The organism is Exiguobacterium sp. 17-1 (assembly GCF_023096305.1).
GTDB classification, from domain to species: domain Bacteria; phylum Bacillota; class Bacilli; order Exiguobacteriales; family Exiguobacteriaceae; genus Exiguobacterium_A; species Exiguobacterium_A sibiricum_A.
The window spans coordinates 445998-561340 of the sequence record NZ_JALIGJ010000002.1; the positions used below are offsets into that span (position 1 = coordinate 445998).

The following is a 115343-nucleotide window of genomic DNA, read 5'->3' on the forward strand; positions in this document are numbered from 1 at the left end:
CGAGGACCATTGCGATATCAGTGTGATTCATCAAGACTTTTGTTGCTTCAAGTGACGGTTGTTCGACCCACTGGATACAATCTTTTGGAGCACCGGCTTTGACGGCAGCATCACGTAATGTTTTGGCTGCTTCGAGTGAACATTGTTGCGCTGACGGATGGAACGCGAACACGATCGGGTTACGTGTTTTGATCGCAATCAACGCTTTGAACATCGTTGTTGATGTCGGATTCGTCACCGGTGTGACGCCACAAACGACGCCGACCGGTTCCGCGATGTAGGTGATGCCGTTTTGAACATCCTCTTCTAAAATTCCGACCGTTTTTTCATCACGAAGACTATTGTAGATGTATTCTGTTGCGAACATGTTTTTGATCATTTTATCTTCAAAGACACCACGACCTGTTTCTTCAACTGCGAGACGTGCCAGTTCGACGTGACGTTCAAGACCGGCAAGTGCCATGTCCCGGACGATCGCATCGATTTTCGTTTGATCAAATGTCAGTAGTTCTTGAAGTGCCGTTTGACCTTTGGCGACGATTTGATTGATTGCTTGTTCGACAGGTGAGACATCTTGTTTGATTTTTTCTTTGACAGCCATGTTAGGTTTCCTCCCTATTTTGGAACGAATCTGAGTCTGCATTTCCCTACTGCATGTTAGGAATGCCAAGCTGATTTTAAATAGTTTGTGCTTTCCTTCACAAATCAATCATACCGCCTTTTGTTACATTTGTGCATGGCTATCCTGTGAACTATTTCACATGAATGAGAGCGTTTTCAAAGAAACAACCTGTTCTGACGCAAGGATTCGCTTTTTTGTCCCGCTCCTGTGATAACTGTCACAGCAATCGATGAATCTGCTTGTCTGACCAATCGTTCATCGTGTACGCTAGAAATAGTTCCATCATTCATTTGTCTTAAAGGAGGAAGTTTCATGTCAGTCGTTAATCAAATGCTTGCGTTTAATCAACAGTTCGTCGAAGAGAAACAATACGAACCATTCATCTCGGATAAGTTCCCGGATAAGAAGGTTGTGATTCTGACCTGTATGGATGCACGTTTGACGGAGCTCCTTCCCCACGCACTTGGTCTGAAAAACGGTGATGCGAAAATCATCAAAAATGCCGGGGCTGTCCTGTCCCATCCATTCGGATCCGTCATGCGGTCGATTCTCGTCGCCCTTTATGCCCTCGGAGCGGAAGAAGTCATTGTCATCGGACATCATGACTGCGGCATGAGCACAATCGATCCGGCGAAGATGATTGCTGAAATGCAGGACCGTGGAATCAATGAACAGGTGTTGCACACACTCGATGCTTCCGGCGTCGACTTGAAGCAATGGTTGCGCGGCTTCACATCCGTTGAAGAAAATGTCAGCCACTCGGTTGGATTGATTAAAAACCATCCGCTGTTGCCGCCGGGTACGGAAGTCCACGGACTCGTCATCGATCCGGGAACGGGAAAACTCGATCAAGTCGATTGCTGAATCACATTTTAATGAAGAAGAAAGGTATGACCGGCCTCAATCTGACGTCGGTCATACCTTTTTTTGTTTTTTTCTTGACAGTCAAAAGAACGGTCTGTATGATACTTTAGTATAGTACAGTGATACCAAAAGAAAGTGTGGTTTTAGTTCATGTTTAATGCAGTCATTATTGCCGTTGCTCTATTATTTCTTTTAGCCATCTTCCGGGTCCATATCGTCCTCGCGATGGTTCTCAGTGCCGTCGCCGGCGGACTGATCGGCGGTCTCGGCATCAACAAGACGATCGCGACGTTCGCTGAAGGACTTGGCGCCGGGGCCGAAATCGCCCTCAGTTATGCCTTACTTGGTGCGTTTGCTGTCGCCTTGTCAAAAACCGGTCTTCCGGATGCCTTGGCACACGCCTTAATCAAACGTTCGAAAGGATCCGCTGACGCAGCGTCAGTCAAGAAGTTAAAAGGCTTTATCGTCTTTGCAATCTTGTTACTCGCGATCAGCTCACAAAACGTTTTACCGATTCACATCGCGTTCATCCCAATCATCATTCCACCGCTCCTTGGTCTGTTTAATGAGATGAAGATTGACCGCCGCCTGATTGCCATCGTCATGACGTTTGGTCTTGTCACACCGTATATGTTCCTGCCGGTCGGCTTCGGGGATATCTACTTGAACCAGATCCTTTTGCCGAACATTTCGAAAAACGGAATGGACACGGCTGGTGCTTCCGTCATTCAGGCAATGGCGATTCCGGCACTCGGAATGCTCGTTGGTCTGTTGATTGGTCTTTACGTTTACCGGAAACCACGGGAATACGAAATGCGGAATATCGCTCCGGACGACTATGAGATTCCTGTCATCACGAAAACAAAACTGTTCCTCAGCGGACTCGTCGTCCTCGCGACGCTCGCCGTCCAGTTGACGACCGAATCGATGATTTTCGCTGCGACAACAGGTCTCGTCCTGTTTCTCCTTCTTCGTCTCGTCCGCTTCAGCGAAGCAGACGATGTCATCACCCGCGGTATGCGGATGATGTCGTTCATCGGGTTCGTCATGATTTCAGCGAACGGATTTTCGAACGTCCTCCGGAAAACCGGTGACATCGATCCGCTCGTTGAGAATTCAAAAGCCTTGATGGGCGATTCCCAACTCATTGCCGCTTTCGTCATGCTGTTGATCGGACTGCTCGTCACAATGGGGATTGGCTCGAGTTTCTCGACGGTTCCTGTCATCGCTGCGATTTTCGTCCCGCTTTGTGTCCAGTACGGATTCAGTCTGGAAGCGACGATTGCTATCATCGGGACGGCCGGTGCCCTTGGCGACGCCGGAAGCCCTGCATCCGATTCGACGCTCGGTCCGACAAGTGGACTGAACGCCGACGGACAGCATGATCACATGCGCGAAACCGTCATCCCGACGTTCCTGCACTACAATCTGCCGCTGCTCGTTTTCGGAACGATTGCCGCGATGGTGTTATAAACCGTTCATTGTATGATGGAACCAACACCTGTTGAGGTGTTGGTCCTTTTTTTCCTTCATTTGAAAGTTTTGCAGTTCAATCTGTCAGATTGACCCCAAACATTCCATATGTATATTTGATTCGCAAGATTAACGAATTTTTCTTCCATTTTCCCACTTTCTTCTCTAATATAAAGGAATGAAGTGAAGCAGAAGGAGTGTTCCATGTGTTATCTCAAGTTGTTAATAACGTTTTATTATATCTCGCTGACTTAGGTTATTTCGGAATCGCCCTTGGATTAATGATTGAAATCATTCCGAGCGAAATCGTCTTGTCTTATGGCGGATTCATGATTTCCCAAGGAACGATCGGTTGGCCGCTCGCTGTTGTCGCTGCCGTCATTGGTGGTTTGTTCTCGCAACTCTTTTTATACTGGTTTGCCCGTTATGGCGGTCGACCATTGATTTTAAAATACGGAAAGTACCTGCTGATCACGGAACACCATCTCGATCTCGCAGAACGCTGGTTCTTGAAATACGGGCAAGGCGTCATCTTCGGTGCCCGCTTCATTCCGGTCGTCCGTCATGCGATTTCGATTCCAGCCGGTCTCGCCAAAATGGACCAAACAAAATTCTCACTGTATACCGTCCTTGCCATCATTCCCTGGTCAATTCTTTTCCTCTACCTCGGAGAGACGCTCGGCACGAATTGGCGTTCGATCAAAGAAGTAGCCGCACCTTATACGAATGGTGTCCTGATTGCTGCTGTCGTTATGATTCTTGTCTATGTCTTCCTTAAAAAACGTCAACGTACAACCTGATTCAAGTTTTGCAGTCTGTCCCCCGCGGCAGACTGTTTTTAAAAAGGAGCGACTTATCTTGGATACTTCCAACACATTAAAAATTCACCTTGATCGCGTTACGGCGTCTCAAGTTACTGGAAAACACGTTGCCACGGGACTGACGATTTCAGGACAAATCATGATGATCGAAGAAATTTATGATACGAAACGCCATAGAAATGTCCTGCATGTCCACCGCTTGTATGATCAATGGCGGACAACGACGATTGTCGCTCAGGCCGAAACCGATTTCAGTTATGTCGACTCGTTTTCCGACGGCCGGATTCTACTCGTCGCCTCCCGTTGTGACGATGATATCGACGGTTCCTGGTTGCCGAACGCCTTTGTTTACGATCAAGCCGGTCATCTCCTCGACAGCTATTGTCTTGATGACGGGATTCAAAACGTCCATGTCGATGAAAAAAATCAGATTTGGGTCAGTTACTTCGATGAAGGTGTGTTTGCCGATATCGCGACCAATTCGATTGGTTCATTTGGATTAGCTGTTTTTAACGAGTTTGGAGAAGCCGTCTTTAAGAACAAGGATTATCCGATTGATGATTGTTATGCACTGAACGTCTGCGCGTCGGATGATGCCTGGTTCTTCTATCATCCGGATTACCGTGTCGTCCACTTTCACCAAGGCAACAGTACGAGTTACCAAGTCCCGCTCCGTCACTTTTCGGACTTCGTCGTTCAAGGCGAGTATTTGATTTCGACGGACAATGAGCATACGTATTTGTTACAACTGGAAGGTGATGCCTACGTCGAGAAGGCCCGCATCCTGTTCGAGTCGGAACAAGGTTCACCGCTTCAAGGAACCATCAAGATGCGCCAGAACCGGATTGTTCTTTCTACAGAAACCCGTCTCTATGCCGGAACGTTCACAGATTTCATTCCGGAATGACCAATCGTCGGATCGCTTCGTTTTGAAGCGGTTCGACTTTTTCATTTCCTTTCATTTTTTATCAAGAAAACTCAAAAATTTTCAGAAAAAGCTTTCTATTCTCTTTTTTAAAATAGTATACTCATGTCTATAGTGTTTCGAACTGGTCTTACAAGTTCGACAGTTATCAATTTTTTGGTACATGGGGGGTACTTATGGATTCGAATTTAAAGCGGGAACTGACAGCACGACAAGTACAAATGATTGCCTTAGGGGGGACAATCGGCGTTGGTCTATTTCTTGGATCGTCGAGTACGATTGCCTGGACCGGTCCATCCGTCATTCTTGCCTATATGATGGCAGGAGCTTTTATCTTTTTAATTATGCGAGCCTTAGGTGAGATGGTCTACACCCATCCACATACGGGATCATATGCAAAGTTCGCGAATGATTATATTCATCCGGCAGCTGGCTTCATGACAGCGAGCAGCAACATTTTCAACTGGGTGATCGTCGGAATGAGTGAAGTCATTGCCGTCGGTGCCTACATGCGATTCTGGTGGCCGGATTTACCGACCTGGATTCCGGGTGTCGTCGTCATCGTCATCCTGACACTGGCGAATCTTGCATCGGTCAAAATGTTCGGTGAACTCGAATTTTGGTTCGCCTCCGTCAAAGTCGTGACAATCATCCTGATGATCATCGCCGGTCTCGGCCTCATTCTGTTTGGTTTCGGAAACGACGGGACACCAATCGGCTTCTCCAATCTTTGGTCGCACGGCGGCTTCTTCACGAACGGCTTCAGCGGCTTCTTCTTTGCCCTTTCGATCGTTTTTGCGTCTTACATCGGTGTCGAGTTGATCGGCGTAACCGCCGGAGAGACAAAGGATCCGGAAACGAATATCACCCGTGCCATCAACGGTGTTATCTGGCGAATCCTGATTTTCTACGTCGGAGCGATCTTCATCATCGTCACCGTCTATCCGTGGGATCAGCTCGCGGATATCGGCAGCCCGTTTGTTGCGACGTTCGCGAAAGTCGGGATTACAGCAGCGGCTGCCGTCATCAACGTCGTCGTCATCACCGCCGCGATGTCCGGATGTAACTCGGGCATCTTCAGCTCGAGCCGGATGGTCTACACGCTTGCAGAAAAAGGACAGATGCCGTCGCTTTTCCTGAAGGTCAATAAAAACGGCATTCCCCTGTATACGGTACTTGCCGTATCAGCCGGTATCTTCGTCGGTGTCATCCTCGATATCGTCCTGCCGCTGTTCCTCGGAAAAGACACGAACATCTTCGTCTACGTCTACAGTGCCTCGGTCTTACCGGGAATGGTACCGTGGTTCGCGATTTTGATCAGCCACATCCAGTACCGGAAAATCGAAGCGGACCGGATGGCCGATCACCCGTTTAAGATGCCCGGTGCACCGTATACGAACTACATCACGATTGTGATGCTGTTGATTGTTCTCGTCGGCATGTTATTCAACGACGAGACCCGCGTCTCGATCCTGATTGGAATCGTGTTCTTGATTCTATCCGGTATCTATTACGTGGTCCGCACGCCTAAATCATCTTAAAAAAAAAGAACGCTGTACCCGGCTGAAATAGCCGGGTACAGCGTTTTGTCATTTCTTCAAGGCCCCTCTTGCATTTAATGCCGCAAATACGACCATCGCAATGCTCAAAACGGCGGCGACGATGACGCCCTGCGTATAAACACTCCAATCAATCGTCTCACGTAACAGGACAGCCCGCATCCCTTCCATGATATAGGTCGTCGGGTTGAGTGTTGCTGCGATTTTTAACCACTCCGCTTCAATCAACTCTTTCGGGACAAATGTCGTCGATAAGAAAATCAGCGGGAAAAACAGCAAGGTTCCGGCTTGTGCCGCCTGGGCATTCCGAGTTTTCAAGGCGACACCGACGGAATAACCGGCAAAGGCGAGACCAAAGCCCAATGCGAGGACAATCGTAAGGAAAAAGCCACTGATACCCGCCGGAATCGACAAACCGAGCAAAAAGCCCATTCCAAAAATCAGTAAGGTCTGCACGAATAATTGCAACATCCCGGCAAGCATCGGACCGAGAACAATCGCCGTCCGCGAGACCGGCGTCAACAGCAAGCGTGCGAAATAACCGCTCTCGATATCTTTGACGAGTGCCTGTCCCGCTCCCCCGGCTCCGCCGACGGCCCCGGATACGATTGAGACCGGCAGGATGAAGTTCAAGTAGTCGACGCCACCAAACTGGGGCAGACTGGAGATACCGGACAGCCCGCTCGTATAGACGAGCAGGAAAAAGACGCTGATGATCAAGTTCGGGATGAATGAGAACGGATTCCGTAATGTTACGAGCAGACTACGTTTCGTCAATATCAAGGTTTCCCGCCACATATCAGCTCTCCTCCTTATAGGCCTGACCTGTCAGCTGGATGAAGACATCATCGAGCGACGGCTGTTTGACGACAAGCGAACGCGCCGTCAAATGCTGTTCATCCAAATAGCGGACGACCTGCTTCAGCGTCTCTGTCCCGTTTGACGGCAAAATGATCAGGCCCTTCTCGATCTTACCGTTAAATGCCTGCCGGAAAGCTTCGGTCGACTGTTCTCCTTCAAGTACCACTTCAATCCGTTCTTTCCCGTTCAGTGCTTTCAGTTCTGCCGCCGTCCCCTCGGCAATCAGCTTCCCATCATTGATGATCGCGATCCGGTCTGCCAGCTGGTCGGCTTCTTCCAGGTATTGTGTCGTCAAAAAAATCGTCGTCCCGTATTCTTCATTTAAGCGCCGGACTTCCGTCCAGATTTGCTGGCGGCTCGCCGGGTCGAGACCGGTCGTCGGTTCATCCAAAAACAGCACAGTCGGCTGATGGACAAGGGTCAAAGCTAAATCAAGCCGACGTTTCATCCCGCCAGAGTACGTTCCGGCACGGCGTTTCCCGTCTGCCGATAATCCGACCAGCTCAAGCAGTTCACGGGCCCGCTCAACTGCCTTGTCGTGCGAAAAGCCGAACAGTTTCCCTTGCAGCACGAGTAACTCTTCACCCGTCAAATCATTGTCGATCCCGGTTTCCTGTAAGGCGACACCGATTTGCAACCGGACATCTTTTTGATTTCGCTTAATGTCGTACTGGTTAATCGTTGCACTGCCGGAAGAGACGGCAATCAACGTCGTCAGCATTTGGACCGTCGTCGACTTGCCGGCACCGTTCGGTCCCAGAAAGGCAAAAATCTCTCCTTTGTCGACATGAAAGGAAATCTGATCCACGACTTTTTTCCCGTTATATTCCTTCGTCAACTGATCTACTTCAATCATGCTCATCCGTCCTTCCTCTTGACAGTAAATCGTTCAGTCACTTCCTTACCTTTACCCGTTTTTTGACCGATTGCACAAAAAGGGGCAAACCCAAAGTTGGATTTGCCCATCAATTTTTTCAGTTAGATGACATCATGTACGACAGAAGCCACAGACCATTTTTCTTTTAAGACTCGAATCCGTTCCTGTCCGTCATAGGAGTTCATCCACAGATTCATGACGTCGAGGACTTCGGTCTGTCGATCCTGGATCAGGTAACTCTTTTCAGCCGGAATCCACTTCTCACTGATTTTCGGAGCCCCGAGTCGCTGATCAAGCGATGCATAATAAATCGCTTCGACGGTATCGGTAATCATGACATCAACTTCCCCGGCCGCAACAGCTGCCGGGATCGCTAAGTTATCGGTGTACATGACGATATGCGCCTGATCAAACGTCTGCCGGACGAACTGTTCATTTGTCCCTCCCGGATTCAAGCCAATCGTCACATCCGGACGATTGATTGCCTCGATCGACGTTAACAGATTGAGGTCCGTCGCCCGGACAAGCGGCGTCTTTTGAAACGACAAATAACTTTTTGTAAAGTCGCCGACGATTTCCCGTTCAATGTTCTTCGTGACGCCACCGACGACCATATGAAATTTCCCGGCACGTAAGTCACGTGTCAGTGTCCCCCAAGTCGTCGGGACGAACTCGACTTCAAGCCCTGCCTCTTCCGCGAACGATCGGATGACATCGATGTCGAACCCTTCATATTGATTGGTCTGACGGTTCAGGTACGTAAACGGCTTATAATCGCCGGTTGTTCCGACGACAATCTTTTTCGTCGTGAAGACATTTTGTTTGCCGACGCTGAATGAACCGGCGACGTCCTTTAATCGTGTCGCTACCATGAGACCGGAAAGCAACAGACTTCCTCCAAGCGCTAACCCTCGTTTATTCACTCTGCTCGCTTCCTCTCTCTGTCTGACGCTGTGTTTTGTATAATACTCAAAACAGTATCATATTGTTCTAACTGTTCCAACAATTTTTTGATTATTTCGTCAAAATGAGGCGATGTTCTTTCATCAAGTCCTCTTGATTGCAGGATACACTTACTTTCTTTCATACTGATAAAGAACGATTCAATGAATGGGAGGAATGGAAGATGAGTAACGTATTCATTATTGGCGCAAACGGTAAAGTCGGTCGACAGGTGGCGAAGCAATTAAGCGGATCGAGTCACGATGTCCGTGTCGGCCTGCGCTCAAAAGAGCAATTCGCAGATTTTGAAGCACTTGGGGCAACACCGGTTTTTCTCGATCTTGAGCAGGAAGTCGCGTCGATTCAAGATGCCATCCAAGGCAGTGACATCGTCATCTTCACAGCAGGCTCCGGCGGTCACACCGGTGCCGATAAAACCATTTTGATTGATCTCGACGGAGCGGCAAAATCGATTGCGGCAGCAGAAGGCATCCAAGCGAGCCAGTTCATCATGGTCAGCGCCTTAAATGCTGATTCGCCGGAAACATGGTCCGACAGCATGAAACCGTACTATGTCGCGAAGCATTATGCGGATCGCCTGTTGCGTGAAAGTTCGCTTGCCTATACAATCCTGCGTCCGGGTGGTCTGACGGACGAGACAGGAACGGGAGCGGTAACGACGGATCCGACATCGACGGACGAAACAACGATTGCCCGGGAAGATGTCGCACGTGTCGTCGTCGCGTCGATCGGTCAACAGTCGGCATTCCACCAAACGATTCCCTTATTAACGGGTGACACAGTGATTACTGAACTGTTTGCTTAACTAAAAAACGAGCTTGATCCGACCGGATCAAGCTCGTTTTTTTGATTCAGGAAGCCTGTTTGACTTCGACGATATGCGCCTGTTCCCGGCGGAGCGCTGTCAACATCAGTGTGACGATAAGTGTCACGAGCAAAATGATCGCCAATCGCAGGAGATAGGTTGAGATGTCCCCGTCAAAATACAGTAACCGGGTTAACCCACCGACCGCATTCGGAACCGGCAGATAATGACCAATCGTCTGATAAAACGGAGCGAGCATCGAAGACGGAACGATATTGCCCGCCGTCATTAACTGAAACGGAATCAATGCGACATTTACAAGCGGTGCAATCGGGCCAAAAATCGTGAAGTTCATCTGCGTGACGCTGATACACGTTGCCGTCAGCAACAATTGGAACGCCCAAACTTTCAAGAAAGATGTCTCGATATCGGCAAATGCAAACGCAAGCGATACCATGACGAGCGGAACAACCAGCAGGACGATACCGTGCAACAGTTGTTTGCTCCAAAAGAGTGACCATTTTGAAAACCGTTTTTGTAGAATTTGTGTCACAAGATTAAACTGGATTCCCATCGTCATGACGGCAATATAAATCACGAAGCCAAGTAACAACGGTAGCATCGACATCGAGAAATCAGACACCTGGTGCTCGATGATGATATCCGAACGTACAGGCGGCTGTCCATTTACGCCTTGCGTGATTTCAGCCGTCGCCTGTTTCAGAATACCGTTCGCAAACTCGGCATTCGCTTGGTTGACGTGAAACGTCATTTGTTTTGCATCGGTTAAGTCCGCAGCAAGCACCATCTCGACTTTTCCGGCATCCAGTTGTCTCAGACCTTCCGTTTCGGACGAAACGGCTTTGACAGTAAACGGACTATCATCTTTGAGATTGTTATACAGTCCTTCCGTCGTCGTGTCTTTAACGACAGCGACCCGTAACTGATCCAGCCGGTCCGTCGCCCCATGGTAACCGGTCATCCAGACGACAAGGAATAAGACCGGAACGATCAAGGCAAACATTAGCCCGACTTTCGTTTGTGTGATGGACCATACTGATTTAAAACTCTTCATGTAATTTGCTCTCCTTTTTTATATATGCATTACTTATAATAGCATGTGCAACTATTTGACCAAAAAGAGAAACCACTTACGTCACATTTTTGTAAATGGTCTCGAGTGTCTTGATGAATTGTTTGATCTCTTTTTTCGTCAAACCGGAAAACGCCTGCTGCTGGAGTTCATCGAGCGTCGGTTCGAGCAGCTGAATCGTTTGGATGCCTTCTTTCGTCGTCAACAAAATGAAGGCTCTCCGGTCTCTCGGATCCGCCGAACGAATGACAAGCCCTTTCTTGACCAGCTTATCAAGAATCTTACCAACCGTCGTCTGATCCCGCTCGGTCGTCAATGCGAGCTGTTTTTGCGAGATGCCTTCCTGCTTATGCAGCTCACTCAACACTGAAAATTGTTCCGGTGTCAGACCATGTTGTTCCATCCGTTTCGTGGCAGCCCGTTTAAAGGAAAGATAGCTGCGTGACAATTGCATACCAAGTGACCAATCCGCTTCTTTCATTAAGTCTCCCCACTTTCGGCATAATAGTTGCACTACTTATTATTCGAACTTATTTACTATATGCCGGAACCGGTGGATTGTCAAATTGTTCTTTTCTTCAAAAAAAACAGTTGTTGATATGAAGTATTACTTCTCAACAACTGTTTCTTCTTTTATTCACTTCATCGGAATCAGTTTTACGGCTTCTTCAGTAATCAGCGTATCACCATCTTCAGCGTAAAATGTGTAATCTCCGCTACCATCAGCTCCGAGAATTGTGTTTACTTTTAAATCCCCGCTCGCACTATGTACTACGAAGTTAGATCCTGAACCGATATTTGTAGCTTTGTATCTTGAAACGGGTAGATCAATACCCACTGTATATTGTCCAGCATTTAATGTTTTAGGATCATCCATTTTTTCTCGTACTTGCATACTTAATTGTTTTAATAAATTTTCCTTAGTCTTAATTTGATTCTTAATCTTAGTATAATTGCCATCAACTTTTTCGAAGTCATCTTCTTTTGCTTGCAGTTTAGCTTCAGCATTAACGATATCAGATTTTAACGCATCGCGCTGATCAATCATATCTAATACTGATTGATAATCTTCCATTGCACTTGCTTTTCCTTCCTCTGCATCCTCTCTGACTGACTTTAGTTTTTTAATTTCGTTTTCAAGTCCAGTTATATCGACTTCTTTTCCGTGGAGTTTCGCTTTTGCTTCATACGTACCAACTCCACCGCCAATGAAAAGAGCAGCTAAAATAGCAATTACAATAAATATGTTTCTTTTTATGTTCTTCATTTTTCTCTCCTAATTATCATTCTGATCGGAATTTCTTTGTAGTAAATTTTTAACATTCCAAAATGATTAGATTTTGCATATTTTTATTAAGTAAACGATTTAATCGACTCGATATGTGCTTCCTTCACTTCTTGCTCGACTTGGGATTGTTGCTTGAGTTGTTTGTAAACAGCATCGACCTGTGCTGGTGTCAAACGATCGACAGTCGCCAGTTTCTTGATGGTCCGCCGTAAATCATTACGCTTAATGACATGGACGTGACTGGAGTCTACCGTAATTTTTTTGAGTTCACAACGTTCACTGAAGACGATGACCGACTGGAATACTTCTTCTCCGACCGTCCCCTCCAAAAATCGTTCCATGCTCTTCAGGTGTTGTTCATTTTGTTTAATCGGATTATAAAATTTTTGTTTGTAGCGATTTTTAAACATCTGCGTCCACTGCCGGTCCGCTTCTTTTCCGAAAATCCAGCCGCTGTAATTCTTCGATTCGAGCACATAAATACCGCTCTCATGAATGAACGTCACATCGATTTCCGTCAATCCTTTGCCCCGCGCTTTCGGTATATACGTATTGATGACGAACTTCCCGTAGCCTCCGACTTTTTCAAGTTGCCGGGTCGTTAAATATTCCCCCCAGATCCCTTTGTCACGGACGGCTTTCAGAAACCGTTCCTGCGTAACCTGCTTATATGTACTTTTCTCAAACGAACGTCGGCGGAAATAAAACAAACTGCCTAGCGTAACGGCAAAGCCAACGAACAGGACAATTCCTGTCAAAAGTAACATCGGTATCAACGCCGCTAACAAATCTTCCACACTTTTCATTCCTTTCTTTTTCGAACCCTTAATTTTCCACTATTTCAGAATAAACGGTATTCTTTTCAATTTCCACTAATTGTTACATCATTTTTGTTGTGGTACGGTGAGAAAAAGGAGGGATTTTATGCTGGACTCATTTTTTTCGATTTGGTTGCCTTTGATCCTCTTGATCATGTTCTGGCAATCCGTCTCGCAACAACTTGCAAAACAAAGGATCATGCAACAACAGCTTTTGCGCGAACTGACCCGGATTCAGGAACACCTCGGCATGACGGATGCGGCAAACAGTCATACCTTACTCAATGAAAAAATTCAGCATCTTCTCACTGATCATCAAACGGTCGAAGCCATCAAACTTGTCCGGGAAACACTGGGGTATCCTTTGCTTGAAGCGAAACAATATGTCGATGCACTCAAAGACACTTCGTCCGACAGTCGTTAAACGACCAATAGGCAAGTCCTCCGTTTTTTCGGAAGACTTGCCTGTTGGTGTGTTCAGCGGACATATTTTAATTAAGTTACCTGAACGTATTATAAAATACATGATACTCATAAAAAATAACCGGATCATTCATCTCTGTCAGAAAGGAATGATCCGGTTTACGTTTAACCTGCCTGTTTTACTTTAATCATGAAACCGGGCCCGCGTCTTTGGATCCGGCAGCAGACACTGCTGTTTTTGTCCGAACCATTCATGCCGGTGCTCGGCTACGAAATCATAGACGACATCCCGTAACGATCGCGGCAACCATCGAAAAGCCGACAGAAGCGGCCAGGCACTGTTTAAATGCTTCGTAATCTGAAGCGCCGCATCTGATTTGACGTACGGCACGCCCTGTTCGATGACGACGACACTATCTAAATCCATCGACAGCCGGTGTTTTTCAATCATCTGTTGACCCAGTATGCCTTGCAACGAAGCAAAGTCATAATAACCTTGATCGCGTTTTAAGATGAACTGGACACTGGCATCACACAAATTGCAGTCCCCATCAAATAAGATCAGTGGTTTCATGTCTATTTTCTCCTCACAGATGAATCCAGATCAATCACGTGCTGCCAAACGGTACAGTAAATCGAGCATCTCGATGTAGAGCCAGATGATCGTGACGATTAAACCGAACGCGGCCACCCACTCCATCGATTTCGGTGCACGGGCCTGGACTTGTTGCGAGATGAAATCAAAGTCCATCACCAGTGACAGTGAGGCGACGATCACGATGACGAACTGAATGCCGATCGCAAGCGGTGAACTGCCTGTCATGAACGGCAGATCAACACCGAATAACGCGAGTAACAAGTTGACAGCGTACAAGACAAGGATCGACAGAATCGCTGCCGTGACTGCTGAACGGAAACGTTGTGTTACTTTGATCATGCCCGTCGAATAGACGAACCACATCGCAAACGAAACAACGAATGTCGCGAGGACTGCCTTCCCGACGAGCCCCGGGTACATGCTTTCAAACATCAGTGAAATCGCACCGACGGCGACCCCTTCGACAATCGCGTAAACCGGTGAAAGTACCGGAGCGGTCCGCGGTTTAAATGTAATAATCAGTGCAAGAATCAACCCGAGGACGACTCCTCCGATCAAGGCTGGTACTAAAAATTGCGGATTAGCGGCTAAAAAGAACCAGGTTCCTCCCGCTGCTGCCGTGACGAGTGCAAGTAAGAGGAAAATCTTACTCATCGTCCCTGCCTTCGTCATCGGCCGTTCGCCGGCACGCGCCGTCTCAAAACCGCGGCGTAAGGCTGGATTCACTTTAAAACGTGTTGCCATCTTGCGTTCACTCCTTCTGTTTTTGTATTTCTTAATACGGTTGTTTCCCGGAAAAGTTTCAGCTTAACCAGCTATTTAAGGCATTCAGTTGAAACATGACGACGGGAATCGATTCCTTTGCCGAGACGAGATGCGACGTCGCCTGTCCGACCTTCCCTGTCGTGACGAACGGTTCGTCGAGCATACCTTCACCGATCGGTCCAAACGGATCACTGTCGATGATGCGGTGCTGATAACGAATAAAGACTTCCTCGTCTCCTTGTTTCATTTTACATCCCGATTCTTCGAGCGGACGGTCAATCCCATATTCGGCATAATGCCAAACAGTCGTCGAATCCCACGGCGACCCTATATGCAGAATCTGTCCGTCCGCTTCAATGAATTTTTCAAGCGGTGAGCCGGGACCAAATCCATTGTCAATCGTATGACCCACAACGAAGGATTCCGCCTCTTTTCCCCAGGCTGTCACCGACCACATCGGATGGGCACTGCGTTTGACGTCCGGGAACGTCCGGAACAGTTCCGGCACCTTGCCGATACTCCGGGTTGGTGTCTTCGCCGGATCGTACGCCGGCATTTCCTGACGGATCGTTTCCCACCAGTCTTCCGGAACGGCAGGACGGCTCCAGTTTTTCGGATCCGAATTATCTGTGCTCTGTGCCGCCATCATGATCAGACCGTCTGCTGTGACGACCTCTTGCAATGCTTCAATGATCGATTGTGCGCCGCCCGGAATCCAACCGATTTCCTTCATCGAGCTGTGGACGAACACTTTCATGCCCGGTGTCACACCAAGTTTTTTCAAATCAGTGATCAGTCTTGATTTCGTGACCATTTGTCTTGTTTCCATTTCGCACCCCTCACTCGACGACAAGGCGAATCGTCGATCCTGTTTTACCTTGCGTCACTTCAATTTTCGCATCGACCCGTGACTTCAGTTCCTGCACGTGGCTAATGATACCGACCATCCGTCCGCTCGCCTGAATCGACAACAGGGTTTCAATTGCCTGCTCGAGCGATTCCGGATCAAGCGTACCGAATCCTTCATCGATGAACATCGTCTCAAGCGACACGCCGCCACTCGCTTCCTGTACCACTTCCGATAATCCGAGTGCCAAAGCAAGTGACGCCTTAAAGCTTTCCCCGCCGGACAACGTCTTGACGTGCCGTGTCTGCGACGTATAGGCATCAAAGACGTTTAAATCGAGTCCGTATTTTTTTAATCCTTTACCTGCTTCCGTCTTCCGTTCGAGCAGGAAACGTCCGGACGTCATCCCGTGTAAGTGACGGTTCGCCGCCTGCAAAATTTCATCGAAATAGGCAGTCTGGACATACGTCTCAAACGTCATCCGCTGGGCATTGTCACCGACACCGACCCGCGCCAGCTCGCCGAGGATACCGTACCGCGCATCTTCCGCTTCGATTTGTTGCTGTAAGCTCGACCAGGCATCAACGAGCTGTTTGATGTGCAACCGTTCTTTTTCAACGCCGATCCGGTAATCCGTCGCTGTTGCCAGTTCCACTTCTGCTTGTCTGACGATCGGACGAAGGGCCGTAAGATCCGGACGATCCTGTTGCTGAATCAGTTGTCGGATCCGCTCAAGACCGCTTTCGACATCCTGCCGTTTCCGCCGGTCGGCTTCGAGTCTTTCCGCCAACTGTTCCATCATTTGTCGTGTCAGACGGGCCTGCTCGAATTGTTCGATCGTCTCGAAACGTTCTTCCTGCAGGCTCTGCTCCAAAGCATGTTTGGCTTCCGTCCGCTTCGACGTATGTGTCGTCAATTCTTCTTCCACGTGCTCAAGGCGTCCGGTCCGCGCCGCGACTTCTTGGTCGAGCAGTTGTTTTTGAGTCTGTCCTGCTGTCCGTGCCGCTTCAAACTCCGCCAACCGTTTTGTTAGTGTCTGCTGTTCCGTTTCCAACTCGCGGCGTGACGGTGCATTCGGATTTTGATTCAGCATCCCTTCGAGCCGTGCCAGTTCCAAATGCAGTTTCGACTGTCGGTCCGTCTCCTCCTCGATTTGACGGTCTGCCTGTTCCAGTGCCGTCTCGGTGGTTCGGAGCTGTTGTTCCATCTGCTGTTTTCGTTCCTGTTGCTGTTGCAGGCGGCTCTCTTGATTTTTTAAGTTGTTGATTTCTGTACGAATTGCTGTCACATCAGTCGGAACCGGCTGTCCGTCAGCAAGTGTCGTAAGTTCCTGTTCGAGTTGCCGTTTCCGTTCCGCAACAGTCCGGTACGTCGCCTGTAACTCCTGGTGCGCCGATTGCGCGGTTAAGTAGGCTTGGTGCAAGGCTTCGACATCGAGCGGTTCCGTCTTGACGGCGAGTTGCGGATGCGTCGCGCTGCCACAGACCGGACAGGCTTCCCCGTCATGCAGATGCGCCGCAAGTTCCGCCGCAAGTTGCCGACGTTCATTCTGACGTCCTGCCGTATACGTCCGTTCCGCCTGTTCCTTTTCCGCTTTGACGCGTGTGCCCTGCTCGATCAACCGGAGCCGCTCTGATTCATTGCGTTGCCATTCCTGCTGTTTTTGTTCGACCGATTGCAAGATGAATCGGCGTTCCTGTAAGGACAAACGGGTGCTCGAATCGTCGGTCATCGTCGCGATTTCAGCCTGTAGCTGCGTCCGTTCACTGCGCTGACGAGTCCGCTGTTCACGTAACGCTTCGGGATTTAAGGTGGCGACGGCACGTCGTAAATCTTCTTGTTGACGCACCAATTGTTCCTGATCCTGCAGTCGTTGCAGTTCGTCCGCAATTTGCTCCAGTCGCCGGGATGCTTCACGCATTTCCGGTTCCTGTCCTGTCAATTGTTCGACGGTCCGGTTCACCTGTTCGAGTTGCTGTTGCAGATGTTCGAGTTCCGACAGAACCGTTTGTTTCGAGCCGGCTAATTGCCGGACCGTTTGTTCCACCGACTGAAACGTTTCGTACACTCCTTGAATCGCAGCTGCCCGGGCCGCTGCGTCGTACTGCTCTTTCTGACGCATCGTTTCCGGCAACGTCAAGGCAAGCTGTTGCTCAAGAGATACTAATTGATCGTACTCAGTGAAGGTCTGCTCGAGTTGTTCGGCCTGACGAAACCGTTCTGTTAACTGTTCGACCGTTTGACGTCCCGTCTGTTCCACCGTCTTTGCCTGCTCAATTTTTTCATCAAGTGTCGCAAGTAATGTATCGGTCTGGTGACGGATCGTCGTTTCCGTCGCTTCCGACCAGTTGAGGTCGAGCGGTAATTCTTCCAGCTTCGCGAGCTGCTTCGTTTTCGTTTCTTTGATGGCCGCTGCAAGATCGAGTGCTTTCCGGTGGAGACGCTGTTGAAACTCCCCGTAGTGTTCCGTCTTGAACAACTGCTTGAGGATCTGTAATTTGTCTTTTGACTCCGCCATCAACAGTTCCCGGAACTTGTTTTGCGGAAGCAATAAGATTTGCGAAAACTGTTTGTGATCGAGTTGCAACAGTTCCTGCACCTGTTGGCGGATTTCCGGAATTTTCAGCGCAAGCGGTTTCCAGGTCGTGCCGTCATGCCGCGCGAGTTCAGCCTCATGACCGTAATCCGTCTTATTGACCGGGTGCGGCTGACTCGGTTGCCGGATGATCCGGTAGCGTTCGCCTTTTAACAAAAATTCAAGTTCGACTTCCGTTTTATCTTCCGGTTTCGCGAAATGACTGCGCAGATCGCTCATTTCCCGTTCGCCGCCTGACGTTTCGCCGTACAAGGCAAACGTCAACGCATCAAAAATCGTCGTTTTTCCGGCACCGGTATTACCCGAGATGACAAACATCGTCCGACCGCCGAGCGCACGAAAATCAATTGTCTGTTCGTCGGCAAACGGTCCGAACGCACGTAAGGTCAATCGTTCTGGACGCATGAAGCTTCCTCCTCTAAGACGGCCTGCATCGCATCCGTCGGTTGTTTTTCCCGGACCGCTTCATAAAATTCACGGAACAGATCCGTTACTGTCGCGGCCTGAACCTGATCGCGTGACGCCTGGACGGCCCGGGTACTTTCACGGGTAAATCCGGTCCGTTCGAGATGAAGGATATTCGGATAGATTTTCTTTAATTTCCCCATCGGATCAATCAACGCTTCAGCATCCGTCAAGTTGATTTTAATGTAATCATCCGTCGTTTGTGTCGCGACGAAGACCGGATCCGTCAGCTCAGCGAGACTGCCGGTCAGTTCACGCAAATCGCGCTTGACCGTCAACGGTTCGAAGCGGCGGTCAAACGTCCCGGCATCGTTCAACGTCAGGATATCGACGCCTTTGACGTGATGCGCTTCCGAGAACGAGTACTTCAACAACGAACCACTGTAACGGATTGTCTCCGAGTTGATCGCAAGCGGATTATGCAAATGCCCAAGTGCCGTATACGTAAACGGAGCAAAGGCGCTGGCACTGACCTGTCCAGCGGTCCCGACTGACAACTGCCGTTCGGAATCGGTCTCAAGTCCGCCTATGACAAAGGCATGCCCGACGAGGACACTCGGTCCCTCGATGTCCAGCATCCCGATGATTTTTCGCATCGCGTCATCATGCGTCCGGATCGTTTCATCTTGATAGACATAGCGGACGGTCGCCGGATCCGCGAACGGAACCGGGTAAAAACGGACGCCTTGAATCTCGACCGGTTCGATTGTTGATGTTAACTTTCCAGCCAGATGAAGACCCGCCCGTTGTAATAACGTCGTTCCGAAGCTCAGTCGTTCCGCTGAATCATGGTTGCCGCTGATCGCGACGACCGGAATCTTCCGTTCGAGCACGATTTCGGCTAAGACGGTATCCAGCAGTTCGACGGCTTCCGTCGGCGGGACAGCCCGATCATATAAATCACCGGCAATGATGACCGCGTCCGGTTGTTCCCGGTCAAGCAATTGCAGAAATTCCTGGAGAACAGCTCGCTGATTGTCGAGCATCGATTCCCCGTGAACGATTTTCCCTAAATGCCAATCGGCAGTATGAATCCATTTCATATCTCATCACGCTCACTTTTTCTCTATAATATCCTTATTTTAGCATGACTTGATCGTTTCTGCCGATGCTCCTGCCGATTCCAAACCAAACAAAACCCATCGATCGAGCAGGGATTCCCCCCGTCAATCAATGGGTCTCGTGTTGATTCACGACTTAAATGCCAATCCATGATCTGCTAACGCCTGTTTCAACTTCGGTGTCGACGAAGGGCCGATTCCGTGCCACCTCAGCACTTCGTCTTCCCGGTACATCGATAAGCCGGTCAGGGACGTCACTCCGTGCGCGTTCAATGCCCGTTGTGCGGGTTTTGCGAGTGAAGAGAACACCTTGGATTTGGATTCATCTGATTGCATTGCCGTCCCCTCCTGTTTTCCTAAACAAAAAACCGCCTTCCTTTTAACAAGGAGACGGTTCTTTACAACACGTTAGAGGTCATCCTCAGTGGGTCCGACGCTTTTGACGAAATCGCTTCACCGATGTGAAGATGGATACGGATCCTCCAATGATTGCTCCGACGACAATCCCAGTCGTAAATTTTCCACCGGGATTTTTGGCGGAACCTGGTTCAGTAGCTGTTATATGCTCTTCCTGTTTCTGCTCGAATAACTGTTGGAGAGGGGAGGATGTAGGCTCGACTTCGACAATCCGGTCAACTTCCTGTTGACGGTCTTCCCGGCGTTCGACGCTGCAAGGTGACAGATAAAACGGATTCAGATTCGTCCGATACCGGTCTGGATTCCAATTCGCCTGCTGAACGGCTTCAGCTGCGTGGTCTGTCCGCTTCGTCTGATCCAATGACTGGATCGATTGATCGAATTCTTGTTTCATCGTAATCACTCCTCTTCACATTCAATCTTAACTAAAAAGCTCCGACTTACGTCTGAAGTCTTATTTACCTCTTTTTTAAACATCTAAAACATGTATCGAAAAAAAATGTTTACTTTTCTGTGAACGCTTACTGGAAATATGTCGTATATGTTCGTTTTGCCTGCTCCGGATCCGCTTCACCGTGAATTAAGATCCGCCCGTCGGCAAAGGCGACAATCCGGTTCTGCGCCGTTTCAAACATCAGTAAATACGGGTTCCGTTGACTTTTGATCCCGCGTGCCAGCATCTCGTTTTCAAGCCGGACCAAGTCCCGTTCCCCTTCTCCCCGGACTTGAACGGTGTCCCGACCGCACAACGTGACGAACTGGAGCGGCGTTCCGTTGAGATACGGATAGACGGCAGCGTCGCCGCACGAAGGACAGGCCGATTGTTTTAAGGACGTGACATCAATCTGACTCTGCTGATTCGTCCAAAGATCAAACGACAACAACGTCCGACGTAGTGCTGCTTTCGAACCCGTCAACAGTTTCAAGGTTTCCGTCACTTGATGCGAGGCGACCAGTTGGACAGCCGGACTGATGATGCCCCGGGTATCGCACGTCTCCTGTTGCTTCGGCAGGTGATTCAGCAAACAATGCAGACAAGGCGTCTCCTTCGGTAAAACGGTGTATGTCATGCCATAACTCGCGACACAGGCTCCGTAAATCCAAGGAATCTCCCGTTTCGCTGCGACATCATTGATCAGCATCCGGATCGCGAAATTGTCTGTCGCATCCATGATCAGGTCTGCCTGCGCAACGAGTCGATCAATGTTCGTTGCCGTCACGTCCTCGACTATCGCTTCAATCGTCACGGTCGAATTGATGTCGCGAAGCCGTTGCTTGGCTGCGACGGCTTTCGGCAGCCGTTCCCGGGCATCCCGTTCCGTGTACAGTTGTTGCCGTTGGAGATTGCTCCACTCGACGTAATCACGGTCGATCAGGGTCAAATGTCCGACACCGGCCCGGACGAGCTGTTCCGCACTGGCTGTCCCGAGCGCACCGAGACCGATGATGACGACGCGGCGCTCAGCCAATTGCTCTTGTCCGCCTTGTCCGATCGGACGAAAGCGGATTTGGCGGCTGTAGCGATCCGTCATGGGCGGCTGATTCCAGTCGTCGGACTGCTTGCCGTCGCATACCGTTTTTTCTCAATCCGTCCCGCTTCGAAACCGAGGCGCCCGGCTTCGACCGCTAGTTTCATCGCCTGTGCCATCTTGACCGGATCGTTGGCATGGGCGACCGCAGAATTCAGCAAGACACCGTCGGCACCCAGTTCCATCGCGTAAGCCGCGTCAGCCGGTGAACCAATCCCCGCGTCGACGATGACCGGGACCGTCATCTGCTCGATGATGAAACTGAGCGCAAGCGGGTTTAAAATCCCCTGCCCTGAACCGATCGGTGACGCTGCCGGCATGATTGCGTGACAGCCCAGTTCCTCGAGCCGACGCGCGAGCAACAAATCATCCGATGTATACGGCAAGACGATGAAGCCGTCCTTGATCAATTCCTCTGCCGCCCGCAAGGTTTCGATCGGATCCGGTAATAACGTCTTGTCGCAACCGATCACCTCGACCTTGACCATGTCGCACATGCCGGATGCCCGGGCGAGACGGGCCAGCCGGACGGCTTCTTCCGCCGTTTTTGCGCCCGCCGTGTTCGGCAACAGATCATAGTGACTTAAGTCGAGTGCTGCGAGTGGATTCGTCTGTTCTTTCGCAAAGACGTCAAAACGCCGGACGGAAAACGTTAAAATGTTCGTTTCCGATGCTTCGACCGCTTGTTGTTGTATTTCAGCGTCCGGGTACTTTCCCGTTCCGAGTAATAATCGTGATGTAAATGTTTTTCCGCCAATTTCTAACATGTTATCCGCCTCCTACAAAATGAACGATTTCAACGACATCACCGGGTTGGACGTTCGTATCCGTATACCGGGACCGGTCGATGATTTGATGATTTTGTTCGATGATGACGACCTGTTCATCGATATTCAACTGCTGAATCAAGTCGTGTAGCGTCTTCGTATGTTTTGCCAGTGGATAGGCTTTCCCATTCAATCGGATTTGCATGTATTCTCCTCCTCGTGTCGTCTGCAACAAAACTTCTCCAGCGTAACTTCCGGTTTTCGGTTCATGACACAATCGGCGAGGACTTGCGCTGTCACCGGAGCGAGCAGGATACCGTGCCGGTGATGTCCCGTCGCGACCGACAAACCGGCAACCCCTTTGACCCGTCCAAGATACGGTAATCCGTCACGAGTTTGTGGCCGGACACCGGACCAGATGTCAACCAGTTCCGCATCACGGATCAGCGGATACACATCGATCGCTGCCGTCAACAGGTCCGAGACGCTACCCGCGTTGACCGTCGTCGATTCCTCGCCAACGTGTTCCGTTGCGCCGATGATGATCCGTCCGTCTGCTTTCGGGACGAGATACACCGTCTCGTGAAACAAGGTCTGTTCGAGTTGACCGGTTGCGAGGCGGACAGACAGGCACTCGCCTTTGACCGGGAGCGTGTCAATCGAAATCCCGATCGTTTGCAACAACGGTTCCGATCCTCGTCCACCGGCAATGACGACCTGTCGACCAAATTGCCGTCCCCGGCTTGTTTCAACCCCGGTTACCGTCTCTTTGTCCCGCAAAAGACGCAAGACAGTCACCTGTTCTTCAATCACCCCGCCCCGCTGTTCAATCGCTTGCCGTAAAGCGCGGACGAGCAACGGAGGATCGACTTGACCGACCCGTTCAAATTGGACGGTTTGATTTGCCTGCCTGAGCTGAAACGGCAGTTCGAGATAGCCGCTCTTCAACCCGGTCTCGTCGAACAATTGACGGACAAGCTGCGGATAAAGTGTACGGCTGACTGCCGCTAACGCATGTAACGGTTCCGACAGTTCTTCGTCCGTCGCGAGCATCCCTGCTGCTGCCCGTGTCGCCCCTTGTCCGACTGTTGACTGTTCAAGCAAATGGACGCTTTGTCCACGCTGAAGGAGCTCATAACCGAGCGTCAAACCGATGATGCCGGCGCCGACAATCAATACATCCGGTTGCTTCATCGTCCAATCACCGCCCGGAACCGTCCGGCTGCTTCAACCGGAGACGTTTGACCAAGAATGCCTGACAAGACGGCGCCACCTGAGCAGCCTGTCGCCATGACATCCTGTAGATTGTCCGGTTTAATTCCGCCGATTGCGATAACCGGAATCGATGTCCAGTCGACAACCTGTTTTAAGGCATCAAGTCCTCTTGGCGGTACACCGGGTTTCGATCCCGTCTCAAAAATATGGCCGTATAGGACGTAATCAGCACCCCCCTGTTCTGCCGCCACCGCTTCCGTCAATGAATGGACCGATTGACCAATCACCAGCTCCGGGAAACGGCTCCGGACACGGTCAACCGGAATACTCCGTGTGGTCAGCTGAACTCCGGTCCCGGTGACGATTGCCACGTCCAGCCGGTCATGGACAATTAATTGCTCTGTCTTTACGCCTCGTCGCACGAGTGTTTCGATGCACGCGACCAGTTCCTTCGCCGACCATGACGGCTCCCGCAGATGAATCCGGTCGACGGTTGCAGCGAGTTCCGGCAACAAGCGTTCGAGCACGTCCGGACGTTGCTTGCCGGTTGTCAACAGATGTAACTGCGTCATTATTTCCCCCTTTCCACACGAAAAAGGACCACCCCATGAACTGATGGAGTGGTCCTACAAAAAAGGGCGACAGTCGTCGCATCCTCGGATGATTGATCGGAATCCACTTCCCTCCGCTAGTACGAACTAGATCAGGTTCAAAGGGTCCGGATACTTCCGTCTCAGTCTGCTGCGAGACTCCCCTAGTGTAGATATTAATTTGTGTGGTACGTCTGTAGTTTACCACGGATAGTCACGTGTATTCCACCCTTGATCAGCGTCGCATGTCTGATTCGACCGCTTTGACCTGCTTGATCAGCTGTTCATACTTGTCGACGCGTTTCGTTTGCGACAAGTCATACGTTTGTTTTAAGCGTAAGACCCGCCCGACTTTCTGATCGAGATCTGCTGCCGACAATTTTCCTTGTTTGATCCGCGCCATGATTTCCTTATGAACGGACGAGTATCCGCCGGGCGATGAGAACATCGCCATATCAGCACCATTTTCGAGGGCAAGACTTGCTGCCTGGGCAAGTCCGTACCGTTCCGTGATTGCTCCCATCACGAGATCATCCGTGATGATGACACCATCAAACTTCAGTTCATCCCGTAACAGACCGGTCATGACGGGTTTCGACAACGACGACGGACGGTTTTGATCGAGTGCCGGGAACAGGATGTGCGCAACCATGACCATCTCGGCCCCGTTTTGAATCGCCCGTTTGAACGGTACCAGTTCCGTCTGTTCGAGTTCCGCTTTCGAAGCATCGACCCGCGGCAGACCAACATGCGAATCGACGGTCGTATCCCCGTGACCCGGGAAGTGTTTGACAACCGGGACAACATCTTCCGACTTCATCCCCTGCATCAACGGAATACCAAGCCGGGCAACCTGTTCCGCATCTGCACTGAGTGCCCGGTCACCGATAATCGGGTTCGCCGGGTTACTGTTGACGTCAAGAACCGGGGCGAAATCCATGTTGAAGCCGTAAAAACGGGAAATCGAACCGAGCGTTTGCCCGACTTCCTTCATCAATCCGGGATCATTTTTATGACCAAATGACAGGCTCGGCGATAACTTGAGTTTGGCATCCGGCACCCGGCTGACGCGCCCACCCTCCTCATCAAACCCGAGGAACGCTTTTGAATCAGCATTTTGGGCTTCGGCAATCGCTGTTGTAAAGGTCTTCAGTTGTTCGGTCGATGTGATGTTGCCGCCGAGTAACAGGACGCCTCCAAGCGCATGGTCCTGCAGTAATTGACGGTCCGTTTGTGTCAGGGCTGTTCCCGTCACGCCGATGTACAGCAACTGATCGACTTTTTCCGCCGTCGACATCTTCGAGACGGTCTGCTTAAGTTGTTTCGCCTCCCGTTCAGCGGCAGAGGATCGATCCGGCTGCGGCGGTTTCGTTTTCTTCGCCGGCTTCGGTTGCGGCTCGACAGGCTGTGTCGGTTCATCGGCGCAACCGGCGAGCAGGACGCTTGTTAACAGGACAGGGACAATCCGTTTCAAATCGGTTCCTCGTTCCGGACACCATTAATGGAATAGTAGACTTCAATCTCAGCGTTCAAGGACTGGGAGACCGAGCAGTATTTATCTTTGGACAACGAAATCGCCCGGCGGACTTTATCGTCCGGTAAATCGCCTTCGAGCCGGTAATGGATCGAGATTGTCGTGAAGCGGCGCGGATGGTCATCTGCCCGTTCCCCTTCGATATCCATTTCAAATGATGTCAATGTCAAACGCATCTTCTCTAAAATCGAGACGATATCGATGCCGGTACAGCCGGCGACGGCGTGAAGCAGGAGTTCCGTCGGTCGGGGTGCCTGATTGTCTCCGCCGTTTTCCGGTGCGGCATCCATTGCCAAGTGATGTCCTGATTCGGTTTCCCCGCTAAAACCCATCTTCTGATTCCAAGTGACTGTTGCTTGCATCAAGATCACGTCCTTTTCTGATTTAAGTGATGTTTCCTACTCTGTTAGTATACCCGAATGCATGGCAAGTGAAATTGACTGTCTATTCAAAATAATGCTTCTTTTCCTGTGACAGGTAAATCCGGTTTCCGCCCTTCTTAAATCATGCTATTCTGAAACACGATAGTTTTTTTGCGCACAGGCGCCAGAAGTGGGGAATTGTTTATGTCATCATCATCGACTCGTTTGAGTCAAGCCGACTGGCTGTTAATCGCGACGTTATCCATGTTGACCTTTGTCCTTGGAACAAGCGAATTCGTCATCGTCGGTATTTTATCAGAAATCGCGGACGGTCTGAACATCACGATTGCAAAAGCCGGAACGCTCGTCTCCGCCTTCGCGATTGCCTTTGCGATCGGAACACCGATTACGATGTCCTTGACTGGACACCTTGAGCGACGGAAGTTAATGCTCAGTCTGATTTTCGTCTGGATCATCCTGAATATCTGCAGCGGGATTGCACCGAACTATGAACTGTTACTCGTGTCACGAATCGTGACGGCTGTTCTGACGGGTGTCCTGATTTCACTGGCAATGGTCGTCGCAAGCGACAGTGTGCCGATCGCGAAACGCGGCGTCGCTGTCTCCTTCATCTTTGGTGGATTTACGATGGCAAACGTTCTCGGTGTCCCGATCGGTACGTTCATCGGACAGCACGCCGGTTATGCTGCTACATTTTGGCTGACAAGCAGTCTTGGTGTCGTCGCCTTGCTCGCTGTCCTGAAGGTCGTTCCGGTCCAGCAATCGGAATCATCCGGTTCAATCCGGGAACAGCTCAGTTTACTCGCCAATCCACGGATCATGATTGCCTTTTTCATTCCGTCGTTCGGATTCGGTGCGACGTACGTCGTCTATACGTATCTCGTCCCAGTCCTTGAGCTGGAATTGAAGCTACCGTCGGCCTGGATCAGTCCGATTTTACTCGCGTACGGCGTCGTCTCGATCTTCAGTAACATCCTGGCCGGAAAAATCGCCAGCAAAAATCCGATCGGCCGTCTACGGTTCGTCTTTATCGTTCAGGCGATCGTACTCGCTGCTCTCTACGTGACGACAGCATCCGTGTCACTTGGTCTGATCAATATTGCCTTGATGTCCTTGATGTCGATTTTATTGACGACCTCAACACAAATCTATCTGATTGACCTGGCAGAGAAGTTTAATCCGGAAGCAAAAGGACTAGCCGCTTCCTTGATGCCGGTCGCAAGCAATGTCGGGATTGCCTTCGGTTCCGCACTCGGCGGACTCGTCTATGCGAACGGTCCGATCATGAACATCGCCCTTGTCGGCGGTGCCGTTGCCTTACTCGCAGCCGCTTTGACGGCTGTCAGTCATCGGCTCGATCAGCGGGCATAACATCCAAAAGACTTCTGTTCCGATGGTGCCATCACCTGTGGCATACGAAACAGAGGTCTTTTTGTTGAATCCGGAACTTAAAGCTGACGGGTACTCAGACCAAACCTTACAAGACTGTTAGGTGAACGTATCCAATTTGTTGCTTAATCTGTCAATCGGCATGTTACGGTAGAGACAGCTTATCCATCCCAACTACTTAAAGGAGTTTTTATTATGAAATCGTATTACGCTCTTCCCCTGACAGCCTTATTGTTGACAGCAACTATCAGTCCAGTCGCAACATCTGCAGCGACACCAACAAAAGTCGAAACAAAAAAACCGCTGTCGGAAAAAGCACTCGCGAAAAAGAAAACGGAAATCGCAAAACTAGCGACATCACTGATCGGGACACCGTATAAAGAAGGCGGTACGACAACAAAAGGGTTTGATGCGTCGGGCTTCACGCAATACGTTTATCAAAAAAGCGGTCTGACACTCGAGCGGACGATTGCGAAACAAGCCGCGATGCCGTTGAAAACTGTCACACTCAAAAAAGCCGTCCCGGGTGATCTATTGTTCGTCCAGGCGAAAAAGGCGAAAGCCCCCAACTTCGTCGGGATTTATACCGGCAAAAATAAGTTCGTTGCCGTAACGACGAAGAAGGTCGAATCGCAAGACCTGACGTGGAGTTACTACGCGAAACAGGACATCATCATCAAATCGTATCAGTAAAACAAAAACAGTCATCCGGAACTCATGCGAGTTCCGGATGACTGTTTTGTTGTGGTTATTAAGCTGTCCGTTAGTTTAAAACAAGTGTGTTGAACATTGTTTCGTTTCGCTTCAGTTTATCTTTGATGTTTCCTTCGTATACGACACGTTTTGATAACGCATCAACAACACGTATGTTAATTACACCATCCCCGGCTTGGCTTCCCATATAGATTATGTCATTCTGTAGTTCAATAAATTTATTCAAAACGTCACCATCTTTTGTATGGGGTAAAACCATCGAATATTTTTTCATTTTCTTTGACGTCAAATCGTAGACAGTCCAACGTAAACCTTTTAGTTCATCTTTAAGCATAATTAGTTTCTTTCCATCGATGCTTAGTTTTGTTTGAGAGGCATCGCTCAAATCCAATCCCTTTAGAGGCTGAACCGTTTTCCCATTGCTCAAATATACCGTTTCTTTTGTTGCATCTGATCCTTCTACACCTTCACTCGTGTAATAGACAATCGTCTCGTCATGGATACCTAAAATATAAGTATACTTTTTGGAAGTATAAGGTAAATTTATTTTTTGAACCGTATCGTTCTTTAAATTGATTTTGTACAACAATGTTTCTAAATTTGTTGCATAATCCTGTGCGTAAACATACAAACTGTTTTCAACACGTTGATACGGAATGAGATCAATTTCTCCTAGCTTCTGAGCTTCAGAAGGTTCCGGAAATATTTTTTTTACGACACGCTGTTTGCCAGCATTCCAATACTGCAATTCCCACTTATTTTTATCTTTTGTACCGATTCCGTAAGTAATTCCATCTTGTTCTAGCGTAGCGACCTTATCTAACGCAATAAAACGTCGGAAGTCAGTCGGTTCACCCTCTTCATCAATCGGATTATTAAACAAACTGGTAATCAAATTACCTGCTGTTTTTTGCACATGCCCGTCTAATCCAACGTTGTAATCAAGGTTTTTTAGACCCTGATCATAAATTTCTGCGTGAACAGAACGGACAACTGATTGTTTCGGATCTCCTTTGACCCTCTCAACAACAAAATCTGATTCGTCGATCGAACGAATGAACAAGGTGTATATTCCTACCGTCAAGAAGCTGACGACAGCCAGTATGAGTACAAATTTAAATTTTCGCATGACGTCCTCCTTAGACCGAAATTTTCCATTTTAATAAACGCAGGCTTTTCCAAATCGTATACGCAAAGTAGAGCACAAAGATTGTCACCATGATTCCTGCTGTTTCATGACGTAAAAAGATGTTCAGTGTTTCGATTATATACAAACCACCCATCATTATGGTAAAGAGAGCAGCCACTTCAAGGACGATGAATAATAGTCCTTTCGCTTTACGGTAAGACCGTTCAAGCAGCACGAGCAGAAACAAAAAACTGACAATGAATAGAGCTAAAATAACGAATACGAGCAAATCCATTCCATTCATCGTATACAACTGCTTTAGTGTATCCGAGAGAACTAGTGAGGAGGATTCGCGATAATTGTCTTTAATCAGCCAGTTGAAGATGGCATAACTGAGCTGAATGACCGTCCACTGCAAGCCGATGAAACTGATAATCACGAGAGCCAGTGATGTCCATTTGGCAAAAAAGATTTTGGTACGACCACCCGGTAACAATAATAAGCGGTATATGTACTTGGATTCACCGAACCAATCCCGGTACCAAATTTGTATGGCATACAAAATGACGAGAACGATTCCAATCATAATGACATAGCTGAAATACGAACTGGCCTGTTCAAACGATAACTTTCCAAATGAGCGCAGGGCTTCTGATTCAGTCACTTTCGCGTCACTCATGTAGTTTCGAACTTGTCGTTCTTGGTAGATGACCCGTCCGACGACGGTCAGGATTTCGATACTCGCCATCGCGAGGATGATCGAGACAATCATTTTCCAGCTTCGTTTTAACTCTTCGTTCGTTAACATCAGATACTGTTTCATCGTTGATAGACCTCCCGCATCCGGTCCTGGACCGATTTTCCGTATACTTCGCGCATCTCTTCCGTATCGTGTTCATCAATGATTCGGCCATCCTGTAAGAACACGACCCGGTCAATCAGATGTTCGATTTCAATGATTTCATGTGTCGTCATCAGGATGCCGCGTCCTTCCATATAATGACTCGAAAAGATCCAGGCAATCTGTTCCTTCGTAAATAAATCAATTCCGGCAAATGGTTCGTCGAGCAACAGGTACGGACGGTCAAGTGCGAAACCAAGCACTAAACTGAACTTCGCCTGATTCCCTTTCGACAGCTCCAAAATCTTGTCGGTCGTCAGTAACTTGAACAAGCCCATCAATTCTTCCGCGACTTTCGGATTCCAGTCCGGATAATAATCGCTCATATACAGCAAAGCATCCCCGATTGTCATATAGCCGGGCATTGTCTGCAAGTCCGGAACAAAGGCGATTTTTTCGCGTGAGACTTCGCCGTCGACGAGGACGGTTCCGGCATCGACCGGGACAAGACCCATGATGGCTTTCAGGATTGTCGACTTCCCTTCGCCGTTTAAACCGATCAGACAGGTGATGCTGTCCGGACGCACTGAAAAGGAGACGCCTTCGAGAATCGGTTTCTTCCGACCGTATCGTTTTTTCAAACCATGGACTTCAAGCATCGATCTTCCTCCGTTCCGTTGATTGATAGACGGTTTCGACTTTCGTGACGACTTCGCCGAGCGGTATCTGAATTGCCTGGACGGCCTCAATGAATTGCGCGACTGCTTCGTCGAGCATCTCGGTCCGAACTTTTTTGACTACTTCCTGATCCATCGTGATTTTACTTGGGACGTTCCGTTCTGTCGTGATCAAGTGTTGTTCCTCCATTTCCTTATATGCTTTTTGTGCTGTATTTGGATTGATTCCCAGCTGCGCGGCGATTTCCCGGCGTGATGGAATTTCCTGTCCGCACTTCAGTTCTTCCGTCGCGATTTGTTCCTTGAACCATCGGACGACCTGAAGATATACCGGACTTCTTTGGTCGAATTGCATCAGGTCCTTAACCTCCCTTTCCCGTTCATTGTATTAAAACAGTAATACACTTTCTTTCTGTATCATACCCATAGTACAGTTGACTGTCAATTACTTTCCAAAAAAAGATGCCGTCTCTAAAATAGAGATGGCATCTTGAGTTCCATTACTTTTGATATTCCAGAATCGTCTGTTGGACCGGAATCCCCGACATTGAAACGGTCCGTTCGACGAACAAATAACGTTTTCCGTTGACTAAAAAGCGGCGGTTTCCCAGGTATTCAACGAGCTTTCCATCCTGCTTTAACTTCTGCTCGATTGCTTTAACGTGATCTTCCAGTGCGTAGAATCGGTCGTCAAAAGTCATCGTGATGTTTTTGTTTCGAAAACCGAGTAAGTAACTGTAGAAAAACCAAAATCCTGCCCCTAGTGCCAAAAACGCTAAAAGAAATTGCATATACGTGTTCCCCCTTTTTGTATACTTTTTATACGCAAGACATTATGTAAGGGTTCCCATTAAAATGTATATTTTTACTTTTCCAACAAAAAAACTGATTCCGGTCTATTTCCGGAATCAGTTGAATCGGTTCAGTAAGGGTTCGGATCTTCCTGTGGTGTATCCGGAATTTCCGTTGGTTCCGGGAATGTATCCGGTTCCGGTTGACGGATTGGATCTTCCTGCGGTGTCTCCGGTATTTCTGACGGAGGTGTCGTCGGAATCTCATCCGGCTGTTGATTCGGTTCGTGTTCCGGCACTTCATTCGGATTTTTCTTCATGATGATTTCCTCCTTAAGATGTAATGTAATCGCCGCCGTTGATATGAATCGTCTGTCCGGTGACGTAACTTGAGTCGCGTGATGCCAAGTAGACATAGGCCGATGCATTTTCCGACGGTTGTCCGCGGCGTTTCATGAGTGTATCTTCCCCGTGTGCTTCGACTTTTTCTTTTGAGAATGTTGCCGGAATGAGCGGTGTCCAAATCGGTCCAGGTGCGACCGCATTGACGCGGATTCCTTTTTCAATCAGGTTCGATGCCAGCGAACGGGTCAGTGTCGTAATCGCCCCTTTGGTTGCTGAATAATCAATCAGTGACGGTGCGCCACGATACGCCGTGACGGACGACGTATTGATGATGGCGTCTTCCTTCTTCAAGTGCGGTAAGGCAGCTTGCGTCAAATAGAACATCGAGAAGAGATTCGTCTCAAACGTCTCCTTGAGCTGTTCCGGTGTGATCGCCAAGAAATCGTCCTGCGGAAATTGTTTACCGGCATTATTGACGAGGATATTCAGTTGTCCGAATTCCTTCAGAACAGTATCAATGATTGGTTGCGCATTCTCCGGTTGACTGACGTCTTGAGCAAACGCTAATGCTTTGACCCCGTAATCTTCAATTAACTGTTTCGTTTTCTCCGCATCCTGTCCTTCATTTAAGTAAACGATTGCGACATTTGCACCTTCTTTGGCATAAGCAATCGCAACAGCCCGTCCAATCCCGCTGTCCCCGCCAGTGATTAAAGCGACTTTTCCCTTTAATTTACCGGATCCGACATATTCCGGATCATCGTAAACCGGTTCCGGATTCATCTTGGCTTCGATTCCCGGTTGCTGATCCTGAGTTTGTCCCCGTGCCTGTTGATGCATCCGCTCCAACTCTTCTTCACGCATATGACCCAACCCCTTTTTTCAATAGATGACTACCTTCATTAACATTCCCTTGCCATGTATCAATAAACGTCCAACGACAAAAAAAACGATGAAATTCATCGTTTTTAAAAATCCGTTTCTTCTATTAGGAAAGGAAACCGGACACACTCATCGTTCGTTTGAAAATAACGGTGTCCACTCTCCCGTTTCAACCATCTGTTTTAGTCTTTCAGGATACAGCGTTATAGACGATAATTGCTCGATCGGAACATATTGATAAATCAATTCTTCACCTTCTGTCCCGAAAAATTCTTTACTACCGACCTGTATGTCATCCAAGATATTCACTTCATAATAAAAGCCGACTTCATGGAAAGACACTTCATCATATGTAAAAAAGTTTTCATGGACGGATAAAAAACGAGTGACTTCGGCTTTCAGACCCAACTCCTCTTCAATTTCCCGAACGATTGCCGTCTCCCCGTTCTCCATCAATTGAATCCGACCGCCCGGTAACGCCCAAAAATCATCCCGGACATTCCGGTGAATCAACAGATGTCCTTCTTTGACAATCACAGCTGCTGCCCGGTGGTTAAACCGTTGCTGGCCCACAGTAAATTTAATATCCATCTTATACTCCTCCTCCATTTTGTTATCGATCCATACTTTTTCATATTTTCACATATTCATTAGTATGTCAGAAAATCGATAACCTGTAATAAAATTTTCACTGGTATGACTGCATTTCAGAATTATTCAAAACGATATATTACAATACATATTAATTACCTATATTTAAGCAATCAAACTGAAATATTATTTTCAAAACGACCGATGCTATACTCGGTTTATCAAATTTACTACTTCGACGCAGTATTCATATACAGCCTTATATTTAAAAAAAGACAGAAACAATCTGTCACCAATCATCGACCGTCAATTGTTTTCACACCAGGAGGAACTACTACATGAAACGTATTTTAACAACCGTCACGATGAGCGCACTCGTCGTTTCAGGATTTGCTAGCACGGGTACAGGTAAAGTTGAGGCGGCAAGCTCTTCTTCTTACAAAGTCAAAGTCACGGCCGATGGATTACGTGTCAGGACCGGTCCTTCCACGAAATATAAAATCGTCGCTGGCGTTAATGCCGGACAAACCTTTAAATACTATGGTAAAAAAGGCAAATGGACGAAAATTTCATATGGCGGCAAAAAACGGTATGTCTATTCCAGTTATGTAAAACGATACAGCACAGGTAAACAGGCAACAGCTAAGAAAGCTTCCTTCTCAGCAGGCTTCCTCCGTCCGACAAGCGGACCTGTTACGCAAGGATACGGAAGTGCCAGCGGCCGCTACGGATACACGTTCCATAACGGCATCGACATCGCAGCAGCGACAGGAACAACGGTCCGTGCGACTGCTTCCGGTAAAGTAATCAAGTCCGGCTACCAAGGCGCATACGGCAACTACGTCATGATGACACATAAAGTGAATGGTTTGACCTACACAAGCGTCTATGCTCACTTGAGCAGTCGTTCGGTCTATTCTGGTCAGTCGATCGCCAAAGGAACGAAAATCGGAAATGTCGGCAGTACCGGGAATTCGACGGGATCACACCTTCACTTCGAACTTCACCGCGGCGGTTACATCTACAGTGGTTCGTCAGCAGCCAATACGATCAACCCGCTCAGCGTTTTATAATTGTTTCGGACACCCGACTTCGGGTGTCCATTTTTTTAAACCTTTTTGAAAATAGACCTTCTGAAATAAATTCATTCTAATTATTGGGAAATCCATCATAACATACCAACTGTTCTGACTTTAAATCAAATTCAAAAATTCCCTATTCAATCAATCCAAATCAGCACATTGGACAAGATTAATGAATGAAAAAAACAACCTAAATTAAGGTAAAACAGATTTTCTGTTCTCTATAATATAAAATAACGAAACATTATAGAAATAATATTGTAATATTTAAACATTTTTACTAATGGTACACTCATCTAAGAAAATCATAGAACAACATTACATATTGCACTACCCACATATCGGACAAGGTCCGACAGATTCAAAGGAGGATTTACTGATTTGAAAAAATTACTTACTACGCTGACGGTATCTGCTATCGCCGTCGCCGGTTTCTCGACATATGCCGTCCCAAAAGCAGATGCGGCAACGTTTTATAAAGTCAAAGTCATGAACGACGGATTACGGGCCCGTACCGGTCCTGCTACGACATACGGGATCATCACCGGTCTTGATAAAGGCGATACATACAAATACTTGGGCCGGACCGGGAACTGGACAAAAATTCTCTACGGATCGCGCAAAGTCTATGTCTCTTCTACATATGTCAAAAAATATTCTGTCACGACATCGTACAAAATCAAAATCATGGTCGACAATCTCCGTGTCAGGAGCAGTTCGTCCACAAGCAGTTCCCAGGTCGGAACCGTCAACAGCGGTCAAACTTTCCGTTACCTCGGCCGGACAGGCGATTGGATTAAATTCTTATACAACGGCAATAAACGCTTTGTCCATGCCGATTATGTTAAAAAATATACCGTCACGAGCTTAACAAATTCGGGTGGTGCAACAAAAGCGTCAAACGATTTCATCACGCCGACAAGCGGACCGATTACGCAAGGCTACGGTCAAGCAAGCGGTGTCTACGGCTATACGTTCCATAACGGGATCGATTACGGTGCCCCGAAAGGCACACCGGTCTACGCAACGGCAGCCGGGAAAGTCATTACTTCTCAATTAAAAGGTGCGTACGGCAATTACGTCATGGTCAAGCATTCGATCGATGGCGCTTCCTTTACGAGTCTCTATGCTCACATGAACAGCCGGTCGGTCTCAGTCGGACAATCGGTCTCAAAAGGACAACTTCTCGGTACTGTCGGTCAAACAGGAAATGCGTTCGGAACGCATCTTCATTTTGAACTGCACCGTGGAACATATGTCTACAGTGCGACATCGGCGGCAAGCAGTGTCAATCCGTTAAACTATCTCTAACTTGAACCCCCTCTCATTTCTCTTGAAGTGAGCGGGGGTTTTTGTATGTTCTCACGTCGCGTACAACATCTGCCTAACAATCGCGTTTCATCCCCTTACACCGGTGGCATATGAAACATACGTCGATTGACCAAAGGCGTTTGATATTTTATAATTCAAATAGACGTTTGAATGTATTAGGAGGTATCGTTATGGCACATGATCATCATCACCATCACACCGACAATAAAAAAGTCTTACTTCTGTCGTTCACCATCATCACGCTGTTTATGTTCGTCGAGGTGATCGGCGGATTTTGGACGAACAGTCTTGCGCTGTTATCGGACGCCGGACATATGCTGAGCGACTCGATTTCACTTGCAATCGCACTCGCAGCCTTTCACTTCTCAAATCAGAAGCCGGATGCAAACAAGACGTTTGGTTCGAAACGGTTCGAAATTCTCGCGGCAATCTTTAACGGTGTTGCCCTGATCGGCATTTCGCTTTATATCTTCGTCGAAGCCGTGCAACGGTTTGTTAATCCACCGGCTGTCGCAACAACCGGGATGTTGATCATCAGCGTGCTCGGACTTCTTGTGAATCTGCTTGTGGCTTGGATCATGACGCGCGGCGGCGGGCATGAAGACAATCTGAACATGCGTGGCGCCTACTTGCATGTCTTAAGTGACATGCTCGGCTCGATTGGTGCCATCGCTGCTGCATTATTGATTCTGTTCTTCGGCTGGGGCTGGGCGGATCCGCTCGCAAGTATCATCGTTGCCATTCTTGTTCTGCGCAGCGGCTATTACGTGACGAAGGCTGCGGTCCATGTCCTGATGGAAGGCACGCCGAGTGACGTCGACATTGAACAGGTCGTCTCGACGATTCAGACAAATGAAGCGATCCTCGGTCTGCATGATCTTCACATTTGGTCGATTACGAGCGGTTACAATGCGTTATCCTGCCACGTCGTCGTTAAAGACGACATGACGGTCCGTGAATCGGAGTCGATCCGTGAACAACTGGACCATGACTTAAAACATGTCGGTATCACCCATGCGACGATTCAGGTTGAGACCGCTCAGCACGACCATGAGAATCAACTGTACTGTCATGGTGAACAGAAGCATGTGCATTAACAAGGACCATTCTTAAACCAAAAAGGCGATTCCCTTCAATCGGGAATCGCCTTTTTGCTTACCATTCGTGTAACGTATCGTCAGTTCTTTAACTTTGCCTGATAGGCTTTCGAATAACGGTCGGCGGCAATGATCGCATCTGCCACTTCATCGGCTGTGACATCAAAGCCGCTGTGAATCGTCTCCCCTTCTGCTGTTGCCGCCTGTCCGACTTTTAATATGTCTTCCCGTGAGGCATCTTTCAGTTTGACGTCTTCCAGTGTAACCGGCAGACCAAGGTCCATGTAAAAAGCGATATATCGTTCAATCTCTTCTTGCGGATGTTCTTCGAGCGCCAGTTGCACAAGCGTCCCGAACGCAACCTTTTCACCGTGCGTCAGGTGATGGATGTCCCCGTCAAGCGCCGTGAATCCGTTATGAATCGCATGTGCTGCCGCCAGTCCTCCACTCTCGAATCCAAGACCGCTCAGTAATGTATTCGCTTCGACGACGGCTTCGAGTGCCGGCGTGACGACCTTTGCCTGGACCGACTCATACGCAAGTCGTCCGTGTTCAAAAAGGACTTCCTCACAGCGCTTCGCGATCGCTTCCGCCGCAATCGTCGGCCGTCCTCCTGCCATCGTCGTTCCACCGAAGGCAATGACACTCCGGACCTCGACCCAAGTGGCCAGTGCATCGGCAATGCCAGAGGCAAAGAACCGCGCCGGTGCTTCCGAAATCAACTTCGTATCGACCAAAACAAGATCGGGATTTTTGTTGTAAAAACGATAACTTTCGAAGATTCCTTCATCGGAATAGATGACCGACAGCGCGCTCGTCGGTGCATCGGTCGAAGCGATGGTCGGCACGATGACGACCGGCAGATGAAACTCGTCCGAAACGGCTTTCGCTGTATCAAGCGTCTTCCCGCCGCCTACTCCCATGACGAATTTCACGCCGGCATCCTTCGCTTGTGCGGCAATCCGTTCGACCTCATGTTTGGAGGCTTCACCGCTGAAGTCCGCTTTTTCAATTTTGATTCCTTCTGTTGAAAACGAAGCATGGACACGTTTTTCGACGATTTTCCAAACGACATCATCGGCAATTACAAGAGCAACGTCGCCAATCGGGCTCACGTATGTACCGAGCCGATCAATGACGTTTTTCCCTTGGACATACTTTGCCGGACTAATGAAAACACGTTCTGACATGTTCAACATCCTTTCTTTCTTCAACGACAGTATCAACAATGGCTTACATTCTATTGCTTTCCTTTTCGTCCGGTCCTCTAAACTCCTTGGGCCGTGAACATTAGGTGAATTGCAGGACCGGTCGTGCCAAACGTTGACGTACCAATCGTCCGTCTGTCGCCACCCGTTCATCCGGATTCTCTCCGAACCATTCGAGACTCGCCGTTTTCGTAGCCAGCATCGATTTGAGTTCTTCAAAAAATCTATCGTAATCAACGATTCCGTCAAATAACGGCACCATGCCGTCCCGCGAGCCGCTTGCCGCATAAACATTCGCCGGTTCAAAGACGTCGAATTGATCGGCTCGTGCAATCGTCTTCAAGTGAAGGTGTTCGATGACCGGTTCGAGCCGATGGTAGGCCGTGACCGGATCAGCACCGGATTCGACGACATGAAGGACATCGAAGTTCACGCGGCAGGCCGGATGATTGACCTCGTGCAATAACCGTTCAGTCGACTCGATCGTGTCCGCCGCCGTATTCGGATGGATTTCAAGCAACACCAACTGCTTCGCTTGATCCAAGACTTTACAAACGCCGCTCAATTGATAGACAAGTCGCGCCCGTTCCGCCTCCGTCAGTTGGTGACTCGCCTTGTGACCGGCAAAAATCCGGATCCGGCGGGTTCCGAGCCGCTGGGCGAGGCGAGATAAGGCTTTCGTTTGTTCGAGCAAGACGGACAACGGAGCGTCAAACGACAAGTAATGGCTGAGCATACTGACATGAATCCCGCTTCTTTGTAACAAGGCAAGACCTGCTTCCTGCAGATGCTTTGCATGGACACCCCAGACATCGATCGCCTCAAACTCGTTTGCTGCGGCAAACCTCACCAACTCATCGAATGACCGTAGATGATGCCGGTAGCTGATTGTACAAAGTGCGAGTTGCATCCGTTTCCCCTTCTTTCTGTTGAAATCGGCTGAACAAATCGACGAGCTGCCGTTTGATGTCATCTTCGAGCGTCGTTTGTGCGACGAGCCATTGTTGGATATCCTGTAAATCTGTCCGGTCGCGGGTCATGCTGTATTTGATTGCCCGGTGTTGAATGATCGTGTATTGATTGACCAATTGCTCGATTTTGTCACACCAGTCGTCAAAATCGGATGCCACTAAATCAATTCCCAAGCGTTCATAAAAATAGGCAAAGGCATGCTCATAAGCATATTTGCGGATGGCGATGACGGGTAGTTGCTTTAACGCCTCCGGCAACTTTTCCGGTCTCGACGCATGGTGCAATATGACCTGTTCGACCGCTTCCGTCAACGGATGGTGCCGCTTAAGCCCACTCATGAAATACGCGGAAACCGTTTCCGTGTCCGGCAGCTTGACCTGACTCCCGTCAAACCAAAAGCCACCGGCGACAGTCGGTTGATCGATCGCCTGAAGAATCCGTGTCCGATCAAATTCACCTTCATACCGGAAGTCCGGATCAAGCATCCGCCACCGGTCTTCATCATCCGTTGGTTCGAGCATCACGTAATGCGGAAAGACCTCGTGATGGAATTTATTCTCCCGCTCCGGTAACCGGGCGAGGTCGAGCATGACGATGACGGATTGTTCCGGTCGCTTGGTTTTCATGAACTGTTCCAGAGTCACAAGGTTCGCCGCTTTCGAGCTTGACGGATCGTACCAGGACTGAACGGTGATTCCATACAGCAAGCGGTACCAATCGAGCATCGCTTCATGACTGATATGCGCCGCATGGTGGGACAGGACAAACTCAGACGTCAACGCAAAGTCAGCGTCCCAGATTCCAAAGTAGTACGGACGATGGTCGGCGTCCGATCGTTTGATTACTTCACACACACAACTGACGAGACAGTGAACCTTAATCATCAGACGACCTCCTTTCGTGCCAACGATTGCAGCAACTGATCGACCGTCATCTGCGGCAGTTGAGCAAGTTGTTCATCAGCCAGGACATACCCGTGTTCAAGTTCCAGATGAACGAGCAATTGCAACAGCCGTATCGAATCCAGCTGCAAGTCGTCCCGAAGCAATTCTTGCCCCGTCAATTCTTGTCGCAAGTTGACATCAAGCTGTTCCTCGACAATCTGACAAAATGACTTGTAATCAAGGAGTGGATTCATGACGTCACCCCCAGACGAACGCGGCTGACTTTCCCGTTCGGCAGTTTTTCAATGGCCGGTACAAACGTCCAATCCGACGGACATTGATGGGGCGCAAGCTGTTCCCGACAATAGGTCCGCAATGCGGCTTCCTTCGCCGAGCTGACGACTTGGACACAGACGCGTTCACCTTGCAGACGGTCCGTCCGTTTGAAGACGACTGCCTCTTCGACATCATCGTGACGGAGCAACACATCCTCGACATCCGCCGGATAAACCGACAGTCCGGACACATTGATCATTTCGTCGAGACGGCTGAAGAACAGCAATTCGCCGGTACTCGTCTGCCCCATTAAATCTTTGGTTCCGATCCACCGGCCTCCTGCCTTCACCTTTAACTCAGCCGGCTCGTCGATGGTACCGGACTGGATTTGCAGATGTGGTAACGGATAACCAATTGCTTGTGCCGTTTTTGGAGCAGGATGTAAGGCGATGCAACCGATTTCCGAACAGCCGTACTGTTGTAACAGATGATCCGTTACGTTCTGGATGGCTTCAAACCAGACGGTCGGCAAGGTCATCCCGGAAATCATCACCGCAAATAGCCGTTGCTTAAATTGGCTGAGTAAATAAACGAGTCCCGGTCCGGCATACAAAATGGCGTTCGGATGTCCCTGACAGACGTGTAAAATATGCTTCGGTGACAGGTTTTCCAAGATAATCGGTGTCGCTCCGCGCTCGAGTGTCGCCAAGAGCCCACAAATCAATCCGAATGAATGCGACGTCGGGCAGGCAACGATGGTGCCGGTCGTCGCTGTTAATGGAAAACGTTGACCATAGGCTGCCAGTTCCTCGTCAATCGAGGCCCACGTCCGATGAATAACTTTCGCGTCGCCGGTCGTGCCGGAGCTAAACTGAATCAATCCTCCCGGTCGAACCGTTGACGCTGCCAAACGGATCGGCTGTTGAAAATCGGCATACACTAAATAATCACATCCCGCTTGTTCCGCCAGACGTCTTGCCCCGGCTTCCGGCAAATCCGGATGGAGCGGTACGACCGTCCCGTGCATCTGTTTCATATAGAGACAAAACGCGATCCATGCCGCTGTGTCCTTGACGCAGACGGCAACGACGGTCTGTACGGGATCCGTGAGCCAATTGAGTCGACAAACCGGATGATCGGTCAGCATCTGTTTCGTATAAAACGTGTCTTCAATGTATAACATGCGTTTCGCTTCCTTTCGGTGTTCGTATCTGAAGTAGATTGCGGACAATATGCCGGCACTGCGTCGTGTTGAATTTACGCGCGATAAGCGACTCCGTATAGATCGTCGGTGCATCGAGTTGTAACGTTTCTAGACGATCCGGCGGAAAATCCAGTCCGTTAAGTATTTCGGCGGTCCAGTCAAAAAAGATCGTCTCGTCGAGTTGATGTATTTCCTTCAGCTGATGCGACAACTCCGTCAGATGAAAAACAAACACCGTATCGACGACGAGCTCACGTAACGCCTCGACCTGGTCCATCTCGTAGTAAAGATTAGTCGTTGAGCGAAAGGCCGGATGCAGCGTGTCAAACATCGGAATCTTTTCCGGACGTTCGACAAACGAGCGGACAAATTCAACGCTGTCATGAAAATCCCGTAACATCAGCCGCGTCGGCCAACCGTCCTTCAAGACAAGCAAAGCATTTTGCGCATGCGCCTCCACTGCGATCCCTTCTTCGACGAGCAGCCGGAAAACCGGTTCCAGATAGACGGTCAAAAACTGTTTCAGCCAGCGCTCGCGTCCATATGTCTTGAACCACGGTTCAAGGAACAGTGTCTCGTCCCCTTCACGGAGGGCGAGTGCCGTCAACGGGATGACCGTTTCGTTTGGCAAAAGATCCGCCAGAACATTGTCCCGGTACAAACAGCCGATTCGTCCCGACAAGTCTCCGTCTGTCGTCTCGACGACTTGACTGGCGAATTCCCGGAGTATAGTCACCGGCAGTTCTTGCGTCCGGTCGACCAACCAGTCGGATAAAACAGGTGCCGCGACAATGTTCGGAACAGTGAATGTCCGTCGTGAGGACGTCTGCATCAAATCGAGCGGCAGCTTGATGTGCGGAACCGTCGGCGCATCCGGTTGGAAAACGGTCCGGATCGATTGAGTCGCTTGAAACAAGGCACCGGCTTCCCCGAGATCGATGCCGCCGGACGCGCGGACGTCCGCTTCGACGTGTTGCCATTGCCACGGGTGGACCGGCAGAACGTGATAACCGGTCGGATCGTCGACCGCAGCACTTAACTTTTCCTGCAACCGGAGATACGTCTCGTGCCCAAACGTCTGCTCCATCACCCCGTTCATGCGTTGTTGATGAACGATCGATACCGGAATGGCAACAAAGTGCAACCGGAAACGTTGTCCTGCTTCCGGTCCATAGCGCGAGTGGTCGTCACGCGAAAAGCCAATCCGGGACTTAAAACACGGATGGTACGGATGCCCTTCGACCAATGCTTGTTCCAGTTGTTCGTAATAGAAATGCGTCCGTGGCCCGGAATATGTCGGACACATGTCGGCAAACTGAACCGTCTGCCGCAGTTCCAACCGCAGCGGCTCCACGAGTTGAAAACAGTTCATGATGTGCTCAAGCGTCGGCGTTTGCACGTGATTTCCCCGCGTCAAGACGACCGTCTCGATGTCGAGCCAAACGCGGTCAAACGCTCCCCGTCTGCCGTCGACTGTCAGTTCATACGGCGGACGGACAAAACGAAACGTCGTCTTCCCCTGTCGCCGGTATTCGATGAACGGTTCGATCCGTTCAAACAGGATGGCTTCAAGAAGTTGTTTGCAGACACGTCGTTCGTTCGTCGTTCGCATGGCGGACCTCCCGGTGTAATGGATTGTCGATTTCGATGAAGATGACCCGCTCGCCGCTGACTTCGAGTTCATCGAGCGCATGGAGCCGTGTCAACAAGTTCGCTTTATACGGTAACGTCGGCCGTGAACGGATATATTCGAGCCAGTCCTTGCCGCGTCCCGATAAAATCTGACTTTTTTGATCGCACCACGTTCCGACCCACTCGAGCATCGTTGATTCCGCAAGCAAGCCGTCGCGGTCAAACCGATGAATCAGACCGGCCAAGTGATTCCAGATCATGTAATACGTCAACCGCTCCTTAATCGTCGTTTCGTCATAGAACAATTCCGACGCTTCTGCCAGTGAGGCTTCGAGATGGATTAGCTGGTTTTTGTTCGAACGGGCGAGATAGTACCCCTGATTATCGCGAAACTGGTAGCTGACAGGACGCCCTTGTTCAAACCGGATCAGACTGTTTTGCTGGTGCGCTTCGAGCGCAATCCCGTAGTGTTCATACAACTCGACTAAGGTCCCGAGTGTCAGTTCGATATACCTCTCGAACCAGTCCCGGGCCGCTTGAGGCAGCGATTGATCCGCTCGCTTCGACTTCAAGACGAGCGATGCCAAGACGGACGGTTCTTGATCGAGCGGTTCCTGAACGAGTGCCGCGACGTTGATCGCATCATCCTGGGCTTCGCGGTAGATGACCTCAAAGCCGGACTCATCTGCACCGGTCTGAACCGTTGCGTATCCCGGATCATGGATGATCGAAAAGCCGTCCGGAAACGAAATCTGTTCGGCGAGACGCCGCATGACAAGACCCGCAGTCAGTTCATGCCGTTTATTGACCCGGCGCGAATTGGTGACTTGGACCGGAATCGAAAACTTCAACATGTGCGACCGATCCGCTTGCAGGACCGTCCGGATCGAAGATGTCGCAAAGTACATCGGACCGAGTCGCCCGAGATGGCGGAGTTGGTTCGTCGCGAGCAACTGTTGCACAGACGGTTGCAACAAAAGATATTGTGCCTGCAAAGGATGAGCGGGTAACAGGCGTTCTGACGCTGACAGTGTAACCGCTGATCCGACTTGCTTCCGCATCTGTTCACTGATCCGTTGATCCGTCGCACTGGCTTCCGTCAGCAGGGACTCATCAACCGCAAAATAATCGAGTTGGAACCCGTTCCTGAATTCCGGTGCATACGCGACTTGCTCCCAGTCATGCATCCCGACCCGGCTTTTCGGCGTCGGGTGGAACCAATGTCCGAACCGGACCGTCTGCTCGTGTTCAAGAAACGTCTCAGGGCAAATCGGCTCGCTCAACTCATGCGCGATGACGTGACACATACCCCGGTGACTGTCGAGGACCCGGTACAATAAATCCGTTACGCAGGGAGCAAGCCGTTGCAGATGTTGGCAACAGGCAATGATGAAGGTCAATGGTGCTTCCTCCGTCCATCCGCAGCTCGTTTGCCGGTAAATCCGTCCGATTTCGTGACGCCCGATCCGTGAACGGCGTCGGATTTCAAGGACGTAGATGGTCCCGACGTCGATCCGGCAGGCCGTCTCACCGAACCAGATGTTCTCCTCGTCTGTTGGAATGAACCACTCGAGCATGTCGATTTCACGGAGGTAGCTGTTGCCGAATGCTTGGAGCGTTGCATGGGTTGCAATCTCTTCGGTTCGTTCTGTACGTGTCGTCATGACTGTCACACTCCTTCTGACAATTGATAATCATTCTCAATTTCAAAAAAGAGAAAAACGGGTTTCCCCGTTCTTTCTCCTGTTCTTCATCTGGTCATTTCAATAAGACGTCTTCAAGTTCTGTTAATCCTTTTTGGCGTTCGATTGGATCCCAAAAGCCCCACGTCGTCGACATTTGGTGGACTTGATCTTTTTTGACTGCTGTCAGCCCTTTCCAGACCTTCCCGTTCGTCACTTCATCGTAGTACGGTCCACTGTTGAAGTACGATAGATCAATGATGTGGTCGGGATTATATTTCGCCAGTCCTTCGATCGAAATGTTTTCCCCGAAGTCTTTTGGCAGACCTTTCGTCGGTGTCAGCCCGATATCATCAAACAACAGCGAGTTCGTCGCATGGTTCGTCAGACCGTAGACACGAATATCTTTTTTGTTGACTGAGACCGCCATGAAGGTCTCGTCCTTGACGTTTTCCTTGATCCGTTGACCGATGTCTTTTGCTTCTTTCGCCAAGTCATCGATGACTGCTTGTCCTTCTTCTTTCTTGTTGACTGCTTCCGCGACTTTCAGGTGATCCTCTTTCCAGTCACCACCCACCTCGACGGCGACCGTCGGGATCGTTTTCGACAGTTTGTCATACAGCGGTTTATACCGGTCACTGATGATCAACAAGTCCGGATCCAGTTTGACGATTTCTTCCGGATTGATTTCGTCCGCGTACGGCAACGCCTTCGTTCCTTCGAGTTCTTTCGTCAAGTGTGGTGGAAACTCATTATCGTACGCCATCACGGCATACGGTTTGACACCGACGGAGACGAGCGATCCTTCCCACGAGACGTGCGACAGGACAACCACTTTCTTCGGATCATTCGGAACTTCCGTTTTTCCAAAAATATGTTCAACGGTGTGGACGGCGGCTGCTTTTTTTGTCGGTTGTTCGCTTGCCTCACCTCCACAGGCGGCTAATACAACACACGTCGCGAGGACGGATGTGACACTGACGATTTTTTTCATGTAGTTCTTTTTCCCCTCTCACTCTCGTTCTTCATTAGTAATGATAATCATTATCACTAAAGAGCGACATGGACGAACCGATCAACTTTCATGGACAAATCAAGCGTGGTTCATTTTCGATGTACTCTAACAATTGCTTCAGCATATGGGTGCGTCCGAGTGGTCCCCAAGGATCCCAATCGACGCTGTCCGGATAATGGACTTGATGATGCTGGACCGCCTGCAAGGTCTGCCACGACTCTTCTTGCTGAATCCGCTCGACATCAACCGGTTGACTCCATAAGATCAGCAGGTTTTCGGGATCAACTCGTTGTAACGTCTCCAGCGTAACGATTTCATAAATGGCTTCCGGTAATCCCGGTGCCGGTGTCAGACCCAAATCATGAAATAAAAAACTGAGCATCGTATGTTGCTTCGTCCCGTATAACCGCACCTCGTCCGGTCGAATCCAGACGACAGCCCATGTTCCGGTCTTGTTCCACGCCAAACGTTCCTTGACCGTTTGTTCGAGCGCTGTAATCTGCGCGACGATCGGCTCGAGCCGGTCTTCCCGATTCGTCGCGACGGCAATCAGTCGGAGATATTCACTCCAGCAGGTTTGATGCGGCAGTTCAAGGACATGGTCCGCCGGCAACCAGCTGATATCCTGTCCCTTCTCTAAACTCGGTGTCTTGATAATCAAATCGAGTGCCGTCGTCTCGAACCATTCCCGTTGAAGCGGTTGATTGGCGTCGTACAACCGGGTTCCGTCCAGTCCGGTCAAAAACACGGGTAATCCGCTTGCTCCGTATTCCGTCGGATAACTCGGTGCGAGGATCGGTTGCAGACCAAGTGCCAACAGATGATCCTGCAACAAGAGGCGGCTGGCAATCCCGATCCGCGGTGTAATCCGTTGTAAAAAATGGGTCGGCGATAAACCGGTCCGTTTTTTGAAGAGGCGGCTGAAATAAAATTCGTCTTGCAATCCCACTTTTTGTGCGATTTGCGCCAACGTCATCTCGTATGAAGCGAGCATCCACTCCTTTGCCGTGCGAATCCGCAGTTGCGTCACATATTCTTTTGGTGTTGCGTGATACCGCTCTTTGAACAGCCGGTTAAATGTCGGTACCGACATTCCGAGATCAAGCGCCAGCTCATGGACGGACCTTTGCATCGACAAGTCCTTTAACCAAGCGGCAGTCACTTCCTCAAACACATGATTCTCCTGTTCGCGGCTCAATGTCTCAAGCAATTGATACAGGATTCGTAGTTGAGTCAACCCTTCCTGTTCCGAAGTCGGGCTGACATGGAGTTGCCGTAACCAGTCATGCAGGATGTCTGCATCTTGTCGGTACAGCGCGCAGCGGTGTCCCGTCAACGTCAGGTGATAGAACAAACAGGTCTCTTTCGCAGCCGGCAACACCTCGTCGATTTGTTCGACCCAGACGGCGTCGCCCGGGTATAACCGGTGCCGGTTGCTGTATAAAAATCCGCTCCCCGCAACGACGATGACCAGTCCCGGCTTGACGTCCCGCCGGTCGCCTTCAAGTAACCAATGCTTCTCGATTGGTAACGGTTTGATCTGTAACTCCATCCTGCCCACTCCTTAAAAAAACATTTGACAAAAAATTGGTCTTCGATGTACGTTTAATCGCGTTGATAATGAATCTGATTCTCAATTAAAAAGGAGAGACGTCTATGACTACATCCGTTCGACCACGCTCAATCCTGACGATTGTTGTTCTCACGGTTGGACTGCTCACGCTACTGAGTACACTGTCCTTGTTTTACGGTGCCGTGCCGATTTCCCGGGCGACCGTCCTCGCCTCGTTTCATGCCTTTGACGCCGGTAATCTGCAGCATCAACTCGTTCAAGAAGTCCGGCTTCCGCGTCTGATTTGCGCCGGGCTTGTCGGCATTGCTCTGGCGCTGTCGGGGACGATGATGCAAGGGTTGACCCGGAATGCGCTGGCTGACCCCTCTCTGCTTGGCATCACCCACGGCGCGGGACTCGGAGTCGCCTTGTCGCTGGCCTTTGTCTCGGAGCATTCATTTGTGACTTCACTTGTCTTTTCGTTTGGCGGCGCCGCACTTGGGACAGCCGTCATCCTGTTGATCACGGTGTTTGCCCGCGGACGCTTTTCACCGGTCACATTGACCGTAGCCGGTGCGGCACTGAGTGCTTTATTCAGCGCCCTGTCGACTGGTATCACTCTGTTTCACCAAGTCGCCCAAGATCTCAGTTTTTGGTATGCCGGCGGTTTGTCCGGGGCCAAATGGGCGCACGTATTCGTCTTGCTTCCGGTCGTTCTGCTTGGACTCCTCATTTCCTTACATATCGCCCGCAGCATGACCGTCCTCTCGCTCGGAGAAGATGTTGCGACCGGGCTCGGTTCCTCGTTGACGAAAGTCCGGCTGCTTGGATTTTGCAGCATCGTCCTGCTTGCCGGTGTTGCCGTGTCGGTCGCTGGCGTTATCGGCTTTGTCGGCTTGATCATTCCCCATATCAGCCGTTTTTTGGTCGGGACGAACTATTACTTGTTGCTGCCGGTCAGCGCTCTGTTCGGCATGACGTTATTGATCGCTTCCGATTTGCTGGCGCGCATGATCAATCCGCCGTTCGAAACACCGCTTGGAGCCGTCACCGCCTTGGTCGGGGTACCCTACTTCCTTTATCTCGCCCGCCGAAAGGAGTTGTCCGTCTGATGGATGTCTGGCATGCCGTAAAACAGGCGCGATTGACGCTGTTTTGTTTATGTAGTCTGCTCATTTTGACATTCGTGTACAGTCTGTCGACCGGGATTCTTCCCGTTTCGTTTGGTGCGATCGGCCGAACGTTGATCGGACAAGGGACGGAAGCGGAACGGCTGATTCTCATCGATCTCCGGCTACCGCGGATGTTGCTCGCCTTGTTGATTGGTGCCGGACTGGCTGTCTCCGGTACATTACTTCAAGGGATGTCACGCAATGCGCTAGCTGATCCCGGCATTCTCGGAATCAATGCCGGTGCCGGACTATTCGTCGTCTTGACGCTGTTTTTCTTTCGATCAGCTACACATCAACTTCCGGTTCTGCCGTTCGTCGCTTTTTTCGGTGCGACGCTTGTCGCCTGGACGATTTACCGGTTGGCGGGAAAAGCGGTCCAACCGGGACGTCTGTTGTTGGTTGGCGTCGGAATTAACGCCCTGTGTGGCGCCCTCTTGATCATTTTTCAATTGAAGATGGATCCGCGCGATTTTCAGCAGGCGACGGTCTGGTTGACCGGAAGCATCTGGCAGGCGGATTGGTCATCCGTCTTGACGCTTGCACCCTGGATCATTTGCCTGGTACCGCTCGCCTTTTTACACAGCCGGTCGTTGAATCTGTTGCAACTGAGCGGCTCGCTCCCGCAGACGTTAGGACTCCAAGTCGAGCGGACACGGAAACGGATCTTGTTGATCGCTGCCGCACTTGCCGGTTCCTGTGTCGCTGCCGGCGGCGGAATTTCCTTTATCGGATTGCTCGCTCCGCACATCGCCCGGCGTCTCGTCGGACCGAACCATTACAGTCTGATTCTGGTCGCCGCCCTGCTCGGCAGTCTGCTCGTGTTGCTCGCCGACTTGATCGGGAAAAATCTGCTTGCTCCGGCCGACATTCCGGTCGGGATTGTCATCGCAATTCTTGGAGCACCTTATTTCATCGTGTTATTGTTCCGAAAATGAAGGCAGACCGATTCGCCGCAAGTGGACGGATCGGTCTTTTTCTCAACGCTTGCCTTTTTGACCCAGCACCTCGTAATACTGCTGGTCACTTCCTAAAATAAATGAAGGTGCCGGTTGACCACGACGCGCGCGGTGACCTGCAAGATGAACGTCACTCGTCTCCCACGCTTTCCAGTCCAGTTCCGATTCCCAGCGAATCAAGACGATGACCTCTTCCTCGCCCCGCGTTCGCTTTTTTTGCAGGATACTGAGGTCGATGAAGCCGGGTTGTTGTTCGATGATGCCTTCGCCTGCGAACCGTTCAATCATTGAATCGGCATGACCGGTTTCCACCCGGATTGTTTTAAGTTGAATAAACAGAAAAACCACCCCTTTTTAATTGATAATGAATCTCATTTGCAATAATACTATATCATCGACCCTCATCCTTTTGTCAATACCATTCCAATTCGTTTCCATCGATGATGATTTGGCAGACACCAAAAAAGCCGCTTCGATTCGAAATCGAAACAGCTTAAAATCTATAAACTATATATGCTGCTCAAGCAACACGTGATTCTTCCGAGCGGTACGCTTTTTTCCGACCGAACAATCCGCCGAGGACGGCCCCGATGATCGCCGGAACGACCCAACCGAGTCCGACGGAGAAAAACGGCAGAACGTTTTCGAAAACGCGCAAGACCGGTCCGACCGGTGCTTCTGCCACCTTCAGCCCGTCAAACAGACTGACAGCAAACGTCATCCACATGGCGCCTTGATAAACGGCCGGTTTTCCTTTAAAGACGGAATGCAAGAACGTCAGGAAAATCAGACAGATTGCCAATGGATAAAGCGTCAGCAGGACCGGTTTCGAAATCGCAATCAACTGTGTCAGTCCGATATTGGCGACAAGGGCACTGAAAATCGACAGTCCTATCGTCCACTTGACGTATGAGATCCGCGGCAACAACAGTGAGAAGAACGAGGCACAGGCGGTGATCAGACCGACACTCGTCGTCAGACACGCAACCGTGATCATCAAACCGAGCAAGATCGAACCGTACGAACCGAAATAATAATCGGAGACGGCAGACAAGATTTCCGCTCCATTTTTCAGCGGACCGATTTTAGCGACACTGGAAGCGCCCATGAAGGCAAGGGCCGAATATGTGACGGCAAGTAAACTCGCTGCAATCAAAGCTGCTTTTGAACAAATGATGAGCAACTGCTTTTTCGATGTGACGCCTTTTTCCTTAATCGCCGAAATGATGATAATACCGAAGACAAACGCGCCGAGCGCATCAAGCGTCAAATATCCTTCCTGGAACCCGTTAAAAAAGGCATTGTGCTGATACGTCGTCAAAGGATTCTGAAAACTCCCGATTGGCTTGATGACGGCGACGAGAATCAACAGCCCGATGAATGTAATCTTGATCGGTGTCAGGATTTTCCCGACGACATCGACGATTTTTGTCGGATTCAGCGACAACAGACACGCCACCGTATAAAAAAGAATCGAAAAAATCAGCAATGGTGTCGACGATGCAGATTCCCCGAAAAATGGTTTGATTCCGATTTCATAAGAAACGGTTCCGGCACGCGGAATCGCAAAGAACGGACCAATTGCCAAGTACAGGATAATCGCAAAGACAAGACCAAAAATCGGATGGACCCGCGACGCCATCGCCCGTAAGTCCGGTTCACCGGAATAGGCAAACGCTAGGATGGCAAGTAACGGTAAGCCGACGCCTGTGACCAGGAATCCGGCATTGGCAATCCAGACATTCTCGCCTGCCATTTGTCCGAGCATCGGTGGAAAAATCAAATTACCGGCCCCGAAAAACAAGGCAAACAGCATCATACCGATAACGACGATAAAAGATGTTGGAACTGTTTTAGACATAAGAAACCCCCACGATTAAATTACGACCTGATTGTTTTTAGAACAATCAACCAGGTACTTCGTTCGAAAGGATAACATAGGTTTGTGACCTCGTGCTAGGAGTTTATCCGGTGAATATTCTGAAAATTTAGCTGAAAACGTTCTCCTGTCCTTTGATACCGAAATACCACCATAGTGGTCTGCTCTTTTGTAATCGGTAACATAAGTTCATCTGACTGGGACGAACTAATGAAACTTTCCCTAATTAATTCACGTATGGATAATTATGGTTTTTTAAGACAAAGGAGGAATTTAGATGAAACGATTTTTACTCGCCGCCACCTTGACCGGTCTGCTTGCCGGCTGTTCCGATGCGCCGGAAGCCGAAAAAGCCGAACCACAGAAATTGACGTTCAAACAAGATGAGCAGACGATTCAAATCATTCCGCTTTACGATGCATATCAGTCATATGTCGATGCAACGCTAAAAGAGCCGACCGAGAACGGTGCCCTGTTTGAAAAACACGTTTTAAAAGCGAAAGATAGTTGGATCGAGAAGGAAAAACTGACACCTACCTATCAGGACAGACGCATTTTAGAAATTCCTACCGACAATGCAGAAGAACTGAACAAAACGATTGCCTATTTAAAAAAACACCAAGATTCCATTCATCAACAGATTAAAAAAAGCCTTCAGACCTCAATCAAAGCACTGCCAAGAACAGATAAGCTGACGGTCTTCGTCGCGCCTTATAATGTCCATAATGCAGCTGATATTCAACGTCACGGCGGTGCTTCCGGTTTTGCCTCCGGGACAAACATGTTCACCCTCTACTTAGCAAAAGATTTTTCAAGAGATACACTGGCGAATACCGTCGCCCACGAATATCATCATACCGTTGCTTTTGAAAGCAACACGCATGACTCGGTGTTCAACAGTATCCTCTTGGAAGGTGAAGCGGACATGTTTGCTGCGCAGGTCTATCCAAAAGGTAAGTCGGAAGCGACCGAACCGTTGCTCGACCATACATTAGAAAATCTGTTGACACATATCAACAACTTCAACGTGAACGCGTACGATTTACGATACGGAAACTACGACAAGCAAATTCCTGCGCTTGCCCAGTATTCGCTTGGCTATATGATCATGACGGACTTCATTCAGAAAAATCCTGATGTTCCCGTTGCCAAGTGGACCAAGATGCCGACAACTGATATTTTGGAGAAAACCGGCTATGCGAAGAAGTTGACAATCCGTTAGGCAAAATTCCGATAAACTGATGCCAAAAAAACCACGGATCGCGTGTCTTTGAAACAGACATACGAACCGTGGTTTTTGACTTTTTTATCCGAACACTTATTTAAAGGCAGGAATCGCCGTTTCATCATAATTGTCTTCGAGGAACTTTTTGACTTTCGGACTTGTCATTGCTTTCGCAAGCTTTTGAATCGCTTCCGAATCCTGATTGTCCTTCCGGGCAACAAGCGTGATCGCAAAGTCATTTTCGACGCCTTCCGTGACAAGGGCATCTTTCTTCGGCGTCAGTCCGAGTGGTGAAGCATAAGCCGGCGTCATGATAACTGCATCCGCATCATCATAAAGACGGGCGAGCATCAGCAAATCGACTTCCTTGAACTTAAAGTTACGTTTGTTTTCCGTGATGTCTTTCATCGTGTAGTACGGACCGGTTTTCTTTTTCAACTTGATCGCATCATGCTGTGCAAGCAGAGCAAGCGACCGGTCGATGTTCGAAACGTCATTTGCGACGGCAATGACAGCACCTTTCGGCAATTGGTCCATCTTTTTATAGTCTTTTGAGTAGAGACCGTAGTTCGCAAAGTAAATCGGTTTGATCGGTACAAGATTGGCTTTATTGTTGCGGTTGAACTCTTCCATGTACGGAACGTGCTGGAAGAAGTTCGCATCGACTTCTTTTGCTGCGAGGGCACTGTTCGGTTGCACGTTGTCACTAAGGACGACGACTTCCAGATTAATGCCTTCTTTTTTGAGTTCCGGTTTGACGAGATCAAGAATTTCCGTCATCGGTTTGATCAGTGACGCGACTTTTAACGTCTCTGTTTTTGACGCCGACTCTTGTTCGTCCTTTTTATCGGCGTTGCCGCATCCGGCTAAGGCCAACACAAAAACGCTGAGTAATACCATGATTTTTTTCATTTTGAATTCCTACTTTCAGTTAACGTTTATCGAGCAAGCGTGCTATGGTCGTCCCGGCAAACTGAATCAGTTGGACCAGGATGACCATAATCAAAATCATATAGAGCATTAATTCCGTCTGAAACTGTTGGTAGCCGTACCGGACGGCAAAGTCGCCGATCCCCCCGCCTCCGACAACCCCCATGATCGTCGAATAGGAAATGAAGCTGACGATCGATGTCGTCAGACCAAGGACAAGACCGGACCGGGCTTCAACGAATAAAAACTTCAGGACGACTTCACGCGTCGAGGCTCCCATCGAGACGGCCGCCTCGATGACACCTTTCGGCACTTCAAGCAACGATTGTTCGACGAGCCGTGAATAATGGGCAATGGCAATGACCGCCAGTGGAACCGTCGCTGCTGCCGTTCCGATTGCCGTCCCGATAATGAGCCGCGTAAACGGAATCAAAAAGACGACAAGCAATAAAAACGGAAACGAACGGATCGTGTTGACAAGTAAATTCAAACTTGAAAAGACGAACCGGTTCGACAGCAACTGCTCTTTACGTGACAGATAGAGCCAGGTTCCGAGCGGCAAACCGACGAGAACTGCCGCGAGAATCGAGATTCCGACCATCACGAACGTTTGTCCGATCGCCAGTCTGATTTCCGCTGCATATTCAAGCACGATGTCAGGCATCTGAATCCCTCCGCTCTGTCAATTGAGTCAGGAACCAGCTGGCATCACTCGTAATTTCCGTGATTCCTGCCGGCTCGGTCGTCATCGTCGTTTCAATCTGTCCGTCTGCCATGACCGTAACCCGGTTGCAAACGCTTTGGATTACCTGCATCTCATGACTGACGAGGACAATCGTCACGCCGAGTGTCTGATTGATGTCCTGCAACACGCGCAGGATTTCCGACGTCGTACTCGGATCAAGCGACGACGTCGGCTCGTCACACAGCAAAACACGCGGGCGGTTGGCGAGTGCGCGGGCAATCGCCACACGCTGCTTCTGTCCTCCACTCAGTTCGGACGGATACTTCCGGGCAAAGGACTCCAGTCCGACGAACCGGAGGCACTCCTGAATCCGGTCCGCCCGCTCGCGCTTTTTGACACGGGCGAGTTCAAGTGAAACACCAATGTTTTGTTCAACCGTCTTGTTTCCGACCAGATTAAAGTCCTGAAAAATCATCCCGATATTTTGCCGGGTCTGCCGCAGTTGTCGATTCGACAGGTTTGTTAAATCCATACCGTCAAATTCGACCTGCCCGGTATCCGGCCGTTCGAGCAGGTTCATCAGCCGGAGTAAGGTCGATTTCCCGGCACCGCTCGCGCCGATGATGCCATGAATCTCGCCCTGTTCAATCGAGAGGGCGACGGACTGGATGACCGGTTGTCCGGAAAAAGCTTTACTGACATTTTGTAATGAAATCATCTGACACCCTCCCTTACAACGTGTTTCATTTTACCGTAAGCTGTCTGTTTTTGTCATGCTGTTTGCTTTTTTTCTTTCCCGCGTCACTCCTCTAATCAAGTAAATCATTCAGAAAATAAAACAGAAAAACCCTGAACATAAAGTCCAGGGTCGTATTTCCAGCATTCAATAGCTTTGATTATCCTTCATACTTCTTGACGATCGTCGCAATCCCTTGGCCGCCGCCGATACAGAGTGTCGCAAGACCATGACTTTCACCGGTCCGTAACATCTCGTGAATCAACGTCACCATGATTCGTGTTCCGCTGGCGCCAATCGGGTGACCAAGCGCAATCGCCCCGCCGTTCCGGTTCAACTTCGCCGGATCAAACTTGAGTTCTGCGTCGACTGCAAGTGATTGGGCAGCAAACGCTTCGTTCGCCTCGATGACGTCGATGGCGTCAAGTTCTAGACCGGCTTTTTGTAACGCCTGTCCGACGGCCTTGACGGGACCGATTCCCATGATGCTCGGGTCAACACCTGACGTTCCGTTGGCGACGATCTCGACGAGTGGGGTCAGTCCAAGTTCTTTCGCTTTACGGGCCGACATGACGACGACTGCTGCCGCCCCGTCATTGATACCCGATGCATTTCCCGCTGTCACTGTACCGCCTTTCTTGAAAGCCGGACGCAGGCGGGCAAGTGAGTCCGCTGTCGTTCCGGCACGCGGGAACTCGTCTTCGGCGAATACGACCGGATCGCCTTTGCGTTGCGGAATCTCGACCGGCGTAATTTCAGCTTGAAAACGATTTGCTTCAATCGCTTGACCGGCTTTTTGTTGACTCGCCGCTGCAAACTGGTCTTGCGCCTCCCGGGAAATCGTATATTGCTCAGCTAAGTTTTCCGCCGTGATTCCCATATGGTAGTCGTTAAAGGCACACTCGAGTCCGTCTTTGATGATCGTATCGACAAGCGGCTGGTCTCCCATCCGTAAGCCGGTCCGGGCACCGCTTAACAAGTACGGGGCCTGACTCATGTTTTCCATCCCGCCGGCGACGATGATATCAGCTTCGCCGGATTTGATTGCTTGGAAAGCGAGATGAATCGCCTTCAGCCCGGAACCACAGACTTTATTGATCGTCATGGCCGGAACCGTTTCCGGCAGACCGGCGAGGAAACTCGCCTGACGGGCCGGATTTTGTCCGAGTCCCGCCTGAAGAACGTTGCCCATGATGACTTCCTCAACGAGCTCTGGTGCGACATTCGCTTGTGCGAGCGCCGCTTCGATGACCGTTGCTCCGAGTTTCGTTGCCGGGACATCCTTTAAACTGCCGTTAAAACTGCCGATTGCCGTTCGTGTCGCACTGACGATGACGACTTGCTCGCTCATCCTGATTTCCCCCTTATTGAATCGTATAACCGCCGTCCAGGACGTTCGCCTGACCGGTAATGCCTTTTGCTTTGCGACTGGCGAGGAATAACGCATAATCGGCGATTTCCTCGACGGCAAGCAATCGTTTTTGCGGAACGAGCGGATAGATGACGTCTTCGAGGACTTTTTCCAGTTCGACCTGACGTGTTTTCGCGAGATCCGCCATCTGATTGCGGACGAGCGGCGTATCGACGTATCCTGGACATAAGGCATTGACCGTGATCCCGTGTTCCGCCCCTTCCAGTGCCGCGACTTTTGTCAGACCAAGCAGACCGTGTTTTGCGGAGTTATAAGCCGCTTTCCCGGCAAAGCCGATCAACCCGTTGATTGATGCCATGTTAATGATCCGGCCGTACCCTTGCTCCTTCATGAGCGGGAAAGCATGTTTGATCGCAATGAACGGTGCCGTCAGCATGATTTTAATCATCAGTTCGAACTTCTCCGTCGGGAAGTCTTCAATCGGCGAGACGTGCTGCAGACCGGCATTGTTGATTAAGACATCAAGTCGGCCGTAATGCTCAATCGTTTCCGCAAAAACCGACTGGACCTGTGCTTCATCGGTGACGTTCAGCGTCAGTCCGATGACATCATGTCCTGCTTCCTGTAACGACTTCGCTGCTGTTTCGGCTGCTTCCGTATTGACGTCCGTAATGACGACCTTTGCTCCTGCTTCGGCGAAGGCTTTTGAAATTTCAAGACCGATTCCGCTTCCTGCTCCCGTCACGAGGACGATATCTCCGTTGACCATCTGACTCATTCCCCTATGCTGATGCGTTCAAGTTTCGGACTGACGGTAAAGTCTGCTTCCGTCACGTTACGGATGTCTTCGACGGTCAATCCGTCTAACGTCTCGATCAAGACCATTCCGGATTCCGTGAAATCAAAGACGGCTTTATCCGTAATCAACCGGTTGACGACTTGACTGCCGGTCAACGGTAACGTACAACGTGTCTTGACCTTCGACTCGCCGTACTTATTGACATGCTCCATGATGATGACGACCCGTTTCGCCCCATTGACGAGATCCATCGCCCCGCCCATTCCTTTGACCATCTTGCCAGGAATCATCCAGTTCGCGAGGTCCCCGTTCTCGGCGACTTCCATCCCGCCAAGAATTGCGAGATCGATGTGACCGCCGCGAATCATCGCAAACGATTCGGCACTGTCGAAATACGACGCGCCTTTTTGTGCCGTGACGGTCTCTTTGCCGGCATTGATTTCGTCAGCGTCGACTTCGTGTTCGAGCGGATACGGTCCGATGCCGAGCAATCCGTTTTCCGATTGCAGCATGACATGCATATCATCCGGAATCGCATTGGCGATCAGTGTCGGAATCCCGATTCCGAGATTGACGTACATGCCATCTTCGATTTCCTGCAGCGCACGGTTGATGATGATTTCTCTAGACGTTGCCATAATATCTCCCCCTTATGCTTCCCGGACTGTCCGGCGTTCGATGCGTTTCTCGTAGTCCGTCCCGACGATGATTCGCTGGACGTAAACCGCTGGTGTATGAATCTCGTTTGGATCAAGTTCTCCGACTTCAACCAGTTCCTCGACTTCGACAATCGTCACTTTACCGGCTGTCGCGACAAGCGGATTGAAGTTCCGTGATGTCTTCCGGAAGACGAGATTACCGAGCTTGTCCGCTTTCCAGGCTTTAACGAGCGCAAAATCGCCGACAATTCCTTCTTCCAGCAAATAGGTTTTCCCGTCAAATTGTTTTTGTTCCTTGCCTTCCGCTATCGGTGTCCCGACACCGGTCGGCGTGTAAAAACCGGGAATACCCGCTCCGCCGGCCCGGATTCGTTCCGCCAGTGTCCCCTGTGGTACGAGATCGACCTCAATCTCGCCGCTCAAGTACTGCTGCTCAAACGTCTTGTTTTCCCCGACATAGGACGAGACCATCTTTTTGATTTGACGTGATTGCAATAAGATACCGAGTCCAAAGTCATCAACACCGCAGTTGTTGCTGACGACCGTCAAGTCCTTGACCCCTTTTTCCTGCAAGGCCGCAATCGATTTTTCCGGAATTCCGCACAGGCCGAACCCGCCGACGACGAGTGTCGCCCCGTCAAAAATATCTGCTGTCGCTTCCGTGAATGAATCATAGATTTTCCCCTGTTGCATCGTTCGTTTCCCCCTTTTTTAAAGCCAACCGTTTAATAAAGACCTGTCAGATTGTACAGTCCGATCATCAGGAAGACTGTGACCGTTTTCAGAATCGTAATCATGAAGATATCACGGTACGACTGACGGTGCGTCAAGCCGGTAACGGCAAGCAACGTGATGACAGCTCCGTTATGCGGTAACGTATCCATACCGCCGGACGCCATCGAGATGACACGGTGCATGACTTCCGGCGGGACACCGCCTGACGTGATCGCTTGTGTATATTTATCGGACATCGCACTTAGTGCGATTCCCATTCCGCCTGACGCAGAACCGGTCACACCGGCAAGAGCCGTCGTCGTGACCGCACCATTGACGAGCGGATCGGTGAACGTCGTCGAAATCCCGTTTGATACCGTCTTGAATCCCGGTAAAGCGGCGATGACGCCGCCGAAGCCGTACTCGGCCCCTGTATTCATGACGGCAAGCAAGGCACCACCGATACTGAGGTTCAGTCCGGCCTGGAAGTTTGTCCGGACTTTTTTAAAGTCATACAGCATTGCCGAGATGATGCCGATGATCAAGGCCATTTGGACGGACCAGATAGCAAGGACGGCAGGCGTCTCGATTTTCCCGAATGCTTCGAGACCAATCGCTGCGAAATCAAAGCCTTCCGGATACCAGTTCGGAATCGCGAGCGTGAAGTATTTATTCATGACGGCGACTAAAATCAATGGAACAAAGGCCAACACTTGGCGGTAGACAGGTTGTTGCGCTGTCTCAAGCGTCATTTCCGGCTCGTTTTTCAGTTCCATCTGCGGAGCACTGCTGGCTGCCGTCGCTTCAAATCCAGCATAGCCTTCTCCTGCTTGATGGGCTTTACGTTTACGTGATTCGAGATAGAACATCCCGACGGTCAAGATGATCAAGCCGCCGACCGATCCCATTATTGGTGCTGCGTAAATGTCTGTTTTAAAGAACGTCGTCGGAATGACGTTTTGGATTTGCGGTGTTCCCGGCAAAGCGTCCATCGTAAACGTAAACGCACCAAGGGCAATCGTTCCCGGAATCAGGCGTTTCGGAATATTCGCTTCGCGGAACAGGTTAGCTGCGAACGGATAGACGGCAAAGACGACGACGAACAGGCTGACGCCGCTGTACGTCAAGATTGCTCCGAGCAGAACGATAGCGAGAATCGCCCGTTTCGCTCCAATCATCCGAATGATCGACTTCGCAATCGATTCGGCGATCCCTGACATCTCGACGACTTTCCCGAAAATCGCTCCAAGCAGGAAGACCGGGAAGTAGGCTTTGATGAAGCCGACCATTTTTTCCATAAATATGTTCGAGAAGAATGGTAAGACCCAATCTGGATTCGTCAACAAGACGGCGAACAAGGCACAGATGGGAGCAAACAAGATGACTGAAAAGCCACGGTAAGCGACGAACATTAATAAAGATAAGGCAAGAAGAATGATAATCAGTTCCATGGTGGATCTCCTTTTTTTTTTAGTAAGCGCTTTCAATTGCTTCTTCATCATTTAACAATTGAATCCACGAATGGTCAATCAAAAACCGCAAACCTATAAGTACAGCTTATAGGTTCTATAACTTCACATTATAGACACATTTTCTTTTTTGATGTCTTTTTCGGAAATCTTTTAGGTAGATGAAGGATTGTTTGACGTCAGTAGCGTATTCTAACGGTAGAACGATTTGTCACACGAAAGCAAGGTGCGTAAATTTGAAAACCATTCTTTATGATCTCCTCCATAACCTGACCCTATTGATGAGTGGCTTTTATCTCCTCGGAAAACTGTCACCTCATCCGATCACCGTCGATTCCAAACGTTCGATCCGTATTCTGTACGGAATCAGCCTGAGCGTCTTATCTTGGTTGCTGATGCAGCTGACGATTGAGCCGGTTCCCGGTGTCCTGGTTGATTTGCGGCACATTCCCGTCATCGTCGCCGCTTATTTTGCCGGTCCGTTGCCGACGATGATCGTGACGATCGTCATCATTCTTTACCGGTTCAGCGTTAATCTGAACAGTTCGGCTTATGTCGCGGCACTGTTCATCACTTTGATCGCTGTCGGGACGTCGCTGCTCGTCAAATGGCTTCCGATCTATTCCAAGCGGACCTTTACGATTGTCACGGTGTATGCGACTGTCCTGCACGGAATCGTCTTGACATACGTCTTAGCTGACTCGGGATTCATCATGGACATACTTAGCGTCGTCCTGCCTGCCTCCTTCATCAGCAGTTGGATCGCTCTTGTCATCATCCGTGACATCCGGTTGACGAAACAGTCGATGCGGACATGGCAACAAACAGCACAACGTGATTTTTTGACCGGCTTACATAATTTTCGTGCTTTCACGGATCATTTTGACGATTTAAAACAACAAACGATTTTACAACAGCATGAAGTGGCGTTGATTACGATCGATATCGATCACTTCAAGCATGTCAATGATACGTTCGGTCACGAAGCCGGTGACGAGGTGTTACGTCAATTCGCCTCCCGTTTACGGGACGGAGTGACGGACGCCGGTTTCATCTCCCGCAACGGCGGCGAGGAATTTTCCGTTCTCGTCGAACAGTTGACAGAGCCAAAAGTCTTGGCGCTGGCGGAACAGTTACGGGAACGGATTGCGACGACCCCGTTTCAGTTAACGAACGGTGCTCAGTTGCCGTTGACCGCTTCGTTCGGTGTCGCCCATTTTCCAAAATCGACATCAGAAATTCAACAACTGGTCACGGATGCGGACTTAACACTGTATCATTCCAAACAAAACGGGCGGAACCAGGTCACACTTTTTGCACGGGAACTCGAAGTAGCGGTTACCCGCACTCTCGATTAGGGATGGACGAATCCGGAAAAATCGGCTACGTTTGATGGTGAGGAAGGTGATTGATCATGAAATTAACAAAAGGACCTTACATTATCATCGGTCTGCTACTCGGACTGCTCTTCGGCTTCATCGGGGATAATTTTTACCTGTATGTCTCCGCCGGAATTTTAGTCGGAGCGATGCTCGAAGGGTATGTTGCCTGGCAACAACGAAAAGAACGAAACAAATCCAATCATTCTTAAGGAGGTATTACGATGGGCTTCAGTGAACTGTTTGTCTCGACACTTGCGTATATCGGAGTCGCAACACTTTTACTCGCAATCGGGGTCGTCCTGTTTGAAGTGACGACCAAATCAAAAGAGATGGAGCTGATCCGTCAGGGAAAAAAAGCCGCCGTCTATGCGTTCGGCGGACGGATCCTAGGTCTTGCAATCGTTCTCTACTCAAGTATCACGAACTCGGTCAGCATCCTCGACATGGTCTTATGGGGAGCTTTAGCAATCGTCTTCCAAATCGTCCTGTTTTATTTGGCAGACCTGATCATTCCGCGGATCAGCATGACGAAAGAAATCGATGCCAATAATGAAGCCGTCGGTTTATTATTGCTGTTTCTTTCAATTTCGATCGGTTTGATCATCGCCGGTTCCCTTACATACTAAAAAAAGCGCCAACAATCCGGTCGTGGATTGTCGGCGCTTTTCATTTCTCCAGATCTTCGAGTTCTTTTTGCGAACGGGGATAGCCGTTCGCCTGCCACTCCGCCCGGTAAATCGAATCGAGCTTCGTCAATCCAACTTCATCCGGATCTTTGTCGGCATCTGGACTTGAGTCCTGATCGAGATGCGTTAAATACTCTTTTAACGGATCTGTATTTTTTTGCTCTTTGTTTTTCAATAAAAGAAGACCGGCTCCCGCTAACACACTCGCTCCGAACACATAACGCTTTCGTAACCGCATCGGTTTCCCTTCTTTCTCCCAAAACACCAGTTAGACAAGTCCGCCCCCGTCCCGTAAGTCAGGATGTGCCAGTTGTCTGACTTGTCCTTGCTCAACGGTCAGGACGTGATCGGGTTGTCGTTCGAAATAACCGGTTTCGAGCACTCCTGTCAAACTTTTCAGTTCCTTGGCAAAGTGTTGGACGTCCTGGACCTGCTTGAGATCGACATCCAATATCAGATGTCCGCCGTCCGTCACAAACGGTTTTCCGCCCTGCTCCCGTAGCGTCACGTCGACATGCTTGTCCTGTAAAAAACGTTCGACATACGGTCTCGCAAACGCATCGATTTCAACCGGTAGCGGTCCGGTCAGATGATGAACGAATTTCGAAGCATCCGCCAAATAGAGAACTTCCCGGCTCATCAGCGCGACGACTTTTTCGCGGAACAGTGCACCACCGCCGCCTTTGAGCACCCGGAAATGTGGATCGATTTGATCAATCCCGTCGACAATCAGGTCAATGTGCGTCACTTCTTCGAGCGACAGAAGTGGGATGTTCAACCGGTTGGCTTGTTCGACCGTCTCGTTGGATGTTGCGACCCCTTGCACCTGTCCGCCTTCTTCGACCCATTTCCCTAAGACATCGATGAAACTCCGGGTCGTCGAACCCGTCCCAAGACCAAGAATCATCCCGTTCCTGACATGCTTGATGGCGGCTTTCGCCAGTATCGTTTTCTCCTGTTCATACATCCGCACCCCTCCTTCGTTAGTTACCTATTCCCGATTGCTCAGGAGTTCAATCGACTGGCATAAGCGAATCCGTCTCCTTCAGGTACAAGACAATGCTGTCACGTAACGGGGCAAGGGACTGTTGCCAAAAAGCAACGGATTGCGGATCTCCTCCGAGATGACGTTCAATCAATTCTTCGATTGAAGCCTGTCCTGAATCCCGCAACAACGGTTCGAATTGACTGGTGAACGCCGCTTTGGATTGTTTGACGGACGCATACAACTGGTTACTCAACAAGTATCCGACGGTGTAGGGAATGTTGTAGAACGGTTTTCCCGTATCATAAAAATGACCGACATAAATCCATTTATAAGGAGTCGGTTCCGCCAATACATCTCCGTAAAAAAGCGCATCTTCCTCCCACATCAGTTCATCCATTCGGTCGCTTGAGATCGGTCCCCGTTGCCGCTCGGCGTAAAAACGTTGTTCAAACCGGAACATGTTCGGAATCGTTCCGACGTATTTTAATCCTTCATTGATTTTAATTTCAAGCATCGCCAGTTTCTCCTCACGCTCCGACTGTTCGATGACGGCATCAAGGACCAGGTTTTCCATGAATGTCGATGCCGTCTCAGCGATACTTGTGCCTTTAATCTGATCAAGGAACGGCAACTCGTGTAACAGCGAATTATGATAAGCATGACCCAGTTCATGAGCAAGCGTGACGACATCGGGATACGCTTCCCGGTACGTCATGAAGATCCGGCTTTCTTTAGCGACCGGGAAAGATGCACAGAAACCGCCTTCTGCTTTACCCGATCGGTTTTCGGCATCAACCCATCCTGCTTCGAACACGGTTTTCGTAAAGGTCGCCAACCGCGGATGCAACCGGTCAAATTGATGCAGAATAATCGATTGTGCATTTGCATAGGAAACATGCCCCTGTGAGGTAAAGGTATTCGCCTCTACATCGTGCCATGCCGGTTCAGTGACGTGGGCGAGACGAAACTTCCGTTCGTAATAGGACTGGAACAACGGACGATTTTGATCAATTGCCGCAAGCAACGCTTCAATCGTCGATTTTTTGATCCGGTTTTGTTCACACAGTTCGGTTAACGGGTCGTTCCATCCCCGTTTCGCATACACTTGCAACCGAAAACCGGCAATCCGGTTTAGAATCATCGCAAAGTCATCTCGTTCAGCAGCACATGTCTCAACGACAGCTGCCGCAGCTGTTTGCCGATCACTTCGTGTCGCTCCATGGAACGCTTGATGCAGGGCATGTCCAATCGTGACGTTTGTTTCATCAAGTGGAACCCGTAAGCCGGTCAAACGCTGTTCATATAACTGTTCCCATGCTGAAAATCCGTCAATTGCTAGTGCCTGAATTAATTTTTCCTGCTCTGCCGGAAGACGCCGTTCCATGATTGTGCGGCGTTCGGTCAGATAATAAGAAGACGTGTCAGATTGCAGTGTTGTCCATTCCGCCTCAGACAGCGTCCGCAACCGTTCCTCGAAGACCGTCTCACTTGTCAGGAGACCCGCTTGCAGCGTCTCGGTCTGTTCGAGCAGACGACTCACTTCTTGACGCGAAACATCTTCTGCGTACAGACAATACACAAAATCACTCAGCTCTTCGACGTGACACTTGATTCCCTCAAGTGTCGTCAATTGGGATGACACCGGTGTTTGGTCGGTTTGAAGCTGATCCAGTTCCTGCTGTACCCTTTTCAATGTTCGTTCCACATCTTCAATCGAATACAGTTTTTCGAGTTGCCAGCGGGATTGCGTAATCGACATAATTCTTCCTCCTTTAGTCAAGTCATTTCGTTTTCTTCGGCTTTCCTTCCGATGAGACCTGCCAATCGACTACTTTGCTAACAAAAAAACATCCTTCCGCTGACGAAAGGATGTGTGGATTGACTCATTAAATGACGAAGAAATAGACACAAAGGAAATGCGCTAAGCTGCCGAGCAGGACGAACACATGGAAAATCTCGTGGAACCCGAGGTGTTTGAACGAAAGAACACGCGGTTTTAAACCGTAGATAATGCCACCGATCGTATAAAAAATCCCGCCGAGGAACAGTAAACCGATTCCAACCGGCGACAGGACGGCTGCAAGCGGTGTGATCGCAAAGACCATGATCCAACCCATTCCGATGTAAAGCGTCGTCGACAACCAGCGCGGACTGTTGAACCAGACCAGTTTAAAGGTGATGCCGAAGACAGCAATCAGCATGACGATACTGAACAATACCCAGCCGGTCGGTCCGTTCAGACTGATCAGACAAAACGGGGCGTACGAGCCGGCAATCAACAGATAAATCATTGAGTGATCGAGACGTCTCCATGTCGCAATGGCCCGGTCACTCGCCAGTACCATATGATATGTCGCCGAGACCGCGTACAAGGCAATCATGCTGACACCAAAGATGATCGTTGCGACGATCGGTAATCCGGCTCCCCGTTCCAGTGCTGCTTTGATGACCAGTGCCAGCAATCCGATAAAGGCGAAGACCGCTCCACCAAGATGGGTCAGACCATTGATGGGTTCTCTCATATACGTTTTCATAAATTCCCTCCGTTTTTATGTAGTTTTAAATACTACATAGCGTTATATGAACATTCTATCATACACTAGAGAAATAGGAAGTCATTCCGCATTATTTTTTTGGAGGTATTTTCATGACACAGTCAGATCAACCGAAACCATCACTCGACCGCCAGTTGGAATTAACGGATATCCCGAACATCGACCTCTACATGGATCAAGTCATCCAATTGTTTGAACGGACGTTTGAAGAGACGACACGGACGGAAGGGGAAACGATTTTAACAAAGACGATGATTAACAATTACGCCAAGAAAAAATTGTTTTTCCCGGTCACGAATAAAAAGTATACAAAAAATCACCTGATCTTGATTAGTCTGATCTATCAATTGAAAGGAACGTTCTCCATCAATGACATCAAAACGATTTTGACGGACTTGAATACCGGTGTTACGGAACAAACGATTGATTTAGAAGATTTTTATCAAACGTATCTCGATACGACGGCGGCCAATCAGACCTTTTTTGAGGAGCAGCACCATTCGACGGATGACTTGGATCATCTCGAACAGTTGCAACTGATTTTATCGCTCGCCCACATGAGTAACTTGTACCGCCGAGCGGCCGAGCGATTGATTGACCGATTAGAAAAGTAACCGTCTTTCTTTTGTGTGTCATGGTAAAATAGGGAAAAAAGGATGAGGTGCAGGAGATGGAACTCGGACAACGTTTTTTGGAACGTTTAGATGAAACTGGACACTATTTCGTCAATTACCAGGATGGCATTTTAATCGAACTCGCTTTTGATGCTGTCGTCGGGCGTCATCCGACACCTTTTCCTGAGTTGGAGAAGACGGCTCAGTTTTTGGAAAAGCATCTCCGCTCCCATCAGACGCAAGCCCTGTTGCTTGCTTCAAAAATTCAAGCGTATGACGCGGAACCGTCCGAACGGATTGCACCGATGATGTCGATTTATAGTTTTTTTGCGACACATCGACTTATCCATCCGCTCAATGCCTATTCGACCGCTTTGTTGATCAGCCGCTTACAGGCGACCGATAGCCAACTTGAACGGACCGTCTCGTTGTACCGGCTCTGTAAAACGTCTCACCGGTTCATCGTCTCGCCCCTGCTGATCTCGTTTCTGTTTTTAAACAGTCTCCGACGGGGTGAATTAACAGCTATCCATGACCAGATTGAATCGTTGTATGACATGTTGAAAAAGCGGTTCGGTCGGTCTCAGCAAACGTATGTCACGGCACTCTTATTTGCCTTATTACCGGACGAAGACCATCACCTTTATCTCGATCAACTCATCCAGTCCCGGAATGCCTACCGCAAACACGGGATCCCACTATCGTTTCATGCGCTGCTTGCGTTACTTGGTCAACCGGAAACTCATCGTGTAACGCTTGAACAGTTATCGGACCGTTTACAGCAGAATCCTCACTTTAAATACCGCAAGGATTTAGTTTTCCTGACGGCCGTCCGGCTGTATCTTGCCGATCATCCGACGTTACATCAGCTCTTTGCGCCGTACCATTCGTCTGACTGGACGAGTTCGACTGATTTCATTCCCGTTTTCTTGTTCCCCGTCGACTTGACGGATACGTCCCATGCGACAGACGGTGGAATGGCGGACGGCGGATTTGACGGCGGCGATGGCGGTGGTGGTGGTGATTAACTTCGTCAATCCAATGCCTCCTTCCGTAAAGGTTTTTTCTTTTAAAAAAACAAAACAAGGGAGACGGATTTTAAAATCCGTCTCCCTTGTTTGTATAAAAAGCGGCGCATAACCCCGATTATTTTTGTTGATCGTCTGCGTCAGACGGTGTAACATCGCCGTCTTCATCTGCTTCATGGGACAAATCAGGTGCTTCGTCAGACGATGGTTCAGAATCCGGGCGTTCCGTAGTTTCTGAATCCGACGACTTTTCGTTTTGATTGTCAGACTTCGAAGCTGATTCTTTTGGATGCTCTGATTTTGAATCCGACTCTGTTTGTTCTGCCGTATCCGATTGATCGCGACCTGCGATATCGTCGTTTGTCATGCGATTCCCCGATGTAATCGGATCCGTTTCTTTTTCGTGTTGCTCTGACATGGTAACATCCCCTTTGAATCATGATGATTACAGTATTCCCTTACGAGAGACGGTTAAACATCCTGAGTATGCGTGGTCTTAGAAAAATCGGCAATCAAGTTCGTGATGGGTTGCGGATGATGCAGATAATGTCCTTGTACATAGAGTTGATTTCCCAAGGCAATGATTTGCCGGAATTGAGCGCTTGTTTCGACTTCTTGAATGACAAGCGCGATTCCAAGTGCCTGCGTCAACGAATAAACAGACTGCACCATCGACTGTTCGAGTTGATTTTGAACGAGACGCCGTGTAAAGATTGGATCTAATTTGACGGATTGCACCGGCAAACGGAGTAAGGAATTGAGGGAAGCATAATGACTCCCAAAATGATCGACACTCAGACGATAGCCCGCCCGGCGTAACAGTTCCAAACGCTCGATGACTTTTCGTTTTCCGATTTGCAGCACTTCTTCCCGAATTTCAAGCACGATCCGGTCTTGCTTAAACGTCGCGCACTTCGAAAATTGTAACAGATCGGCGAGCATCGTATCCGACTTGAACTGACTGGCTGAAAGATTAATGGAAATCGTCACGGGACGTCCTAACTCCGTCTCTAACCGGACACTGTCTGAAAGTGCCTGTGCAATCGTAAAATGTCCGATTTGACCAAACTTACCTGTTCGTTCCGCAATCGGGATGAAGTCGACCGGACTGACGAATCCGAGGACCGGATGATTCCAGCGGAGTAGCGCTTCGACAGCAACCGTCTCTCCAAGTTTTGCATTAAAGATCCGTTGGTAATACAATTCGAACTGGCCACGTTCCAACGCCTGCTCCAATTCTTGTTCCAACACCTGGTTAAACGGATGTTGTTCGACCTCACGTTGTTGATCCACAAATAAGATACCCGCTTTACCATCCAGCTTGACTTGTTGCATTAATGCTTCTGCCGCGTAGACTTGTGTCTGCCGGTTCATATGGTCACCCGTCAACAAACTGACTCCGGACGAGGCTGTCAGATGAATCGGCTCATCTGCGAGACCTGTGAGCGGCCGCTCGATCGCTTCGATGACGGCTTCCGCAAAGACCCGGCCCTGCTCTGAAAAATCAGCTTGTTCGAACGGAGCCAAAATGATAAATTCGTTCCCATCCATCCGTCCGACGACATGTTCCGGAATTGCTGCATACTTCAACCGTGAGGCGATTTCCTGAAGCACCTGGTTTCCGATCCGGTATCCATACTTTGCATTAATCGAATGGAAGTTATCGAGATTGAGTACCATCAAAAAGGTAGGATGACTGGATACACTCGAAATCAGACGATTCATGTATCGTTCGTTATAGACGTCGGTCAATGCATCCTTGATCACATAGGTCTCGACACTGATGGATTTACTGATGATATCGGCATAACTTTCAATCATCTCTAAATCCGTTTCACTGAACTCATACGGTTGATCGTCAAAAGCACACAACGTCCCGATTTTCTCATTGTTCGCATTTTTAATCGCGACACCTAAAAAGCTTCCGTTCCCAAGCGATTGAGTGACCGGATGGTGACTCGTCATCGGATTCGCTAATAATTCATTGATTTGAATTTTTCCGTCCGTCTCATCGATGACTAATTTACAGAGAACATGTTGAAAGATATGAGTTGTTCCTTCTTCGATCAGTTCTTTTCCCTGATTGATTGCCTTGACGATGAAATTACTGTTTAAATCATTTAATGCAAAAAACAGCGTGTTGACGCCGATTTTTTCACTCAATTGATTTAAGATATCTTCGACAAGCGGGTGTAGGGCTTCATATCGCATTTGCGAGTTATCCACGTGTTGTCTCTCCTTTCCTGCTTAGTCTTCTGCCGCTTCGACCGAAAATTGAAGCGTAAACGTACTGCCTTTTCCTTCTTCCGACTGTACGGCAATTGATCCGCCGTGGTCCATGACAATCATCCGGCAAATGGCCAGGCCAAGACCCGTCCCGCCAATTTTCCGCGTATCCGAGTTATCGGCCCGGTAAAATTTATCAAATACAAAAGGTAATGCTTTTTCAGGAATCCCGATCCCTTCATCCTCAATCGTCAAGACTATGTGGGGACCCTTCACTCGACCGCGGACTTGAATCGTTCCTCCGTCAGGCGAATATTTGATGGCATTCATGATTAAGTTCGTGAAGAGCTGTTTCATTTTCTCTTCGCTGGCCGTCAATTGATAATCCCCCGCCTCAAACATTACCCGAATCCGGTGTTTGCTGCTCGCAAGCTCGAACATCGGGCGCATCTCATAGACCAGCTTTTTAAGGTCAAGCCGTTTTTTGACGATACCTTGTGAAATATCCTCACCTTTTTGGATTTCCAGAATATCATCGATCAACTCTGCCAGACGGACCGTCTCAGAATGAATCGTCTCAAGATATTTTTTTTGACGTGGCCCGTCAAGTGAACGGCGCATCAACAGTTCCGTAAAACCCATGATGGACGAAAGTGGTGTCCGGAGTTCATGGGAAACGATCGAGACGAATTCCGACTGCTTCAAATCTAACTCTTTTTCTTTCGTGACATCACGCAAGACGAGCATCATTCCCCACTCGACATTCGCAATCGCGATTCGTTCCGCATAGGCACTCAACAACAGATTGCCACGAAAAGCCGACAATTCAATCGTCTCTCCCGGAATCTCACCATTCATCAACTGACCGATGTAGTCATGCAGCGCATCCGGCTGATCGACATGCTCGAATAAGGAAGTCGCCCGTTCATACGCATGGCGGAATCCTTGGGATTGGCTGACGAGTTTTGGCGGAAACATGTTCAACAATGCCTGATTGGCGTAAATCTGTTCCCCGCTGCTTTCGATATATAACACCGCTTCCCGGATCGAATCGAGTAATTGGTAGGTCTTGATTTTTTCATGCTCCATTTGATGGAACAACAGGTGACGTTCGAGCGTCATCCCGAGTTTTCGTGACAAATCCAGAATATCCCCGACCTGTTCCAAGTTGAACTGCTCGAACGGATGTTTGAGGTAGATGACACCAACGACACCTCCGTTACTTGGTGACTGGACAGGAATTGCGGATTCATAGATCCTCTCTGCCAAAGGGAGTTGAACCGATTTGCGCATGACAAAAGCGCGGCGCAACACAGAATACTGATCCAAATCCTTTTCGATCAATTCAATGTCTTCCACACCTTGCGTCACAAGGTGGCTCAATTGTTCCCGGCGATACAACAGAATCGCCCCCTCTTCAAGATCGACGAGCTGAAGTAATTTAACAAGCAACGTCTCACAGGCCGACTCGACGTTTTGAGTCGCCAATGCTTCCATGATTTCATTGCGGTGTTTCAATTTATGTTCAACTTCCGCCAAGTCCTGTGTCAGTTGACCAATCCGTTGACGGTCGGTCGTCTGCAACGTCTTGACAGGAAATGGACTGGTCTTCAGACGGTACGGTCTCGTCTTTTTTTCCGGACGATATCGAACAATTTTTTTCAATGGTCTTCCTCCTTCCGATTCGTGCATTCATGTCTAGAATTATAACACGAGATTTTAAATTTCCGTTGCGCATTTGACTTAAAAACGCGATGTTGTCCCGGTTAATAAACGTTTAAATGCCTGTTCGAACGCCACATCTTCCTGCCGCGTCCGTTTTTTCGGTCCCTTCGTCCGGCCACCCGCCCGTCGGATTTCTTGACCGATATGTCGTGTATGTAAAAGAAAATCGATATTTTCATTCGTAAAAATTCGGCCATTCTGATCGACGGCTCGTCCGTTGCGGGCAAGAGCCAGAGCTGCCAGACCGTAATCCTGGGTGACGACGATGTCACCCGGTACCATCCGGTTGACGATGGCAAAGTCGACCGCGTCCGCCCCTTGACCAATCGTGATGGTCGTCGCCCCTTCCCGATTGAACTGATGTGCCGTATCACAGACTAAAAACACCTCATACCCTCTGCTCAATCGAATCGTCAAATCGACGACCGGACAGCCGTCCGCATCGATCCATATCTTCATGTCACGTCACTCCTTCTTTTGTTCTCTTTCAGTGTCCGTGACGATTGGAATCACTGTCAAGTCGATCACTCGAAGTTGACCGTAACTGCCGTAGAACCGACAATAAAAAGGAAAGGATGTGCCGAATTGAAACCTGCAACATTTACCTCATTTTTATCCTTACTGAAGAAAAGCGAACCACCGGTCGGACTGCTGTCGGCAGCCGTGACGGTTTCAATCATCCAGGCCCTCGCTGCCTTGATGATTCCCTGGTTCTTGAAATCCTTGATCGACAACTTTTCCATCGATCAGGTGACACCGGGCTTGATTGCCCTCTTCATCACGGTCTTCATCGTCCAGATGATCAGCAATGCTTTTTCCATCTACTGGTTGCAAGTCGCCGGGCAACGAATCGTCGCCAACTTACGGACGATGTTATGGAAACACTTGCTAGCTTTACCCATTCCCTTCTATGACGAAACGAAGTCGGGTGAACTCGTCTCACGTCTCAATAACGATGCAACCACCTTACAACAGTTATTATCGGAGCAACTTGTTCGTCTCTTAACCTCAATCGTCTCGATTGTCGGCGCGATTACGATTTTATTTTTCCTCGACTGGCAAATGACGCTCGTCATGGTCATCGCCGTCCCGTTGACGTTATTGATCATCATTCCGCTTGTCCGGAAACTGCATCAGATTTCACGGGAAACGCAAAAAGAGCTCGCCGGATTATCGGGATTTTTTGCGGAAATGCTTGGTGAAGTACGCTTGGTCAAATCACAGGCGACAGAAACCTATGAAATGGACCGTGGAAAAACGCGGATTGAACATCTGTTTGGCTTCGGCGTGAAAGAAGGTAAGATTCAAGCCATTTTACTGCCGGTCTTCAACGTCGCCCTGACCTCGATGCTGATCGTCATCATCAGTTTCGGCGCTTACCGCGTCTCGACGAACCAGATTACGGCAGGTGAACTCGTTGCCTTTTCGTTATACCTGTTTCAAATCATGACACCGCTCGTGACGATGACCGAGTTCGTCTCAAAATTACAGAAAGCGCGCGGGGCAACGGAACGGATTTCTGAACTGCTCGAAGAACAACCGGAACAGGACGGTACCCGGCAGGTCGAGCGTCCGTTTGCAGCCGTTCATTTTAATCACTTGTCGTTCGGCTATGACGACACGACATTGTTGCACGACGTCACCTTCTCCTTGCCGCGTGGTCAAACGACGGCGATCGTCGGTCCAAGCGGCTCCGGTAAATCAACGTTGTTCGCCCTGCTCGAACGCTTTTATCTGCCGACGAATGGTCAAATCGAGCTCGGCCGTCATGCGATTGATCAGTTTGAACTGGCGAGCTGGCGGAATGCCATCGGCTACGTTGCACAGGACTCGCCTGTCTTGTCCGGAACAATCCGCGACAACCTGTTATATGGCTTGACGCAACAGGTCACGGAACAACAAATCCGGGACGCTGCCGAAATGGCGAATGCCGATGAATTCATTTCTTCGTTTACGCTCGGATATGATACGGAGATCGGCGAACGGGGTGTCAAACTGTCAGGTGGTCAACGGCAACGGATTGCGATTGCCCGGGCCCTCCTGCGGGATCCGGAATTGTTATTGCTCGACGAAGCGACCTCGAGTCTCGACTCGGAGTCGGAACGGGTCGTCCAGGAAGCGCTCGAACGGCTGATGGAAGGACGGACGACATTTGTCATCGCCCATCGTCTCGCAACGGTCCGGCATGCGGATCAAATCGTCGTTCTCGAACAAGGGCGTGTTTCCGGAATCGGAACACATGACACCCTCGTCGAGACAAATGTTTTGTATAATAAACTCGTAACGCAACAATTCATCGGTCAAACCGAAACGACCAGGGGGAGTAACAGATGACAAAAACAATTGGTTTCATCGGACTGGGTGTCATGGGTCAAGGCATGGTCCGCAACTTATTAAAAGCCGGCTTTTCCGTCAAAGGCTATAACCGGACAAAAGAAAAAGGTTTGCCGCTTGAACAGGACGGCGCCGTGATCGTCGATACGATTCAGGAAGCCGTGACGGATGTTGATGTCGTCATTTCAATCGTCGGTTATCCGCAGGACGTCGAACAGATTTATTTGGCGAGTGATGGAATTTTAGCATCCGCGAAACCGGGAACGATCGTCATCGATATGACGACGTCAAGTCCGGCGCTTGCGATCCGGATTGCGGAGCAAGCGGACGCGAAAGGTCTGCGGGCGCTCGACGCCCCCGTCACAGGCGGCGATCTCGGAGCAAAAAACGGGACGCTCGCCATCCTCGCAGGTGGCGACGAAGACGCGTTTAACACCGTTCGGCCGTTGTTTGAAGCGATGGGGAAATCGATTGCCCGCTTCGGAGGTCCGGGACAAGGACAATCGGCCAAGCTTGCCAATCAGATTGCGATTGCCGGATCCATGATCGGGACCGCTGAAATGTTGCTGTTCGTCACGAAATCCGGCATTGATCCGACGCAGTTCGTCGAGACAATCAAAAGCGGTTCGGCCGGCAGCTGGTCACTCGAAAACCTGATTCCGCGTGTCATCGCCGAGAACTATTCACCTGGTTTCTTCGTCAAACATTTCATTAAAGATATGAACTTGGCGCTCGAACGGGCTGAAGAGATGGGGATTGCGACACCGGGACTGGCTCTCGTCAAAAACTTATATGAGGAGCTGGCAGCATCCGGGCATGCCGAATCCGGTACACAAGCCCTTTACTTGCTGCTAAAAGAAAAAACACCGTCGCGTTAAGGAACGGCACGACAAAACGAGTCTGATCTACCCGATGAAGGGCGGATCAGACTCGTTTTTTTACGCAGAACGTGTTGCTGTCTGTTGCTCTTTTTTTAATTGCTCATAGAAATGCGCCATCGTCGTATCAAAGTACGGTGTCAGCAGGACAACGCCGACGGTACTGAGTAACGCGAGAATCCCCCAAAGGATGAAACTGAGATACAGTTTCGCGAGACGCCATTTATGCCCTCGCATCATCCGTCGGCTTTCGCCAAGGACTTGGACAAACGACAAATCCGGTCGATCAACTAATAAAAACGGCACCAAACGGTACATCAGATAAAAGAAAATCGCTGGAAGGATTAAAAAAGATCCGATGTAAACGAGCAGCGTTACCAGTGCATAGGCTGCCATCGTCTTCAGGTAGAAACGGATTGAAGCAAACCCTTCAAATAACGTCCCGATACCAGCTGATTCCCCGCGGACGAATCGTAAATAGGCAATCGTCCGTCCAAGCGTGACAGGTGACAGCACAATCGTTACGACGATGTTCAGGGCGACGAACCGTAACATACTGTCGAGATTATCCTGGTCAAACGACATCCGGCTGGCAGCCAGCGCGAAGATGACGAAATAGATGATTGAAATACTCAGCCCCGTCAGCCACTTCCCTTTTAATGTTGCAAGTGCAGCTTGTTTGTACTGTAAATTTGTCATGAGATACTCCTTTGTCTTTCAACTTTCCTGTTTTAGTGTACCGTAGTCTGCTTTGAAAAAATAGCAATCATCCCCCCACAAGGCTGAAGATGTGACGATTTTTGGACAGCTGTGATAATTGGATTCCTTCCTCTTCTTAAAAGAGTGATGCAACTGAAACCACTTTTTCTTCAACATAAAAAAAGAGGAACAGATTCAAATCTGCCCTCATTCCTCATAATGTTGACTGTCGCGCCAACGAATGACTTTGATTAACGTGCCAGCAATTGTTTTAACGCTTTGACTTTCTCCGGATCGACTTGACCGTCTACAAGAACGGCGGATCCGACATGTAACTCGGTTGCATTGGTTGCTTTAAGTAATTCTTCCGCCCGTTCGACTGTGATACCAGAGCCCGGTAAGACAATCAAGTCGGGATTTTGCTCAATCAACTGGGCGATGACGCCTTGACCTTCAAGTGCCGTCGCGTGTCCGCCTGACGTTAGGATCCGGTCGACCTCGGGAAAATCAGCCAATACTTCCGCTGCTTCCAGAATGTCCCGACTACTGTCGATGGCCCGGTGGAACGTCAGCGACAAATCGCCCTTATGTTTGATAATCCGTCCGAGGAATCCTTCATCGACACGGCCATCCGGCGTCAAAGATCCGACGACGATTCCCGCTGCTCCGAGTTCCCGGATCAAATCGATATCGGTAATGATCGTTTCCTGATCGGCTTTCGAATAGACAAATGATTTACTGTGCGGGCGCACGAGGACATGAACCGGAATCTCGACCGATGACAAGACTTGCCGGATCAACCCGTAACTCGGTGTCAAGCCGCCTTCAGACAAGGCGGATACAAGTTCCAGCCGATCGGCTCCCGCCCGCTCGGCTGCTGTTGCTTCTTCAACTGTTGCTGCAATGATTTCTAACATGATACATCCCTCCCGCCCTAGTGTATCATGAGACGACCGTCCAATTCACCCGTTCGTTGAACAGTTTCATTTCCCATGACGGCGGATAGGTCGAGGGACTGAGGACGATTTTAGCGCGCCGGAATTCAGCGACTTTATACTTCCGGTTTCCTTCGAACTCGTCACACGCCAAAAAGGCATAGACGTCCTTCGTCCGTCCGATGATCGCTTTTTGAATCAGGGACGATTCGATGTCATCGCTGACGAATCCGCGCTCGATTTCGGCTCCGTCGAATGCCAAAAACGATGCATCAAAGGCATAGGCATCGAGCGCCTGTAACACTTCGACTCCGACCGTCTGTCCGAATGAATCGACGGTTCCGCCGAGCAATCGGATTTCACCATGAAACGGTCCTGTTTCCCGACATTGCTCCAGATGACTGGCAATCGATAAGGAGTTCGTCACGATTGTCGCTCCCCCACTGAGATACGGTAGCAGATGTTCGACCGGTTCCCCTTTCCCTAAAAAGATGCAGGAGTAGTCACTGAGCCAGCCTTTGGCGTACCGGGCCAACCGCCGCGACAGCTGATCCGTCCGGCGTGAAATCGGCGACTCCTGTTTCCCGCCTTGATAAATCGCTCCCCCATACACCCGCTTCAGTTGCCGTTCCCGTTCGAGTTCCTCGAGATAGCGCCGGACGGTCTCACCGGAGACATCCAGACGATCAATCAAATCTTTCGTCATGACTTTCCCTTCTTCTTCGAGCCATTGCATGATTTGTGATTTTCGTTCCTCTCCTAATAACGACACATGACCTTCCCCCTTCACAGACAAGTACTAATTCTAGTGTAGCGAACGTCTGTAAAGGTCTTGTAAATCCGGTGTAAAAAAACGTGTAATTCCTATGAAATGTTGTTGAATTCGTTTATTTTTCAGTTTACCGTGAATACAGAACGAACTTCCGTATAAAAAAACCGAATGCTGTTGCCCTTCCATCACAGAAGAACAACAGCATTCGGTCGAAATCAATCGATTTCTTTTTTATCTTTCGCAAACATACCAATTTTCGATTCCGTCCCTTGACGGATCCGGCTGATGTTTTCGCGGTGTTTAAAGATGACGAACAGTGCAAGAATCGTAAAGAACGTCGGGACGATCCAGTCCTGCTCGATGATGCCGATCGTAATCGAAACAACGATGCCGATGCTTGCCGCAACGATTGAGCTGAGTGAGACCATCCGGCTCAGTCGTAATGTCGTTAAAAACGAGACGAGCAAAAAGAGGAACAAAATCGGACTCGTCACGAGCAGCATCCCGCCGGACGTCGCGACCGCTTTTCCGCCTTTGAACTTGGCAAAGACCGGATAAATATGTCCGATGACGGCCGCTAGACCCGCAAACAGCGGATGCAGTTCGGAAGCGAGCAGGATCGGGACGAGACTGGCGACTGCACCTTTACCGAGATCACCAATCAAGACGATAATCCCTGCCTTTTTTCCTAAAACCCGGAACGTATTCGTCGTCCCGAGATTCCCGCTGCCGTGCTGCCGAATATCAATGCCATGTCCCCATTTTCCGACAAGCAACGCAAACGGAATCGAGCCGAGTAAATAGCCTAAAATTAAAATCCCGATGATTTCAATCATGGTCAACCTCCAACGTATTAGTGACCGACCTTCATATATTCTTCGAGAGTCTGTCCATTATTTTTAATTTGTGTGGCTGGACCGACACCAACATACCGGATGTGCCATGGCTCATACGTGTACCCAGTCCGTGACTGGAACCCACGGTCGTACCGGACGATAAATCCATACTTCGCTGCGTTGTTCGCAATCCATTTTCCTTCTTTTGTATCTCCAAGTTCTGCCGTCAATCCATTCCCGACACTCGGTGCCGAGATATCAAACACAAGTCCGGTCTGGTGCTCACTGTGACCAGGACGGGCAGAATATTGATCAGCTGCCGCTTTTCCGTCACGGGCGACGTAGTTGTTATAAAGGACCGTCTGACGTGAACCAGAACGGAATCCACTGACGGCATTTAGTGTCACGCCGTCGGCTTTCGCATCAGCAAACATTTTTTCCATCTGTTTCGCTGCCGGTGCCCGCATATAACTTTGTTCAAGGACACCTGAATACGAGAAGCTGACGTTCGGTACGACTAAGTCCGACGGTTTGTAATCAATCGGTAAGCTGTATTTTTTATTGACGACGACTAACTCGCCCAGTGACAGATCGGCTTTTGTATCCGATTTATCAACGTCCGGTGTCTCGGACTCAGGTTTCGACGGTTTGGACGGTTCCGGATCCTGAACGGAATCGGTTTTCCCGTCATCTTTTTTGTCGGCCGATTTGTCTTCTGTCGAAGATTCGTCCGATGACTTCTCTTCCTTCGCCTTCTCTTCAGCTGCTTTATCCGCTGCTGCTTTCTCTTCGGCCGCTTTTTCATCCGCCGCTTTTTTATCGGCAGCCGTCTGTTCTTCTGCTTTTTTCTCAGCTTCCGCTTTCGCATCGGCTTCCTTTTTCGCTTCTGCTGCTTCTTTGGCTTCTTTTTCTTTTGCTACTTCGGCATCACTTTTTTCAGTATCTGAAGTGGTCTTTTCGTCTGCGCTTTTATTCGCCTGTTCGGTTTTTGAGTTGTCTTCCGCTTCCTGATCCCCAGGGTTACATCCTGCAAGGAGGAGCGCCAATGTACTGACTGCTACGATTTTTTTCATTTTTAATTCCCCGCTTCCTTGGTGCTATTCTATGTTACCTCTAATCGACTGATTAGAAAAGCCCTCACGCAAGAAATCCTGCTGAGGGCGGAGGCTTAATTTGAGACGAGTGCGGCATCCTCGGTACGCATTTGTTCGTAAATCGCGTGCCAGTTCGGAAAGACTTTTGGTAAACGGATCGGACGGAAGTTCTCTTTTTTGACGACGACATGCGACGTTTTTCCTGCGACCGCCAGTTGACCGTCGGCATTCTTGACTTCATAACCGTAAATCGTCCGCAGACCGTCGTAATGATCAACCCAGACGGAAACCTGTGCCACGTCACCGTATGTTAACGACCGTTTGTAATCGAGATTAACATTCGTGACCGGCGAAACATATCCGGCTTCTTCCATTTCCTTGTAATCAAGTCCGAGTGACTTGATCAGTTCTGTCCGTGCAATCTCAAAATAAACGAGATAATTCGAATGATAGACGATGCCCATCATATCGGTTTCGGCGTAACGGACTGGTATTTCAATCGTGTACATGAAGCTTCCCCCTTAAAAATCCTCTTTTTCAAGATAGGACCATTCTGAACCGCTTAAGCTAAGTTTGTCAATTAATCGGACGGATTGCTTCGCGATTGCCCGTTCAACAATCGTAATCGCGGCACGGGCATTGCCGTTCGGAACCGTCTCAATCATCTGCTCAAGCGTCTGTTTCGCTTCATCCGTCAATTGATACCCGTATTGGGCAGCATAATTGATGATGATTTCAATCAGTTCCTCCTTCGCATAGTTCGGGAAATGGAACTCCCGTTTAAAACGCGACTTCAGTCCCGGATTGCTTGCAAGCAAGGCCTGCATCGGCTGTTCGTAACCGGCGAGGACAACGACGAGATTATCGGCATGTTTCGTCATCTCGTCGACCAGCGTATCGATTGCTTCTTTCCCGAAGTCGTTGGCACCCCCGTTCAGCGCATAGGCCTCGTCGATGAACAAGACACCGCCGAGGGCATCCCGGATCACGTCGCGGGTCTGTTGCGCCGTTTGTCCGACGTATCCGGACACGAGATCGGCCCGGCTGACGACTTTTAAGTGGCCCCGCTTCAAGTAACCGCACTGACGGAGGACATCCGCATAGAGAGCTGCGACCGTCGTTTTTCCGGTCCCGCTGTTCCCGCTGAAGACAGCATGCAGTTCAACCGGCAAGACTTTAAAGCCTGCCTCCTGTCGACGCTTCTGCATCGATAATAATGCCTGGATTTGTTTGATTTCCGCTTTCAGCGGCTGTAATCCGACAAGCTGTTCAAGTCGTTCTTCGACAGTATTATCGTCTGAAGCGACGAGTTCAAAATCCGTTTGTTCGAGCAACGCAAAATCTTCGTGACTGGCACTTTCCCCGAGACTCGCCCCTTTTTTGAAGATCGCATCGAGGACGATATTGCGGACGGCCCGCCCGTTCCCGAAACTCGCGTCGACCCGTTCCCGTTCGAGCCGGGACAACAACGCCCGCTCTGCCTGCTCCGTCAGGACGTAATCATTGACGGTCGCAATCGAACGTCCGATTTCAAGCAGTTCCGTATCGGTATAGTCCGCGAGCAGATAATGATTCGATTCCGGAAAACGACTTCGCAGACCGGGATTCGCTTTCAGGAAATCACGCATTTCTTCCGGATAACCGGCAAGAACGACGGCAAAACGACCGGCGTATTCCCCGCTCGTCATCGCGGCAACGAGCGTATCGATTGCTGCTTGTCCGTAATCATTGCCGCTTTGACCGGACCGTTTTAAGGCATAAGCCTCGTCAATGAACAGAACGCCGCCGACCGCTTCGCGGACTTTACTCATGACCTGTTCTTCCGTCTGTCCGACAAACGCTCCGACGAGTGATGATCGGTCCGTCTCGACGACTTCCGGGCGTTCGAGCAGGCCGAGTTCATGATAGATTTTCGCCATCAACCGGGCAAGCGTTGTCTTACCGGTCCCGGGATTCCCCATGAAAATCATATGGAGTGACGGCTGATCACTCGAGCGGTAGCCGTCCGACGTCCGTTTTTGCTGATACTTCAAGAAGCGGTACATCTGATGGACCCGCAGTTTAATATCATCCAGTCCGATCATCGCATCGAGTTCTTCAAGCGCCGACCGTTCGACCTGTTTGATTTCTGCCGGAAGCAGCGCAACGACACGACGTAAATCCTGAATTGCCGTCGCTTTCAGCTCCGTCATCTCCCGGAAGGCATCGCGCGAATAAAACCGTTCCTGTAAGCTGTCGAGAAACTCCGTCGCAATCTGTTCGAGCGTCGCGCTCGACAGCAGCAATGCTTTGCCAGCCTCAAACAGTTCCGACCAGCGCGCGGCATCAATCCGGCGCAACCGTTCCGTCTGTTCAACGACCTGTTCCGTCTCGTGCAGGATTTGATTGGCTTGTTGAATCAATTCCTTTGTCGCTGACCGTTTCGCATTGGCATTGTCCGTCTCACGGATCGTCGGAAAGGTATTGGCGACGAGCAATTGATAACTGCTTTGGAGTTGTTGTTCGATCAACAACTGTTCGAGTCGTTCCGGCAGACGATCGTGTTGACGGATTTCCTGCATCCAACTCTCGGCCAACGCATCAATCCGTCCCGTCATGATGTAACGGTGTTCGACGAGTAAGGCTAAAATCCGGACTAGCGCTTCCGTTTCCTGTAATAGACGGCTGCTTTGGGCATAACGTAAGGCCAGGACTTCTTCGACCTTTGAGCCCTCTTCCCACGCCGCAATTTGTTTGAACATCTCCTCTTTTGAGAACGTCTCCATGTATTGATTCCTCCTGCTTCTCGAAAAAACCGACTTTGGTCGCCACGGTGTGACGCTCAAGTCGGTCTGTCCTCATTTAGCTTTTAACCAGTTTGGATCGAATGTATCCAGCGTCTCGATCTTTTTCATCTTGACGGAGTAGAACAGCTTTCCGTTATTACGCGATTCGGCTCCGAGTACTTTCGACCGGTCGGACGCGACATAGTATGTCGCCTCTTCCGCATTGTCGTCCTTGTCAAAGAAGGATGGATACTGTTTGATCCATTCTTTCGGGACTGTACTCGACGGCTCTTTTTTGACATAGACGTCAGCTGCATTTCCGGCGATGTCGGCTTCACCTTCGACTTGACCAAAATCACCGTCTTCAATGAACTTGATGATCTGTTCGTTAAAGCCGCGTGACAGGAACGGACGCGGCGCACTGACACTCTTCGATGCTTTCGTCTCATTCAAGAGTTTACCGGCTGCATCGTACTCGCGGAACATCTTCCCGTCCCAAATCGCCATCGTTCCTTTGGATGGACCGTCGATGACTTCTGTCCGGAAGTGCCCTTTATCATCAAAAATGACTTCATACGTCCGTGTCTCGAGTGCATCTTCCGTCGTCGACAATTTCTTTTCGACATATTGGATCCGCGACATCGTATAAAACGGTTTGACCGGAGCTGCTTTATCTTCATTAGCGGTCTGTGTCTTATTCAAAAGGTAAAAATTATAGGCAAGGAGTATCGCCATTGCCACGATTGCGACTGCAATCCATGTACTCGTTCGTTTCGTCATGCCATGTACACCATCCTATATTTGTCTCGTTTCATGTTAATGGTATCGGTTTTAGGCTTAGAATACAAAGGGTTTGTCCAAGATTCACGCATTTCTGAAGAAATACGTCAGACTTTTGAACAATTGATTCCGTTTCGAATCGTTCTCAAGGATTTCTTCAAAAAACACAAAAGTGAACTGACCGTTGCCGGCAGTCCACCTTGATTTAGTCTGTTTTCGGTTCGAGTGAGACAATCATCGATTCATCGACGAGGTAATAGAGGTGCTTCGGCAACTCCCGTAAGTAGCCTTGCTCAAACAGCTTCGCACAATCGACCTGGAACGTTTTCGAATGCGGTTTGAGGGGCAACTTTCGTTCTTTCTCGAAATACCGGTCGACTGCGACCTGGACATGATCCATCTCATAGACCGTCAAATGGTCTTTCGCTTCCATGATGTTAAACGTTTCCCGTGACATATAGAAGACTTGCGTCGAGCGGGCACCAAGATATGGCGCAAGTTGCGTTAAATCAATCCGTTGTTCTTCATCGAGCAGAATCGTCCGGTTCGTTCCTTTCGGCAACGCCGATTCAAACGCATGTGTCGCCCGTTTGACTTCATCGAGCGTGACGTCGCGAACCGGCAGCTCGGGTTCTTCTTTTGCTTGAAACCATTTCTTGAATCGGTTCACGGTCTCGCCCCTTTCTGCATCAAAAAAGGTGGGGTTGCCCCCACCTCAAACGTTAATGTAAACGGTTTAGTTTTGCAAGCGTTCGCGGAGAACCATCGGTAAGATTCCGCCGTGACGGTAGTAATCGATATCGACTTCTGAATCAAAACGAGCAATCGCTTCGAACTTCGTGACTTTTCCGTCTGCAGCTGTCGCTGTGACTTCGACGATGTCACGCGGACGAACTGACTCGTCGATTGCGATACTGATTGCTTCTTCACCTGTTAAGCCAAGTGATTCAGCCGATGTGCCAGCTACGTATTGGAGCGGCAAGACACCCATCATGACGAGGTTAGAACGGTGAATCCGCTCGAAGCTCTCGGCGATGACGGCTTTGACACCAAGAAGGTTTGTACCTTTCGCTGCCCAGTCACGTGATGAACCCATTCCGTAGTCTTTACCAGCGAGGATGACAAGACCTGTGCCATCTTCTTTGTACTTCATCGCAGCGTCGTACATCGCCATTGTTTCGCCTGTTGGCCAGTACGTCGTGAAGCCGCCTTCTGTACCTGGAGCAACTTGGTTACGGATCCGGATGTTCGCGAATGTTCCGCGCATCATGATTTCGTGGTTACCACGACGTGAACCGTATGAGTTGAAGTCTTTTGGTGCGACACCTTTGCTGACAAGGTATTGTCCGGCTGGTGTCGTTTTCGAGAATGAACCGGCTGGTGAGATGTGGTCTGTCGTGACAGAATCCGCAAACTTACCGAAGACACGGAGATCGTTTAATGCTTCGACATGACCGGCTTCTTTCGCCAAGTTCTCGAAGAACGGCGGGTTTTGGATGTATGTCGACTCTTCGTCGAAGTCATACTGATCGCCTGTCGGCACGTCAAGATTGTTCCAGCGTTCGTTTCCTGTGAAGACTGAATCGTACTCGGCACGGAAGCTTTCCGGTGTGACGACCGTGTTGATGATCGTTTGGATTTCGTCACGTGACGGCCAGATGTCCGCGAAGAAGACTTCTTGTCCATCTTTGCCTGTTCCGAGTGACGCGTTCATGATGTCGACGTCGACTGTTCCGGCAATCGCATAGGCGACGACGAGTGGTGGTGATGCCAAGTAGTTCGCTTTGACGAGCGGGTGAACCCGTCCTTCGAAGTTCCGGTTTCCTGAGAGGACAGACGAGACGAGCAGGTCTGATCCGAGGATCGCGTTTTCGACGGCAAGGTCAAGTGGACCCGAGTTTCCGATACATGTCGTACATCCGTAACCGACTGTGTTGAAGCCGAGTTGATCGAGGTACGGTTGAAGTCCTGATTTCTCAAGGTAATCCGTTACGACTTTTGATCCCGGTGCAAGGGATGTCTTGACGTATTTCGGAACCGTCAATCCAAGTTCGATTGCTTTTTTCGCGACGAGTCCGGCACCGATCATGACGTATGGGTTCGATGTATTCGTACAGCTCGTGATCGCTGCGATCGCGAGGTCTCCCGTACGCATCTCAACCGCTTCGTCTTTGAATTGAACGACAGCGACTTTGCTTGCTTCTTCTTCCGCGAGACCAAAACCAGCGTTTCCTTGTGGTGCTGTCAACGCTTTTTGGAACGACGTGTGCACGTCCGTCAAATCAATCCGGTCTTGTGGACGTTTTGGTCCGGCAAGTGCAGGAACGATCGTTGAAAGATCAAGTTCAACTGTCTTCGTGAACGTTGGATCTTCATTTTGCGGCGTGTAGAACAAGCCATTTGCTTTTGAGTAGTTCTCGACTTTTTCAATCAAGTCTTCGTCACGGCCTGTCAGACGGAGGTACGTCAACGTTTCCGTATCCACCGGGAAGAATCCGCATGTCGCACCGTATTCAGGCGCCATGTTGGCGATTGTCGCGCGGTCAGATAATGACATCAAGTGAAGTGATGGTCCGAAGAACTCAACGAATTTACCGACAACATTTTGTTGACGTAACATTTCCGTCACGCGAAGAGCAACGTCCGTTGCTGTTGTTCCAGGGTGCATTTCACCTGTGATGCGGACACCGATAACTTCAGGAACCGGGAAGAATGACGGTTGTCCGAGCATTCCTGCTTCTGCTTCGATTCCACCAACACCCCAACCAAGGACACCGAGTCCGTTGATCATCGTTGTGTGAGAATCCGTTCCGACGAGTGTATCCGGGTAGACATCAACCGAACCGTCTGCTGTTTCTTTTTCAAGAACGACAGATGCCAAGTACTCGAGGTTAACTTGGTGGACGATTCCTGTTGCAGGTGGTACAGCACGGTAGTTGTCGAATGCCGTTGTTGCCCAGCGTAACAATTTGTAACGTTCTTCGTTACGTTCGAACTCAAGATCCATGTTTTCAGCGAGTGCGCCGGCAAATCCGTAAGAATCGACTTGAACCGAGTGGTCAACGACGAGATCAACAGGAACTTCCGGGTTGATGACCGATGGATCTCCACCGAGGTCCTGCATCGCTTTACGGAGTGACGCGAGATCGACGACCGTCGGAACACCCGTGAAATCCTGTAAGATGACGCGTGACGGCTTGAACGGCACATCGATATCATTCGATACTTGGGCAGTTCCCCATTTCGCCAAGTTTTCGACATGCTCTTGTGTAATCGAACGACCGTCTTGTTGACGAAGGACGGATTCAAGCAGCACACGGATTGAATACGGAAGACGTTTGACTTCCGTCAGACCGAGTTCTTCCAATTTTTCAATGCTGTAATAGTTGTAATTTTTACCGTTTGCTTCAAACGAACGGCGTGCACCAAACACGTCTTGCGTTGGTTGCGTTTGCTTCATGCTGATTCCCCCTTTAAGTGTTGACGACATCAAGCCCCTGATACCGCTTACTTGTACAGCTCTATCATAGTATAATATGAGCCCCGTTACAATTTGAAAGAACAAAAGACCTTCAATAAGTTTTACTTATCACCTAATTGAGAAGCTATATCAATCATATGCTTATGACGACACGCGCTTTCTAGTTTTTAATGGTTCTGTTACGGGTACAAGTAAATTGTAGAACGACATCAGAACTTTCTGGAGGCGGAAATTATGGCACAATATAAAAACAACGATGCAACACACGTCGTCACGACGATTATTTTCAACGATCTGGAAAAAGCCAAAACCGGTTTTGAAATGATCAAGGATCTCGAAGCGATCAAAGAGATTGAAATGGAACAGATGGTCCTCGCTGAACGCAATGAGACGGACGGCTTCTCTTTCATCGATGCAATCGACTTCACGCAACAGGATCAATCGTTTAAAGGCTCGTTGATCGGAATGGCGGTCGGCGTTGTCGGCGGACCATTCGGCATGCTCGTCGGTTCTGTCGCCGGATACCTGATCGGCGCAAACCGGGACGAAAAAAACGAACGCGATTCGTTTGATTTGTTTAACCGGACACTCAACCAGATCAATCCCGACCACTATGGCGTCATCATCATCAGCGAAGTCAACGAGGATTCGGAAGCGATCAACGCGATTGCCGCTGAACTCGGAGCGACCGTGCGCCGGACCGGTGAAACGTTTACGGATGAGACGGTGTGAATTAACAATATAAGGTGTACGTTTCGTCCCCGCTTTTTCGGGGACGTTTTTGATGTCGATAGTTTTAGTAGATACTTATTCATTTTACTTGTGATAATTACCTATTATCACAAGTAAATAAAACTTTGAAAACAGTTAACATAATATCAAATATGATGAAGTATTAGATATAACCTCTCTGTAAGAAAAATTAACGTGACCAGGAGTTCAATTATTTCCTCAAAGATATCAATGAAAGTAACGATAAATAAATTTGTTTCAAAATAAATACTATTTTATTTTAGTAAAATAAAATGAACAATGAGATACATTCAGAGCTTTAACTAAAAAATATATATAATAAAACATCAATATGTCCTTTAATAGACGACATATTGATGTTTTATTAGAAAATAATGTTTTTATTTTGAGAAACATTTCATGTCGTCGCTCATGAAGTGTATTTATCGATCTTATTAGTATAAATTTAACATCGAGGGAACTTTGTTAGAATCAACTAGTCGTAAAAATTGCATCCCTATTCCAGATTTCCCTAAAAACAATCCAGGTGTATCTGTACCGTTAGCAATTCCTGATACATATTGACCGTGATTAGTACGGTCTTGATAGACCTTTGCAGCCAATTCGTGAGCAAGAGCAGTCCACTCTTGCTTTCCTGCCTTAAGAGCAGCTGTGATCAGAAAATCTACGATGCCCATATCTCCATGACAAAGACAATGATCTTCGGATAAATAGCTTTCTTTAATTGACTCGACGATAATGTCGATATCTTTCATTAACTTTTCTCTATTATGGATATCCAATAGAGATAGTTTACTAAAACCGACTCCGGTAGAACCGCTACACCAATAGAAACCATAGGACTCTTCAGACTTTCTTAAATCTCTCCAATTTCGCTTCCCAGAATCGTATAAGGAATCTTCATAAGCGAGCGCAGATAATGCGATAGTAACATTCTCCTTTTTTGGAATGTACTTGTCCATACGTAAGAGAGCAGTTAGGATACCAGATACGCCGTGACCAAGACCGCCTAAATAAATGATGTCCCCTTCATGATCGGTTGGCCACGCATGTCCGTTCCCCATATTGACTGCCTCTTGCTGAATTTTCTTTGCATAGGAAGCAGCGACTTCAAGATATCTTTTCTCTCCATAATGTTCGTAGGCATTCAGCAAGGCATGGACGATACCGGCACAACCGCCAAGAAGATCGTAGTTACTCGATTGATGCTCTTTCCCATTAAGGTAATCAATAAAGACTTCAACGTTCTTCTTATATTGATAAGACTCATTAGCCTGATCGATCAGTGTGAGTGCATTGATCAAGGAAATTGGTCCATGATAAGCAGATAAAAATGCATTGTATGGTTTTGCGGAGCGAAGCGCAGAAGCCACTGCCGCTTCAGCGGCTTGCTTAAATCGATCCATCTGGGTTAAACGATGGAGATGAGTCATAAATACTGCCACTCCGCTCGTCCCGTTATAGAAATCTTCACCTATGACTGATACGCCTGCTTGGCCATTATAGTTCGTCTCAATACCCAACCATGTCAGTTCGGTCATATCCCTGTTCCAAACACCTGATTCGAGTAGTTCATCGCCTACGGCGACGGCAGCAGCAAGATAGTCTTTTGATGCGAGCGGTTCGATCGGAGCATTGTCAGTGGAAAGAAGAGAGACGTCAAGCGAACTTTCAGATGCCATGATAGAGCTTCGGATTAATTGTTGCTGTTCGAGCAGCGTCTTATCATCCAGGAACTGAATTTTGCGATGGACCTTTTCAAGCCCCGTTTCTTCAAAGACGTTTGGATATTCGTGGCCAGTGCTATCGAATAAGGATAGCGAGGACGGCATCGTATAGAAGTAAGGAACATCACCATTAATCAGTTCTCGTTTTTCGGCTGCGACGATCATTGATGGATAATGGGAGAAATACATACGGTCTAAGATCATCTCTCGACTAAAGGCCTCTCTAAGGAAATTAGGATGATTGGTATCCGTCAAAAAGTTGGCGTAGAAATTTGTGCTTCTTAAAATATGTCTGATTTTTAAATTAGAAAAGTTCTCGATGTTTTTGTTCAGCTCATCTTTATGTTGCATCGCGATGGAATAGACGTCTGTAAAGCCCTCGACTATCTGCTCGACATAATCTGACGTCTGAATGTTAGAGCCCTTCAGCGAAGGACGATTTGCTTTCTCTTCTGTCCAGTATGGTTTCGTCACGAATCGCATCTCATCTGTGTTTTCTCTCTCGGATTGAAGTACCGGGAAAGGAAGTTCCTGAGCACTTCCCCCCATCCCGCTCATCTCGATCCCTTTGCCATCGTGAGATTTAAAACCAAGTGTGGGTAACAGTCCGGTGCCCAGTACAGAGTCGACCATCTTGAACTTGGCTTGTACTTCCGCGCTGTCCTCGAAGACGTCAGCAAGGTGGTTTTGGAACAAAGTCTCATTATCGATGATGAGGGGGTGCTCGCCAGAAGCAATGATGTTTTCGAAATGTAGATCGGTCCCTTTAAGAATATACATAACGCCGAGCAATCCACCTAGGCGATGATGATGTCTCTTGAGTCCATCTATGTCCTCGCAGGGAAGCGCTAAGACCTTTTCCTCCCAACAATATTCGTTCCGATCAACGATTCGATATGTAGAGAAAGGATGCTGGAATCCTTTCTGATTGAACCAACCAAGCAGTTCGTGTACTTGTAGCGAAACTTGGAGAGATTTTGGTTTATAGATCAGTCTCGTAGTGGTCTCGAGAAAGCTTACTTCAATCACGGACTGACCGCATTCATGGGAATCTCCGAGGCCGAGTTCCACGTCTGAAAGTGTTAGCTGCTCCGATTCGAAGTTTTTTTGGAGGGACTTCACGTCTGAAACATAATGTTCCATAAAACGTACCATGTTATCAATGAAGAAAAGGGTTCGTGTCGTCAACAATCGGGCTAAAACGATGTATTCCTCGTAAAAAGCATTCAATCCCTCCAGATCGCGCAGTTTGATTGCTACGAACGATTCGAAACGCTCTTCTGGGCTATTTCCAATGAGTTCTTCACGAAGCCGCGACACATTCAACTCCAATGTAAGGGTTCGAGCTGCCAGCTGGAGAAATTGATTGGACAGGTTCTCGAGTAGTGATGGCATGAATTGATCTGTACAATGATTATAAAAAGGATGCCCTTTAGGTAGTGCTACTTCGATTTCAGACTTTGCATATGACAGAAAAGGTGTGAATGATTCATGGAGTCCATTGACTCTTAGATCACCGATTTCGAGGGGTTTGGACATAATCGTTTGAAAAGAGTGCAACCACTCGGGAACATCAGTATCCTCCTCTATCTCTCCATTCAACAATTGTTCAAATTGCTCACGTGTCAGATTCTCTGCTTGTAATCGGTTTTCAAAAAGTTTTTGATCCATCAAGAACGAATAATGTCTCCATTTAGCTACCCGATCATATTCATGTTGAACGACTTTATACCGTCCTTGAACAAAGGGACGCTTAAGTTCTTCTAAATACATCGCCTTTTTCCATGAAGTAGATCCTTTAATGTCAGTACTCATTTCCGAATACTCCCCTTTTCGATAAGAATTTTAAGGTTATTCAAGGCGCTATTCGCGTTCACGATTCCTTTCCCACCCTTCCGTACGTTATCTGAATAAAGGAATGGCGTCGTACTCTTCTTCAATAGGCGTTCAATCATATCTGGTGAGAGATCGACACCTGCAGACTTCGCGACATCGATGAGTAGTGCGGCGACTGCAGCCACCTGTGGTGATGCTAGGCTCGTACCAATCATAAATTCATATCCTTGATCAAGCTCGAGCGCTTGACTGACTGGAGATTGAGGGAGATAGGTCGGATATGTGGTAAGGACGAAGCTTTCAATATCAGCGATACCGCTGGATGACCAATCAGCTCCATAATCACCTGCAGGTGCAGAGAGATCCACTTCCTTACCGTAATTCGAGTAATCAGTCGGCTGGAGCAATCGATTGGTCGCGCCAACCGTGATGGTATCCTTGAGCCCTCCTGGAAGATGAACGGCACGTTTCATGTTCCCGATCTTTTTCGCCAACTCTTTTTGATCGTCCATGTTGTATCCATCTGTACCGGAAGACGCGACGACGACGATACCTTTTTTATGAGCATACTTAATAGCCTTTTCGTAGGCTTTGATCACCTTGGCATCGTCTTTATTTGTCGGGTCCTTATACGTGCCTAAACTTAGATTAATAACGTCCACATTATCCTTAGTAGCTTGTTTGATGGCCTGTATCACCCATTCTGACTCTGATGCTCCTTTTCCGAAGACTTTATAAGGAACAATACCGATAGAAGGAGCGATACTAGACATTTTTCCCTTGGCTGCAATCATTCCAGCCACCATCGTACCGTGACCGGTCTGGTCCTTCGTCCCCTCTTCGCCGGGTACGAAGCTTCTACCGCCCGAAACGATGTTTTCGCTCAATGCCGGATGATTCTCATCGATTCCGCTATCGATGATAGCAATAGTAGTCAGGTTTGACCCTCTCGTCTGACGATGCGATTCCAGATTGGAGGTTACATCCTTTACATTCCATCCCCAGTCCATATAATATTCTGGGAGCTGCTCGGTGAGGTTCCGATCTGGATTCTTCTTTACCGGGTCAATAAAATCCCTTACGAAGCGCGAATCCAGTTGCAAGCCTTGTGCGCCTGACATCGAAACGCTGTATTTTTGACCGGGATATTTCTTGTCTAGATGACTTGAGTGTATGTCCGTGCTTGAAGGCATTACGTCCCCTGTTGCAGATGACACAGATGGAAACAATGTAGCAAAAAGACAGACAGCGACGGCTGACAGGAACGACTTTTTATAAAAGCATGTCTGATTATGTGGCATGAATGATCTCCTTGTCTTGAGCGTGATAAAGTTCATAATAGTATCCTCTCTTCGCCATCAATGCTTGATGTGAGCCCTCTTCGATGATTTTTCCTTGGTCTAATACGATGATTCGATCTGCTTTCCGGACAGTATTAAGACGATGGGCAATGACGATTCTCGTACAGTCGAGTTTCGAGATGTTGTCATCGATCAAGTTCTCGTTTAGGTTATCGAGGGCGCTCGTCGCTTCATCCAGGATAAGGATCGACGGATCGTGATATAAAGCGCGTGCGAGTAATAGGCGTTGACGCTGCCCTCCTGAAAGATTTGTTCCTCCTTCGGATAGCATGGAGTGATATTGCATAGGTAAGCGTATGATTTCATCATGGAGGTTAGCTTGTCGCGTAGCCCTCTCAACTTTTTCAAAATCGGGGTCTTCACCTGGACAAATATTGTCGATGATGCTCTTATGGAAGAGCTTTGTCTCCTGTAGAATGACCCCTGTTTGATGACGTAACTGCCTGATGTCTATCGTGTTGAGACTCATTTCATCATAAAGAACATCACCTTCAGTAGGACGATAAAATCCAATCAGTAGCTTGGCTAAGGTGCTTTTTCCGGCTCCTGAGGCGCCGACGACACCAATCTTTTCACCGGGGCGGATGACGAGGTCCACATTTTTCAATGTCGGTGTCGCAAAGGAATCATAAGCATAGGATACATTCTTTAATTCGATGTGCCCTTTTAGGCGAGGAAGCTCCGTTTCGTCAAGGTGGAGTTCCTCTTCTTTTGCATCCAATACATCTGTCAAACGCTGGACGTAGGAACCAAGATACAGAAGTTCCGTATATCCCATACCAATGGATACGATCGGCATCATAAACATGGAGGCAAGAGCACTGAACCCTAGTAGTTCACCAATCGTCAATCTGCCTTCTAGGATTAGCATGCTGCCATACCAGAGAAGGACCGTAGGAACGATGAACTGAACGCTACCCGCAATCGTATTAAGGATCGTGTTCCAGTAATTCTTTTTTTCTGTAATCGTCAACTGGTGCTCAAATTTACTAGCCCATTCGCCAACTACTTGATGTTCGATTCCCAGCATCTTCACATCACTCGCACCGTGGATTGCCTCGGATAAATGACTTTGTACCTTTGATTGAGCGACTACATCTTTATTGTTTAGGCGTTGTGTGACTCGAGTGAAAGACACGAGTATGATGAATAGAAAAATACTTAATGTAATCACTCCGAGACCCAATTGGAGTGATTGCCGAAGCATCATGATTGCATAACCGACAAGCAGGATGCCATCTATCAAAAATCCGACTACACGATTTGAAAGGATTTGTCGAATCACCAAGTGAGAATTGGAGCGGAACAATAAATCTCCACCCGTCCGCTTTTCAAAAAACGCATAGGGAAGGTTGAACAGATGACTGACGAAAGTCGTCATCATGGATTTATCCATAAGCTTTTGAAGACGTGTGATGGCAAATCCTCTTGCAAGCGAAAAGACGATGTTGAGCAATAATAGAAACATGATATAGAGACCAATGAACTTAATCAATGATTGGTCCCTGGATATGATGACGTCATCCGTTACCCATTTTGTAAGCATAGGGATGAACAAGCCAAGTGTTTGAAGTAATAAAGAAAAAATCAGAGTGACATAAATCCATCTTTGATGCGTCCTAGCGAATCCCCAAAAGAACTTTATGATAGACTTTTTCTTCTTTTGGATGAACTGATCGTTAGGAGAAAACGCCATCAAAAATCCACTAAAATGCCTGGAAAATTCGTCTATGCTAATACGCTGTCTTCCTAATGCCGGATCGACGATATGTACGTGCTTCCCGATTTTTTCGATCACGACGAAATGATTTTGATTCCAGTGAGCAATAAAGGGTATCGATCCGCGCAAAAACTCTAAATCCTTTGTAGAACAAGAGAAACCCTTACAATTCATTCCCATGTCATTGCCGATGTGCGAGAGGTTCAAAAAGGATGCCCCACTACTCGGAATATCGTACTCTTCTCGTAAATCAGATATGGAACAATGATGACCGTAATAGCTTAGTATCATAGACATGCATGCTAATCCACATTCGCTATGTTCCATTTGCTCTATAAAAGCTACTCGTTTCATCATCATTCTCCTTTTCGTTTAAGACTTCATCCTGGCGAGGGGACTCTGGATGAGCTTGTATTCGAAGGCGATGATACCTAGCTCGACACGTGATTGGATTCCCCATTTTTGTTTGATATTGAAGACAATCTCGCCCACCCGTCGCTGGCTGATGAACAAGGTCTTTGCAATTTCAACATCCTTGTATCCTTTTGCTATCAAGCCTGCTACTTCTGTTTCTTTTCCACTAAGCTTCGTTTGGATATCCATCGTTTTACCTCCTAAAATTCGCTTAGAAAAATAAGTGATTAATAGTAATTTTATTGTAATTTTGGGTAAATAAATGAATTCTTTCGTAAGAGGCTTAGTTATGTAAGTGAGAGGGGGATATGTTCACTTTTCAGGGGATATTTAATTTTTTTGCGGGATACAAAAAAGCACCGAATCAAAGATGATCGGTGCCTTTTTATAAGTAATAAAGAAATTATTTACATCTAGATAGTGAAATAGTGACCCCTACAATGACACCTACACAGAATGGAGTTGTTTCAGGTTGAACGTCTCCACCACCATTGATACGTGACATTTCTTCGAAGTTCAATTCGTTTACCGCTTCACCAGCAGGGTTAGCGATAACAGATGTTTCATCAAGACTCTTCCACGATTGAATGATTTGCTCGTTTGTCATTTGTATGACCTCCTAATAGTAGTTTGTCCATCAACAAGTGTTTTTAATAGTTGCTGTTGAACATGCTCTTACTATAAGCTGTGAGCAAATAGATGATAACTTCATAAAGTTGCATATCTGTAGCTTTTAAAAATTAGTTGCTTCTTCTAAGCAATTTATAGATTGATTTGGCATGCTGTCACTAGAATATTCCGTAATTCTTTATACTTGTGCTTGCTTAGTTTTATGTGAGTTTTACTTTCTACGAGGTGGATATTATAGGAGTCCATGAAATGATCGGATGATATTTCTCGGATATCTCCTAACGGAACGATAAAAGATTTATGTGGGCGATAAAATTCATATTTGCTTAACTTCAACTCGATAGCTTTTAGGTTTTCTGAAGTATCAATATGGTCGTCATTTTTTAAGTAAATTCGTACATGTCTTTCGATTTTTTCTATATACAGAATTTCAGAAACGTTTAGTAATAGGAAGCTATGCTTTGTATTTATTCCGATACGGGCATCCTCGTAAAACACGGAGTTAGAATTTAGCCCATGTGATAAAACACTAATCGTCATGTGAATTCCTCCTATCGACAGTTTTATAATCCGTTCTGAATGACGTACATGATGAGTAAACCAAAGAGTGTACCTACAATCGCTAATAATATTTTTTTCATCATTATTCCTCCCATCGATACATGAAATCTGTGATGTAGAGCATCTTAATCCCTTAATGTTCTCTTTTTGTAAATCATGAAAACTAAAGCACTGAATAGAACACCAGCTATGAGAATAATGATCAGATTAATTGATAGTGAGGAGAAGGAGGCGCCGTCTTCAACCTTTTTCGCTAGCTCTAAAAGTTGTAAGTTCGGCAAATAATCGACAACAGAAAGTACCGGATATTTATCAGAAACCTGCTGAAGCAGTGTTCCGAATCCAAATAAAAACATGACTGGCAATACAGCGACAGAAGCTTCCATGACGGAGGAAGTCATCAATCCCAGAAGCGTTCCTAACGCGAGATAGAACAAGCAAGAGATGAGAAGTGCGATCACAATGATAAACAGATGCGATGGTGTGTAACCAGTAATGACGGCACTAATGATTATGGTAAGGAGTGTAATCAGAGCAGTTAAAACACTCTTCCCCCCCAAGATTTCAAGCGTCGTAGCAGGTGATAACATCAAGCTTCGTAAGGTGTTCTTCTCTTTCTCCTCTGCGATTAATGTGCATTGAACGAAAGCAGCTACCGAAGAGAATGTCAGATTGATGACGGTGTAGTGAATTTCTAACGTCACCTCACCGATGTTTTTATAGACGATCGCCATCAAGATAGGAACTAAAAGTGTCGTCCCGACGAAAACGTTTTTTGACACGTCTTTGACATCCTTCTGGAAAATGGCCATCGCACGATTGATTGAAAATATCATCTTAGTTCACTCCCTGTTACTTTTACGAACACGTCCTCTAAAGTTGGCTCGTTAGAATGGATAGATACAACCTGATTAGTACGTAACATTTCATAGATATGACGGGCATCTTTCTCATTAGATTCGAAAACGTGTTCTAAGCCGTCCGATGATTCGAGTGTTAATGTCTCATCAGCAAAACGTTGTTTAATTGATTTCGGTGATCCCAGTAATTGGATATGACCTCGATTTAGAAAGGCGACACGATCGCAGAGAGTATCTGCTTCTACCATATCGTGAGTCGTTAAAAAAATCGTGGCACCGTCTCGATTCATGTCTTTTAGGGCCGAGTAGATGGCCTGAGTATTCACTGGGTCCAGTGCAGAAGTTGGTTCATCTAAAAATAAGATTTCGGGTTGGTGCAAAAAAGTTCGAGCGAGCAGGACCCGTTGTTTCATCCCTTTCGAGAGCAGGGCGACTTTCTTATTCTGCTCGTCACCTAAATTGACTAACTCCAGTGCACGACCTATACGATTCTCAGATACAGAAAAGATTTTGCAAAATAACTTTAAATTATCCTTCACTGTTAAGCGATCATAGAGACCGCTATTATCCGTCATGATACCTACCTTCTGAAAAGTATTCTTTTGCTTGAGTTTTTCGGAGGGGATTCCGAGTAGACTGGTCGAACCCGCGGAAGGTTTCATTTGACCAGTTAAAATTTTGATCATGGTGGTTTTACCAGAACCACTTGGTCCGAGTAGTCCGAAAATTTCTTTTTGATTGATGTAGAAGTTTAAGTCATCAAGGGCTGTTTTGTCTGAAAAGTGTTTCGTCAATGATTCAATTTCAATTACTTTTTCCATGAAGTAGCACTCCTCTCGTTTTCTAACCTCAGAATAATGGGAATCGCTATACACTGCATTATTTTAAGGACGAAAGGAGTCATCCTGCTTACGAAAAGAGTAATTAGCTTGCTAAAAAATCATCATTTAATTCCTAGCATCTCTTTAAGGACGTGTATCTTGTTCTTAGATAACGGAACCTCAGTACGGTCGTCGAGAACAAGACTAAAACTATTCCGTGTCCAGGTTACAATCTCACGTACCTTTTTCAAGTTGACGAGATATGAGCGGTGACATCGGAAAAAATGTCGGTCCTGTAGAGTCGCTTCATATTCATTCATCGTATACAGACCAGGTAACATTGTGTCAGCTACATGAATTTGGACATTCCCTGATGCGCTCTCGAAAAATTTGACTTCGTCTATGTCGAGCAGAATCAGGTTACGTTCAAGTTTAGCGACAACCTTGTTCAACTCAAGAGGCGAAAAGGCAGGACGTTCTTCAGGTCCATTGACCTTATTCTCTTCTTCAATGATTGCTTTCTCGTCTTCATCCTCTACTTCCGTATTGATGAGCGTAAGACCGAGGCTACTAAGTACGTAGCATTCCTCAGATAAAGTAATCGCGCTCTCCATACTGCCTGTCAGTATCAATAGACATTTTTCTTCCTTCAATAATAGTTCAATGACTTTGAAAAGTATGTTCTTGGTATATTGATCAATGTTTTGATCCGGCTCATCGAAAACAATGACCTGTGTGTTCTGTAAAATAAGAATTGCGAGCTGTAGGCGCTTCTTTTGAGAATGATCTAATTTATTGGTTCTTTTTTTTGCTATCTCGTTCAGTTGTGTAATTTCGAGTATGTCTGGAATCGATTTTGAGCTGTTGTATAGTTTCTTATAAAAAGTTAGATGATCCAAAATGTTTAACCTATCATATGTATATGGATGTTCGTAATAGAAACTGATGGATGAACGATATTGTATAGTATTTCCTGGGTGATAATTATTCACAAGAATATGTTTGTTAGCACTGCGTACACGACCTTCAAGTATTTTAATAAGTAGTTGGCGATGGGTAACATTAGAACTGATTGCCAATGATTTTCCTGGAGAAATGGAAAAAGAGAGTTTTTCAAGTACAGTAGTCTTATCTTTATCATCTATGTAATTAAGTTCATTAACAAATAAACTCATGCTAGCTCCCCCTTTGTGATGAAATGACCCTTAAAAATATATATCCACCTTATCATATTTTTTACAAAATGTAGGAATTGAAAAAGTAAGAACAGAATAATATTTTACATTTTGAAGATGACTAGGATTTTTATTTATAATAAAAACTACGAAATGAGGAATTCCTTTCCATGAAACTATTACCCCCAAAACCTTTCTATTATGAAGGTGGCGAGAGAGCCGTTCTGCTTTTACATTCTTTTACCAGCAATCCGAACGACATGAAAAAGCTCGGAAGTTATTTGCAGCAAAATCAGTATTCCTGCTACGCCCCGACACTCAGTGGACACGGTCTGCCGGCAGAAGACCTTCTGACCTATGGACCGGCCGACTGGTGGCAGGATGCACTCAACGGTTATCAACTGTTGAAAGGCAAAGGATTCGAACATATAGCGGTCGCCGGTCTTTCCCTTGGCGGTGTACTTTCCCTGAAAATGGGACAGGAGTTGAAAGTAAACGGTGTGGTCACCCTGTCCGTGCCGATGTATAAGGAAGCAGCCGTTCTAAAAGAACGAATAATTTATTATGCCAAGCGCTATAAGCAACTCGAAGGGAAAGATGGCAAACAGATCGAGTCTGAAATAGCTAAACTTGATCACCTCCCCTTCGATTCATTAACCGACTTTGAACAACTCATTAATCAGACGAGAGACCAGTTGTCACGTATTACCTCGCCTGTTCACGTCCTGTACGGGGAACTGGATGACCCGTCGTACAAGACGAGTGCCGAGAAGATTTTTGAAAGCGTAGCTTCGGATCAAAAAACGATTAAAGGATTTGCGAATTCGAAACATTTAATGACGTTAGGAAAAGATATGAACACAGTTAATCAAGACATTCTTGCGTTTTTAAACGAACTGAACTGGTGATGTATTCATCCCCTTTAAAGGCAGTCCGTACTCAGCGGGCTGTCTCTTTTCGTTCTGCTGTATAGATCTGTAATCAGAAACCAATCAAAACAATTGACGCCATAAAAAACAGATGGTATATTTATCTCGAATTAAAGATATATGAATTGAAGATAAAAAGAGGTGAACGAAATGGAACAGCCGAATCCGAACTTAAAAGCACTGACAGTCATGGTCCGCGCAGTCGATGCGCTTCATGAAGTCATCAAACAGGATGTTGCGAAGTCCGGACTAAATCCGACTGATTTTTCCGTACTCGAGTTGCTGTATCACAAAGGAAGACAACCGATTCAGCTGATTGGGAAAAAAGTATTGATTACGAGTGGCAGCATCACCTATGTCATCGATAAACTTGAAAAAAAGAACTACGTCGTCCGCAAAGCCTGTCCGGAAGATCGGCGTGTCACATTTGCGGAACTCACCACGGACGGTCAAAACTTGATGGATACGATTTTCCCGGAACATGAACAAGCTATTAATCAGGTTTTCCAAGGGATTGACCAGGCGGAAATTGAATTGTTCATTAAGACCGCTAAAAAAATAGGCTATCAGGCACAAAATCATTAAATTTTTTAACAATATATCTCGAATTCGAGATAATAACTACTAAGGGAGCGATTTATATGAACGAATTAAAAGGAATCCACCACGTAACAGCTATCACGAGCAGTGCCGAGAAAAATTATGCGTTCTTCACAAACGTCTTAGGCATGCGTTTAGTGAAAAAGACCGTAAATCAAGATGATATTCAGACGTATCATTTATTCTTCGCCGACGATAAAGGATCAGCCGGTACCGACATGACATTCTTTGATTTCCCGGGCATCCCGAAAGGAACGCATGGCACAAACGAAATCTACAAAACCGCTTTCCGCGTGCCGACGGATGAAGCGCTCGACTACTGGATCAAACGGTTTGACAAATACGACGTCAAACATCGCGGCATCAAAGAACAGTTTGGTAAGAAGACCCTCTCGTTCGTCGATTTCGATGACCAGCAGTACATGCTGATTTCAGATGAACACAACGAAGGTATTGCCTCCGGAACGCCGTGGCAAAACGGTCCGGTTCCATTAGAATTCGCCATCACCGGCTTAGGTCCGATCCATATCCGGATCGCCGAATTTGACCGGTTAAAAGAAGTGTTGGAAAAAGCGATGCTGATGCGGGAAATCGATAAAGCCGGATCACTGCATCTGTTTGAAATGGGCGAAGGCGGGAATGGCGCGCAAGTCATCGTCGAGCATAACCTCCTCCTTCCAAGTGGACAGCAAGGATTTGGTACCGTTCACCATGTTGCGTTCCGGGTCGAAGATACGGCCGCTTTAAATGAATGGATCAGCCGCATGCAAAATTTACGATTCAATACATCCGGCTATGTCGACCGTTTCTTCTTCGAATCCTTATATGCCCGTGTCGCTCAAGGTATCCTGTTCGAATGGGCAACAGATGGCCCCGGTTTCTTGGGTGACGAGCCGTATGAAACGGTCGGAGAGAAATTATCCTTGCCACCGTTCTTAGAATCACAACGTCAACAGATCGAGCAAATGGTCCGTCCGATTGATACCGTCCGCAGCACGCGGACGATTGAAAAAGAATACCTATAAAACGGAGGAATTCATTTGAGTCTATTCAGTAAATTATTTGGTTCAAAGGAAACACCACAACAAGAGGAGGAAACGAACATGACAAAGTTAAACATTGGAATCATTTTGGGATCAACACGTGAAGGTCGCTTAAGCCCACAAGTCGGAAATTGGGTGAAAGAGCTCGCGGACAATCGCGGAGATGCCAACTATACAATCATTGACATCGCCGATTACAAATTACCGTTGCTCGGTGAAAAGGACGGCGATGCATCCGGTGCAGCTGCCTGGTCTGAAGCGATTGCCGCTCAGGATGGATTTGTGTTCATCACACAGGAATACAACCACTCGATTTCCGCTTCCTTAAAAAATGCCCTCGATTATCTCCGTGTCGAGTGGAACAATAAAGCAGCCGGTATCGTCTCGTATGGTTCAGTCGGCGGCGCCCGCGCAGCAGAACACTTACGCGGTATTTTAGGCGAATTGTTGATTGCAGACGTCCGCGTCCACCCTGCCCTCTCGCTGTTCACTGACTTTGAGAATGGAGCTGTATTAAAAGCAGCACCGGTTCAAGCAGATTCCGTCAACCAAATGCTCGATCAAGTCATCCCTTGGGCTGGCGCCTTAAAAACGATTCGTTGACTATTAAAACACAACTATTCTTTTGAAAGAATTAAAAAAACGAGAGAACTCCTACATTTGGGAGTTCTCTCGTTTTAGTAAGGATTTACTTCAGTTGTTTTAATTCGTTGATGATCCTCTTTACGGCGAGTTGTGTCGTTTCAGGATCTATTTTACCTAATGTGTTTTGCTGCACCGAAATCACTATGTTCTTATAGCTGATAATAATTAAATCTGATTTATTCGCGAGTTTTTGATTCAATTTGTTGTAACCTGAATTGCTTGGATACTGGACCATGTCTTCCCCTATGTAGTGGTCTGTGAATGCAAAGTGGATGGATAACTGAGTCGTCTGTTTTTCGTCTTCGAAATACAAACTTTCTTGTGACGAGGAACTGTCACTGGTTCCATCAACGGTTAGCCATTTTCTTTTACCAAAGCTTAACTCCCTGTCGATTATTGTGAAATCTGATCCCAGCGTACTTGCTTCCAGTTGAAAATGACCAATCTTCAAATATTCGTGCATCTGTTCAAACAGTTTCTTAAACTGGTCATGATTTAAGATTTGATTTCGATTTCCATTTATTTTCTGGTTAGTCGTCGTCACTTGTTTAATTTCTGGTTTCGGTTTAGAGGATACGGTATTATTTGTACATCCCGTCATGAAAAAAATACTCAACAATAATAGTAAGAAGCCCTTCTTGAATTTCATTTAACATCTTCCGTCCACGTATCGACATACGAAACGACGTACTCTTTTTTCGTCAGACTGTACTTCGTCTCGAAGTAGTACAGGATATTCTCTTTCTGATTCAAAACGGAATACGAATACGTCTTGTACGCTTTTGGAAAAACAGGCTGTTTTTTACCGGCTTGCTTCCCGACTTTTGAATAGTCGATATACGAGACTCTTTCATGTTTCCCGATTCCTGTTCCCGTCATCACCGCATCCAACTGTTTTTTTGTCATGCCTTTTTTAATCTTTTGATCGTTATAGACACGTTTAGAATTGACAGCGGATGAGTCAAACCAATGTTTTTCGACGAGCTTTAACTGCTTAGTTTGCTCTTTCGATTTAAATACGAGCAACATCCGGACGGTTTGGAACGTCACTTCATCCGGATTGTCCGATTCATTCGGTACCTTTGAATCTGGGTACAGATAAAATTCATACTTCAAATATTTTAGCTTCCCGCTTTTATCGTATGTATTGGAATCGTTCAATTCACCACTGCATAAAACATTAACTTTCACCTCATCCTCCGAGCGGTCACACAGATGTTTTTTATAGCTTTTGCCATACATGACTTCCGCAACACTGGTCATCGAGGCATTCATTTTCAACTTTTTAAAGGTTTCATGTTGCGTTTCTTTTTTAGTTTTCGCTATGGCTTCGTTTGAAGGAAAACCTGTCAACATCAGACCCAATGATACAGATAACACAATCATTACTTTAATTACGCTTCTCATGTAAAAACCTCCTTCACTTTGGTATGCACATATCTGGCTTATTGCTTCACACTGATAAAAAAGTCCATGAACGTAACGAGTAACCCAACAAATGATACTGTCATTCCAATTTTAATACCCAACACGTCATTTAATCCCACTGGACTAAAGCCGATCATCAGAGCGATTCCAAATAAAATAATACTGATTCCCATCAAAATTAATTTCATAATACTTCATTCCTTTCAAGCTGATTCACGATGAGTTCTGTTCAAAAGTACCAGTCAATTACGAACTAAGTCATTCAATTGAACAATGTCACTGCCCTTTTTCGCGTAGTATTCAATCATTTCCGGCAGTTTCTTTTTGTCATAACTTGTGATGCCGTCTGTGATCACCGTCACGTCATAATTCAGTTTACGTAAATTAAAGCACGTCGATTTGACGCAAGCCGTCGCATCTCCGCCGGTCAGATAAAAGCCGGTGATGTCATGTTGCGCAATGAATGCTGCGAAAGCTTCGCTTGTTAAGGCATTCCCCTTATATTTCGTGAAAATGTGATCCGACACAATCTTTAAATCAGGTGCCAACTCGGCACCACGTGTTCCGGTCTTAAACGTTCTTGTTCCAGCCGATAAATTCTCATGCCGGATATAGGCCACATGCATGTTTTGTTCGATTGCCCAGTCAATCGACTGATTGATCGTCCCAATGACTTCTTTGTAGTTTTTTGTCATGTCATTTTGAATATCGATGACGACTAAAGCTTTTTTTGGCATGTGAGTTCCTCCTGATCAATGAACGGATTTTTAGTTTCGATTCGTATCGGATAACGTACAATTAAAGTATAAAAAGACTAAAGGAGGCATGCCCCGTGAAAGAAAAATACTATTTTGACGTCTTTCCTGAACTGACGAGCGAACGGCTCCTGTTAAGGGAAATCCGGTTAAGCGAAGCAAACCAAATGATTGAGATTACGGCCTATGACGGGCAACAGGCACAGAACAGCCGGGATGTCATCCGGATTTTGAGTCAGATTGCCCTTGATTACCTCAACGGGGACGGCATTACGTGGGGGCTGTATTTAAAGTCGACCGGCGAATTCATCGGGAACTGCTGTTTTTGCAGAGGCTATCAAAATAACATCGCCGAGATTGGTTATGTACTCAAAGCGGACTTCCGCGGTCAGGGCTACATGACGGAAGCTGTCAAAACGGTTACCCGGTTTGGACTGCAGGACATGAAGGTCAGACAGGTTTGTGCCTATACCGCACCTGATAACCGTGCCTCACAGTCCGTTCTCTTAACAGCCGGGTTCACGACAGGGATTTGCGACCAAGACAGTCATCAGTTCATCTGCCAGTAATATTATTCGTACTTCGTCCCATCATTTCGCTTTAAAATTATAAAGCGGCTTGATGACTTTTAATAACTCGACCGTGTCCTCTGTGTTTCGGATGATTTCTTCCATCGGTTTGTAGACAAACGGTGACTCATCGCGCGTCGATTCGACGACCGAACTCGACCAGACCTCCTGCATCGTCTCCTCAAATTCCTTCAAGTCCACTGATTTGAAGGCTTTTGAGCGGGACATGATACGTCCTGCTCCGTGTGGCGCCGAATAGTTCCAGTCCGGATTGCCTTTTCCTTTGACAATCAGTGAACCGTCGCGCATGTTCATCGGAATGATGGCGACTTCACCGGCTTGCGCTGAAATCGCACCTTTCCGGAGAATCATCTGCTCGAGATCGATGTAGTTATGGATCGTATCGAACTGTTCCGTGACCGACCAGCCCATCGCTTCAACAATGACGTCGGTCATCGCTTGACGGTTCAGTGCCGCGTAACGTTGGGCGATTTTTAAGTCATGCAGGTAGTTGTCCATATCGGAACCGGACACGTACGCCAAATCTTTATTCGTTTCATTGAACTGACTCTTCAACTCGACCAAAGTCGATTGGATGTCTTGTTCACGTCCCTGTTCTTTCAGCGATGCGACGATTGTTTCTGTATCGACAGTGAATTGCGACGCTTCCGCTAATTTTTGATAATGCTCGGCAATCGTTTTCCCGAGGTTCCGGCTGCCGGAATGAATCACGAGGTAGAGATTTTCTTCCTCATCCGTATTCAGCTCGATAAAGTGATTCCCGCCGCCTAACGTACCGATCGACAATCGGGCCCGCGTCTCGTTAAACGGCGCCCGAACCTGCTCAAATGGAATCTGTTCTGACAACCGGTGCGGCTGATTGCGGACGGACATGCCGCTCGGAACGAGTGCCTGAATCGTTGCATCCAGTTTTTCGTAGTCGATCCCGCCTTTTCCGTCCCGTATGATTTGTGTACATAACATCCCACAGCCGATATCGACACCGACGAGATTCGGGACGACTTTATCATGAATCCGCATCGTCGTGCCGATGACCGAGCCCTTGCCCGCATGACAATCGGGCATGATTCGGACATTTCCGCCGACAGCAATGTTTTCATTCAGCATCCCTGTCACTTGCTCAATCGTCATGTCATCGACATTGTGTGTAAAAATCTTCGCTTCGCCGTACTTTCCGCGAATCGTCTTCATTTCATCCTCCCCTTATCTTCCTGTACCTTGTTCAAGTATCCTATAAAATCCCTTTTTTAACAATTCGTTCTTACTCGTGGACAATCGAGACCCATTGTTGGGTCAGCGCCGATTGACCGTCTTCCGTCAACCAGACAAGAGCCGTCGTACTCGTCGCGTCTGGTAACCGTTCCCGCACCAGTCCCGTCATATCGAGCTCGCGGAGCGTACTTTCCGGTAACAGTGTCACCGCTTGTCCACTGCGGACAAGTCCAATCAAGGTCAGGACATCGGAACAGGTTTCCTGTGAGACAACGCCGAACTGTTGGCTGAGCGTCTGAAAGACACCAAGCCCTTCCTGACTCGGAATGATGACGTCGGCGTCCGGAAAATTCGGATGATGGACGCGGTAAAACGGTTCTTCCTCCATCCATTCGATTGTCACGCCCTGGGCCTCAATCGGCAGTCGGACGAGCGCTACGTCAATCGCATGATCCTTCAGACGGTCAATTAATACACCCGACTCTCCCTGATGAATTTGCAGTGTTATCCGGGGATGCCGGCGTTTCATCTCTTGGATCCAGCCGGTCAGTCGCCCGGCGGACAACGTATTGACACCGATCCGTAAAATCCCAGCTCGTCCTTCCTTAATGTCACTGACTTCAATCCGGGTTTCCGCTTCGTAACGCAACAATGAGACGGCCCGTTCATACAGCCGCTCTCCGCTTGCCGTGATCCGGATGCCGCGCCCTGCCCGTTCGATCAACCGCACCCCAAGCAACTCTTCCATTTTCCGAATCTGTTGCGTCAAAGCGGGTTGTGCCATTCGTAACCGCTCTGCCGCCCGCGTGACCGACTGTTCTTCGACGACCGCGCAAAAATACCGATATTGGCGTAAATCCATATTCATCATCTCTTTCATATGTTTTAAGTCATAAATATGTATGAATCATAACATCAATCATATGATACGATGCTGAAATCAGCGATTTTTAAAGGAGACGATTTTTGTGAAACGTACGACGTCCACGGTCCAGTGGATTATATTCTTATTAGCCAATACGATTGCCTTGCCAATCGTCGTCGCGAGCCTGTTTGATCTCTCGAGTGTCGAGACGGCCGCACTTGTCCAACGCTCCTTCTTTGTCGGAGGGATTGCCTGTTTCCTCCATGGATTGTTCGGTCACCGTTTACCGATCGTGTCCGGTCCTGCCGGCTCATGGGTCAGCATCTTTGTCGTCATCGCCGCGTTGCCGGTCGATTCAAAGACGGCCTTCACGATTGCGATGGCCGCTGTCGTCATTGCGGGCGTCGTCTTGATTTTCCTCGGATTGACAGGATGGACCCGCTTTTTATTACCGGTCTTCACGCCGCTCGTCAGCGGAACGTTTTTGCTTTTATTATGTATTCAACTGACCGGCGTCATGCTTGGTGCCGTTCTCGCCGTCGAAGCAACACGTCTTGCCGGCATTCTGACATTCCTGCTTGTCCTCGGACTCAGTCAATTTGGTCCGACCCGCCTCCGTCCGTTCGCCTTGATGATCGGCATTGTCGTCGGCTGGTTGGTCAGCCGTCCGTCGTTACCGGAAGCGTCCGGTATCTTCGCCGTTCCGACCGCCTTACCATTCGGGATGCCGCAATTTGACGGCAGTGCCTTCCTGGTTGCAATTCCGTTTGCGATTCTTTTGATCGTCAACTTGATTGCCGCGTTAAGCGCCGTCGAAGCGACGATTCAGAAAAAAGGGGCTTTGAATCAGGGGCTGACGGTCGAAGGCATCATTCACTTGATCGCGGCGACGTTCTCGACGCTCGTTCCGGTCCCGTTGCCGATCACAAGTGGTTTCATCGCCCAGACGGGAAGTAAGGAACGTCGTCCATTTTTGATTGCTTCACTTGTCATCGCCTTGGTTGGGTTTTTCCCGAGTATCATCGGGATTATCGCGACGTTGCCGCGCAGTGTCGCTAGTGCGGCTTTGCTCGCAACGTTACCACACATGTTCCTGATTGCCTGGCAGTCTGCTGAAAGCAGCATGACGACCAGTCGCCGGAAGCATGCCTTTGCGATTTGTGCCGTCATCGGAATCAGCATTCTGTTGCAATCGACGGTTTTGGCGGAAATCCTGCCGCTGACGTTACGTCCGTTCTTCAGTAACGGCTTACTGATCGGCACGATGCTTGTCCTTGGGTTTGAAGTCATCGAACGTTTCCGTTCTCGACGTGAAGCTAAATCAGAACAACTTGCTAGCTAATCTTTCCGAAAACACAACATCCCCTACCTCTCGCAATAAGCGAAAGAACGGGGATGTTTTTTGTTTGTGAGTTTCACTTAAACACAATGGTTTTAAAGATTTTATTTTATTTGATCCGAAGCATATGCGCAGCACTATGCTCAATTGCATCTCCATTATCAGTTATCAGATAAACTCCTTTAGCATGAAAGGTTGTTTCTTTTATATATTCGATGATTTTTTCCTGGAGCAAGTACTCGTGATTTTCTGGAAAGTGTTTTAATGTAAATATTGTCGTAGAAAAAATCAATGTCACATTGTCATAATTTTTTTGAGATTTTTTGATGATATTCTTTTTTGTCTTTTCAAGAAAGATATTTCTTTTCTCCTCTAGAGATTCTAGACTGCTTAACCGTGATTGCCATCTTCCAACTTCATTTAATTTCTGTGAGATTTTTGTATCTTCTTGCCCGTTTATGTAAGAACTTACTTCAAATTTCTCAACTACTCCGTCAAATCTTTTCATTAAAAAATCGTATCCTTGGTTTCCTAAAACAACTTTTAATTGTGCGTCTTTTGGAAAGAATGTCGACATCGAAAAAATATAGGCTGGCGTAAACTCTTCACAAAACTCTTTAAAGCGTCCTTTTTTTAATCTTAACAGTCTTAAAACTGCAGAATCTTTTTTAGCATGAGCAATTATGAACTTATAATATGTCGACATTTCCTCAGCATTTCTATATTGAGACAAGTCATCCAACAAACTCAATTGTTCTTTCAAAATTAATCTCCCCTTTCAAAAAGATGAGTACATCTAACAAAAAAACGAGAACGATTAAAAATCATTCTCGTCTTACAAACTTTTCGTTAAATTCGTCTTTTCCCCGTAACTCCTACAGAAAAAAGTGCGTGCTTTTCGCGCTGTCAGAGACAAACGAGACCCGGCTACTCGTTCGGCATGACAGAAGCCGCGGCTCGTGTCTAGCCTGAGGAAAGCACGGGAAAGGAAGACGAGGTGCACTTTATCGAACTTCACGCCACCATTTACGGGTCTGACTCGCAACCGTAACGCTTTCACCGATCATCGGCGTCACGACAGGCACGCCGTGTTTCGCTGCTTCCTTCAACACCCGTTCGACCGGTTCGAACCACGGGTGGAATGCCAGCGTAAACGCCGACCAGTGAACGGGAATCATCACGTCCCCCTTGACATCAAGATGCGCCGCGAGCGTCTGCTCCGGTAACATATGCGAACTCGACCAGCGGGTGTCGTATTGTCCGCATTCCATGATCGTTAAGTCAAACGGACCGTATTGTTCCCCGATTGCCTTGAAATGGGGACCGTAACCACTGTCACCGCTGAAGAAGACTTTTTTCGAGCCTTCAATCACCCAGGACGCCCAAAGCGTCGAAAATTGATCAAGCCCGTTACGACCCGAGTAGTGCCGGGCCGGTGTCGCCGTCAGGCGGAGACCGTTCGTCTCAATCGATTCATGCCAATCGAGTTCGGTAATCCGGTCCGGATCGACACCCCAGCCCTTCAGTCGGCTTGCGACACCAAGCGGAACAATGAATTGTCCGACCCGGTCTTTTAACGCCAGGACCGAATGATAATCCAAGTGGTCATAATGGTCATGTGAATAGATGACGAGATCGATCGGCGGTAAGGCATCAAGATCGACCTGTGCCGTCGTCTGGAACCGTCCGCCCCCGAGTTTTGGAAACGGTGACGGAGCACGTCCGAGCATCGGATCAAAGAAGATTGTCTGTTGATCGAGTTCAAGCAGGAATGCCGAGTGACCGAACCAGGTCACGCGTGGTTCCGTTCCGTCCGTCCGTCGTTCAAATGGAGCGACCGGCAACGGTTTGACCGGTTTTAACGACGGCAGCTCCCGTCCGTAATCTTTTAAGATACTTTTCATTGTGTCCCATTCCATTTTTAATTGGAACGGCAGTTCATTTTGAAACTTTCCGTTCGAAAACTGAGCCGAACGGGCATAACGCTGTTGATCCGACTTCGATGGTCGGCGGCCGAATAACGGATAACGGGTCATGAAGACCGCTCCGAGAACGCTGAGACCGGCAAGTATTGCGGCTGTTTTTTTCATTTTTCTTCACCTCTTTAATACGTTCAGTATAGCATCGGTGATTTTTAAAGCGGTAATGAACAAACTTCACTTCTCAAAAAAGACGCAAAACTGAAAAGCTCAGCTTTGCGTCGGGTTCTATTAATCTAAATCGTCCGCTTTCCATTTCGAACGGTCGCTTTTATCATGATCGGATTCATGCTCCGACTCGTAATCGTTGACGCCAAGGTTTTCAACTTTGCCGTCATGCCGGTGTCCTTCGTCATGCAGATGGTCGCGTGAGTCATCGTGATCATGCGAATGGTCATGGTCGTCATGAAGGTCTTTTGCGAACAGCGCGATTCCGCCCCGCTCGACTTCCTGGTAATGGCGCTCCGCTTCATCATCGGAATGCCCGACACGTTTTAACGTTTCCCGAAGCGGTGGCTCATGGCTGAACTTCGATTTGACTTGATCGATCCAGGAAGCACCCGATGTCTCATCTGCTGCATCGTCCCGTCCCACTACCGAGAAATCAGAATCCTTATGTCCCCGCTCTTTCAATGCTTGCATTTTTTGATGTAAACTCGATTCATCATGAAAAATGCCGATAAATTTTTTCGCCATCGTCAACACCATTCCTCTCACAGAGATATGAATTCACAGACTTCAATTTTTACCCTTCTTTTTGCATCTCAAAACGAAAAAAAAACGTATCTTCCGGTGAATTGGAAGATACGTTTCAGCAACTTAGTCGTTGAGCAATTGTGGTGAATCGACGAGTGCGATGACACCCTCGTTTTTCTGAACGAATCGTTCGTAGACGAAATCATTCGCAAACAGCAGAACCGGGTTTTCCCAACGGTCGTAGACGAGGACAGTCCGTGAATCCGTCAATTTCTTGACTTCACTGATTTCCGTCACCTTGACCCACTTCGCGACCTGGAAGTTCGCCGCATCTTTTAAGATGTCAACGCCGTATTCGCCTTTGAGACGGTGTTCGAAAACTTCAAACTGAAGTTGTCCGATTGCTCCGAGAATGACCTCGTTGTATTCCGTTTTATAGACTTGAATCGCTCCTTCTTGTGCGAGCTGTTCAATCCCTTTTTGGAACTGTTTTGATTTCAAGGCGTTTTTTGTAAAGACTTTCAGGAACAGTTCCGGTGCAAATGTCGGCAATGCTTCGTACTGTAGGCTCGGATCACCATTCGTGATCGTATCACCGATTTGGTAGTTACCGGAATCATACAATCCGATGACGTCGCCGGCAAACGCTTCGTTGACCGTTTCCCGCTCATCCGCCATAAATTGTGTCGATTGCGACAGCTTCATTTTTTTACCGGTCCGCGTCAGGACAACTTCCATACCACGGTCGAACTTGCCGGTACAAATCCGGACGAAGGCAATCCGGTCGCGGTGGTTCGGGTTCATGTTCGCTTGAATCTTAAAGACGAAACCGCTGAAGAAATCTTGCGCCGGCTCGATTTGTCCTTTGTTCGACTCACGTGGCGTCGGGGACGGGGACAAGTTGAGGTAATGCTCAAGCAACGGTGTGATTCCGAAGTCGACTAAGGCAGAACCGAAGAAGACCGGTGTCAATTCACCTTTTGCAATCAGTTCTTCATTGTATTCGTTTCCGGCTCCGTCGAGTAAATCGACTTCATCCACTAATGTATCGTACATTTCGTTGTTGATCGTCGACGCCAACTGGTCGTTTGCGAGTCCTTCTTCACCGAGATCAATCGTCAGACGGTCGTTTTTGAAGCAGTGGAACTTCTCGTTGACACGGTCGTAGACACCTTCAAACTGTTGTCCCGATCCGGCAGGCCATGTGACGGCAACCGATGGAATGCCGAGGACTTCCTCAAGCTCTTCCATCAATTCGAGTGGATCACGCGCTTGGCGGTCCATCTTGTTAATGAACGTAAAGATTGGAATCCCGCGCATCCGACAGACTTGGAATAGTTTTTTCGTTTGTGACTCAATCCCTTTTGCCGCATCGATGACCATGATCGCCGAGTCGACGGCTGTCAGGATCCGGTACGTATCTTCCCCGAAATCGGAGTGACCCGGTGTATCCATGATCGAGACGATTTTTTTGTCATATTCAAATTGCATGACGGATGACGTAACGGAGATTCCCCGTTGTTTTTCAATCTCCATCCAATCGGATTTCGCAAATTTTGAGTTTTTCCGTGCTTTGACCGATCCCGCTTCACGAATCGCGCCACCGTGGAGTAAGAATTTTTCAGTTAATGTCGTTTTCCCGGCATCCGGGTGGGAAATAATTCCGAAGATCCGGCGTTTCTCGACTTCGGTTTGGAGTAATTTTGTCATGTAGGGTAATTCCTTTCACCTATATATTAAAAATCTTCTTAAAAAGTGGTTAACTCGCTCATTTTCGCAACTAGTCTATCATACCGAATTTTCGCAGTCTCGTCCATTTCACATTGTTGACTTAATTTTCAGATTTCGTATTGACAACCCAGCCTGATGTTCTATACGATGACGAGGAAGTTACTATTACAAGAAGGAGGAGACGTACAATGTCACAATCATTTAATCAGCAACCATCGATTCACGTATTGGCTACAACTGTACGTCACCCAATCGTTTAATTTTTAATTAAGCAGGGTGTACGTATGCGTATACGTACATGCTGCCCTCTTATATCAGGACGGGTATGCCTATATTTGTGCGTATCCGTCTTTTTTATGATTTAAAAACGGAAATATAAGGGGTTTTGTTTATGTTTACTGCACTAAAACAGCTTGACCGTAACATCTGGATCCGGTTCGTCGGGGAAACGATTACCGGAGTCATGATGTTCATGATTGCACCATTTCTTGTTCTGTACTATTCCGAACAGCTTGATTCGTACTTTTTAGTCGGTCTCATCATGGCGACCGGTCCCATCACGTCCCTGTTCGGTTCGTTCCTCGGCGGCTATCTCGCCGACCTGTACGGACGTAAACCGCTGATGGTCATCTCGATTGTCGGCGATGTCATCGCGTTGATCGGCTTCTCGTTCGCCGATTCGTTTTGGCCGTTATTGTTAATGAATGCCTTACTCGGTCTGACGAATTCCTTGTTCCACCCTGCCGCAAGCGCCATGGTCGCTGATGTCACGCCGCCGGAGCGGCTTAACGAATCATTCGGACTGCTGCGAATGGGACATAACGTCGGGGCAGCGTTTGGTCCGTTGATCGGAAGTGCCGTCCTGTTCGTCGACCGGTCGCTGATCTTTTACGCTGCTGCCGCCGTCTTTTTCCTGTACGCCCTTGTTTTGTTACTGTTCATCCAAGAAACAAAGCCGGATCAGATCGAACACACGCAGGACGAGCCAAAACTGTCAGCCTTCACTGTCCTGCGTAAAGATCATGTTTTCGTGATTTTTATTGCCGCCGGTGTCTTCATCTCGATGGGCTTCGCTCTCGTCGAAAGCATGCTGCCGGTTTTCCTGAAGGAAGCGTTACCGAGACTGCCGAACGATAAAAATCCGTTCCCGTATCTGATGGGACTAAACGGTATCATGGTCGTTCTATTCCAGTTCCCGGTCGCAGCGCGCCTGTCCGGTAAAGCCTTCGGAAAGGTCATGTTGCTTGGCGCCAGCATCTTCGGACTCGGGATGATATTACTTGCGTTCATTCCGTCCTATCTGTTTTCGCTTGGAACCGGCTATATCGTGCTCGTGACGATTTTATTAGCAATTTACGCCCTCTATACACTCGGTGAGATGATTATGTCGCCGGTCCAGATGACGTTCATCGCTTTGATCGCCCCGGAACACTTGCGCGGAACGTATAACGGTGCCGCCAGTATCCAGTGGTTGATCGGAGGTGTGACGGCACCGCTCCTCGGATCCCTGTTCCTTGACTCCGGAAACGGACAATATGCACTTGCCGGTGTCGGACTCGCCTGTTGTCTGTCCGGACTTGTTTATCTCGCGCTCGACCGCTCGATCCAACGCGCGAAACGGTTGTCTCAATCCGCATAACGGATATAGGATTAAAGTAGATTTTTTTACTCATTTAATATAGAAACCCCAAACCAGACATTCGTCAAAAGTATCCGGTTTGGGGTTTTCGTATGTATATGATTTAATAAGGAGTTTCGTCCTATATGATATTCGAGGAGGAGAAAGGGTATTGATAATTAAATAGTAGTATTTATTTTACAAGTTTTCCGTGGAGATATTTCCTCTCCACAGTAGGAATTGAACTCCCCTACCTGTGTTATGTTTAAAGGGAGAAGGTTTCTCACAGAATTTGAGGACAGGAAGCCCACTGCTTCAGTGTCAGTGATGGGAGTGTCAGGATCGGGATAACGTAGGAATCGCGATGCTTCAGTTCCGGGTTAAGGGAGAGACGATGCATATGATTACCCATGAAAGAGCGCTATCCGTTCGCCAGTGCATCTTCGATTACTATCAACGAGTCGGGATTCACTGTCAGGTGACGATTTTTACGGAGCAACCGCTCCAGCTGTTATTAGACTTCGATTCCAATCGGGACGAGTTGATTACACCACAACGACGAAGCCATTCTTGTCGCCATATCCGGGCTCATCTTGTCTCTGCCTTGATCACGTTTGGTGACTCCTATACGCATGTTTATATGACAAAAGCCCCGTTCACTTCCCTGACACGTTATTGCCTCCTGATTGTTTGACAAAATATGTGGTCTGTTCATAGCTGAGAAAAAATTGATTATACATTCAAAGCATTCCGGAACCCGAAACAGCTCATGTAGGAAATGGCTTCTGCTTCGAATGTTCCAAAAGACAGACTCGATTTTCGAACCCCATCAAGATGGCAACACACCATCCGCGACGAATGGACCAAATATGACGGGCAGAGGTTCTAACGTTCGTTGTACTTCTGCAATGAATCGACTGGACCCACTCACGAAAACGATGGGATCGTTTACTGAAATCAATCCTAAGAAACTCTCGATTTCTTCGTCCCATCCCTCATTCTGAATGCTATGAAAAATTAAGCCCTGTTTCGTGAGTAAATTAAGATCTGACAACATTTTCTTGGAAGACGGTTTTGTTGGCCGAACATGTAAAATCGTCGTTGTCCGTCCACTCATCAACGCATACTGCGCCTCATCGATGATGGCACCCAGATGATGCCCTTCCGCGACGAGCAAGACACCAAGTCGAGACCAGTCACCCTGTTGCTTATATTTGCAAAAATGGCGACACGTCTCGACTAACTGATGGTGCACAATCTGCCAGGCTTCAAGCACCGGGTCCGTCGGTGACAACCCAAGCTCCACTCTGACCGCATCGACAATCTCGGTACTAATGATGTCTGGATATGTCAGGATAAATGATTTTGTTTGATTGATTTCATTTAATAAGACCATTTTAAACAGTTCACTGGATTCATGTTGATGCGTGACATGCTTTAAAAGTTGAGCCAGTCGGAGAATCCGGAGCTCAAAGCTTTGGGATGGAAGCTCGAGATTTCCTATTTCCTGTAGTTCTGCGCTATACTTATATTGCAACTGTTTATAAAAACGGCTGGCAATCCGTAAGCCGTTTTGATCCACTTGCGGTCCGATCGATTGTAACAGGTGTAATGCCTGATCAAAATGCATGACATGACCTACCTTTCCTCGTATATTATGACCGACCTTTTCTTTAAATTCAATCTCTAAAATGCATCTTTAGATACGCACATTTAAACTTGTACTTCCTATTAAACTTCTCTAACATGTGTAGTTAAGTAGGTGATGAAAATGCGCATGACACGTTATACGGATTATGCAATCAGATCCCTGTTATTTGCCGGGGCACACTCTGATCGATTGGTCCGAATCCAGGAAGTAGCGGACTGTTACGACATTTCAAAAAATCATCTGATGAAAGTCGTCTATCGTTTAGGACAAAATGGATTAATTCATTCTGTTCGTGGTCGAGGTGGCGGATTCCGTTTGGCAAGCCCGCCGGATGAAATTTATATCGGTGACGTAGTGCAATTGTTTGAACCAACAACCCATTTTCTAGATCCACTCGAAGGGATGTCTGAACTTCCTTCTTTAGACCCTGCACGCGAAGCTTTTGATGACGCGATTGCTGCGTTTCATCAAGTCTTGAACAGTTACACGATAAATGATCTACTTCATCCAACGAGTTCCACACATCGACAAATCCTTGAAATGATTCCGAGCCGCGACTAATCGTGGGCGGAATCA

117 protein-coding genes, 2 pseudogenes and 1 riboswitch (1 of these 120 only partly in view) are annotated in these 115343 nt (G+C 48.2%); of the genes and pseudogenes, 32 read left to right on the forward strand and 87 right to left on the reverse strand.

The annotated features are described in order from the left end of the window. A protein-coding gene (gene adhE / locus MUN34_RS08095; protein WP_247857479.1) for a bifunctional acetaldehyde-CoA/alcohol dehydrogenase crosses the window boundary here: on the reverse strand, positions 1 to 601 show its 5' portion. The gene continues 1994 nt to the left of window position 1, outside the view; the window shows 601 of its 2595 coding nt (coding positions 1–601); its start codon is at positions 599 to 601; its stop codon lies off the left edge, out of view. A 333-nt stretch (positions 602 to 934) separates the two neighbouring features. Here adhE and MUN34_RS08100 point away from each other — a divergent pair, with 333 nt between their 5' ends. The 5 genes from MUN34_RS08100 (at position 935) to MUN34_RS08120 (ending at position 6246) form a co-directional block, all read left to right on the forward strand. Next, positions 935 to 1486, forward strand: a complete 552-nt coding sequence (locus tag MUN34_RS08100; protein ID WP_026828619.1) for a beta-class carbonic anhydrase — start codon at positions 935 to 937, stop codon at positions 1484 to 1486. A gap of 150 nt (positions 1487 to 1636) precedes the next feature. Beyond that, the gene (locus tag MUN34_RS08105; protein WP_247857480.1) at positions 1637 to 2959 is read left to right on the forward strand and encodes a Na+/H+ antiporter family protein; all 1323 of its coding nucleotides are present in this window, start codon (positions 1637 to 1639) and stop codon (positions 2957 to 2959) included. A 206-nt stretch (positions 2960 to 3165) separates the two neighbouring features. After that, positions 3166 to 3759, forward strand: a complete 594-nt coding sequence (gene uptA, locus MUN34_RS08110; protein WP_026828621.1) for an undecaprenyl phosphate transporter UptA — start codon at positions 3166 to 3168, stop codon at positions 3757 to 3759. 58 nt (positions 3760 to 3817) lie between these two features. After that, a complete protein-coding gene (locus MUN34_RS08115) occupies positions 3818 to 4687 on the forward strand; it encodes a hypothetical protein (RefSeq protein WP_247857481.1) in 870 nt (289 codons plus the stop codon). Between the two features lie 194 nt (positions 4688 to 4881). Continuing rightward, the gene (locus tag MUN34_RS08120) at positions 4882 to 6246 is read left to right on the forward strand and encodes an amino acid permease (RefSeq protein ID WP_026828623.1); all 1365 of its coding nucleotides are present in this window, start codon (positions 4882 to 4884) and stop codon (positions 6244 to 6246) included. A gap of 48 nt (positions 6247 to 6294) precedes the next feature. On the opposite strand, the gene MUN34_RS08125 is transcribed toward MUN34_RS08120, so the two are convergent. The 3 genes from MUN34_RS08125 to MUN34_RS08135 form a co-directional block, all read right to left on the reverse strand. Then, positions 6295 to 7062, reverse strand: coding sequence for an ABC transporter permease (locus MUN34_RS08125; RefSeq protein ID WP_026828624.1), 768 nt, complete (start codon positions 7060 to 7062; stop codon positions 6295 to 6297). A 1-nt stretch (position 7063) separates the two neighbouring features. After that, entirely contained in the window at positions 7064 to 7981 is a 918-nt protein-coding gene (locus tag MUN34_RS08130; RefSeq protein ID WP_247857482.1) for an ATP-binding cassette domain-containing protein, read from the reverse strand. A 122-nt stretch (positions 7982 to 8103) separates the two neighbouring features. Continuing rightward, on the reverse strand, positions 8104 to 8925 hold the full coding sequence (locus MUN34_RS08135; RefSeq protein WP_247857483.1) for a transporter substrate-binding domain-containing protein: 822 nt from the start codon (positions 8923 to 8925) through the stop codon (positions 8104 to 8106). 203 nt (positions 8926 to 9128) lie between these two features. Here MUN34_RS08135 and MUN34_RS08140 point away from each other — a divergent pair, with 203 nt between their 5' ends. Then, a complete protein-coding gene (locus MUN34_RS08140) occupies positions 9129 to 9770 on the forward strand; it encodes an SDR family oxidoreductase (RefSeq protein ID WP_247857484.1) in 642 nt (213 codons plus the stop codon). A gap of 46 nt (positions 9771 to 9816) precedes the next feature. On the opposite strand, the gene MUN34_RS08145 is transcribed toward MUN34_RS08140, so the two are convergent. The 4 genes from MUN34_RS08145 to MUN34_RS08160 form a co-directional block, all read right to left on the reverse strand. Further along, entirely contained in the window at positions 9817 to 10845 is a 1029-nt protein-coding gene (locus MUN34_RS08145) for a YhgE/Pip domain-containing protein (protein ID WP_247857485.1), read from the reverse strand. Between the two features lie 76 nt (positions 10846 to 10921). Further along, positions 10922 to 11344, reverse strand: a complete 423-nt coding sequence (locus MUN34_RS08150) for a MarR family winged helix-turn-helix transcriptional regulator (RefSeq protein ID WP_026828629.1) — start codon at positions 11342 to 11344, stop codon at positions 10922 to 10924. Positions 11345 to 11500: 156 nt separating this feature from the next. Beyond that, complete coding sequence (locus MUN34_RS08155) at positions 11501 to 12130, reverse strand: hypothetical protein (RefSeq protein ID WP_247857486.1); 630 nt, start codon at positions 12128 to 12130, stop codon at positions 11501 to 11503. 86 nt (positions 12131 to 12216) lie between these two features. Next, positions 12217 to 12957, reverse strand: coding sequence for a nuclease-related domain-containing protein (locus tag MUN34_RS08160; protein WP_247857487.1), 741 nt, complete (start codon positions 12955 to 12957; stop codon positions 12217 to 12219). A 118-nt stretch (positions 12958 to 13075) separates the two neighbouring features. Between MUN34_RS08160 and MUN34_RS08165 the strand changes: the two genes are divergently transcribed. Further along, the gene (locus tag MUN34_RS08165) at positions 13076 to 13393 is read left to right on the forward strand and encodes a hypothetical protein (RefSeq protein WP_235188864.1); all 318 of its coding nucleotides are present in this window, start codon (positions 13076 to 13078) and stop codon (positions 13391 to 13393) included. Between the two features lie 183 nt (positions 13394 to 13576). Here MUN34_RS08165 and MUN34_RS08170 read toward each other — a convergent pair whose 3' ends face one another. From MUN34_RS08170 to MUN34_RS08235, 14 genes are all read right to left on the reverse strand, one after another. Continuing rightward, entirely contained in the window at positions 13577 to 13966 is a 390-nt protein-coding gene (locus tag MUN34_RS08170; protein WP_026828633.1) for a thiol-disulfide oxidoreductase DCC family protein, read from the reverse strand. 30 nt (positions 13967 to 13996) lie between these two features. Beyond that, positions 13997 to 14734, reverse strand: coding sequence for a Bax inhibitor-1/YccA family protein (locus MUN34_RS08175; RefSeq protein ID WP_026828634.1), 738 nt, complete (start codon positions 14732 to 14734; stop codon positions 13997 to 13999). Positions 14735 to 14792: 58 nt separating this feature from the next. Further along, positions 14793 to 15584, reverse strand: coding sequence for an AAC(3) family N-acetyltransferase (locus tag MUN34_RS08180; RefSeq protein WP_247857488.1), 792 nt, complete (start codon positions 15582 to 15584; stop codon positions 14793 to 14795). Positions 15585 to 15594: 10 nt separating this feature from the next. Continuing rightward, entirely contained in the window at positions 15595 to 18603 is a 3009-nt protein-coding gene (locus MUN34_RS08185; protein WP_247857489.1) for an AAA family ATPase, read from the reverse strand. Continuing rightward, positions 18585 to 19706 (reverse strand): exonuclease SbcCD subunit D, encoded by a 1122-nt coding sequence (locus MUN34_RS08190; protein ID WP_247857490.1) that lies wholly within the window; start codon positions 19704 to 19706, stop codon positions 18585 to 18587. Before MUN34_RS08190 ends, MUN34_RS08185 begins: the two co-directional genes overlap by 19 nt. 147 nt (positions 19707 to 19853) lie before the next feature. Further along, positions 19854 to 20060, reverse strand: coding sequence for a helix-hairpin-helix domain-containing protein (locus tag MUN34_RS08195; RefSeq protein ID WP_247857491.1), 207 nt, complete (start codon positions 20058 to 20060; stop codon positions 19854 to 19856). A gap of 85 nt (positions 20061 to 20145) precedes the next feature. Next, positions 20146 to 20535, reverse strand: coding sequence for a hypothetical protein (locus MUN34_RS08200; RefSeq protein WP_026828638.1), 390 nt, complete (start codon positions 20533 to 20535; stop codon positions 20146 to 20148). A gap of 127 nt (positions 20536 to 20662) precedes the next feature. Beyond that, positions 20663 to 21673, reverse strand: a complete 1011-nt coding sequence (locus MUN34_RS08205) for a ThiF family adenylyltransferase (protein ID WP_247857492.1) — start codon at positions 21671 to 21673, stop codon at positions 20663 to 20665. Next, positions 21670 to 22437, reverse strand: coding sequence for a thiazole synthase (locus MUN34_RS08210; protein WP_247857493.1), 768 nt, complete (start codon positions 22435 to 22437; stop codon positions 21670 to 21672). The genes MUN34_RS08205 and MUN34_RS08210 overlap by 4 nt, the downstream gene beginning before the upstream one ends. A 1-nt stretch (position 22438) precedes the next feature. Further along, positions 22439 to 22642 carry a sulfur carrier protein ThiS gene (gene thiS, locus MUN34_RS08215; RefSeq protein WP_247857494.1) on the reverse strand — a complete coding sequence of 68 codons (204 nt, stop codon included), beginning with the start codon at positions 22640 to 22642 and terminating at the stop codon, positions 22439 to 22441. Next, complete coding sequence (locus MUN34_RS08220; RefSeq protein ID WP_247857495.1) at positions 22627 to 23631, reverse strand: NAD(P)/FAD-dependent oxidoreductase; 1005 nt, start codon at positions 23629 to 23631, stop codon at positions 22627 to 22629. Before MUN34_RS08220 ends, thiS begins: the two co-directional genes overlap by 16 nt. Then, positions 23628 to 24224: a thiazole tautomerase TenI gene (gene tenI / locus MUN34_RS08225; protein WP_247857496.1), complete on the reverse strand. Its 597-nt coding sequence runs from the start codon at positions 24222 to 24224 to the stop codon at positions 23628 to 23630. The genes MUN34_RS08220 and tenI overlap by 4 nt, the downstream gene beginning before the upstream one ends. Positions 24225 to 24315: 91 nt before the next feature. Continuing rightward, a riboswitch (TPP riboswitch) is annotated at positions 24316 to 24418 on the reverse strand. Between the two features lie 59 nt (positions 24419 to 24477). Continuing rightward, on the reverse strand, positions 24478 to 25716 hold the full coding sequence (gene nagZ / locus MUN34_RS08230; RefSeq protein WP_247857497.1) for a beta-N-acetylhexosaminidase: 1239 nt from the start codon (positions 25714 to 25716) through the stop codon (positions 24478 to 24480). Next, positions 25713 to 26138 carry an OsmC family protein gene (locus tag MUN34_RS08235; protein ID WP_026828645.1) on the reverse strand — a complete coding sequence of 142 codons (426 nt, stop codon included), beginning with the start codon at positions 26136 to 26138 and terminating at the stop codon, positions 25713 to 25715. The genes nagZ and MUN34_RS08235 overlap by 4 nt, the downstream gene beginning before the upstream one ends. 204 nt (positions 26139 to 26342) lie before the next feature. Here MUN34_RS08235 and MUN34_RS08240 point away from each other — a divergent pair, with 204 nt between their 5' ends. Together MUN34_RS08240 and MUN34_RS08245 are read left to right on the forward strand one after the other, a co-directional pair. Further along, a complete protein-coding gene (locus MUN34_RS08240; protein ID WP_034769917.1) occupies positions 26343 to 27530 on the forward strand; it encodes an MFS transporter in 1188 nt (395 codons plus the stop codon). Positions 27531 to 27743: 213 nt separating this feature from the next. Beyond that, a complete protein-coding gene (locus MUN34_RS08245; RefSeq protein WP_247857498.1) occupies positions 27744 to 28241 on the forward strand; it encodes a C40 family peptidase in 498 nt (165 codons plus the stop codon). A gap of 70 nt (positions 28242 to 28311) precedes the next feature. Here the strand turns inward: MUN34_RS08245 and MUN34_RS08250 are convergent, their stop codons facing one another. The 8 genes from MUN34_RS08250 to MUN34_RS08285 form a co-directional block, all read right to left on the reverse strand. After that, the gene (locus MUN34_RS08250; protein ID WP_247857499.1) at positions 28312 to 29391 is read right to left on the reverse strand and encodes a hypothetical protein; all 1080 of its coding nucleotides are present in this window, start codon (positions 29389 to 29391) and stop codon (positions 28312 to 28314) included. 10 nt (positions 29392 to 29401) lie between these two features. Then, on the reverse strand, positions 29402 to 30214 hold the full coding sequence (locus MUN34_RS08255) for a hypothetical protein (protein ID WP_247857500.1): 813 nt from the start codon (positions 30212 to 30214) through the stop codon (positions 29402 to 29404). Then, positions 30211 to 30891, reverse strand: coding sequence for an ATP-binding cassette domain-containing protein (locus tag MUN34_RS08260; protein WP_114596116.1), 681 nt, complete (start codon positions 30889 to 30891; stop codon positions 30211 to 30213). The genes MUN34_RS08255 and MUN34_RS08260 overlap by 4 nt, the downstream gene beginning before the upstream one ends. Then, on the reverse strand, positions 30884 to 31264 hold the full coding sequence (locus tag MUN34_RS08265) for a GntR family transcriptional regulator (RefSeq protein WP_026828651.1): 381 nt from the start codon (positions 31262 to 31264) through the stop codon (positions 30884 to 30886). Before MUN34_RS08265 ends, MUN34_RS08260 begins: the two co-directional genes overlap by 8 nt. 145 nt (positions 31265 to 31409) lie before the next feature. Continuing rightward, on the reverse strand, positions 31410 to 31700 hold the full coding sequence (locus MUN34_RS08270) for a hypothetical protein (RefSeq protein ID WP_247857501.1): 291 nt from the start codon (positions 31698 to 31700) through the stop codon (positions 31410 to 31412). Positions 31701 to 31831: 131 nt separating this feature from the next. Further along, on the reverse strand, positions 31832 to 32020 hold the full coding sequence (locus MUN34_RS08275; RefSeq protein WP_131502899.1) for a hypothetical protein: 189 nt from the start codon (positions 32018 to 32020) through the stop codon (positions 31832 to 31834). A gap of 13 nt (positions 32021 to 32033) precedes the next feature. Then, positions 32034 to 32909, reverse strand: a complete 876-nt coding sequence (locus MUN34_RS08280; RefSeq protein ID WP_247857502.1) for an SDR family oxidoreductase — start codon at positions 32907 to 32909, stop codon at positions 32034 to 32036. Positions 32910 to 33056: 147 nt separating this feature from the next. Then, positions 33057 to 33518 carry an NUDIX hydrolase gene (locus tag MUN34_RS08285; RefSeq protein ID WP_026828655.1) on the reverse strand — a complete coding sequence of 154 codons (462 nt, stop codon included), beginning with the start codon at positions 33516 to 33518 and terminating at the stop codon, positions 33057 to 33059. Positions 33519 to 33856: 338 nt separating this feature from the next. Between MUN34_RS08285 and MUN34_RS08290 the strand changes: the two genes are divergently transcribed. From MUN34_RS08290 to MUN34_RS08300, 3 genes are all read left to right on the forward strand, one after another. After that, positions 33857 to 34591 (forward strand): M23 family metallopeptidase, encoded by a 735-nt coding sequence (locus MUN34_RS08290; RefSeq protein ID WP_247857503.1) that lies wholly within the window; start codon positions 33857 to 33859, stop codon positions 34589 to 34591. Positions 34592 to 34981: 390 nt separating this feature from the next. Beyond that, positions 34982 to 35911, forward strand: a complete 930-nt coding sequence (locus tag MUN34_RS08295) for a peptidoglycan DD-metalloendopeptidase family protein (protein WP_247857504.1) — start codon at positions 34982 to 34984, stop codon at positions 35909 to 35911. A gap of 191 nt (positions 35912 to 36102) precedes the next feature. Next, a complete protein-coding gene (locus MUN34_RS08300) occupies positions 36103 to 37029 on the forward strand; it encodes a cation diffusion facilitator family transporter (protein WP_026828658.1) in 927 nt (308 codons plus the stop codon). 80 nt (positions 37030 to 37109) lie between these two features. On the opposite strand, the gene MUN34_RS08305 is transcribed toward MUN34_RS08300, so the two are convergent. The 9 genes from MUN34_RS08305 to MUN34_RS08345 form a co-directional block, all read right to left on the reverse strand. Beyond that, the gene (locus MUN34_RS08305) at positions 37110 to 38219 is read right to left on the reverse strand and encodes a glycerol dehydrogenase (protein WP_247857505.1); all 1110 of its coding nucleotides are present in this window, start codon (positions 38217 to 38219) and stop codon (positions 37110 to 37112) included. A gap of 100 nt (positions 38220 to 38319) precedes the next feature. Continuing rightward, positions 38320 to 39147, reverse strand: a complete 828-nt coding sequence (locus tag MUN34_RS08310; RefSeq protein ID WP_026828660.1) for a sugar phosphate isomerase/epimerase family protein — start codon at positions 39145 to 39147, stop codon at positions 38320 to 38322. After that, positions 39092 to 40093 (reverse strand): DUF6005 family protein, encoded by a 1002-nt coding sequence (locus tag MUN34_RS08315; protein ID WP_081776645.1) that lies wholly within the window; start codon positions 40091 to 40093, stop codon positions 39092 to 39094. Before MUN34_RS08315 ends, MUN34_RS08310 begins: the two co-directional genes overlap by 56 nt. Further along, the gene (locus MUN34_RS08320) at positions 40093 to 40347 is read right to left on the reverse strand and encodes a phosphopantetheine-binding protein (RefSeq protein ID WP_247857506.1); all 255 of its coding nucleotides are present in this window, start codon (positions 40345 to 40347) and stop codon (positions 40093 to 40095) included. Before MUN34_RS08320 ends, MUN34_RS08315 begins: the two co-directional genes overlap by 1 nt. Continuing rightward, positions 40344 to 41552, reverse strand: coding sequence for an AMP-binding protein (locus tag MUN34_RS08325; protein ID WP_247857507.1), 1209 nt, complete (start codon positions 41550 to 41552; stop codon positions 40344 to 40346). Before MUN34_RS08325 ends, MUN34_RS08320 begins: the two co-directional genes overlap by 4 nt. Continuing rightward, a complete protein-coding gene (locus MUN34_RS08330; protein ID WP_247857508.1) occupies positions 41539 to 43185 on the reverse strand; it encodes an IucA/IucC family protein in 1647 nt (548 codons plus the stop codon). Before MUN34_RS08330 ends, MUN34_RS08325 begins: the two co-directional genes overlap by 14 nt. Then, the gene (locus MUN34_RS08335) at positions 43142 to 44869 is read right to left on the reverse strand and encodes an IucA/IucC family protein (RefSeq protein WP_247857509.1); all 1728 of its coding nucleotides are present in this window, start codon (positions 44867 to 44869) and stop codon (positions 43142 to 43144) included. The genes MUN34_RS08330 and MUN34_RS08335 overlap by 44 nt, the downstream gene beginning before the upstream one ends. Positions 44870 to 44963: 94 nt before the next feature. Then, complete coding sequence (locus MUN34_RS08340; protein WP_247857510.1) at positions 44964 to 45881, reverse strand: ABC transporter substrate-binding protein; 918 nt, start codon at positions 45879 to 45881, stop codon at positions 44964 to 44966. An 88-nt stretch (positions 45882 to 45969) separates the two neighbouring features. Next, positions 45970 to 47454 carry a helix-turn-helix domain-containing protein gene (locus tag MUN34_RS08345; RefSeq protein ID WP_247857511.1) on the reverse strand — a complete coding sequence of 495 codons (1485 nt, stop codon included), beginning with the start codon at positions 47452 to 47454 and terminating at the stop codon, positions 45970 to 45972. 104 nt (positions 47455 to 47558) lie between these two features. On the opposite strand from MUN34_RS08345, the gene MUN34_RS08350 reads away from it, so the two are divergent. After that, on the forward strand, positions 47559 to 48566 hold the full coding sequence (locus tag MUN34_RS08350; protein ID WP_247857512.1) for a FecCD family ABC transporter permease: 1008 nt from the start codon (positions 47559 to 47561) through the stop codon (positions 48564 to 48566). Further along, a complete protein-coding gene (locus MUN34_RS08355; RefSeq protein WP_247857513.1) occupies positions 48566 to 49561 on the forward strand; it encodes a FecCD family ABC transporter permease in 996 nt (331 codons plus the stop codon). Before MUN34_RS08350 ends, MUN34_RS08355 begins: the two co-directional genes overlap by 1 nt. 42 nt (positions 49562 to 49603) lie before the next feature. Here MUN34_RS08355 and MUN34_RS08360 read toward each other — a convergent pair whose 3' ends face one another. Both MUN34_RS08360 and brnQ read right to left on the reverse strand, forming a co-directional pair. After that, positions 49604 to 49921 (reverse strand): antibiotic biosynthesis monooxygenase, encoded by a 318-nt coding sequence (locus tag MUN34_RS08360; RefSeq protein ID WP_247857672.1) that lies wholly within the window; start codon positions 49919 to 49921, stop codon positions 49604 to 49606. A 181-nt stretch (positions 49922 to 50102) separates the two neighbouring features. Then, the gene (gene brnQ, locus MUN34_RS08365) at positions 50103 to 51443 is read right to left on the reverse strand and encodes a branched-chain amino acid transport system II carrier protein (protein ID WP_026828669.1); all 1341 of its coding nucleotides are present in this window, start codon (positions 51441 to 51443) and stop codon (positions 50103 to 50105) included. Between the two features lie 295 nt (positions 51444 to 51738). On the opposite strand from brnQ, the gene MUN34_RS08370 reads away from it, so the two are divergent. After that, the gene (locus MUN34_RS08370) at positions 51739 to 52683 is read left to right on the forward strand and encodes a DUF2268 domain-containing putative Zn-dependent protease (RefSeq protein WP_247857514.1); all 945 of its coding nucleotides are present in this window, start codon (positions 51739 to 51741) and stop codon (positions 52681 to 52683) included. A gap of 96 nt (positions 52684 to 52779) precedes the next feature. On the opposite strand, the gene MUN34_RS08375 is transcribed toward MUN34_RS08370, so the two are convergent. The 9 genes and pseudogenes from MUN34_RS08375 to MUN34_RS16020 form a co-directional block, all read right to left on the reverse strand. Next, positions 52780 to 53598 (reverse strand): MetQ/NlpA family ABC transporter substrate-binding protein, encoded by an 819-nt coding sequence (locus MUN34_RS08375; RefSeq protein WP_247857515.1) that lies wholly within the window; start codon positions 53596 to 53598, stop codon positions 52780 to 52782. Between the two features lie 19 nt (positions 53599 to 53617). After that, the gene (locus tag MUN34_RS08380; RefSeq protein WP_247857516.1) at positions 53618 to 54280 is read right to left on the reverse strand and encodes a methionine ABC transporter permease; all 663 of its coding nucleotides are present in this window, start codon (positions 54278 to 54280) and stop codon (positions 53618 to 53620) included. Next, positions 54273 to 55019 carry a methionine ABC transporter ATP-binding protein gene (locus MUN34_RS08385; protein WP_247857517.1) on the reverse strand — a complete coding sequence of 249 codons (747 nt, stop codon included), beginning with the start codon at positions 55017 to 55019 and terminating at the stop codon, positions 54273 to 54275. The genes MUN34_RS08380 and MUN34_RS08385 overlap by 8 nt, the downstream gene beginning before the upstream one ends. 178 nt (positions 55020 to 55197) lie before the next feature. Further along, entirely contained in the window at positions 55198 to 56388 is a 1191-nt protein-coding gene (locus MUN34_RS08390; protein ID WP_026828673.1) for an acetyl-CoA C-acetyltransferase, read from the reverse strand. A gap of 13 nt (positions 56389 to 56401) precedes the next feature. Further along, positions 56402 to 57178: a 3-hydroxybutyrate dehydrogenase gene (locus MUN34_RS08395; RefSeq protein WP_247857518.1), complete on the reverse strand. Its 777-nt coding sequence runs from the start codon at positions 57176 to 57178 to the stop codon at positions 56402 to 56404. A gap of 5 nt (positions 57179 to 57183) precedes the next feature. Then, positions 57184 to 57846 carry a 3-oxoacid CoA-transferase subunit B gene (locus MUN34_RS08400; protein ID WP_247857519.1) on the reverse strand — a complete coding sequence of 221 codons (663 nt, stop codon included), beginning with the start codon at positions 57844 to 57846 and terminating at the stop codon, positions 57184 to 57186. Between the two features lie 12 nt (positions 57847 to 57858). Next, entirely contained in the window at positions 57859 to 58560 is a 702-nt protein-coding gene (locus tag MUN34_RS08405; RefSeq protein ID WP_247857520.1) for a CoA transferase subunit A, read from the reverse strand. 32 nt (positions 58561 to 58592) lie between these two features. Further along, a pseudogene (locus tag MUN34_RS16015) lies at positions 58593 to 59300 on the reverse strand (GntP family permease); the annotation flags it as partial. An 86-nt stretch (positions 59301 to 59386) separates the two neighbouring features. Then, positions 59387 to 60032: pseudogene (locus MUN34_RS16020) on the reverse strand (GntP family permease); the annotation flags it as partial. A gap of 254 nt (positions 60033 to 60286) precedes the next feature. Here MUN34_RS16020 and MUN34_RS08415 point away from each other — a divergent pair. From MUN34_RS08415 to MUN34_RS08425, 3 genes are read left to right on the forward strand one after another with little or no spacing between them, the layout of a single operon-like run. Then, entirely contained in the window at positions 60287 to 61408 is a 1122-nt protein-coding gene (locus tag MUN34_RS08415; RefSeq protein ID WP_247857521.1) for a GGDEF domain-containing protein, read from the forward strand. Positions 61409 to 61464: 56 nt separating this feature from the next. Continuing rightward, positions 61465 to 61641 carry a hypothetical protein gene (locus MUN34_RS08420; protein ID WP_165871658.1) on the forward strand — a complete coding sequence of 59 codons (177 nt, stop codon included), beginning with the start codon at positions 61465 to 61467 and terminating at the stop codon, positions 61639 to 61641. Between the two features lie 12 nt (positions 61642 to 61653). Next, positions 61654 to 62058, forward strand: coding sequence for a DUF350 domain-containing protein (locus MUN34_RS08425; RefSeq protein ID WP_026828679.1), 405 nt, complete (start codon positions 61654 to 61656; stop codon positions 62056 to 62058). A gap of 40 nt (positions 62059 to 62098) precedes the next feature. Here MUN34_RS08425 and MUN34_RS08430 read toward each other — a convergent pair whose 3' ends face one another. From MUN34_RS08430 to trhA, 4 genes are all read right to left on the reverse strand, one after another. After that, positions 62099 to 62356, reverse strand: coding sequence for a hypothetical protein (locus MUN34_RS08430; protein WP_026828680.1), 258 nt, complete (start codon positions 62354 to 62356; stop codon positions 62099 to 62101). Positions 62357 to 62386: 30 nt separating this feature from the next. Beyond that, the gene (gene rpiA, locus MUN34_RS08435; RefSeq protein ID WP_026828681.1) at positions 62387 to 63085 is read right to left on the reverse strand and encodes a ribose-5-phosphate isomerase RpiA; all 699 of its coding nucleotides are present in this window, start codon (positions 63083 to 63085) and stop codon (positions 62387 to 62389) included. A gap of 46 nt (positions 63086 to 63131) precedes the next feature. Beyond that, entirely contained in the window at positions 63132 to 64865 is a 1734-nt protein-coding gene (locus MUN34_RS08440) for a M3 family oligoendopeptidase (protein WP_247857522.1), read from the reverse strand. Between the two features lie 127 nt (positions 64866 to 64992). Further along, on the reverse strand, positions 64993 to 65640 hold the full coding sequence (trhA, locus tag MUN34_RS08445) for a PAQR family membrane homeostasis protein TrhA (RefSeq protein WP_247857523.1): 648 nt from the start codon (positions 65638 to 65640) through the stop codon (positions 64993 to 64995). Positions 65641 to 65753: 113 nt separating this feature from the next. Between trhA and MUN34_RS08450 the strand changes: the two genes are divergently transcribed. Then, positions 65754 to 66275, forward strand: coding sequence for a DUF1836 domain-containing protein (locus tag MUN34_RS08450; RefSeq protein ID WP_247857524.1), 522 nt, complete (start codon positions 65754 to 65756; stop codon positions 66273 to 66275). 56 nt (positions 66276 to 66331) lie between these two features. Further along, positions 66332 to 67303 (forward strand): DUF4003 family protein, encoded by a 972-nt coding sequence (locus MUN34_RS08455; protein WP_247857525.1) that lies wholly within the window; start codon positions 66332 to 66334, stop codon positions 67301 to 67303. 118 nt (positions 67304 to 67421) lie between these two features. Here MUN34_RS08455 and MUN34_RS08460 read toward each other — a convergent pair whose 3' ends face one another. From MUN34_RS08460 to MUN34_RS08475, 4 genes are all read right to left on the reverse strand, one after another. Then, on the reverse strand, positions 67422 to 67721 hold the full coding sequence (locus MUN34_RS08460) for a hypothetical protein (RefSeq protein ID WP_026828686.1): 300 nt from the start codon (positions 67719 to 67721) through the stop codon (positions 67422 to 67424). A gap of 53 nt (positions 67722 to 67774) precedes the next feature. Beyond that, positions 67775 to 69529, reverse strand: coding sequence for a sensor domain-containing diguanylate cyclase (locus MUN34_RS08465; RefSeq protein WP_247857526.1), 1755 nt, complete (start codon positions 69527 to 69529; stop codon positions 67775 to 67777). Between the two features lie 21 nt (positions 69530 to 69550). Next, positions 69551 to 71194, reverse strand: a complete 1644-nt coding sequence (locus MUN34_RS08470; RefSeq protein ID WP_026828688.1) for a sensor histidine kinase — start codon at positions 71192 to 71194, stop codon at positions 69551 to 69553. A gap of 78 nt (positions 71195 to 71272) precedes the next feature. Beyond that, positions 71273 to 71713, reverse strand: coding sequence for a YaiI/YqxD family protein (locus MUN34_RS08475; protein WP_247857527.1), 441 nt, complete (start codon positions 71711 to 71713; stop codon positions 71273 to 71275). Positions 71714 to 71839: 126 nt separating this feature from the next. On the opposite strand from MUN34_RS08475, the gene MUN34_RS08480 reads away from it, so the two are divergent. Both MUN34_RS08480 and MUN34_RS08485 read left to right on the forward strand, forming a co-directional pair. Further along, positions 71840 to 73588: an ABC transporter ATP-binding protein gene (locus tag MUN34_RS08480; protein WP_026828690.1), complete on the forward strand. Its 1749-nt coding sequence runs from the start codon at positions 71840 to 71842 to the stop codon at positions 73586 to 73588. Continuing rightward, positions 73585 to 74466, forward strand: coding sequence for an NAD(P)-dependent oxidoreductase (locus tag MUN34_RS08485; protein ID WP_247857528.1), 882 nt, complete (start codon positions 73585 to 73587; stop codon positions 74464 to 74466). Before MUN34_RS08480 ends, MUN34_RS08485 begins: the two co-directional genes overlap by 4 nt. A gap of 60 nt (positions 74467 to 74526) precedes the next feature. Here MUN34_RS08485 and MUN34_RS08490 read toward each other — a convergent pair whose 3' ends face one another. The 10 genes from MUN34_RS08490 to acnA all read right to left on the reverse strand — a co-directional run bounded on the left by MUN34_RS08490 (position 74527) and on the right by acnA (position 85807). Beyond that, the gene (locus MUN34_RS08490) at positions 74527 to 75165 is read right to left on the reverse strand and encodes a DUF975 family protein (protein ID WP_247857529.1); all 639 of its coding nucleotides are present in this window, start codon (positions 75163 to 75165) and stop codon (positions 74527 to 74529) included. Between the two features lie 251 nt (positions 75166 to 75416). After that, positions 75417 to 76082, reverse strand: coding sequence for a copper homeostasis protein CutC (locus MUN34_RS08495; protein ID WP_247857530.1), 666 nt, complete (start codon positions 76080 to 76082; stop codon positions 75417 to 75419). Between the two features lie 25 nt (positions 76083 to 76107). Continuing rightward, positions 76108 to 76872, reverse strand: a complete 765-nt coding sequence (locus MUN34_RS08500; RefSeq protein ID WP_026828694.1) for a DeoR/GlpR family DNA-binding transcription regulator — start codon at positions 76870 to 76872, stop codon at positions 76108 to 76110. A gap of 215 nt (positions 76873 to 77087) precedes the next feature. Then, positions 77088 to 77708: a glycerol-3-phosphate 1-O-acyltransferase PlsY gene (plsY, locus tag MUN34_RS08505; protein ID WP_247857531.1), complete on the reverse strand. Its 621-nt coding sequence runs from the start codon at positions 77706 to 77708 to the stop codon at positions 77088 to 77090. A 17-nt stretch (positions 77709 to 77725) separates the two neighbouring features. Further along, positions 77726 to 78781: a M15 family metallopeptidase gene (locus MUN34_RS08510; RefSeq protein ID WP_247857532.1), complete on the reverse strand. Its 1056-nt coding sequence runs from the start codon at positions 78779 to 78781 to the stop codon at positions 77726 to 77728. Between the two features lie 95 nt (positions 78782 to 78876). Beyond that, positions 78877 to 79311 carry an acyl-CoA thioesterase gene (locus MUN34_RS08515; RefSeq protein WP_247857533.1) on the reverse strand — a complete coding sequence of 145 codons (435 nt, stop codon included), beginning with the start codon at positions 79309 to 79311 and terminating at the stop codon, positions 78877 to 78879. Positions 79312 to 79323: 12 nt separating this feature from the next. Then, positions 79324 to 81567 (reverse strand): AAA family ATPase, encoded by a 2244-nt coding sequence (locus MUN34_RS08520; RefSeq protein WP_247857534.1) that lies wholly within the window; start codon positions 81565 to 81567, stop codon positions 79324 to 79326. A gap of 72 nt (positions 81568 to 81639) precedes the next feature. Beyond that, positions 81640 to 82347, reverse strand: a complete 708-nt coding sequence (locus tag MUN34_RS08525) for a hypothetical protein (protein WP_247857535.1) — start codon at positions 82345 to 82347, stop codon at positions 81640 to 81642. Between the two features lie 205 nt (positions 82348 to 82552). Then, the gene (locus tag MUN34_RS08530; RefSeq protein WP_247857536.1) at positions 82553 to 83017 is read right to left on the reverse strand and encodes a DUF3939 domain-containing protein; all 465 of its coding nucleotides are present in this window, start codon (positions 83015 to 83017) and stop codon (positions 82553 to 82555) included. A gap of 66 nt (positions 83018 to 83083) precedes the next feature. After that, on the reverse strand, positions 83084 to 85807 hold the full coding sequence (gene acnA, locus MUN34_RS08535) for an aconitate hydratase AcnA (protein ID WP_247857537.1): 2724 nt from the start codon (positions 85805 to 85807) through the stop codon (positions 83084 to 83086). 255 nt (positions 85808 to 86062) lie between these two features. Here acnA and MUN34_RS08540 point away from each other — a divergent pair, with 255 nt between their 5' ends. Next, positions 86063 to 86560 (forward strand): hypothetical protein, encoded by a 498-nt coding sequence (locus tag MUN34_RS08540; protein ID WP_114596155.1) that lies wholly within the window; start codon positions 86063 to 86065, stop codon positions 86558 to 86560. A 455-nt stretch (positions 86561 to 87015) separates the two neighbouring features. Here the strand turns inward: MUN34_RS08540 and MUN34_RS08545 are convergent, their stop codons facing one another. The 9 genes from MUN34_RS08545 to MUN34_RS08585 all read right to left on the reverse strand — a co-directional run bounded on the left by MUN34_RS08545 (position 87016) and on the right by MUN34_RS08585 (position 97686). Continuing rightward, a complete protein-coding gene (locus tag MUN34_RS08545) occupies positions 87016 to 90123 on the reverse strand; it encodes a type 2 lanthipeptide synthetase LanM family protein (protein ID WP_247857538.1) in 3108 nt (1035 codons plus the stop codon). Next, positions 90120 to 91445 carry a S8 family serine peptidase gene (locus MUN34_RS08550; RefSeq protein WP_247857539.1) on the reverse strand — a complete coding sequence of 442 codons (1326 nt, stop codon included), beginning with the start codon at positions 91443 to 91445 and terminating at the stop codon, positions 90120 to 90122. The genes MUN34_RS08545 and MUN34_RS08550 overlap by 4 nt, the downstream gene beginning before the upstream one ends. Next, the gene (locus MUN34_RS08555; protein ID WP_247857540.1) at positions 91435 to 93579 is read right to left on the reverse strand and encodes a peptidase domain-containing ABC transporter; all 2145 of its coding nucleotides are present in this window, start codon (positions 93577 to 93579) and stop codon (positions 91435 to 91437) included. Before MUN34_RS08555 ends, MUN34_RS08550 begins: the two co-directional genes overlap by 11 nt. An 18-nt stretch (positions 93580 to 93597) precedes the next feature. Then, complete coding sequence (locus MUN34_RS08560; RefSeq protein WP_282104342.1) at positions 93598 to 93828, reverse strand: response regulator transcription factor; 231 nt, start codon at positions 93826 to 93828, stop codon at positions 93598 to 93600. Between the two features lie 214 nt (positions 93829 to 94042). Beyond that, positions 94043 to 94246: a mersacidin family lantibiotic gene (locus tag MUN34_RS08565; RefSeq protein ID WP_247857541.1), complete on the reverse strand. Its 204-nt coding sequence runs from the start codon at positions 94244 to 94246 to the stop codon at positions 94043 to 94045. A gap of 155 nt (positions 94247 to 94401) precedes the next feature. Next, positions 94402 to 94809: a LytR/AlgR family response regulator transcription factor gene (locus tag MUN34_RS08570; RefSeq protein ID WP_247857542.1), complete on the reverse strand. Its 408-nt coding sequence runs from the start codon at positions 94807 to 94809 to the stop codon at positions 94402 to 94404. A 146-nt stretch (positions 94810 to 94955) separates the two neighbouring features. Beyond that, positions 94956 to 95666, reverse strand: coding sequence for an ABC transporter permease (locus MUN34_RS08575; protein ID WP_247857543.1), 711 nt, complete (start codon positions 95664 to 95666; stop codon positions 94956 to 94958). Further along, positions 95663 to 96511, reverse strand: a complete 849-nt coding sequence (locus tag MUN34_RS08580) for an ABC transporter ATP-binding protein (RefSeq protein WP_247857544.1) — start codon at positions 96509 to 96511, stop codon at positions 95663 to 95665. The genes MUN34_RS08575 and MUN34_RS08580 overlap by 4 nt, the downstream gene beginning before the upstream one ends. A gap of 122 nt (positions 96512 to 96633) precedes the next feature. Then, a complete protein-coding gene (locus MUN34_RS08585; protein WP_247857545.1) occupies positions 96634 to 97686 on the reverse strand; it encodes a LytTR family transcriptional regulator DNA-binding domain-containing protein in 1053 nt (350 codons plus the stop codon). A gap of 170 nt (positions 97687 to 97856) precedes the next feature. On the opposite strand from MUN34_RS08585, the gene MUN34_RS08590 reads away from it, so the two are divergent. The 4 genes from MUN34_RS08590 to MUN34_RS08605 all read left to right on the forward strand — a co-directional run bounded on the left by MUN34_RS08590 (position 97857) and on the right by MUN34_RS08605 (position 100861). Beyond that, on the forward strand, positions 97857 to 98594 hold the full coding sequence (locus MUN34_RS08590; protein WP_247857546.1) for an alpha/beta hydrolase: 738 nt from the start codon (positions 97857 to 97859) through the stop codon (positions 98592 to 98594). A 171-nt stretch (positions 98595 to 98765) separates the two neighbouring features. Beyond that, entirely contained in the window at positions 98766 to 99200 is a 435-nt protein-coding gene (locus tag MUN34_RS08595) for a MarR family winged helix-turn-helix transcriptional regulator (protein WP_026828706.1), read from the forward strand. A 56-nt stretch (positions 99201 to 99256) separates the two neighbouring features. Further along, positions 99257 to 100240, forward strand: a complete 984-nt coding sequence (locus tag MUN34_RS08600; RefSeq protein WP_247857547.1) for a ring-cleaving dioxygenase — start codon at positions 99257 to 99259, stop codon at positions 100238 to 100240. 78 nt (positions 100241 to 100318) lie between these two features. Beyond that, positions 100319 to 100861 (forward strand): NADPH-dependent FMN reductase, encoded by a 543-nt coding sequence (locus tag MUN34_RS08605; RefSeq protein ID WP_119923083.1) that lies wholly within the window; start codon positions 100319 to 100321, stop codon positions 100859 to 100861. An 85-nt stretch (positions 100862 to 100946) separates the two neighbouring features. Here MUN34_RS08605 and MUN34_RS08610 read toward each other — a convergent pair whose 3' ends face one another. The 3 genes from MUN34_RS08610 to MUN34_RS08620 form a co-directional block, all read right to left on the reverse strand. Further along, a complete protein-coding gene (locus MUN34_RS08610) occupies positions 100947 to 101504 on the reverse strand; it encodes a hypothetical protein (protein ID WP_247857549.1) in 558 nt (185 codons plus the stop codon). A gap of 44 nt (positions 101505 to 101548) precedes the next feature. Further along, positions 101549 to 102310: a hypothetical protein gene (locus tag MUN34_RS08615; protein WP_247857550.1), complete on the reverse strand. Its 762-nt coding sequence runs from the start codon at positions 102308 to 102310 to the stop codon at positions 101549 to 101551. Between the two features lie 263 nt (positions 102311 to 102573). Beyond that, entirely contained in the window at positions 102574 to 103068 is a 495-nt protein-coding gene (locus MUN34_RS08620) for a cysteine hydrolase family protein (protein WP_247857551.1), read from the reverse strand. A 95-nt stretch (positions 103069 to 103163) separates the two neighbouring features. On the opposite strand from MUN34_RS08620, the gene MUN34_RS08625 reads away from it, so the two are divergent. Further along, positions 103164 to 103655 carry a GNAT family N-acetyltransferase gene (locus MUN34_RS08625; RefSeq protein WP_247857552.1) on the forward strand — a complete coding sequence of 164 codons (492 nt, stop codon included), beginning with the start codon at positions 103164 to 103166 and terminating at the stop codon, positions 103653 to 103655. A 21-nt stretch (positions 103656 to 103676) separates the two neighbouring features. Here the strand turns inward: MUN34_RS08625 and MUN34_RS08630 are convergent, their stop codons facing one another. Beyond that, a complete protein-coding gene (locus MUN34_RS08630; protein ID WP_247857553.1) occupies positions 103677 to 104867 on the reverse strand; it encodes an RtcB family protein in 1191 nt (396 codons plus the stop codon). 70 nt (positions 104868 to 104937) lie between these two features. Further along, positions 104938 to 105750: a LysR family transcriptional regulator gene (locus MUN34_RS08635; protein ID WP_247857554.1), complete on the reverse strand. Its 813-nt coding sequence runs from the start codon at positions 105748 to 105750 to the stop codon at positions 104938 to 104940. 106 nt (positions 105751 to 105856) lie between these two features. On the opposite strand from MUN34_RS08635, the gene MUN34_RS08640 reads away from it, so the two are divergent. Next, positions 105857 to 107095, forward strand: a complete 1239-nt coding sequence (locus MUN34_RS08640) for a purine/pyrimidine permease (RefSeq protein ID WP_247857555.1) — start codon at positions 105857 to 105859, stop codon at positions 107093 to 107095. A gap of 106 nt (positions 107096 to 107201) precedes the next feature. Here the strand turns inward: MUN34_RS08640 and MUN34_RS08645 are convergent, their stop codons facing one another. The 4 genes from MUN34_RS08645 to MUN34_RS08660 form a co-directional block, all read right to left on the reverse strand. Continuing rightward, on the reverse strand, positions 107202 to 107855 hold the full coding sequence (locus MUN34_RS08645) for a hypothetical protein (RefSeq protein ID WP_247857556.1): 654 nt from the start codon (positions 107853 to 107855) through the stop codon (positions 107202 to 107204). 241 nt (positions 107856 to 108096) lie between these two features. Next, positions 108097 to 109182, reverse strand: a complete 1086-nt coding sequence (locus tag MUN34_RS08650) for an MBL fold metallo-hydrolase (protein WP_247857557.1) — start codon at positions 109180 to 109182, stop codon at positions 108097 to 108099. Between the two features lie 120 nt (positions 109183 to 109302). Beyond that, the gene (locus MUN34_RS08655; protein ID WP_247857558.1) at positions 109303 to 109767 is read right to left on the reverse strand and encodes a general stress protein; all 465 of its coding nucleotides are present in this window, start codon (positions 109765 to 109767) and stop codon (positions 109303 to 109305) included. A gap of 123 nt (positions 109768 to 109890) precedes the next feature. Further along, entirely contained in the window at positions 109891 to 111477 is a 1587-nt protein-coding gene (locus MUN34_RS08660) for a peptide chain release factor 3 (RefSeq protein WP_026828717.1), read from the reverse strand. A gap of 412 nt (positions 111478 to 111889) precedes the next feature. Between MUN34_RS08660 and MUN34_RS08665 the strand changes: the two genes are divergently transcribed. After that, entirely contained in the window at positions 111890 to 113137 is a 1248-nt protein-coding gene (locus MUN34_RS08665) for an MDR family MFS transporter (protein ID WP_247857559.1), read from the forward strand. Between the two features lie 379 nt (positions 113138 to 113516). Continuing rightward, positions 113517 to 113810, forward strand: a complete 294-nt coding sequence (locus tag MUN34_RS08670; RefSeq protein ID WP_247857560.1) for a hypothetical protein — start codon at positions 113517 to 113519, stop codon at positions 113808 to 113810. 135 nt (positions 113811 to 113945) lie between these two features. Here MUN34_RS08670 and MUN34_RS08675 read toward each other — a convergent pair whose 3' ends face one another. Further along, a complete protein-coding gene (locus MUN34_RS08675; RefSeq protein ID WP_026828720.1) occupies positions 113946 to 114746 on the reverse strand; it encodes a hypothetical protein in 801 nt (266 codons plus the stop codon). A 141-nt stretch (positions 114747 to 114887) separates the two neighbouring features. Here MUN34_RS08675 and MUN34_RS08680 point away from each other — a divergent pair, with 141 nt between their 5' ends. After that, positions 114888 to 115328, forward strand: coding sequence for an RrF2 family transcriptional regulator (locus MUN34_RS08680; RefSeq protein WP_247857561.1), 441 nt, complete (start codon positions 114888 to 114890; stop codon positions 115326 to 115328). The last annotated feature ends 15 nt before the right edge of the window (positions 115329 to 115343 follow it).

Bases quoted from the DNA above. Each gene is read 5' to 3' on its own strand.
- acnA (WP_247857537.1), bottom strand. From the start codon at position 85,807: ATGAAGCAAACGCAACCAACGCAAGACGTGTTTGGTGCACGCCGTTCG.
- MUN34_RS08380 (WP_247857516.1), bottom strand. From the start codon at position 54,280: ATGCCTGACATCGTGCTTGAATATGCAGCGGAAATCAGACTGGCGATC.
- MUN34_RS08245 (WP_247857498.1), top strand. From the start codon at position 27,744: ATGAAATCGTATTACGCTCTTCCCCTGACAGCCTTATTGTTGACAGCA.
- MUN34_RS08315 (WP_081776645.1), bottom strand. From the start codon at position 40,093: ATGATTAAGGTTCACTGTCTCGTCAGTTGTGTGTGTGAAGTAATCAAA.
- MUN34_RS08200 (WP_026828638.1), bottom strand. From the start codon at position 20,535: ATGAAACAAGAATTCGATCAATCGATCCAGTCATTGGATCAGACGAAG.
- MUN34_RS08335 (WP_247857509.1), bottom strand. From the start codon at position 44,869: ATGACGACACGTACAGAACGAACCGAAGAGATTGCAACCCATGCAACG.
- MUN34_RS08650 (WP_247857557.1), bottom strand. From the start codon at position 109,182: ATGAAAAAAACAGCCGCAATACTTGCCGGTCTCAGCGTTCTCGGAGCG.
- MUN34_RS08405 (WP_247857520.1), bottom strand. From the start codon at position 58,560: ATGCAACAGGGGAAAATCTATGATTCATTCACGGAAGCGACAGCAGAT.
- MUN34_RS08510 (WP_247857532.1), bottom strand. From the start codon at position 78,781: ATGAAAAAAATCGTAGCAGTCAGTACATTGGCGCTCCTCCTTGCAGGA.
- MUN34_RS08525 (WP_247857535.1), bottom strand. From the start codon at position 82,347: ATGACGAAACGAACGAGTACATGGATTGCAGTCGCAATCGTGGCAATG.
- MUN34_RS08310 (WP_026828660.1), bottom strand. From the start codon at position 39,147: ATGCAACTCGCACTTTGTACAATCAGCTACCGGCATCATCTACGGTCA.
- plsY (WP_247857531.1), bottom strand. From the start codon at position 77,708: ATGATTGAAATCATCGGGATTTTAATTTTAGGCTATTTACTCGGCTCG.
- MUN34_RS08205 (WP_247857492.1), bottom strand. From the start codon at position 21,673: ATGACGGATCGCTACAGCCGCCAAATCCGCTTTCGTCCGATCGGACAA.
- MUN34_RS08570 (WP_247857542.1), bottom strand. From the start codon at position 94,809: ATGACGATTAGTGTTTTATCACATGGGCTAAATTCTAACTCCGTGTTT.
- MUN34_RS08290 (WP_247857503.1), top strand. From the start codon at position 33,857: ATGAAACGTATTTTAACAACCGTCACGATGAGCGCACTCGTCGTTTCA.
- MUN34_RS08355 (WP_247857513.1), top strand. From the start codon at position 48,566: ATGGATGTCTGGCATGCCGTAAAACAGGCGCGATTGACGCTGTTTTGT.
- MUN34_RS08190 (WP_247857490.1), bottom strand. From the start codon at position 19,706: ATGAAATGGATTCATACTGCCGATTGGCATTTAGGGAAAATCGTTCAC.
- MUN34_RS08520 (WP_247857534.1), bottom strand. From the start codon at position 81,567: ATGGAGACGTTCTCAAAAGAGGAGATGTTCAAACAAATTGCGGCGTGG.
- brnQ (WP_026828669.1), bottom strand. From the start codon at position 51,443: ATGTCTAAAACAGTTCCAACATCTTTTATCGTCGTTATCGGTATGATG.
- tenI (WP_247857496.1), bottom strand. From the start codon at position 24,224: ATGACGCAGTTACATCTGTTGACAACCGGCAAGCAACGTCCGGACGTG.
- trhA (WP_247857523.1), bottom strand. From the start codon at position 65,640: ATGAAAACGTATATGAGAGAACCCATCAATGGTCTGACCCATCTTGGT.
- MUN34_RS08150 (WP_026828629.1), bottom strand. From the start codon at position 11,344: ATGAAAGAAGCGGATTGGTCACTTGGTATGCAATTGTCACGCAGCTAT.
- MUN34_RS08120 (WP_026828623.1), top strand. From the start codon at position 4,882: ATGGATTCGAATTTAAAGCGGGAACTGACAGCACGACAAGTACAAATG.
- MUN34_RS08550 (WP_247857539.1), bottom strand. From the start codon at position 91,445: ATGCCACATAATCAGACATGCTTTTATAAAAAGTCGTTCCTGTCAGCC.
- MUN34_RS08450 (WP_247857524.1), top strand. From the start codon at position 65,754: ATGACACAGTCAGATCAACCGAAACCATCACTCGACCGCCAGTTGGAA.
- MUN34_RS08610 (WP_247857549.1), bottom strand. From the start codon at position 101,504: ATGACGGGATGTACAAATAATACCGTATCCTCTAAACCGAAACCAGAA.
- MUN34_RS08575 (WP_247857543.1), bottom strand. From the start codon at position 95,666: ATGATATTTTCAATCAATCGTGCGATGGCCATTTTCCAGAAGGATGTC.
- MUN34_RS08395 (WP_247857518.1), bottom strand. From the start codon at position 57,178: ATGGTCAACGGAGATATCGTCCTCGTGACGGGAGCAGGAAGCGGAATC.
- MUN34_RS08400 (WP_247857519.1), bottom strand. From the start codon at position 57,846: ATGGCAACGTCTAGAGAAATCATCATCAACCGTGCGCTGCAGGAAATC.
- MUN34_RS08195 (WP_247857491.1), bottom strand. From the start codon at position 20,060: ATGCAATCAGATGAATCCAAATCCAAGGTGTTCTCTTCACTCGCAAAA.
- MUN34_RS08655 (WP_247857558.1), bottom strand. From the start codon at position 109,767: ATGGCGAAAAAATTTATCGGCATTTTTCATGATGAATCGAGTTTACAT.
- MUN34_RS08540 (WP_114596155.1), top strand. From the start codon at position 86,063: ATGGCACAATATAAAAACAACGATGCAACACACGTCGTCACGACGATT.
- MUN34_RS08675 (WP_026828720.1), bottom strand. From the start codon at position 114,746: ATGCATTTTGATCAGGCATTACACCTGTTACAATCGATCGGACCGCAA.
- MUN34_RS08375 (WP_247857515.1), bottom strand. From the start codon at position 53,598: ATGAAAAAAATCATGGTATTACTCAGCGTTTTTGTGTTGGCCTTAGCC.
- MUN34_RS08270 (WP_247857501.1), bottom strand. From the start codon at position 31,700: ATGCAATTTCTTTTAGCGTTTTTGGCACTAGGGGCAGGATTTTGGTTT.
- MUN34_RS08340 (WP_247857510.1), bottom strand. From the start codon at position 45,881: ATGAAAAAAATCGTCAGTGTCACATCCGTCCTCGCGACGTGTGTTGTA.
- MUN34_RS08280 (WP_247857502.1), bottom strand. From the start codon at position 32,909: ATGCGTGAAGAAGAGTTGGAGCGGATGCATCAACAGGCACGGGGACAA.
- MUN34_RS08240 (WP_034769917.1), top strand. From the start codon at position 26,343: ATGTCATCATCATCGACTCGTTTGAGTCAAGCCGACTGGCTGTTAATC.
- MUN34_RS08580 (WP_247857544.1), bottom strand. From the start codon at position 96,511: ATGGAAAAAGTAATTGAAATTGAATCATTGACGAAACACTTTTCAGAC.
- MUN34_RS08585 (WP_247857545.1), bottom strand. From the start codon at position 97,686: ATGAGTTTATTTGTTAATGAACTTAATTACATAGATGATAAAGATAAG.
- MUN34_RS08635 (WP_247857554.1), bottom strand. From the start codon at position 105,750: ATGGATTTACGCCAATATCGGTATTTTTGCGCGGTCGTCGAAGAACAG.
- MUN34_RS08140 (WP_247857484.1), top strand. From the start codon at position 9,129: ATGAGTAACGTATTCATTATTGGCGCAAACGGTAAAGTCGGTCGACAG.
- MUN34_RS08145 (WP_247857485.1), bottom strand. From the start codon at position 10,845: ATGAAGAGTTTTAAATCAGTATGGTCCATCACACAAACGAAAGTCGGG.
- MUN34_RS08440 (WP_247857522.1), bottom strand. From the start codon at position 64,865: ATGTCGATTACGCAATCCCGCTGGCAACTCGAAAAACTGTATTCGATT.
- MUN34_RS08220 (WP_247857495.1), bottom strand. From the start codon at position 23,631: ATGAAGCAACCGGATGTATTGATTGTCGGCGCCGGCATCATCGGTTTG.
- MUN34_RS08600 (WP_247857547.1), top strand. From the start codon at position 99,257: ATGAACGAATTAAAAGGAATCCACCACGTAACAGCTATCACGAGCAGT.
- MUN34_RS08565 (WP_247857541.1), bottom strand. From the start codon at position 94,246: ATGACAAACGAGCAAATCATTCAATCGTGGAAGAGTCTTGATGAAACA.
- MUN34_RS08285 (WP_026828655.1), bottom strand. From the start codon at position 33,518: ATGGATATTAAATTTACTGTGGGCCAGCAACGGTTTAACCACCGGGCA.
- MUN34_RS08605 (WP_119923083.1), top strand. From the start codon at position 100,319: ATGACAAAGTTAAACATTGGAATCATTTTGGGATCAACACGTGAAGGT.
- MUN34_RS08255 (WP_247857500.1), bottom strand. From the start codon at position 30,214: ATGAAACAGTATCTGATGTTAACGAACGAAGAGTTAAAACGAAGCTGG.
- MUN34_RS08630 (WP_247857553.1), bottom strand. From the start codon at position 104,867: ATGAAGACGATTCGCGGAAAGTACGGCGAAGCGAAGATTTTTACACAC.
- MUN34_RS08100 (WP_026828619.1), top strand. From the start codon at position 935: ATGTCAGTCGTTAATCAAATGCTTGCGTTTAATCAACAGTTCGTCGAA.
- MUN34_RS08430 (WP_026828680.1), bottom strand. From the start codon at position 62,356: ATGCGGTTACGAAAGCGTTATGTGTTCGGAGCGAGTGTGTTAGCGGGA.
- MUN34_RS08485 (WP_247857528.1), top strand. From the start codon at position 73,585: ATGACAAAAACAATTGGTTTCATCGGACTGGGTGTCATGGGTCAAGGC.
- MUN34_RS08390 (WP_026828673.1), bottom strand. From the start codon at position 56,388: ATGAGCGAGCAAGTCGTCATCGTCAGTGCGACACGAACGGCAATCGGC.
- MUN34_RS08105 (WP_247857480.1), top strand. From the start codon at position 1,637: ATGTTTAATGCAGTCATTATTGCCGTTGCTCTATTATTTCTTTTAGCC.
- MUN34_RS08275 (WP_131502899.1), bottom strand. From the start codon at position 32,020: ATGAAGAAAAATCCGAATGAAGTGCCGGAACACGAACCGAATCAACAG.
- MUN34_RS08265 (WP_026828651.1), bottom strand. From the start codon at position 31,264: ATGCAATTCGACCAAAGAAGTCCGGTATATCTTCAGGTCGTCCGATGG.
- rpiA (WP_026828681.1), bottom strand. From the start codon at position 63,085: ATGTATGAACAGGAGAAAACGATACTGGCGAAAGCCGCCATCAAGCAT.
- MUN34_RS08660 (WP_026828717.1), bottom strand. From the start codon at position 111,477: ATGACAAAATTACTCCAAACCGAAGTCGAGAAACGCCGGATCTTCGGA.
- MUN34_RS08475 (WP_247857527.1), bottom strand. From the start codon at position 71,713: ATGAAGATATGGATCGATGCGGACGGCTGTCCGGTCGTCGATTTGACG.
- MUN34_RS08165 (WP_235188864.1), top strand. From the start codon at position 13,076: ATGCTGGACTCATTTTTTTCGATTTGGTTGCCTTTGATCCTCTTGATC.
- MUN34_RS08325 (WP_247857507.1), bottom strand. From the start codon at position 41,552: ATGTTATACATTGAAGACACGTTTTATACGAAACAGATGCTGACCGAT.
- MUN34_RS08425 (WP_026828679.1), top strand. From the start codon at position 61,654: ATGGGCTTCAGTGAACTGTTTGTCTCGACACTTGCGTATATCGGAGTC.
- MUN34_RS08490 (WP_247857529.1), bottom strand. From the start codon at position 75,165: ATGACAAATTTACAGTACAAACAAGCTGCACTTGCAACATTAAAAGGG.
- MUN34_RS08175 (WP_026828634.1), bottom strand. From the start codon at position 14,734: ATGGCAACACGTTTTAAAGTGAATCCAGCCTTACGCCGCGGTTTTGAG.
- MUN34_RS08420 (WP_165871658.1), top strand. From the start codon at position 61,465: ATGAAATTAACAAAAGGACCTTACATTATCATCGGTCTGCTACTCGGA.
- thiS (WP_247857494.1), bottom strand. From the start codon at position 22,642: ATGCAAATCCGATTGAATGGGAAAGCCTATCCACTGGCAAAACATACG.
- MUN34_RS08300 (WP_026828658.1), top strand. From the start codon at position 36,103: ATGGCACATGATCATCATCACCATCACACCGACAATAAAAAAGTCTTA.
- MUN34_RS08495 (WP_247857530.1), bottom strand. From the start codon at position 76,082: ATGTTAGAAATCATTGCAGCAACAGTTGAAGAAGCAACAGCAGCCGAG.
- MUN34_RS08670 (WP_247857560.1), top strand. From the start codon at position 113,517: ATGATTACCCATGAAAGAGCGCTATCCGTTCGCCAGTGCATCTTCGAT.
- MUN34_RS08210 (WP_247857493.1), bottom strand. From the start codon at position 22,437: ATGTTAGAAATTGGCGGAAAAACATTTACATCACGATTATTACTCGGA.
- MUN34_RS08560 (WP_282104342.1), bottom strand. From the start codon at position 93,828: ATGGATATCCAAACGAAGCTTAGTGGAAAAGAAACAGAAGTAGCAGGC.
- MUN34_RS08545 (WP_247857538.1), bottom strand. From the start codon at position 90,123: ATGAGTACTGACATTAAAGGATCTACTTCATGGAAAAAGGCGATGTAT.
- MUN34_RS08125 (WP_026828624.1), bottom strand. From the start codon at position 7,062: ATGTGGCGGGAAACCTTGATATTGACGAAACGTAGTCTGCTCGTAACA.
- MUN34_RS08385 (WP_247857517.1), bottom strand. From the start codon at position 55,019: ATGATTTCATTACAAAATGTCAGTAAAGCTTTTTCCGGACAACCGGTC.
- MUN34_RS08455 (WP_247857525.1), top strand. From the start codon at position 66,332: ATGGAACTCGGACAACGTTTTTTGGAACGTTTAGATGAAACTGGACAC.
- MUN34_RS08330 (WP_247857508.1), bottom strand. From the start codon at position 43,185: ATGCGAACGACGAACGAACGACGTGTCTGCAAACAACTTCTTGAAGCC.
- MUN34_RS08345 (WP_247857511.1), bottom strand. From the start codon at position 47,454: ATGGAGTTACAGATCAAACCGTTACCAATCGAGAAGCATTGGTTACTT.
- MUN34_RS08130 (WP_247857482.1), bottom strand. From the start codon at position 7,981: ATGATTGAAGTAGATCAGTTGACGAAGGAATATAACGGGAAAAAAGTC.
- MUN34_RS08680 (WP_247857561.1), top strand. From the start codon at position 114,888: ATGCGCATGACACGTTATACGGATTATGCAATCAGATCCCTGTTATTT.
- MUN34_RS08155 (WP_247857486.1), bottom strand. From the start codon at position 12,130: ATGAAGAACATAAAAAGAAACATATTTATTGTAATTGCTATTTTAGCT.
- MUN34_RS08305 (WP_247857505.1), bottom strand. From the start codon at position 38,219: ATGTCAGAACGTGTTTTCATTAGTCCGGCAAAGTATGTCCAAGGGAAA.
- MUN34_RS08260 (WP_114596116.1), bottom strand. From the start codon at position 30,891: ATGCTTGAAGTCCATGGTTTGAAAAAACGATACGGTCGGAAGAAACCG.
- MUN34_RS08460 (WP_026828686.1), bottom strand. From the start codon at position 67,721: ATGTCAGAGCAACACGAAAAAGAAACGGATCCGATTACATCGGGGAAT.
- MUN34_RS08170 (WP_026828633.1), bottom strand. From the start codon at position 13,966: ATGAAACCACTGATCTTATTTGATGGGGACTGCAATTTGTGTGATGCC.
- MUN34_RS08235 (WP_026828645.1), bottom strand. From the start codon at position 26,138: ATGCAAGCAACAGTCACTTGGAATCAGAAGATGGGTTTTAGCGGGGAA.
- MUN34_RS08320 (WP_247857506.1), bottom strand. From the start codon at position 40,347: ATGAATCCACTCCTTGATTACAAGTCATTTTGTCAGATTGTCGAGGAA.
- MUN34_RS08615 (WP_247857550.1), bottom strand. From the start codon at position 102,310: ATGAGAAGCGTAATTAAAGTAATGATTGTGTTATCTGTATCATTGGGT.
- MUN34_RS08620 (WP_247857551.1), bottom strand. From the start codon at position 103,068: ATGCCAAAAAAAGCTTTAGTCGTCATCGATATTCAAAATGACATGACA.
- MUN34_RS08595 (WP_026828706.1), top strand. From the start codon at position 98,766: ATGGAACAGCCGAATCCGAACTTAAAAGCACTGACAGTCATGGTCCGC.
- MUN34_RS08370 (WP_247857514.1), top strand. From the start codon at position 51,739: ATGAAACGATTTTTACTCGCCGCCACCTTGACCGGTCTGCTTGCCGGC.
- MUN34_RS08180 (WP_247857488.1), bottom strand. From the start codon at position 15,584: ATGGAAACAAGACAAATGGTCACGAAATCAAGACTGATCACTGATTTG.
- MUN34_RS08515 (WP_247857533.1), bottom strand. From the start codon at position 79,311: ATGTACACGATTGAAATACCAGTCCGTTACGCCGAAACCGATATGATG.
- MUN34_RS08185 (WP_247857489.1), bottom strand. From the start codon at position 18,603: ATGCGTCCAGAACGATTGACCTTACGTGCGTTCGGACCGTTTGCCGAC.
- MUN34_RS08555 (WP_247857540.1), bottom strand. From the start codon at position 93,579: ATGAAACGAGTAGCTTTTATAGAGCAAATGGAACATAGCGAATGTGGA.
- MUN34_RS08665 (WP_247857559.1), top strand. From the start codon at position 111,890: ATGTTTACTGCACTAAAACAGCTTGACCGTAACATCTGGATCCGGTTC.
- MUN34_RS08590 (WP_247857546.1), top strand. From the start codon at position 97,857: ATGAAACTATTACCCCCAAAACCTTTCTATTATGAAGGTGGCGAGAGA.
- MUN34_RS08160 (WP_247857487.1), bottom strand. From the start codon at position 12,957: ATGAAAAGTGTGGAAGATTTGTTAGCGGCGTTGATACCGATGTTACTT.
- MUN34_RS08350 (WP_247857512.1), top strand. From the start codon at position 47,559: ATGACTACATCCGTTCGACCACGCTCAATCCTGACGATTGTTGTTCTC.
- MUN34_RS08250 (WP_247857499.1), bottom strand. From the start codon at position 29,391: ATGCGAAAATTTAAATTTGTACTCATACTGGCTGTCGTCAGCTTCTTG.